This is a genomic window from Nonomuraea sp. C10 (genome assembly GCF_008017515.1).
In the GTDB taxonomy this organism is placed as follows: Bacteria; Actinomycetota; Actinomycetes; order Streptosporangiales; family Streptosporangiaceae; genus Nonomuraea; species Nonomuraea ferruginea.
This window is the reverse complement of the sequence record NZ_VPFF01000003.1, coordinates 1751260-1861512: the sequence shown is the minus strand read 5'-3', so window position 1 is coordinate 1861512 and position 110253 is coordinate 1751260. Positions and strand designations below refer to the sequence as shown.

Here is a 110253-nt window from a genome sequence, read left to right as displayed (position 1 = left end):
TGCGCACTCCGCGATCAGCGCGTGCCAGGCTGCCGGCACGCCCGTGCTCGTGGGCGGCGCCGCCTTCGGCCCCGACGGCCGTTACGCCCGCCTGCTAGGAGCCGACGCCTGGACGCCCGACGCCCGTGCCGCCGCTGACCTGCTCGACGCCGGGCCGCTGCCCCGGAGGCACGCGCCCGGCCTGAGCGCCGAGCGGCGACCGCATCTCGCCTCCCATGAGTACGCCCTGTTCACCGACCGCAAGCCAGACCTGGTCAGAGGCGCCCTGGAAGAGCTGAGCCGGCGCGTTCCCGAGACCGGGCCCCGGCCTGCGGAGCCGCCCGTCCTCACCGCGGAGGACGTGGCGTTCACCGTCGATTTCCTGGGCACCGCCGTGTACGTGAACGATCCCGAGCTGTTCGTCTCCTACACGAGGTGGCTGGCATGGACGCTCACTCAGCGCGACGCGCCGCCGCGCGCACTGACCGCCGTACTTGACGCCCTGGGCGCCCGCCTCACGGGCCTCCCGCACGCCCTCGACACTCTGGCACGGGGCCGTGAGGCGACGGCGGGCTCTCAGCAGGCGGGCGAGTCTCCAGAAGGTGAAATCCCTCCTCGTGAAAATGGACAGAGGTAGTGAACAGGTACTGAGGGTGGGGGAGACATGGCGCAGGTCGGCTGCTGTACTTCCCGGCTGTACCGTGCGCATTTCCTTGGGTGGCCCGAAGCACACCCAGCCAGCGGAAAGTTGCCAAGATCCTTTGTACGTACAGTGATGGGCCGCGGCCTACGGTCGCCCTCGATGACATCTGGCTGCGTACCCCAGAAACGCCAGAAAGGCCGCGAAGCCATCGCAAACGGCAAAACTTCACCCTGCTTCATGACGACTCAGAGTGGGCTCACCGGAGCTGGGGCAGCATCTGTGAGCGGTTTCGACAAGCCGCTCACCGGCGCCACTTCAACGTCCCGGAGGATCCCGATGAAGATGCCTGTAGTGAACGAATGCGAAGTGGATGCGTGCGCCTACAACACCGACCGCAGATGTCATGCACTGGCCATCACCGTAGGTGATATCCGCCATGCCCATTGCGACACCTTCTTCCGCACTTCCGCCAAGGGCGGCGATCCCACCACCGTGGGCCACGTCGGCGCGTGCAAGATGTCCGACTGCCGGCACAACGTCCAGTTCGAGTGCCAGGCTCCCAACATCACGGTCGGCTATGTGGAGAACACCGCGGACTGTCTCACCTATTCGCCCGCCTGAGGCCCACTCGAGCTCGGCACGGTAGCGGGTCATCGACTCGACTGCCACCCTCTTCGTCCTCAAGGTCATGGGAGGGTTGCACTCCCCACCGAAGGCAGACTGTCAAGCGGCCATCGTCAGCGTGGGGGTTCCCGGCCCGTCAAGCTCGTCCAGCGCCACTCGTCGCCCAGAGATGGCCAGGAGGAGCGAACGCGCGGTTCCGCTCACTTCCAGGCCGTTTCCGATCGACAGGTCGGCGTCCGTCGCCGTAAGCCGGACACGCGCCATCAGTTCCTTGGCCCCACCGAAAGCCGCTGGCGTACGAGCCTGATAGCGCAGCGATCTGACCACAGCCGCCTGCGGGTAGACGCGGGTGAGCCCCAAGGGCCGAGGGATCTGCGGCAACAGGCCGCTCACGACGGCATCCGGCTGCATGACCCCTGAAACGCAGAAGAGGCCCCGTAGGGCCTCTGACCTGCTGCTACTGCTGGTGGCAAGGTGCAAGGGTCGAAGTTCCAGGCTGCGTTAGGCCTCTGACCTCCGCGTACAGCTCTCGCTTGCCTCCACCGGGGAAGGCCATCCCGCGTATATCTCACGAGGCCAGGCACGATTGAGAACCCAGCAGATGACTGATTAGTACCTATGCCCGATTAGTAACACCTGCCAAGATTTGTTGGAGCGGATCGATCAGGCGGTAGCGGTGGAGGCGCGGGCATGAACTGGGCAGAACCGTACGGACCCGTGATTGAAACTCGCGTGCGCCTACTGACCTGGAACGTGTGGGGCGAGCACGGCCCCTACGCCGAGCGCGCCGAGCGCATCGAAAAGGTGATAGGTGAACTGGCGCCCGATGTAGTGACTCTGCAGGAGCCGACCGGGCATACGTTCCGCTACAAGCACACCGCAGTGGCCTCAGAGAAATCCTCATGCGCGTTACTGTCACGCTGGCCGATCGCGCGAAGTGAGGAGCGGCACCTGCCGGGCGGTGCACTGCCGGGCCACGCGTTGTTCTGTGAGCTGGCGGGACCACGGGGCCCGCTACAGATATTCAGCGTGATGATCGGCGCGTATCGGCTGGATGAGTCGGAAGCTCGCCAAATGCAGGTGCGGGCATTAACCGCTTTCGTGGGCGAGGTGGCCTCGCGGCGACGTCCAACAGTTGTCTGCGGGGATTTCAACGCGTCGCCCGACAGTGACGAGATCAGAATGCTGACCGGACGTAGCGCACCAGGGACGCCCGGCGTGGTCTTCTACGACGCTTGGGAGATCGCTGGCGACGGCGGTCCTGGGTACACATGGAGCAACGCCAACCCATGGGCACGTCCTGGACTTTATCCCGATCGCCGCTTTGACTACGTCCTGAGCGCCTGGCCGCGTGCAGGAGGGGCGGGGCATCCGGTGCGCTGCGAGGTGGTGGGCGCTGGCCCCCAAACCGCCTCTGACCACTACGCCGTACTGGCCGAGCTGCGGTATTGATGCAGTTCAGGCAGTAGCAGCGATCGGCCCCACCGCCCCGGTGTGGCCGATCGCCCCCAAGCATGTACGGCGTCCAGCCATGCAGCGGCGATCGTGGGCCTGCATCTGTGCGGCGACGCGGTAATCCCCGACCGATGCGTTCGGTTGGTGCGGCGGGGCCGACGTGCAGTGCCCGGCCCGGTGTCCGCCGCCGTCCGGGACCGGCCCCCAGGCCGTACGCCCGGACGGCGGGCGGGCCGAGGGCCGGGGGGTACGGCGGCACGCCGCGTCGGCGCTTGATCCCTACAAGAACGATTCGGCAGTGTGAGCGGCATGGCCGAGTTCGTTGAAGTCCATGTGACCGCGCCGGATCGTGATGTGGCTGAGCGGATCGCCTCGGCGGTGGTGACTCAGCGCCTAGCAGCCGCAGCGCAGCTCGTCGCCCCGATCACGTCCGTCTACTGGTGGCGTGGGCAGATCAACCGGGCTGATGAGTGGTTGTTGTTCATGAAGACTACGACGGAGCGGTTCGACGAGTTGGCCGCTGCGATCAAGGATCTGCACCCTTACGAGGTGCCGCAGATCTTCGCCGTTCCACTGGTGGCCGGTACGACTGACTATCTGCAGTGGATCAGGCGAGAGACGTCACCAGTGCCCGGCGCGTAGCGATCAGGTTACCGAGGAGTTCGCGGGCGGCGGGGTCCTGCTGGCTGGCGAGTGTCTTCTCTACGGTGCTGAGGTGTTGCAGACCCCAGGTCGACTCCGTGCACTGGGCTGAGGCCAGGGCGCGGCGGGCGTAGGTGACGCCGTCCTCGACTTCGTGAAGGCATACGTCGAAGCGCGCTGGCCGCACGCGGCTGCCAAGAGCCGTGACAGCATGTCCGACGCCCTGGCGACGGCTCTCCCGGCGTTGACGACGGAGAAAGCGGGGCGGCCAGATTCTGTCCTCCGTACGGCCCTGCGCCAGTACGTCGTCCTACCCGAGGACAAGCAGCGCGGGCCTCGACCTGGGGAAACGCCCCTACATCCATCCCGCGTATCTCCCGTGACCACCGACAAACGGCCGCTCAGGGCTGCATGACCCCTGAAACGCAGAAGAGGCCCCGTAGGGCCTCTGACCTGCTGTTACTGCTGGTGGCAGGTGCAAGGTTCGAACTTGCGTAGGCTGAGCCGACGGTTTTACAGACCGCTCCCTTTGGCCACTCGGGCAACCTGCCGTGTCTTCCGCTCTCGCGGCGACAGAGAAAAGGATAGCGGACTTCCGCAGTGCACGTGACACCAGTTTGTCCCCGTCCCGAATCACTCCGACCCCCTCGTTCCCGCGGGCACCCCACCGAGGTCAGCCCCAGGACACGGAGCTTTTCCACAGGGCCGGAGGCGGACCCTGCACCGGGCGGAGATGCTGGCTAGGCTCGTGGGCTGGATGCGTTCGGAGTCGGACGCTCACCGGTGCTGACGCAGCTGAGAGGAAGTGTGCTTTGGCCGATTCATCGTTCGACATCGTGAGCAAGATCGACCGGCAGGAGGTCGACAACGCGCTCAACCAGACCGTGAAGGAGATCGGGCACCGCTTCGACTTCAAGGGTACGGGGGCGAGCATCAGCTGGTCCGGTCAGGAGCATATCGAGATCAAGGCCAACAGCGAGGAGCGGGCGAGCGCCGCGCTCGACGTGTTCAAGGAGAAGGTGATCAAGCGCGGCCTCTCTCTGAAGATCCTCGACGCGGGCGAGCCCAAGCTGTCGGGCAAGGAATACAAGATGCTGGTCGCGCTCAAGGAGGGCATCGACCAGGAAAACGCGAAGAAGATCTCGAAGATGATCCGCGACGAGGGCCCCAAGGGCGTCAAGGCGCAGATCCAGGGCGAGGAGCTGCGGGTCAGCTCGAAGAAGAAGGACGACCTGCAGGAGATCATCGCCCTGCTCAAGGGCAAGGATCTCGACATCGCCCTTCAGTTCACGAACTACCGGTAGCGGAGCGGGGCGCGAGGCCGTGCGCGGTCGTCGCGCTCCCGCCGGCACCGTAGGCGGTCGGGAGCGCTTTCCCCCACCCGGCCGAACACGCTGGTCAGGAGGGTGCCGTGGCCTGTTCCAGCACCTCCAGCACCGTGGCCGTCAGCAGCGTGACCTTGTACCCGTTCGAGGCCGTCGGCGCGCACCGGGAAGCGGCCCGCCCGGCCGCCACCTCCATGGGCTCCCCCGCGGCGAGAGCCTGTTCCACCTCCGGCAGCCGCAGCGGGACGCGGGCGACGCCTCCGACGCTCACGGCCGCCGCGCCGTCCGGCGTCACCCGCGCCACGGCCTCCACCAGCGGCCACTCGGCCTCAGACCGGCTGGTGGCGCGGTGGTACGCGGCCCGTTCGCCGGCCACGGGCGGCGGCAGGTGGACCGCCAGGAGGATCTCCCCGGGGTCGAGCAGATGGTCACGGGTCGGGTCGGATCCGTACAGCGAGCCGACCGGGAAGGGGCTCCTCCCGTGCGCCTCCACCTCGGCGGCGTAGACCAGCAGCGCCATCGCGAGAGACGACGGGTGCGGGGCGACGCACGGGCTGGTGTCGATCACCGCGGAGTAGAGGCCGAGGCCGTCGCGGGCGGGGCAGGAGTCGCCGCCGTTCTGGTGGCAGGAGAAGGCGGGGTTGCGGAAGTACGAGCAGCGGTTGCGCTGGAGCAGGTTGCCGCCGATGGTGGCCACGGCGCGGATCTGGGGTGTGGCCAGTGCTCCCGCGGTGAGGGTCAGGGCGGGGTAGGCGGCGCGGAGCCGTTCGTCGCGGGCGATCTCGGCGATCGTGGTCAGCGCGCCGATGTGGGCGGAGCCGTCCGGCTGCCAGGTCACGCCCGACGGCCCCGGCAGGTCCCGCAGGTCCACGTACGGTCCGGTGCCCGGCAGGCTCATCAGGTCGGTGCCGCCCGCGCGGAGCCGGCCGTGCGGCGGGTTCTCAAAGATGGTCACGCTCTGATCCCTTCGAGGAGCCGGTCGGGGCGGATGGGCAGGTCGTGGGGGCGCCAGCCGGTAGCGTTGTGCACGGCGTTGGCGACGGAGGCGGCCACGCCGATCGTGGAGACCTCGCCCAGGCCGACGCCGCGGCCGTTGACGTGGTCCCAGCCGTCCTGGTGGAAGTGGATGGTCATCTCCGGGGTGTCGCCGATGCCGGGGATGCGGTAGTCCTCCAGGTTCGCGGTGAGGACGGTTCCGGTGGTGGGATCGACGTGGCGTTCCTCGTACAGGGCGTAGCCGATGCCCTGGATGATGCCGCCCTCGCACTGGTTGCGGGCCGGTCTGTCGGCGTAGATGTGGCCGGTCGCGATGCCGCCCCAGACGCGCAGCGGCCTGACCGTGCCCATGCGGGTGTCGACCTCCACTTCGGTGACGTGGACGGCGCCGCTGAATCCGCGGCCGAGCGCCATGCCCTGAACCGCGAACGGGGTCACGTAGCCGCCCCGGTCGCGTCGCCGCTTGCCGACCACCTTGGTGCCCGGAGTCATGCCCTGGGCCCGCAGGCGGCGGGCCGCGTCGCGTGCGGCGGGGGCCACCGACGTGGTGGTGCGGCTGCCCAGGGACGCCGGTCCCGGCACGGTGCCGGATCTGCCGATCTCGACGCGGATCCGGTCGGCGGGCAGGCCGAGCTCCTCGCGCAGGATGCCGGCGATGACGCTGCGGATGCCGGTCCCGATGTCCTGCGTGGCGGTGCGGGCCACCACCACGTCGTCCTCGACCTCCAGCTCGACCTCGGTGCCGGGGCTGACCGCGTAGAACCAGTTGGCGGCGGCCACGCCGACGCCGCGGCGGTGGCGGCCCGTCTGCGATCCGGTGCGCGGCCTGTCACGCCAGAGGGGCAGCTCCGCCGCCCGTTCGTAGAGCGCGCGGCGCTTCGGGTTGCCGTCCCAGCGGCGGCGCAGCGCGATCGGGTCCTCCTCCAGGCGGTGGGCCATCTCGTCGACGGCCTGCTCCAGGGCCCACAGCAGGGGCGGGGCGCCGGGGCCGCGGAACGGCGTGCCGGGCGGCTCGTTCGTGACGACGTCGAAGTCGCGCAGCCGCCGGGGCGCGGTGCCGTACACGAGGCGGGCGTGCAGGGCGACGGCGGATCCGACGGACACGCCGCCGCGGCCGTGCACGTCCACGGCGAGGGCCGACAGATCGCCCTTCTCGTCGGCGAGCAGGGCGATCCCGGCCCGGGTGCCCGGCCGGTTGCCGGCGTCGGTGAGCTCCTCGGCGCGGCTGAGCACGACGCGTACGGGGGCCCGGCAGGCGCGGGCGAGCTCGACCGCGGCGACCGTCTCCACGGTGATCCCCGCCTTGGCCCCGAAGCCGCCACCGACGTGCTCGGCGACGACGTGGACCCGGTTCGCGTCCAGCTTCCATCGCTTGGCCGCCCGCTCGGCGGCCATGGCCACCGTCTGGGTGGACAGGTGCAGGTGGAGGTCTCCCCGCTCGTCCCATCGGGCCACGCACGCGTGCGGCTCCAGCGGCGTGTGGACCTGCACGGCGGTGGTGTACGTCCCGGTTACCAGGAGCGGGTCGGCGCGCCGGCGGGCGGCCTCGATCCGTTTCACCGCGGTGCCGCCGCGCCGGCTCGCCCCGGTGAACGGGCCGTGCACGTTGCCGTTCCAGCCGCCGGGCAGCGTGAGCCCTTCCCCGGAGGACGGGGCCTTCTTCCTGGTCCGCTCGTCGTAGACCGGCGGGGCGCCGGGCGTGTCGTCGAGCGCGGCGGGGAGCGGCTCGTAGCCGATCCTGGCGGCCTCCGCGACGGCCAGCGCCTCGCGGCGCGTGGGCGCGGCGACGGCGGCGATCGGCTGGCCGGCGTAGCGGACGATGCGGTCGGGCGGCAGCAGGTCGACCGTGGTCCCGTCCACGTCGACCGAGGTGACCAGCGCGTGCGCCCGGGTCGAACGGATGATCACGCCTTCCCACTGGCCGTCGTGCCGGATGTCGGTGGTGTAGCGGGCGCGGCCGGTGACCTTCTCGACGGCCTCGACCCGGGCGGGCGTCGTGGTGCCGGCGTCGTGCTCGCCCCGGCACGCGGCCTCGATCGCGGCGTAGATCCCCGCGTACGCTCCGCAGCGGCACAGATGACCGGCCATGGCGGCGGCGATCCGCTCGCGCGGCGGCGCGACGTCACCGTGCTCTTCGCGCCAGGCGTCGACGAAGGCGGCGGCCTCCACCACGAAGCCGGGCGTGCAGTAGCCGCACTGCAGCCCGTCATGGGCCATGAACGCCCGCTGCACGGGATGGTCGAGCCCTTCGGCCGTGACGACGGCCCGTCCCTCCACCGCGGTGGCCGGGAGCAGGCAGCTCACCTGCGGGGCTCCGTCCACCTTGATCGTGCACGCTCCGCAGACTCCGGTACGGCAGACCGCTTTGGCCCCGGTGAGGCCCAGGCCGTCGCGTAGGACGTCGACGACCACGTCGTCCGGGCCGGCGTCCGCCTCGGTGGGCACGCCGTTTATGGTGATTTTCATGTCACTCCTGCTGACGCCGTCAACATCGGATGTTGACAGTGTCAGCTACCATCGCTGACGTTGTCAACATGGGAGGTCGTGAGAGGGTGGACGCATGGTGGACGACACCAGGAAGCGGCTGATCGAGAGCGCGCTGAGCCTGCTGCGCGAGGAGGGCCTCGACGCCGTGACGTTGCGTGCGGTCGGCGAGCTGGCCGGTCTGTCGCGGATGGCCCCCTACCGGCACTTCACCGACAAGACCGCCCTGCTGGCGGCCCTCGCCGCCCGGGTCATCACCGACCTCAGCACTCACGTCGCCGCCGCCGTCCTGCGCCACGCCGGCCGTCAGGAGCGGCTCCGGGCCTTCTACGGCAGCTACGTCGAGTACGCCGTGGCGCATCGCGAGGAATACCGGCTCGTCTTCGCCTCGGCGTTCTCCGCCGGCGACCATCCGGAGATGGAGAAGGCGCTCGACGAGGTGATGACCGCGCTCAGCCTCGACATCACCGACCACGGGCCGGTCAACAAGGCCACGATGATGGCCCTGATGTCCACCGCCCACGGCCTCGCCGAGTTGGCGACGGCGGGCCACTTCGCGCACAAGGCGATCCGCCTGCAGGACATCATCGACGTCATCATCAAGGGCGTCGGCCGGGCCGGTGAAGACGCGGCGGGTCAGCCGGGGGCGACCAGGCGGTAGCCGACTCCCCTGACGGTCTGGATCAGGGTGTCGTCGGTGTCGCCGAGACGGGCGCGCAGGCGCTTGACGTGCACCGCGATCGTGTTGGTGGCGATGTTGTCCCCCGAGGCGTGCCAGACGTGCCGCATGATCTGCTCGCGGGTGACGGTCCTGTCGAGGTTGCGCATCAGGTAGTGGAGCAGCTCGAACTCGCGCAGCGGCAGGTGGACGACCCGGCCGGCGACCTTCACCTGGTAGGCGTCGGCGTCGAGCTCCACGTCGCCCACGGCGATGAGCCGGCCGGCCTCCCCCGCCGCCGTCGCCTGGATCAGGGGCAGCAGCTCGTGCAGCCGGTACGGCATGGCCACGCACGCGGTCGCCCCCGCCGTGAGCGCCTGCACGGCCAGCTCCGCGTGCCCCTCCCCGATGCCGAGGAGCACCGGCATCGGATGGCTGATGCGGATGGCCCTGACGAAGTCCACGGCGCTGATGAGCGGCAGCGACGCGCTCACCAGCACCACATCCGGGCGCAGCGCTCCCGTCTGGATGAGCGCCTGGGCGCCGTCGGCCACGCCCGTGACCTCCACGCCCTCGCGGGCCAGGGCCGCCGCGAGCACCTCGACCCCGGCCGAGTCAGGGTCGGCCACCAGCAGCAGCGGCACCGAAGGCGCCCCCGCCCGCGCGCCCCCGCCGAGCGTCGCCTGCGGCTGGATCACCCGGGTCCTCCTCTGAGTCGGGTCACCCGAAGCGACCGGTGATGTAATCCTCGGTGCGCTTGTCGGTCGGGTTCGTGAAGATGCGGCTGGTCTCGTCGAACTCCACCAGGCGGCCGTGCCGCTCGCCCTTGTCGTCCACCTCCGCGGTGAAGAACGCGGTGCGGTGGGAGACGCGGGCGGCCTGTTGCATGTTGTGCGTGACGATGACGATCGTGTAGTCGCGCGCCAGCTCCTGCATCAGGTCTTCGATCTTGGTGGTGGCGATCGGGTCGAGCGCGGAGCAGGGCTCGTCCATGAGGATCACCTCGGGCTTGACCGCGATCGCCCGCGCGATGCACAGCCGCTGCTGCTGGCCGCCGGAGAGGGACAGCGCGTTCTGCTTCAGCTTGTCCTTGACCTCGTCCCACAGGGCCGCCCGGGTGAGCGCCTCCTCGACGAGGTCGTCCATCTTGCCCTTCAGGCCGTTGACGCGGGGGCCGTAGGCGATGTTGTCGTAGATGGACTTGGGGAACGGGTTCGGCTTCTGGAACACCATGCCGATGCGCCGCCGGACCTCGATCGGGTCGACGTGGTCGCCGTAGAGGTCCTCGTCGTGGTAGAGGATCTTGCCTTCGGCGCGGGCGCCGGGGATGAGGTCGTTCATCCGGTTGAAGCAGCGCAGCACGGTGCTCTTGCCGCAGCCGGACGGGCCGATCATGGCAGTGATCTCACGATTGCCGATGATCATGTCGACGCCGCGGACGGCCTCGTACTCGCCGTAGAAAACACTTAGACCCGACACGGTGAAGACCGGGTCGAGGGATTCGATGGTACGGGGGGCGCCGGGGGCGTTGACCGCGATGTTCTTCATGGTTGTCGTCTCTGTCTCGCTCATGTTTCTTCCCTCACCAGCGCTTCTGGTAGCGGTTACGAAGCCAGATGGCGGCGGAGTTCATCAGCAGCAGGATCGCGAGGAGGATCACGATCGCCGCGGCGGCCAGGTAGTGGAACCCTTCGCGCGACTGGGAGATCCAGTTGAAGATCTGGATCGGCAGGACCGTGTAGCTGGCGAAGACGCCGTCCGGGTTGAAGCGGATGAAGGACACCGCGCCCAGCATCAGCAGCGGGGCCGCCTCGCCGATCGCCCGGGAGAGCGCCAGGATGGAGCCGGTGGCGATGCCGGGGATCGCCGCGGGCAGCACCTGGCGGGAGATCGTCTGCCACTGCGTCGCGCCCAGGGCGAGCGAGCCTTCACGGATGGACGGCGGGACCGCGCGGATCGCCTCGCGCGAGGCGATGATCACGACGGGGAGCACCAGCAGGCCCAGCGTGATCGACGCGGTGATGACGCTGAATCCCAGGGCCAGGGCGCGGGCGATGATGCCGAGCCCCAGGATGCCGTAGACGATCGACGGCACCGAGGCGAGGTTCTGGATGTTCAGCTCGATGACCCGGTTCCACCAGCGGGACTTGTCCGCGTACTCCTCCAGGTAGATCGCGGCCGCGATGCCCGTGGGAATGGTGAAGAGCGCGGTCAGCGAGATCACCCAGAGCGTGCCGGTGATGGCGGACTGCGCGCCGGCGATCTCGGGGTCGCGGATCGACGGCATGTTCTCCCACAGCCGGGAGTCGAGCCTCGGCCAGCCTTCGACGAGCACGTAGGTGAGCAGCGCGGCCAGGAAGATGAACGCGATCGCCAGGCTGGAGATCAGGGCGATCCTGAACAGGTGCTCCCGGACCGGCTGCCCCTTGCCCGCCAGCTGCACGGCCGAGCGCGGGGTGGAGAGGACGGCCATTATTCGTACACCTCACGGAACTTGCGCACCAGGCGGGCGCTGACGAGGTTCATCAGGAACGTCATCACGAACAGCAGCGAGCCCACCGCGAAGATCGTGTTGTAGTCGACGGTGCCGACCGGCACGTCACCCGATCCCGCCTGGGCGATGAACGCGGCCATGGTCTGCATCGCCTTGCCGATGTCGAGGGTGAAGTTCGGCTGACCGCCACCCGCCATGTAGACGATCATCGTTTCGCCGGCGCCCCGCGAGATCGCGAGGATGACGGCCGCCACGATGCCGGAGAAGGCCGCGGGCAGCACCACCCGGAGCGAGGTGACCATCTTGGAGGCGCCGAGCGCGTACGAGCCCTCGCGCAGCCCGGCCGGGACGGCGGCCATCGCGTCCTCGGAGAGCGAGGCGACGATCGGGATGATCATGAACCCGACCACGAGCCCCGCGCTCAGCGCGTTGAAGATCTCGATCTCGAACGGCAGGATGCCCCGCAGCAGCGGGGTGATGAAGCTCAGCGCGAAGAACCCGAAGACCACGGTCGGGATGCCGGCCAGCACCTCGAGCGCGGGCTTGCAGAACTTCCTGACGCGCGGCCTGGCGTACTCGGACAGGTAGATGGCGGCGGCCAGCCCCAGCGGCACGGCCACCACCACCGCGATCCCCGTCGTGATGAGCGTCGCGCTCACCAGGGGCAGCACGCCGTAGGTCGGAGGCTCGAACAGCGGCCCCCAGTTGGTGGAGGTGAAGAACTCCAGCGCGCTGACTTCGGTGAAGAACCGGAGAGTCGGCTCCAGCAGCGACACCACGATGCCGATCGTGGTCGCGATGGACACGAGGGCGGCCAGCATGAGGACCGCCTTGATGAGCGCCTCGCCGTAACGCGGGCGCGACCGCGCCAGGGACGAGGGTGCCCCTGACGCGGTCGCTGAGTGTCGCGCGGCCATCTAGCCCTGCTTCAGAGTGTCGAGGTCACTCTTGAGCTTGGCCTCCTGCTCGGAGTTGAGCGGGATGTACTTGGCGTCCGTCGCGATCTTGGCGATGTTGGCGACGTAGAAGTCGAGGAAGGCCGCGACCTCGGGGCGCTTGGCGGACTCGACCGACGGGTAGAGGAACAGCGGCCGCGCCAGCGGGGTGTAGGTGCCGTTCTGGGCGTTCTCGGAGCTCGGCGCGACGCAGCCGTCGCCGGAGTCGATCTCGACGGCCTTCAGCTTGTCGGCGTTCTCCTCGAAGTAGGTGAAGCCGAAGTAGCCCAGCCCGCCCTTGGTGCCGGTGACGCCCTGGACGATGATGTTGTCGTCCTCGCTGGGGCTGTAGTCCTTGCGGCTGGCGCCTTCCTCACCGTTGATCTCGTCGGTGAAGTAGTCGAAGGTGCCGGAGTCGGTGCCCGGGCCGAACAGCTTCAGCGGCTCGTCGGGGAACTTGGCGTCGACCTGCTTCCAGCTGGTGATCTTGCCCTCGGCGCCCGGCTCCCACATCTTCTTGAGCTGGTCGGTGGTGAGGCAGCTCGCCCAGGTGTTCTCCTTGTTCACCACGACGGTGAGGGCGTCGGTGGCGACCGTGAGCTCCGCGTACTTGACGCCCTTGGCGTCGCAGGCGGCCTTCTCCTCGTCCTTGATCGGGCGGGAGCCGTTGGAGATGTCGGTCTCGCCGTTGCAGAACTTCTCGAAGCCGCCGCCCGTGCCGGAGGTGCCGACGGTCACGTTGATCTTGGGCTGCTCCTCGGCGAAGAACTCGGCCGCCGCGCTGGTCAGCGGCGCCACCGTGCTGGAGCCGTCCGCCTTGACCTGGCCGGACAGTTCGCCGCCCGCTGCCTGGCTGGCGTTCGCGCTCGCGGTTCCTTCACCGGCGGGCGGAGTGGTGTTGGTGCCGCCACATGCGGCGGAAAGGGCCACGACGATGGCGGCCGTCGCCGCCGCGCTGAGGCGGCGCTGTCCACTGGTCACGGTGTGCGTCCTTCTCCGTATGAGATCCGTAGTCGATGCACTTCGATAGAACCGGTCCAAAGTGAACAGACGGAGAACAGGCCATGACCACAACCGGAAAGCGTGTATCGAAGCGCGTGAACCCTTGGCCAGAGATACACGCTCACCTGGGCGTCATCCCGGGTTCATTGCCCCTTCATGGCCCTGACCCGGCGTAAGCTTCATAGACGTGACGATGATCCCCCTGCGCCGTTACACCGCGCGCGCCCTGCCGATCGACGATCTGGGCCGCGTCCTGCTGCTCAACGGGTTCGACCCGGTCCGCCCCGACCAGCCGTTCTGGTTCACGATCGGCGGCGCGGTGGAGGGCGAGGAGAGCCTGCGGGAGGCCGCCGCGCGGGAGCTGTTCGAGGAGGTCGGCATCCGGGCGCCGGCCGACGCGTTCACCGGGCCCTACGGCACCGGCACCATCGAGTTCTCCTGGGCCCATTACGCGATCGTCCAGGACCAGACGTTCTTCGCCGTGCGCGTCGGGCGGGCGGCGGTGTCGTTCGAGCACATGGAGCAGATCGAGAAGGACACCACGATCGGCCACCGCTGGTGGGGCGTCGAGGAGCTGGAGACGACCGACGAGGTGATCTTCCCGGCGGACATGGCGGCGATCCTGCGCGCGATCACGTCGGGCGCAGCACCCGCGTAGCGCCCGCGATCAGCGCCGTCGCCAGGATCCACCCCGCCACGACCAGCCCGTACGCGAGAGCCTGCGTCCAGCCGGCCGGGTCGAACATGTCCCGCTGCCCGAACGCCGACCACGGCAGCAGCAGGTCGAAGGTGTAGGCGAACGGGTCGAAGCCGGGGGCCTCGTCCGGCTTGACGGCCCGCGGCGGGTTCATCCCGAACACGACCGTGCCGATCACCAGCAGGATCCCGAACCACACCGCCGCCAGCCAGGGGCGGTAACCGTAGCCGACGGTGAAGTCGAGCAGCCGCCCCCACAGCCGGCCGCCCAGCCCTTCCGTGCGCCGCCGGTTGCGCAGCTTGGCGAGCTGGGCGCGGCGGGCCAGCGCCTCGTTGCCGTCACGGCGGTACCACGCCACGAGCTGTTCGTACGGTTGCGGCCGGAATCCTTCCGGGTCGCGGCTCACCCAGTCGATCCGCCGGGCGACGCCGCTGCCGCGCAGCCGCTCGTACGTCAGGCCGTTCAGGCGCAGCCTCTCCGGCCAGGTGTCGGGCGAGTCCTGCAGCGTCCCGACGGTCGAGTGGGCCAGCGTCACCACGCCGTCGATCGGCTCGTCCGGTTTGAGGTAGAACTCGCGGACCTCCATGTGGCTCGCGTGCAGCGCGTACGGGGTGTCGGGGCTGCGGATGACGCCCCTGATCGCGAGCAGGCCGTTCACCCGTGACCCGCGCAGCCGCACGCAGCCCAGCGACAGGAAGTCGCCGGTGCACCGGAGCGCTTCCTCGACGACCATGCCGTCGGCGTCGAGCGCGAGCCTGCCCGGGTTGCGGAGCTTCGCCCCCGTCAGGGAGAGCCCGCCGTTCAGCCGGGCGCCGGCCAGCCGCGTCATGCCGGTGATGTCGGCGTTGCCGAGGTAGGCGACCGAGTCGACGATCATGGCGGTGCCCTGCAGCGCCGGCTCGGTCTCGTGAGGGTGCTCCACCTTGGTGCCGGCGAGCCACAGGCCGGTCGCGAACTGGGCGCGCATCACCTGCACCGGCCCGGTGACGTGCGAGCCCGACAGGCTCAGGTGCCCCTCGACCCGCATGCCGACGCCGCCGAACGACGGCAGCCGGCAGTCGGTCAGCCGTACGGTGCGCGTCCGGCAGTCGGTGAGCCTGACCGGCCCTTCCAGGTGGCAGCCGCTGAGCACCAGCTCGTGCTCGACCGTGCCGCCGAAGATCTGCAGGGCGCCGGTGATCCTGGCGCCGCTGACGCGCACCGCAGGGACCGCGCCGGCGCCCGCCTCACGGGCGCCGAGCAGCAGCTTCGCGATCACTTCCGCCCGGACGGTGCGCTCGGGCCCCCACGTGTCGCCGTCCTTGGGCGCGTTCACCCCCGCGGTACGGGTCGCGCCCGGCTTGACGTCGGCGAACTCCACCATCTCCCCGGTCGGGAAGGCGTTCCACACTCTTCGCTCGGCCTTGGTCAAGCGTAAAGATCGCGCCATGCCGTCGATTCTCGCCCTTCCGTGTCCGGTCAGCGCCGGTAGCCGGCCATCCGCTCCAGCCTGGCCACGCGCTCGGAGGTGGGCGGGTGCGTGGAGAACAGGCGGCCCAGACCGGCGCCGCTGAACGGGTTGGCGATCATCATGTGGGAGGCGGAGGTGAGGCGGCTGTTCTCCGGCAGCGGCAGCCGCCGCGCGCCCATCTCGATCTTGCGCAGGGCCGAGGCGAGCGCCAGCGGATCACCGGTCAGCATGGCCCCGGACTCGTCCGCCTGGTATTCGCGGGTACGGGAGATCGCCATCTGGATCATCCCGGCGGCGACCGGGCCGAGCAGCATCATGAGCAGCGCCCCCAGGAAGCCGGGGCCCTCGTCGTCGTCGGATCCACCGAAGAACACCGCCACGTAACTGATCCAGGTGATCATCGTGGCGAGCGCCCCGGCCACCGAGGAGACGAGGATGTCGCGGTTGTACACGTGGGACAGCTCGTGCCCGATGACGCCGCGCAGCTCGCGCTCGTTCAGGAGCTGGGTCAGCCCGTACGTGACGCACACCGCGGCCTGGCGAGGGCTGCGACCCGTGGCGAACGCGTTCGGCTGCACCGTCGGCGAGATGTAGAGGCGAGGCATCGGCTGGCGGGCCTCGGTGGAGAGCTCGCGCACGATCCGGAAGAGCGTGGGCTGCTCGACCTCGCTGACCGGCCGCGCGCGCATCGCCGACAGCGCGATGCGATCGGAGAAGAAGTAGGCGAAGCCGTTCGTCGCGAGAGCGAGCAGGAACGCGATCTGCAGACCGGTGCCGCCACCCAACCACCAGCCCAAGGCGATGATCGACGCGGACAGGCCCCCGAGCAGGAGCGCGGTGCGCAGACCGTTGTGGTGCAAGGTTCCCCCCTTCGTGGTCCGGGTGCAACCAGTACAACGACGATCCCCTGCCCCAACGTTCCCCGCAGTGCACAAGCCTGGGCGTAGAGCGACGATTCGTACGGACTACTCCGACAGAAGGGTCAGATCGAGCACGAGCTGGGGCGCCACCGAGAACAGCACCGCCGCCGCCACCGCGAGACCCGTCGCCGCCCACACCGCCGGGAACACCCGGCGCGCGGCGGGCGCCGGGCCCGGCTCGGGGGCGAACAGCCGGGCCGCCCAGACGACGTAGTAGTAGAGCCCGATCACCGTGTTGACCGCCATGACCACGGCCAGCCAGGCGGCCCCGCCGTGGACGATCTCCCGGAACACCACCACCTTGGCGAACAGCCCCGCCAGCCCCGGCGGCAGCCCGGCCAGGCAGATCAGGCAGAACGCCAGCGCCAGCCCCGCCGCCGGCCGGCGGAACACCAGGCCCCGGTAGTCGGCCAGCTCGTTGCGGGCGGCGGTCCGCGAGACGAGCATGACCACCGCGAACGCGCCCAGGTTCATCGCCGCGTAGATGACCAGGTAGGCCACGGACGCCCCGACCGCGCTCGCCCCCCAGCTCCGGGCCCCGGAACCCTGGAACGCCACGGCCAGCGGCGCCAGGATGTAGCCCGACTGCGCCACCGACGACCAGGCCAGCAGCCGTACGGCGGAGCGCTGCCGCATCGCCAGCAGGTTGCCCGCCGTCATGGTGAGCGCCGCGACGATGGCGACGACCGGGGTCCAGGTGGCCGCCTGCCCGGGCATGGCGAGGACCAGGACGAGGATGAGCCCGGCGAACCCGGCCGCCTTGGAGATCACCGAGAGCAGCGCCGCCACCGGGATGGGCGCGCCCTGGTAGACGTCGGCGGCCCAGGCGTGGAACGGCACTGCCGCGATCTTGAAGGCGAAGCCCGCCACGACGAGCACGATCCCGACCGTCACCACCCCCGGCAGCCCGTGCTCCGCCGCCACGAGCGACGCCGAGCCCTCCGGCCAGCCGGGAGCCGGGGCCGTGCCGCTGAGCACCTCAGCCAGCCGGGACAGGAACACCGTGCCGCCGACCCCGTACAGCAGGGACACCCCGAACAGCATCACGGCTGTCGAGACCACCGACACGACGAAGAGCTTGACCGCGGCCTCGGAGGCGCAGCCGTCGTACCGCTTCAGCGCGGTCAGCGCGAAGACGGGGAGCGACACCAGCTCCAGCGCCACCACCAGCATGATCAGGTCGCGGGCGGCGGGCAGCGTCACCGCGCCGACCAGCGTGCAGAGCAGCAGGAAGTACCACTCCCCGACCGGGATGCCGCCGCCGGCCAGCTCGGTCATCGACATCAGCACGATCACCACGGCCGCCACCAGGACGAGCCCGGCGATCACCAGCGTGAACCGGTCCACGACGAACGAGCAGAGCCCCGGGTCGCCGTCACTGAGCCGCTCGGGCACGCAGAACGTCGGCATGGTCCGGCCCGTGAACGCCTGCGCCGCCACGAAGCCCAGCGCCACCATGACGCCGCCGAGCGTGACGGCCCCGAGCCCGGCCGTGACCCTCGGCCCGGCGGGAAGGAAGGCGTCGAGCAGCAGCACCAGCCCGGCGACCAGCGCCAGGGTCAGCGGCGCGGCAATCGCGAAGTAGTCGATCTGCTGGATCATGGCAGGGCTCCCAGCAGGATCTGCACGGCCGGTGTGGTGAGGGAGAGCAGCAGGCCAGGCCAGAGCCCGAACAGCAGGATGAGCCCGATCAACGGCACCCAGGCGACGAGCTCGTGCCGCCGGATGTCGGCCATCCCCGGGGGTCCCGCGGCGGCGGGCAACGCATGAACCGGCCGCTCGTCCGGCGCTTCCGGAAGCGGATGCACCAGCCGCTCGTCCCGCGCTTCCGGAAGCGGCACGCCGACCGGCACCGCCCCGCCGGCGGCCTCGGGGGCGCCGTGGGTGACGCGGGAGAGCATCACCAGGAAGTACGCCGCCGTCAGCACGGCGCCCAGGCCGCCGATGACCATGAAGATGAGGAACAGCCCGCGGGGCAGCGACTCGGCCGGTTGGAAGGCGCCGAACAGCGCCAGCATCTCCCCCCAGAACCCGGCCAGCCCCGGCAGCCCCAGCGACGCGATGGCGGCGAACGTGAGGACGGCGCCCAGACGCGGCAGCGTGGCCAGCATGCCGCCGCCCAGCGAGGGGATGTCGGCCGTGTGGTAGCGGTCCTTGATCGCCCCGGCCAGGAAGAACAGCAGGCCGGTGATCAGACCGTGGGCGATGTTCGCGAACAGGGCGCCGTTGATGCCCGTGGGCGTGAGGGTGGCGAAGCCCAGCAGCACGAAACCCATGTGACCCACCGACGAGTAGGCGATCATCCGCTTCAGGTCGCGCTGCGCCAGGCAGGCCAGGGCGCCGTAGACGATGCCGACCACGGCGAGCGCCCCCAGCCACGGCGCGACGGCCGCCGCACCCTCGGGCAGGACCGGGATAGCGATCCTGGCGAAGCCGTAGGTGCCCATCTTCAGCAGCACCCCGGCCAGCAGGACGGACCCGACCGTGGGCGCCTCGGTGTGGGCGTCGGGCAGCCAGGTGTGCAGCGGCCACATCGGCGTCTTGACCGCGAGTCCGAGCCCCACCGCCACGAACGCCACCACCTGCACCGCCCTGCTCATGCCCGCCCCGTGGCCCTGGGCCAGGGCGACGATGTCGAGCGTGCCCGCCTGCGCCCAGATGAGCAGCAGGCCGAGAAGCATCACGACGGACCCGAGCAGCGTGTAGAGGATGAACTTGATCGCCGCCGCCCTGCGCCTCTCGCCGCCCCAGATGGCGATCAGGAAGTACATCGGCACGAGCACGATCTCGAAGAACACGAAGAACAGCAGCAGGTCGAGGGCGAGGAACGTACCGATCATGCCGACTTCGAGCACCAGCAGCGTGAACACCAGCGCCCTCGGCCGCGCACCGCCCGCCCTGGGACGCAGGAGCTGGCCCGGCCCAGCTCCGTCGCCCCAGCCGAGGTAGGCGAAACAGAGAAACGTCAGCAGGGCCGTCAGCGCGACCAACGGCAGCGAGATGCCGTCCACGCCGAGCTGGAAGCGGAGGTCGAGCCCGGGAATCCACGCCGCGTCCACGGTGAACTGCGGCCGCGCCGCCTGCCCGTAGTCGAACGTGGCGACCATCACCACGGCCAGGCCCAGCGTCACACCGGACACCGCCATGCCGTACACGCGCAGCACCGGACGCAACGCATCGGCCGCGACCAGAAGCAGCAGCGCCCCCAGCAGCGGCACCGCGACCATCCCGACGGAAAGCCAGCCGCTCATGCGAACACCACCGCCCTCACCACGCCAAGCGGCCAGCCGCTCATGCCAACACCACCGCCCCCACCGCGATCAGGAGGACCCCCGCCAGCAGGCCGCTCAGGTAGAGCTGGACGTTGCCGTTCTGGGCTAGTCGCAGCAGGCCGGAGAGCCCGCGCGCGGCACGGCCCGAGCCGCGCACCGCCCCGTCGACCACCACGTCGTCGGTCCGCAGAACCCCTCTGGCCAGGGCCAGCACCGGTCTGACCACGACCGCCGAGTAGAGGCCGTCGACGTAGAACGCCCGCTCACATGGCACCCGCAGCACCCCCAGCAGCCGGGCAGGGTCGGCCAGCGGATCGGCGCGCCAGGCGACGTACACCACGCCCGCGCCGAGCAGCGCGAGGGCCACGCTGACGACCGCGACCGGCAGGTCGAGATGCGGCTCGGCGGCGAACCCGAGCAGCAGGGCCGGGACCGCGAGGAGCGCGACCGGCACCAGCATGGTGCGGGGGCCCTCGCGGGTGTCGATGACGTGCGCGGTGCCGGGCTCGGGCTCCGGCAGCGCGACCGTCCGCGGCGGGCCGAAGAACGTGCGCAGCCAGGCTCTGGTGGCGTACGCGCCGGTGACCGCGACGGTCGCGAGCGCGCACCCGTACAGAAGGAGGGCGGCGGCGTCCGTGAGACCGCCAGCCAGCGCGCCCTCCATGGCCACGAGCAGCGCGTCCTTGCTGAAGAAGCCGCTGGACGGAGGCAGGCCCATGAGGGCGGCGAAGCCCACCGTGGTCGCGGCGAACGTGACGGGCAGGTCGCGCCGGAGCCCGCCCATCTGGCTCATCAGGTTGGCGCCGACGTGGTGGATCACCAGGCCGGCGCAGAGGAACAGCAGCGCCTTGAACGCGCCGTGCGTGACCAGATGGAAGATCGCGGCAGTATCGGACCCCGCGGCGAGGCCGCCCGCCATGTAGGCGAGCTGGCTGACCGTCGAGTACGCCAGGACACGTTTGAGATCGTCCTGGGCGAGCGCGGCCAGAGCGGCCCCGAGCATGCCGAGCGCGGCCATGACCGCGAGCACGTCCATCGTGGGCGCCGCGGCGGTGAAGGCGGGGAACAGCCGGGCGACGATGAAGATGCCGGCGGCGACCATGGTCGCGGCGTGGATCAGCGCGCTGATCGGCGTCGGGCCTGCCATCGCGTCGGGCAGCCAGGTGTGCAGCGGCACCTGCGCGCTCTTGCCCGCGACCCCGGCGAGCAGCAGCAGCGTGGCGGCCACCAGCGTGCCCGAGGACATCTGGGGCACGGCGGCGAGCACGTCGGCGATGCGGAAGCTGCCCGCGCCGATGCCCAGCACGAAGATGCCGAACAGGAAGCCGACGTCGCCCAGCCGGGTCACCAGGAACGCCTTGATGGCGGCGCGGGAGTTGCCCAGGTCTTCCCACCAGTGGCCGATGAGCAGGTAGGAGCAGAGGCCCATGATCTCCCAGCCCACGTAGAGGACCAGGAGGTCGCCCGCGTACACCACGAGCAGCATGGCCGCGGTGAACAGGCTGACGAAGGCGCTGTAGGACGGGTAGCGGGGGTCGTCTCTGAGGTATCCGATCGAGTAGACCTGGACGGCCAGCGCCACGAGCGTGACCAGCACGCCGAGCAGTGCGGACAGGTCGTCGGCCTGCAGGGTGAGCGAGATCGGGACGCTGCCGGTCACGATGGCGCCGTAGGTGGCGCCCACCGGCGCCGGCCGCGGCCCGCCCTCCAGGAACGCGAACCCCTGACCCCAGGCCAGCCAGACGGCGAGCACGGCGGCGCCGGCTGTCGGGATCACCGCGATCCAGGCGGCCCTGGTGTTCGCGCCCTCCGCACGTCCACGCCGGGAGAGCAACAGACCCGCGGCGGCGGCCGCGAACGGCAGGAGCACGGTCAGCAGCGGAAAGTTCGTCACGACCCGCCCCCTCGCCTGACATGTCGCCCATCCTCAGCGGACGGCCCCTGTGAGGTGGACGAGGCGTCCTCATCGGACTGCCCTTCCGGGGTGGACGAGTCGTCCTCAGCGGGCTGCCCCTCGCCTCGGCCCACGGGCGTGCTCGCGTGGGGGGCGCTGCTGGTGCCGGCACTCCGTGATGGGCTTCGGAGCGGCGCGACGCCGGCGAGGGCGGGCACGGCGTCGGCGGGTATGTGGGCGTGCGGGTCGGTGTTTCTCTCGTCTTCGGGTGCGTCGGCGGGCTCGGCCAGGTCGCGGAGGTGGTCGATGTCGACCGTCTTGCGGTTGCGGAACAGGGCCAGGACGATCGCCAGGCCGACCCCCACCTCGGCGGCGGCGATGACGATGACGAACAGGGTCAGGACTTGGCCGCTGTGGAGCCTGTCCCCCAGCCACACGTCGAACGCGACGAGGTTGAGGTTGACGGCGTTGAGCATCAGCTCGACCGACATCAGCACGAGGATCGTGTTGCGCCGGGCGAGCACGCCGTAGACGCCGATGGAGAACAGGAGCGCGGCGACAACCGCCGGGTAGACGATGTGCACTAATGACCCCCGGTCTGATCGGGCGGTGAACCGCCGGACGTCCCCGTACGGGATGGATCGTCCACAGGGTCGGCGGGCGGGGGCACGCCAGATGCGTCGGCAGGGTCGGACGCGCCGCCGCGGATGTCGGTACGGGACAGGACGATCGCGCCGATCAGAGCGGCGAGCAGCAGCACGGACAGGGCCTCGAACGGGAGCACCCACGTGCTGAAGATGCTGCCTCCCAGCTCGCTGGCGGCGCCCGCGCCGGGGGTCAACGGCGCGTAGGCGGTGCGGAAGCCGTCGATCACCACCGTCACCAGGACACCTGCCGTCGCCAACGCCACTACGGTCGCTGCAACCCGGTTGCCGCTGTCGAGATCGGTGGAGCGGCCGACCGGGGCCCGGGTCAGCATGATGCCGAACAGCAGCAGCACGATCACGGCGCCCACGTAGATGAGCACCTGCACCCACGCCACGAACTCGGCGGTGAGCACCAGGTAACAGCCCGCCAGCGCGCCGAACGCGACCACCAGCCACAGGGCCGCGTGGACGAGTTGTTTCGTCGTGACGACGAGCAGCGCCGAACCTACCGCCACTGCCCCCAGCAGCAAGAAGACGATCTCTTGTCCGGTGGGTGACAGATAGGAGGGCACCGCCTCGGTCACTATTCCTCCTCGCGCTCCTTGGGCTCTTCCGGGCCGAGCCGACCGGGCGGGCGGATGGAACGAGGATCGGCCATCCTCCGCCTTCGCGGTCTCGCGCCTGAAGTTTGCTCCCCCGAGCCAGACTCCGGCTGCGATCGCGCCGAGCCTGTGGACAACTCCTCCCCCGACTCCCCGCCTGTGGACAGCTCCGATCCAGACGTCCCCTCTGTGGACGACGCCTGGTCAGGCTCTCCGGCTGTGGACGACGTCTGGTCGGACTCTCCGGCTGTGGATGGCGTCGGGCCTCCACCCGCCGACGGTGTCTCGGTGGGCGCACCGGATGTGGCGGAAGGCCTGTTGCCATGGTCCGTCGTGGAAGTCGCCGGAGGCGCGGAACCTGCGCCGGGCGAGGCGTCCGCGCCTTCGGTCTGCGTCGGGCCTTCTGTTCGCGGCGCGCCTTCCGCGCTGCGCCCCTCTCCGTGGGGCCCTTCCGCGCGGGACCCTTCCGCGTGAGGCCTTTCCGTGGGCGGTGCTTCCGACGCCGGAAGGGCTTCCGTCGGTGTCGTGCGGGCCTCCGGCTTGCGCGGGGTTTCCGCCGGACCCGTGGACGTACCCGGACCTGTGGACGTACGAGAAGGGCGGGAGGGCGCGGCCGGTTCGGCACCTCGGGCGCGGGCGGGGCGGCGGGGCGCGGCCGAGAGCTCCTTGGGCAGGTCGGCGCCGGAGTCGTGGGGCGGTGGCGGCGGGACCGTGGGAACCCAGGTGGCCAGCTTGTCCTTCTCATGGAGAAGGTTGCGGATGTCGCCCTCGGCGTACTCGAACTCCGGCGACCAGAACAGCGCGTCGAACGGGCACACCTCGATGCAGATGCCGCAGTACATGCACAGGGCGAAGTCGATCGCGAACCGGTCGAGCACGTTTCGCTGGCGGGGCCGGCCGCCTTCAGGCGCGGGGATGGTCTCCTTGTGCGAGTCGATGTAGATGCACCAGTCGGGGCACTCCCGGGCACACAGCATGCACGAGGTGCAGTTCTCCTCGACCAGGGCGATGACGCCGCGACTGCGGGGCGGCAGATCGGGTTTCACCTCTGGATACTGCTGGGTCACGGATCTGCGCAGCATGCGGCGGAGGGTGATGGTCAACCCTCTCGCCAGCCCTACGCCTGGTATCCGTGCCATGGCTCAACATCATGACGCACTTGGCCTCGCGCGTGAATGCGCCAGCCTGTTGTCCCCAGGTTTTCCACAGCTATCCACAGCCCCAGGGGAAGTTATCCACAAGTAAGCCTACCGTCCGATATGTGTAGGAACACAGATGTAGTCTCTCGCCATGTCGTTGCACCATCCGAGCCGCCCGAGCGGCGGGGCCTGGGCGGCCGCGGTCGTCTGGGCGGCCCTCCCGCTGTTCTCGTGCGGCTTGGCGACGCCGTTCACGATCGGGTTCGCGGCCTTCTGGCTGAGGAGCGTCGGACAGCTCGTCGCCGCCGGCCTCTACACCGTCAACGTGGGCGTCTTCATCATCGCGATCACGATGTACGACCAGGTCGACGACATTCCCGAGCCGATGAGCACGATCGTCTCCCTCATGTTCGTCGCGGGCTGGATCGGCAGCGTGATCCACTCGGGCATCCTGGTGCCCGCCATGGCCAGGGCACGTTCCGGCCGCCCCGCGATGGCCGGGGCGCCTTCCGGCCCGCCTGGCACCTACCCTCCGCCCAACGTCCACCAGCGCACCACCACGCCCACGGCCCACCGACGCCCGGGCGAGCCCGACTGGATCGGTCACTACCGGGTGCTGCAGCCGCTCGGGCGCGGCGGGCAGGGCGCGGTCTACCTGGCGATGGCGCCCAACGGCGTGCGGGTCGCGGTCAAGGTGCTGCACGATCTGGTCGACGAGACGGCGCGGGCCAGGTTCGCCAGGGAGGTCGACGCGGCCCGGCGCGTGGCGACCTTCTCCACCGCGCGGGTGCTCGACGTGAGCATCACCGGCCAGTCCGCCTACATCGTCAGCGAGTACGTGGAAGGCCCGTCCCTTGAGCAGCTCGTGCGCCGTCACGGGCCGCGTGACGAAGACGGCCTCACCCGCCTGGCGTTGTCCACATCGGGGGCGCTGGCCGCCATCCACAAGGCGGGGGTCGTCCACCGCGACTTCAAGCCGAGCAACGTGCTGATCGGCCACGACGGGCCCCGGGTGATCGACTTCGGCATCGCGCGGGCGCTCGACCAGGTGACGGTGACCTCGGGCAAGATGGTCGGCACCCCCGCCTACATGTCGCCGGAGCAGTTATCCGGCACTCCGGTGGGCCCGCCGTCCGACGTGTTCAGCTGGGCGGTGACGATGATGTTCGCGGCCACCGGACGCCCCGCGTTCGGGGAGGACACCGTGCCCGCGATCTTCAATCGCGTGCTCACGTTCCACCCCGACCTGTCACCGCTGCCGCAGTCGCTGCGCGGCGTCGTCGGCGTCTGCCTCGCCAAACGCCCGGAAGACCGCCCGTCGGCGTCGGACGTGATGCTGGCCATCGTCCACTGACCAGCGCGCACGCGCCGGAGCCCGGGTCACGTATCGGTGTCTCGGCAGGCGTCGGCGATGGCGCCGGGGTCCCAGTAGAACGGGCGGCACTCGACCATGCGTCCGTTCTTGACGGTGATCAGTTGCATGATCGAGGTGTCGACTTCCCGGCCGGTGGCACGGGCGCGAAAGCGCACCCGGTTACGCACGACCAGAGTGTTCTTGTCGCCCCAATGCTCCTGCTCCAAGAACTCCATCGATTCCCAGACCTCGCTGAAGCGGGCGAGAAACCGTTCCATGCCGTCGTGGCCGCGCCACGTTCCGGTGCCGGTGAAGGGCAGCCCGGGCGCTTGGTGCAAGACCACCTCTGGATCCAGGAGGGCGGCGACATCCTCGTAGCTCGCTTGACCGAATCCACCTGCGGCCACGTACGCGGCCTCGGCCGCATAGAACCTTTCCATCACCGTCCAGGCGTCGACCGGCGACCGCTCTTCCGCGCTCGATCCGCCGGCCCGATCCGTTGCCAAGTCCGCTGTGCTCATGGCGCCAGCATCACCGGCTGAGGCAGGTGTCCGCTGGCGGTCATCAGACTTCCAAACAACCGGCGCGGTGCGGGTGGAGGAGGTCAGGCGGTGAAAGGGGACACCAGGTCGCGGATGGCGGCGTCGAGGCGGCGGGCCGCGGCCGGGTCGGTGGTGAGGGTGGTGGGCTTGCCTCGGACGTACGCCGAGAGCGGGGCAGCCGGGGGGTTGTCGATGAGCGCTGTCATCGGGCGGATGGCCTTCGACACCGGCTGGGCGAACAGGGCGGCAGCGACCCTGACGAGGCCGCGTACCGGCTGGCGGAAGGGTTCGAAGAGGCCGGTCGCGACGAAGAGCGGGTTGTAGAGCACGTACCGGACGGGGTCGGCGGCGTAGGCGATGGCGAGCAGTTCGGCCGCGCGGGCGCCCTGCATCGTGGCCTTGAACGGGCGGTAGCCGCGTTCGAGTTGCAGGTCGTCCCAGTGGATCCGGCCGGCTTTGACGCCGCCGACGCCGCACAGGTCGAGGATCATCGGAGCGGGCGCGTTCTCCAGGGCGGGGCGCAGGGCGCGGGACATCAGCCAGCGGTTGACCACGTACAGGGCGAAGGTGCGTTCGAAGCCCTCGTCGGTCTCGGTCCTGGACGGGTGATAGCGGAAGGCCGCCAGCACCAACGCGTCGATCGCCGGGTGCGTGGAGCGGAGGTGGGCGGTCAGCTCGTTCGTCTGCTTGACGGAGCTGAGGTCGGCTTGGACGAAGCGCGCTTCCGGGGCTTCCCGGCGGAGGCGGTCGCCGCCTGACGGGCTGCTGCTGATGGCGATGACCTGGTCACCACGCTCACTGTGGTGGCGGGCCAGGGCGAGGCCGATGCCGTTCGTGCCGCCGGTGATGACGAGGGTTCGGGCCATAAGTTGAGGACCTCCTCAAGTTGAGAGTGCCCTCAAGATAGCTAGGGTGGGTGGTATGCGCAAGGACGCCCTGCACAACCGCGAACGCCTGCTGGAGGCGGCCCGGCAGCTTTTCGCCGACCGGGGGCTTGAGGTGCCGCTGGAGGAGATCGCCCGACGGGCGGAGGTCAGCATCGGGACGCTCTACAACCGCTTCCCCAGCCGGGATGACCTGGTGGAGGCGGTGTTCGCGGACCGGGTGGCGGCGGTGCGCGAGCTGGCGGAGCGGTCGCTGGCGGCGGACGACGCGTGGGAGGGGTTCGTCGCCTTCTTGACCGGGGTGTGCGAGTTGCAGTCGGTGGACCTCGGCTACAACGATCTCGCCGTGCGGAGCGTGGGGGCGGACACCCGCGAGGGGGACGCGTTGATGCGGCGGATCGTGGCGCGGGCCCAGGAGGCCAGGATGTTGCGGCCGGATGTGACGCTGGAGGACATGGCGTTCGTGATCTGGGGGGTGGCGGGCACGGTACGGGCGACCTTCCGGACCGCGCCCGGGGCGTGGCGCCGGCACCTGGCCCTGACCCTCGACGGCCTGCGCGCGGGCGCGGCCCATCCCCTGCCCGTCCCGCCGATGACCACGGCCCAGACCGAGAAGGCACTGGGCGGCTGCGATCAGGGCGCCTCGGCTCAAGGAACTCGGGGGCGCCAACGCGGTGGTTAGGGCGAGCGGCCTGGTGGTCAGGGCTGGTACGTGTACGGGGTCGTGGTGGTGAGGGGGTGGAAGCCGAGGCGTTCGAGGATCGGGCGGCTGTCGGCTGAGGCGTCCACCTGGAGGTAGCGGTAGCCGCGGGTGGCGGCGATGCGGGCGCGGGAGGCGACCAGGGCCCGGTAGAGGCCGCGGCCGCGCCAGCCGGGGACGGTGCCGCCGCTCCACAGGCCGGCGAACCCCGTACCGGGATAAAGCTCCATACGGGCGGCGCTGACCGGTTCGTCCCCGGCCATGACCACGAACGCCACCAAGGTGTCCGCGGCGAGCTGGGCCCGCAGCGCGGCGGCGAGGTCGGAAGAGGTGCCGAACGCCTGGTCGTGCACCGACATCATGAGGTCCACGTCGGCATCCGTGGCGACCGGACGAAGGCTGACACCGTCGGGAAGCGCGACCTCCGTGTCCAGGTCGGAGATCTCGGCGACCATCAGGGTCTCCTCCTCGCCGGGGACGAACCCGGCTTTCAGGAGACGGAACGGCAGGTCCGAGGGCCGGTCGTAGGCATAGAGCTTCCACTCGAACCCGCGCCCCAGCGAGGTGAAGGACGGGACCTGGGCGGCGATCTCGGCGTCGGCCGTGGCGTCGTCGAGGTCCGACCAGATGACGCAGTCCCAGCCGTCGCCGAGGTAGCGGATCACCCGGCCCACGTGTTCGACACGGTCGCCGGGGGTGAGGGGCCGGGCATCGCGCCTCAACCCGCGGTCGAACGCGGCCAGCGCCTCGTCACGGTTCATGCCGCCAGCTCAGCACCACGGCAGGGGAAGGCGCAACGAGGTTTCCGCGGGCCGCCGCGCCATCCGCGATGGAGCGCGACGCGTCCCGGCCGCCAGAGAGCACGGTCGTAGAAGCCGTAACCGCACATCCCGCCAAGGCAGGGGACATGGTCACGAGAGCCGTAACCGCACATCCCATGGTCACGGGGAGCCGTGGCTGGACGTCCTGACCAGGTCGATGTACTCCTCGCGGCTGAGCCGGAGCACCGACAGGTCCAGGTCGTTGCTGGCGGCGAGGCGGCGCAGGTCCTCGGGGGACCAGGGGCCGGGGATGTGGTGCAGGGGGCGACCGGCGTGGTTCAGGATGAACAGGCCGGACCGGTCCTCGTACTGGTAGGCGAGCAGGCCGGCCGCCCGCCCGGGCGCTCTGCCGATCTCCAGCGGGGCGAGCTCCTCCCCGATGTTGTGGATCACCAGCTCCTTCGAGGCCCCGATCACCAGGTTGGGGCCGTCCAGCGGGCCGGCGCGCATGCCCTTGCTCGCTTCGTACCGGCGCCAGCGGGCCTTGATCGGGCGTAACACCAGCAGCAGCGGGCTGAACGCGACCACCAGCCACTTCACCTCGACCAGGTCGATGAGCACCCGGCCGACCACCGACAGCCCGCGCCAGGCCGCCCAGGCGCCGACCGAGACCAAATACACCATCACCGCCAGCCCCACCGCCCCGGCCGCGTAGATCAGCGGCAGCCGCCACCGCGACGGCTTCGGCGGGGGCACGCCGAGAACCCGCCGCCACCCGGGGGCGCGGCCGGACAGCCGGGCGCGTACCCGCTTCGAGGACTCGAACCGGCAGCCGTCGACCGGCACGCCGGCCTCGGCGGCGAAGCCGGTCACCTGTTCCTCGGGCCAGAAGCCGGGCAGGTCCAGCAGGACCAGGCCGTCGCGGTCGAGCGCGGCCAGGCCGGTCACCCGTGGCCCGTCAACCCCGGCCTGCCGCCGGTCGTAGTGGTAGCGGTAGAGCATGGCGGGTCGCACCCGTACGGAATCGTCGCAGGCGGTGGCCACCAGCATCGGGCCGTCCCACGTCAGGACCGTTTCCGGGACCGGGCCGCCGCCGACAGCCGGGCCGGTCGGAGTCAAGCGGTACGTCATCGAACCCCCTCGAAAAGGGCCCCGTACGGTCAGACGAACGGAGGGCACCGGGAGTTTCAGATCAGAACTTGGACGACCCCGGTGATGGCGAGCTGGAGGAGCGCCAGCGGCACCAGGACGGCCCAGGCGAGCTTCTGCAACTGGTCCTCACGGAAGCGCGGGAAGGTCACGCGCAGCCAGATGACGACGAAGGCCAGCGCGAACACCTTGACCAGGGTCCACAGCCAGCCGGGCAGCAGCGGCCCCTGCCAGCCGCCGAGGAAGAGCACGCTGGTCAGGAGCGACAGGACGACGATGCCGGCGTACTCCGACAGCATGAACAGGGCGAAACGCATGCCGGTGTATTCAGTCATCGGGCCCATGATGATCTCGGACTCGGCGATCGGCATGTCGAACGGCGGCCGGCGCAGCTCGGCCAGCCCGGCGACGAAGAACACCACGCCGCCGATCGCCTGCCACGGCAGCCACCACCACTGCCACGCCTCGACGATGCCGGGCAGCGACAGCGTGCCCGCCGCCATCGCGACGGAGGAGGCGGCCAGCACCAGCGGCAGCTCGTACGCGACGAGCTGGGCGGCCGCCCGCATGCCGCCGAGCATCGAGTACTTGTTGGCCGACGCCCAGCCGGCCATGATCGCGCCGAGCACGCCGACGCCCATGACCGCGAGCACGAAGAACAGCCCTAAGTCGAGGTCGACGCCGACGAACCCGTCGTCGAGGGGGATGGCGATCAGCACCACCAGGTAGGGCACCAGCGCCACGCCGGGGGCGATCATGAAGACGCGCCGGTCGGCGGCGGCCGGGATCACGTCCTCCTTCTGCATGAACTTGACGCCGTCGGCGATGAGCTGCGCCCACCCGTGGAAGCCGCCGGCGTACATGGGCCCGAGGCGGGACTGCATGTGAGCCATGACCTTGTGCTCGGTCTGCCCGACGACCAGCGGCAGGGCGAGGAAGACGACCAGGATCACGGCGAAGTGCAGCACCACGTCAAGCATCGGGTGACCCCCAGTCGGCCGGCACGCCCGGCGGCAGCGTCTTGCGGCGGCTCGGCGCGCCGTGGCCGGACTCGCCGGGCTCCTTGGCCCCCGGCCACTGCTTGGCGACGCGGGCGGCCAGGATGAAGTCCTTGCGCAGCGGGTGGCCCTCGAACCCGTCGGGCAGCAGCAGCGGCACCAGGTTCGGGTGGCCTTCGAAGATCACGCCGAACATCTCGTACGTCTCGCGCTCGTGCCAGTCGGCGCCCCGGTAGACGCCGACGGCGCTGGGCAGGCGCGGGTCGTCGCGCGGCACGGCGGTGCGCAGCAGCAGGCGCTCGCGGGTGTCGGGGTTGTAGACGTGCGCGACCACCTGGAACGCGTCCGGTGGCTCGTCCACGCCGGTCAGCCAGTCGAAGAAGGCGTAACCCAGCCCGTCGCGGACGTGGGTGAGCAGCTCGATCCAGTCGCCGGGGGCGACGTCGACGACGGTGTCGCCGAAGGAGTCGGTGACCTCGGCGCGGCCGTCGAGCGGCCCGGCGGCGAAGCCGGTCACGACTCCTCCCCTTGCGAACGCGACCAGAGGTAGCGGTCGCCGAGCTTCTCTCCGGCGATCTTCTCCTGCAGCTTCGTGATGCCGTAGAGCAGCGCCTCGGGGCGGGGCGGGCAGCCGGGCACGTAGACGTCGACGGGCACGATCTGGTCGACGCCGTTGGTGACGCAGTAGGAGTCCCAGTAGGGGCCGCCGGTGTTGGAGCAGGCGCCGAACGAGATGACGTACTTCGGGTCGGGCATCTGCTCGTAGAGGCGCTTCACGGCCGGGGCCATCTTGTCGGTGACCGTACCGGAGACGATCATCAGGTCGGCCTGGCGCGGCCCGTTGGCGAACGGTATGACGCCGAACCTGATGAAGTCGTGGCGGCTCATCGAGGTGGCGATGAACTCGATCGCGCAGCAGGCGAGCCCGAAGTTGAACACCCACAGGGAGTAGCGGCGGCCCCAGTTGAGCACGAACCGCATGGGCTTGGGCGCGAGCCGCGAGACCGGCCCCACCGTGGGCATCGGGAGATCCGTCGCTGCCATACAGCCATTGTTGCGCGGATCAGAGGCGAGAGCTACGTCCAGGTCAGGACGCGTTTGCGCCAGGCGTACAGGATGCCGAGGGCGATGACGCCGAGGAAGACGAACATCTCGACCAGTGTCGTGACGCCGTAGCCGGGCGCGTCGAAGACGGTGGCCCACGGGAAGAGGAAGACGGCGTCCACGGCGAACACCACGTAGAGGTAGGTGAAGACGTAGTAGCGGACCTGCGACTGGGCCCAGCCTTCGCCCACCGGGTCGACGCCGCACTCGTAGCTGGTCAGCTTGTCGGGCGTGGGCCGGGTCGGGCGGAGCAGCCGGTTGATCATCAGCGCTCCGGCCACGATGGCGACGCCGATCGCGAGCAGGACCGCGACCAGCGCGTAGGACCCGTAGTAGCCGTCCATGAACGCGATGGTAACCCAGTCAAAGCTAACGCCCCATACCCCCAAATATGAGCAAATAACTAGATCTGCCTCATATGCTCAGATTTATGGCTAAATCTCGATCTTTGGGAGGAATCGTCCTGCTGGCCCTGGTCGCCTCCGGGTGCGGGCTGGCCTCGGCCACTCCGCAGCAGCAGGACACCCGGGTCCCCGCCGACCCCACCAGGATCGAGTTCGTCGACCCCGCCGCCGTGGCCGGGCTCGCGCCCCGCACGGTGAGCGGGGACGACCCCGTCACCAGGCGCGTGCGCATCAGCTACCCCGAGCTGGACGACGCCGCCCCGCTCAACGAGAAGCTGCGGGCGGACGCGCGGCGGCGGCTGCGCGAGTTCCGCGAGACCGCCCGCGGCGTGTCCCGCCCCGAGCTGAACGTCGACTGGCAGCTCGCCGCCGCCGGCGACGCGATCGGGGTGCGGCTGCGGGCCGGCCGCTCCCACGGCACCGGCTGGGACCACGCCACCACGACGTTCTGGTACGACACGAACACCCGCCGGGCCATGGACTCCACCGGCCTGCTGAACGGGAGCCCCGCGCTGCACGAGGTGGCCCAGCTGGTCAAGGCCGGACTCGGCGACCGCGGGCCGGAGGTGGACCACGGCCAGGTGACACCCAGCCGCGACCGGTTCGACTCGATGGCCTTCAACGCCGAAGGCGACCTGGTGGTGGAGTTCGACGACTGCGAGCTCGGCCCGTGCTCGCTCGGCAGGCTGGCCGTGGCCGTCCCCGCCGACCAGGCGTGGCCGCTGCTCTCGGACACCGGACGGCGCGCCCAGCGGGCCGCCCGCCTGGCCGGACAGCAGGTGGCCGAACCACCGGCGGCGGCGCCCTCCCCCGCGCCCGCCGCCGCCAGCAACCGGGCCGGCACCGTCGACTGCACGGAGGCCAAGTGCATCGCCCTCACCTTCGAGGACGGCCCGGGGCCCGAGACCGGCAGGCTGCTCGACACGCTGCGGGAGGCCGGCGCCCGCGCCACGTTCTTCGCCGTGGGCAGCAACGCGGCCCGCGAACCCGGGCTGCTGCGCCGGATGAGCGCCGAGGGCCACCTCGTCGGGAACCACTCGTACGCGCACCGCGACCTGGCCCGGCTGCCCTCCAGCAAGATCGCCGACTCGCTGGCCCGCACCGAGGACGTGGTGACCGCGACGATCGGGCGGCGGCCGACGCTGGTGCGGGCCCCGTACGGATCGGTCAGCACCGAGCTGCGCAACGTCGCCCGCGAGCAGGGGCTGACGCTGGTGGGCGCCGACCTCGAAACCTTCGACTGGCGCGACCGGGACTCCGCCGAGATCGCCGACCGGGTGGTGGAGCGGGCGCACCGGGGCGCGATCGTGCGCCTGCACGACACCCGCGACACGACCGTCACCGCGATTCCGGACATCCTTGAACGGCTCGCCGGAAAGGGATACACCTTCGTCACCGTTCCAGAGTTGTACGGGACGGCGGGGATGCAGGCTGGGCAGCTCTACGAGTCAGGGATCTCACCCGTGCGCAAGCAGCCCCTGACTTAGGTCATGCGACAGGGGGACGTATAGTTGGCGCTCGTGACCCGAACTGTCCTCTTCGCGCGCCTGCATGTAGACCTCTGCAGGCTTGCAGCGGGGCTGTGTCGCCCTTCTGCCGCCGCATCCTGAATTTCACTGCGTTTACCCGCTTTGGGCGGTGTGCAAACGCGCGACCTCCCGAGGATCTAGCATGGAAAAAGAGAACGCGCCAGAAGCGATGCGCTCAGGCGCGTCGAGGAGGACTGAGCTGTGACCAAGCAGGTTCAGCAACTCGATCGGGTGATCATCCGGTTCGCCGGTGACTCCGGTGACGGCATGCAACTCACCGGTGACCGGTTCACCGCGGGCACCGCCGAGTTCGGCAACGACCTGTCCACGCTGCCCAACTTCCCCGCCGAGATCCGCGCCCCGGCCGGCACCCTGCCCGGCGTGTCCAGCTTCCAGCTGCACTTCGCCGACCACGACATCCTCACCCCCGGCGACGCCCCCAACGTCCTGGTCGCGATGAACCCCGCCGCGCTCAAAGCCAACCTGGCCGACCTGCCCCGCGGCGCCGACATCATCGCCAACACCGACGAGTTCACCAAACGCAACCTGGCCAAGGTCGGCTACCCGGCCAGCCCGCTGGAGGACGGGTCGCTGGCCGAGTGGCGGGTGCACTCCGTGCCTTTGACGTCGTTGACGGTCAAGGCGCTGGAAGACTTCGACATCAGCAAGAAGGACGCCGAACGCGCCAAGAACATGTTCGCGCTCGGCCTGCTGTCCTGGCTCTACCACCGCCCGACCGAGCAGACCATCAGCTTCCTGGAGACCAAGTTCGCGCGGAAGCCGGAGATCGCCAAGGCCAACATCGCCGCCTTCCAGGCCGGCTGGAACTTCGGCGAGACCACCGAGTCGTTCTCGGTCTCGTATGAGGTGAAGCCGGCCCGGCTGGCGCCGGGCGTGTACCGCAACATCTCCGGCAACCAAGCTTTGGCCTACGGCCTGATCGCCGCCGCCGTCCAAGCCCGGCTGCCGCTGTTCCTCGGCTCCTACCCGATCACTCCGGCCTCGGACATCCTGCACGAGTTGTCGAAGCACAAGCAGTTCGGCATCCGCACCTTCCAGGCCGAGGACGAGATCGCCGGTGTCGGTGCGGCGCTCGGGGCCGCGTTCGGCGGCGCGCTCGGCGTGACCACCACCAGCGGCCCCGGCGTGGCGCTCAAGGCCGAGACGGTCGGGCTGGCGGTCACCACGGAGTTGCCGTTGATCGTGGTGGATGTGCAGCGGGCGGGTCCGTCGACGGGGATGCCGACCAAGACCGAGCAGACCGACCTGCTGATGGCGTTGTTCGGCCGCAACGGCGAGTCGCCGGTGCCGGTCATCGCGCCGATGTCGCCTTCGGATTGTTTCGACGCGGCAGTGGAAGCCGCCCGCATCGCGGTGGCCTACCGGACGCCGGTGATGTTGCTGTCGGATGGGTATCTGGCCAACGGTTCGGAGCCGTGGCGGCTGCCGGAAGTCTCCGCGCTGCCGGACATCAGCGTGCCGTTCACCACCGAGCCGAACGGCCAGGACGGCGCGTTCCTGCCGTTCCAGCGGGACCCGGAGACTCTGGCGCGGCCGTGGGCGATCCCGGGCACGCCGGGGTTGGAGCACCGTATCGGTGGTATCGAGAAGGCGGATGGCACCGGGAACATCTCCTACGATCCGGACAATCATGACCGGATGGTGCGGTTGCGTGCGGCCAAGGTGGCCGGTATCGACGTGCCGGACGTGACCGTGGACGACCCGGGTGGGGACGCGCGGGTGCTGGTGCTCGGGTGGGGTTCCACCTACGGGGCGATCGCCGCTGGGGTGCGGCGGGTGCGGGCGGCGGGCGGGAAGGTGGCCCAGGCGCATCTGCGGCATCTGAACCCGCTGCCGGCCAACATCGGCGAGGTCCTGGCGCGCTATGACAAGGTGTTGCTGCCGGAGATCAACCTGGGTCAGCTGGCGTTGCTGCTGCGGGCCCGGTTCCTGGTCGACGTCATCAGCTACAACCGGGTGCGCGGGCTTCCGTTCAAGGCCGAGGAACTGGCCGCAGTGATCCAGGACGTGATCGACAGTGACTGAACTGATCAACGGTAGGGGCCTGTCGCTGGTGCCCAAGACCGACACCAAGCAGACCCTGAAGGACTTCAAGTCCGACCAGGAAGTGCGCTGGTGCCCCGGCTGCGGCGACTACGCCATCCTGGCCGCCGTCCAGAGCTTCCTGCCCGAACTCGGACTCAAGCGCGAGAACATCGTGTTCGTCTCCGGGATCGGCTGCTCCTCCAGGTTCCCGTACTACCTCAACACCTACGGCGTGCACTCCATCCACGGCCGCGCGCCCGCGATCGCCACCGGGCTGGCGGCCTCGCGGCCGGATCTGAGCGTGTGGGTGATCACCGGTGACGGGGACGCCCTGTCGATCGGCGGCAACCACCTGATCCACGCGCTGCGCCGCAACGTCAACCTCAACATCCTGCTGTTCAACAACCGGATCTACGGGCTGACCAAGGGCCAGTACTCGCCCACCTCCGAGGTCGGCAAGGTCACCAAGTCCACCCCGATGGGATCACTGGACAAGCCGTTCAACCCGATCTCGCTGGCCCTCGGCGCCGAGGCGTCGTTCGTGGCGCGCACGCTGGATTCGGACCGCAAGCACCTGCAGAGCGTGCTGCGGGAGGCGACCGCGCACCGGGGCGCGTCCCTGGTGGAGATCTACCAGAACTGCAACATCTTCAACGACAACGCGTTCGAGCCGTTGAAGGACCCTGAGCTGCGTGACGACATCACGTTGAAGCTGGAGCACGGCCGGCCGATCGCCTCGGCCTCCAAGGCGGTCATCCGGGGTGCGAACGGAAGCCTGGAGGTCGTCCCCCGCGACAGCGTGGAGGAGGACCGGGTCCTGGTGCACGACGCGCACAGCCCCGACCCGTCGGTGGCGTTCGCGCTGTCCCGGCTGGACGAGCCCGCGTTCGACCACGTCCCGATCGGGATCTTCCGCAGCGTGGACCGCCCGGCCTACGACACGCTGATGACCAGCCAGCTGGAAGAGGCCGTGGCGCAGAAGGGCCAGGGTGATCTGGCCGATCTGCTGATGGGCGGCGACACCTGGCGCATCGGCTGACCATGCCGTTCCTGAGGCGCCGCCGGATCCCGGCGGCGCCTCAGATGCGTGAGAGCACCCGGTCGCTGACGAAGCAGAGCATGCCGAACTCCCTGGCCCGGCGGCAGGCGAAGTCGGTCAGCTCGTCGCTGTCGGCGTAGTCCAGCGCGTACAGGTCGAGCCCGAGGCCGAGCAGGCGTTCGGCGACGGTGGCGTGCGCCTCCAGCACGTCGTCAGGCCAGGGCGCGTAGCTTTCGGTGTCCACCCAGCGGGCCGAGAAGGACTCGAAGAGCACGCCGTCCACCAGGTCGGCCAGCTCGGGCAGCAGCCCGAACCCCCGGTTGGCCAGCAGGTAGCCGGGCCTGGCCTCCTCTTGGACGGCGGCGATCAGCAGCAGCAGGTGGGGCAGGTCGTCCGGGTAGTTGTGCTCGATGTTGAGCGTGTCCAGGAACAGCCCGTGGAAGCCCTTGTCCATGGCCTGGACCGCCTGGTCGACCACGTGCGCCACCCAGCGCGGGTCGCCCACGTGCACGAACGCGCCGCCCCAGTCGGGGTTGCGCTCCTCCCGGTGCCACGGCGCGGACGGCCCGACGTCCTCGGTCAGCGACAGGTAGCCGAGCGTCCGCACGCCGCGCTCGCGCAGCAGGTCCAGCTCGGTCCGCGAGTAGAAGTCGGCCTGCAGGACGACCATGTCGAAGCCGGAGAGCCGGTCCACCTCCCCCGCCCCGTAGTAGAACGCGATCGGCCTGGTCATGTCGTCCACGACTCCCGGTACCAGGCGTACGTCCTGCGCACGCCTTCCTCCAGCCGGACGCGCGGCTCGTACCCGGTGAGCCGGCGCAGCAGCGTGAGGTCGGGGCAGCGGCGCGCGACCGATCCCGCCGGGGCGGGCAGCTCGCGGACGGCGGGGCTGATCCCGGCGATCCGCAGCACGAGCTTGGCCAGGTCGCCGATGTTGGTCTCCTCCGTGTCGTCGCCGATGTGCACGATCCGTCCGGCCGCCTCGGGGGTGTCCATGAGCGTGATCACGGCGTCGGTGGCGTCGTCGACGTGGCAGAAGGCCCGGCTCTGGTCCGCGCCGTAGAGGTCGAACGGGTCCTCGCCCCGCATGGCGCGCAGCGACAGCTCGGGGATGACGTGGTCGGCGCCCATCCGCGGGCCGTAGACGTTGTGGAAGCGGCCGACGACGGCGGCGAACCCCCTGGCCCGGGCGGTGTGCAGGACCGCCGCCTCGCCCAGCATCTTGGAGATGGCGTAGGTGTGGCGCGGCGAGCCGACGTCCTCGATCATCAGCGGCACGCTCTCCGGCGTGGGCACGGGCACCACGCCGGCGCTGACGCCGCCCGCGTACGCCTCGCTGGTGGAGGCGAAGAACAGCCGCGTGCCGGGGGCGATCCAGTCGAGCAGGTGCATCAGGGCCAGCGTGTTGACCCTGATCACCCGGGCCGGATCGGACTCGACGTTCCGCACGCCGACCACGGCGGCGAGCATGTAGACGTGGTCCCAGCGATGCTCCAGGGCCGCGTACGAGGCCGGATCCGTTAGGTCGGCCGACCTGATCTCGACCTGGCCGGCGAGCCGGGTCAGCGTGGGGTCGCGGCGGCCGCGGGAGAAGTCGTCGACCACGGTGACCTCGTGCCCGGCTTCGAGCAGCCGCGCGGCCAGGTGGAGGCCGATGAACCCGGCGCCGCCGAGCAGCAGGGCCCTCATGACACGCGCCCCTTCGTGCGGTAGCCGATGCCGGCGTAGCGGACGCCGCGCGCCGTGACGGCGGCCTCGTCGAGGATGCGCCACGAGTCGAACAGCACCCGCACGCCCGACCCGGCCAGCTTGTCGTCGACCTCGATCTCCCGGTAGTCCGGATGGTCGTTGATCACGATCACGGCGTCGGCGTCGGCGAACGCCTTGTCCAGGCTGACCGGCTCGCCGCCGTAGCGGCGGATGACCTCGTCGGCGACCAGCGGGTCGTGACCCCGTACGGTCAGCCCGGCGGCGGTGAAGACGGGCATCATGTCCGCGATCGGGGTGCCGCGCATGTCGTCGGTGGCGGGCCAGCCCTTGTACGCCCAGCCGAGCACGGACAGCCGGACCCCCTCGGTGCGGCCGAACTCCTCGCGGACCAGGCCGACGACCCGCTCGGCGACGTGCCCGGGCAGGCTCTCGTTGAGCGCCCGCGCCCGGCTCACCAGGTACGGTCTGCGCGACATGCTCGCGAGCATCAGGTACGGGTCCTTCGTCAGGCAGCCGCCGCCCACGTAGCCGGGCTTGGCCAGGTCAGGCCGGGGATAGTCGAGGTTGGTGGCCCTGATGACCTCCAGCGGGTCCAGCCCGTGCTGCTCGGCGATGAGGGCCAGCTCGTTGCCGAAGGCGTAGATGACGTCGGTGTGGCAGTTGTTCGACAGCTTGACCATCTCGGCGGTCTCCAGGCTGGAGACGGGGACGATCTGGTCGGCCAGCCCGGCGAACAGCTCGACGCCGGCGCGCAGGCTCTCCTCGTCCAGGCCGCCGATCACCTGGGGCAGCTCGACCAGCTCGCGCAGCGCCTGGCCCTGGATGGTGCGCTCGGGCGCCATGACGAGCCGGGGGCGGGCCCAGCGGGCGGCCAGGGCGGGCAGCACGACGTCGCGGCTGGTGCCGATCGGGACGGTGCTGCGGACCACGACCAGCGTGTCCGGGTCGCACCGGCGGGCGACCTCCTCGGCGGCGGCGGCCAGGTTCTCCAGCCGTGGGGTGCCCGTGGGGAAGTCCACCGGCGTGGACACGGACAGGATGACCGCGTCGAGCGGCTCTGCCGGCAGGTGGTCGCCGACGAAGATGCGCTCGCCGAGGAGCTCGGCGAAGGTCTCCGCCACCCCTGGCTCGTAGACGTGGACGCGGCCGCTGGACAGCGCCTCGACCACGGGGGCGCTGGTGTCGACCCCGACCACGGTGTAGCCGTTGCGTGCCATGGCCGCGGTCAGCGTCAGACCCACGTAGCCCATGCCTACCACGCCGACTGTCTTCGGCATCGGACGCTCCTTTCCTCTCACTTGGATGCACAAGGCGGGCTGACGCGGTCGAGGTCGACCACGGTGACGTTTCCCGCGATTGCGTGCCTGCGGTAATGGGCGCAGGCGGCCTCGACGTTCGCCGGGTCCACGGCGTAGTCGGTGGCGAGCACGGCCTTGCCCAGGGCTTTCAGCGCGAGGGTGTCGGCCAGGTTCTGGTCGCACCACTCCTCGCGGCAGGGGTCGTCGGTGGCGCGGAAGAACAGCTCCTCCATGCCGATGCCGTCGATCGCGTCCGCGTACCCGGGGAAGTGCCGCAGCTCCGGGGAGTTCTGCGGGACGATCGCGAATCCGGGGCGGCGTTCCTTGGCGTGGCGGCTGATGCGGATGACCAGGTCGGCCATCTTCCGGCCCAGGGTGGCGCGGGTCTCGCCGGGCACCCTCGCCAGGTCGATCTCCTCGTACGCGAGCGGGGTGTCGAGGTAGACGCCGTCGAAGCCGGTCTCCAGCGCCCGGTCGAGCCGGGGGCGGACGACCTGCTCCCACCAGCGCTCCTCCCAGTAGCGGGCGAAGTGCTCGTCCGGCCAGTCGGGCCAGGTGTGCAGGAGCAGGTCCTGGTCGACCTCGGCGAAGTCCGTCCTGAACTCCTCGATGGAGCCGATCTCGAAGTACGCCAGCACCAGCTTCCCGGTGGCGCGTACGCGGGCGATCTCGTCGCGGGTGAAGTACCCCGCGACGGTGCCGTCACGGGACAGATCGACGACGGCGAGCCGCTGCGGCGCCCGCGCGACCCCGTCCAGCCGCCCTTTCGGATACCCCTGCAACACATACGTGAACGACGCCACATCCCCCAACTCCGGCGCCCCCCGGCCTTCAGCGGGCGCGGGCGCAGCCCGGACACATCCCCCCAGCACCACCAACGCCGCCCCGACCACCAACACCGGCGCCACCGACACACGCGGCCGCGCAGGACGGCCCGGCGCGCGCCCCCGGACCTCAGGACCCGGCCGCGGGAACCCACCCGACGCGAGAGATCGCGGAGATCGCAGAAGCGAACGCGCGATCCCCTTCGACCTGCGTCCCCACACCACACCCGCCGACGGGCGCGGTCGTGTGGAACCGCCTGGCTCGCGTTCCCCCTTCGCCCTTACCGGCAGGCTCGGGCGGGAGGAAGCCGGTGTGAGGCTTGGGGCGCTCATAGCATGGCCTTGATCGAGTCGGGCAGGGGGAACTCGGGTTGCCAGCCGAGGACGTTCCCGATGCGGGTGAGGTCGGCGCGGCTCCAGGTGACGGTGGCCGAGCGGCCGGCGGGGGGTGCGCTCTCGCGGATCTCGCCGGTGAAGCCCGCCTCGCCCGCGAGCAGGGCGATCGCCTCGCGGACGGAGACGGCCCGGCCGCCGCCCACGTTGAAGACCCGTTCGGGCAGGTCGGGCGCGAAGGCGGCGCTCACGACGGCGCGGCCCACGTCGCGCACGTCCACGAAGTCGCGGTACGCGCCGAGCGGGCCCAGGTCGAGGTCGCGCACCCCGCTCGCGAGGAGATCGCGGGCCCGGCCGAGCACGCTCTCGCCGGTGAGGCCCGGCCCGACCGGGTTGAAGATCCGCAGCGACGCCCCGTCGACCCGGCCGTCGGCGGCGGCCTGCTCGACCAGCTGGGTCCCGGCCAGGTGGCTGATGCCGTAGCCGCTGACCGGCCGGGCCGGGTCCTGCTCGTGGACCGCGTGGCCGGGCGGAGTCGGCCCGTACTCGGCGGCCGAGCCCAGGCGGACGAACCGGGCGCCGGGCGCGACCTGGGCCATCGCCTCGATGATGACGGCGGTGGCCAGCGCGTTGCCCCGCATCAGCTCGTCGTACCCGCCGGACATCCGCCCGGCGCAGTTGAGCACGACGGACGGGCGGACGGCGCGCAGCAGGCCGGCCACGTCGGCGGGCCGGGCGGCGAGCAGGTCCAGGTCCGCCCGGCCGGGGCAGTGCAGGCCGGACACCCGGCCGTCCCGCGTCAGCAGGTCCCTGACCTGCCGCCCCAGGAAGCCGGACGCGCCGAAGAGCAGGACGTCCGTCATCGCACCGGATCCCTGGACGGCAGCAGCTGCGGCCTGATCTCGTCGAAGCGCGCGTTGGCCTCGTCGTAGTCGTCGGGCCGCCCGATGTCGAGCCAGTAGCCGTCGAACTCGTAGATGCCCGGCGGCCTGTTCCGCGCGAGCAGGTCGAGGACGAGGTCGTCGAAGCCGAACGGCATCCCCTCGGGGTAGTGGGCGATGGTGTCCCTGGACAGCGCGTACACGCCCATGCTGACCAGGTAGCTGAGCAGCGGCTTCTCGCGGAAGCCGACGATCCGGCCGCCGCTGGCCTCCAGCACGCCGAAGTCGATCTTGACGACGCGCGGCGAGGTGGCCACGGTCAGCGGCGCCGCGGAGGCGACGTGCCGGGCCAGCAGGTCGGCGTAGTTCAGGGTGGTGAGCACGTCGCCGTTCATCACCAGGAAGTGCTCCGGCAGCCGGTCCCTGATCGGGAACAGCGGCCCGATCGTCGACAGCGGAGCCAGCTCCTCGGTGAAGTCGACCGACAGCCCCCAGCGCGAGCCGTCGCCGACGAACGCGCGGATGAGCGGGCTGAGGTGGCCGACCGCCAGCGTGGCGTGCGTGAACCCCTGATGGGTGAGCTGCTGGAGGATGATGTCGAGGATCGCGTACTCCTCACCGATCGGCACCAGCGGCTTGGGCAGGGCGGAGGTGTACGGGCGCAGGCGGACCCCCTTGCCGCCCGCGAGTATGACGACGTGCATGCTGGTTCCCTCCTGTGGATCAGCGGTACCGCTGCACGTCCCGCAGGCTCACGGCCATCGGGACGAGCAGGATGAGGAAGAAGACGAGGCCGGCGACGAGGAAGAGCAGCACGTCGGCCAGGACCGGCGGCGCTCCGGACAGCAACGGGCGCGCCCCCGGATGGACGGCCAGGGCGAGCGCCTGCGCCGCGCACAGGTGCCTGACCTTGCCCTGGTTGGCCAGCAGGAAGGCCACGAAGTAGGCGGTCCCGACGACCACGTGCGCGGCCGCCATGACCACGCTCGCGTCCGACAGCCGGCCGGTCGCGTGCAGGAACGCCAGCGGCAGCGCCGACAGCACGGACAGCGTGACCAGGCAGGCGAGCACGCCCTTGGCGAGCAGCCACCGGCCGTGCGAGGTGAACTCGGCCGGGTAGCTCACCCGCCGGATCGCCGCCCTGGCGTCGTCGTCGAAGACGTGCGCCCGGTACTCCAGCACGCCCATGCCGAGCACCAGCCCGGCCCCGGCGATGGCGATGTCGCTCCTGTCGAGCACGTACCTGGCCTCGGCCTGGAGCAGGAAGAGCGCGGTGAGCAGGCTGTAGAGGAAGGCGGGCGGCAGACCGCGCAGGTTGGCGCGCAGCAGCGTGCGCAGCGGCGGCTCGGCGGCGGGCTGTTCCCCCTTGTCCGGGGTGGCGAGGGTGAGCAGCATCGCGGCGCCGACGACGGCGGCGACGCAGATCACGCCGAGGCAGACGGTCAGCAGGCCGACGAAGCGGTCGGCGACGCCGATGTAGCCGATCCCGGCCAGCACGGCGGGCATCATCATCGCGGCGAGCCAGGCCTCGCGCCGGTAGAAGAGCAGGATCCCGGACGAGATCTGGAACGCGATCTGCGTGACGCAGAGGGCGACGAGCGCCACGGGCGCGCCCATGCCCAGGGCGAGCCCGGTGGCCGTCAGCGCCGCGCAGCCCACGCCGATCACCAGCCCGGTGCGGAGCACGCGCCCGGCCGAGCGCGGGCAGCCGCGTCCCATGAGGGTGTAGGCGATCTGGGCGGCGGAGCTGCCGAGCACCCAGCCGATCCCGGTGGTGAACACCAGCCCCGGCATCAGCCACTGGGTCCCGACCAGGCCGGAGGCGGCGGGCAGCAGCGCCGCGGGCAGCCCGTACAGCAGGCCGTGCAGGATCTGCGCGGTCGGCCTGGCCCGGCGCAGCGGCGCGTCGGGCACCGGCGGCACGGCCTTGGCCGCCACCCGCGAGAACGCGGTCTCGGCCAGCGAGAACACGTCGGTGTGCCCGTACCGCTCGCGGGCGATCTTGTCGTTGAGGCCCTCGCTCTCCAGGATGGCAGCCACCTGGAGGGGTTCCACGGCGCGGGCCAGGCTCGCGTCCATGGGCTCGATGAGGGCGTCGATCGGGTGTGCCTGTCCGTCGTCCCTGGTCGCCGTCACGGCCACAGCTCCGTGTAGACGGCGCGGTAGTCGTCCAGCGACTGCCGGAGCGTGAAACGTTCCAGGACGCGGCCGCGGGCGATCGCGCCGAGGCGGCGGCGCAGCGGGGCGTCCTGGAGCAGCCGCACGGCGGCGTCGGCGGCGGCCACGTGGTCGCGCGGCGGCACGATCAGCCCGGCGTCGGCGACCGCCTCCGCGACGCCGCCGACGTTCGTGCACACCACGGTCCTGCCGCAGGCCATGGCCTCCACGACGGTGTAGGGGAAGCCCTCGGAGATGCTGGTCAGCGCGACGACGCTGCCCGCGTGGTAGGCGTCGACCGGGGTGGACACCCGGCCCTCGAACACCGCCGCCCCCTCCAGGTCCAGCTCGTCGATGAGCTCCAGGCAGCTCTGGTGGTAGCTCTCGTTGCCCGCGGGCACGCCGCCGAAGATGCGCAGCTTCGCCTTCGGGATCTTGTCGTGCACGATCGCGAACGCCCTGATCAGCGTGTGCAGGTCCTTCAGCGGGTCCACCCGGCCCATGAAGACCAGCGTCGGCTCGTCGGGCTCGGTCTCGGCGAGCGGGAAGTCGTCCGGGTCGACGCCGTTGTACATGACCCGGATCCGGTCAGGGTCGGCGCCGTTGTGGAGCTGCCAGCGCCGGTTGTACGAGGAGTGCGGCGCGATCCGGTCGGCCGCCACGTAGGCGGCGCCGGCCAGCCTGCGGAAGAAGCTCAGCAGCAGCACCCTGACCGCGTGCGAGACGGGCTCGTGCACGTACTGCAGGTAGCGTTCACGCAGGTAGACGCCGTGTTCCGAGAGGACGACCGGGGTGCTGTGCTGCCACTTGGCGGTCATCGCGACGAGCATGCTGAGACCGTTCATGGCCACGTGGGTCAGGTCGGTGCGCAGCGGCGGCTCGGCCAGCGGGCGCAGCATGTGGCCCATCAGGTCGGCGGCCACGATCGCGTCGGCCAGGTTGATGCCGTCGGTCCTGTTCCAGTACCACGCGTCCATGAGCTGGCTGAGCGAGTCGTTGGCGACGAGCGCGCCGACCAGGTCACCGCCGTCGTGCGCGTACCGGTAGAGCGACTCCAGCACGGACAGGAACTCCGCGCTGCCCGCGCCCATGACGGCGGGGGTGAGCACGATCTGCAGGAAACGCTCGTACGCCTCGGCGAACTCCCGCCCGGGCGGGCGGCCGGACCGCCGGTGGCCGCCCTTCCACAGCGGGAGGTTGATCACCTGCTCCAGGTTGGGCGGGAGATCCCACACCGGCCGCTCGGCGCCGTCCACGGTCATCGTGACGACGTCCCACCGGTAGTCCGGCATGCCCTTGATGAGCTGGTCCATCCACACGCTGACGCCGCCCATCGCGAACGGGTACGTGCCCTCGGACACGAGCGTCACTTTCACGGGCGCACGCTCGCGTTGACGGTGAGCGGGACGCCCGCGGCCAGGTCGAGGTGGGCGATCTTGTCGGTGCCGTACGTGGCCGCGCCGGCCGCGGCGGCGTTGGTGGCGAACACCTCGGCGTCGGCCGAGGCGGTGAACGTGATCGTCCCGGCTGTCCTGTCGTACACGGCGCGCACGTCCGCCAGGTCGTCGAAGTGGACGGTCCGGTCCTCGACGTAGCCGGCCAGCCCGCCCCAGTCGGGCGTGAGCAGCGGGACGCCGTAGTAGCCCTCGTACTTGGCCATCACGGCGTTCAGCCAGTCGAAGACGAGGTTCTTGTTGCCGCCGTAGTTCCGCAGGTTGCCCTGGTGGAACGTGTGCGTGTACACCGATCCCGACATGACGTGCTGCATGGCCACGTTGCTCTCGTGGTCGAGGACCTGGCTGTAGGTCTGGTCGACGGGCCAGTACGGGAACCTGCCGTTCGGCCCGTAGTAGGAGTTGTAGAACAGCGTCTGCTCGGCCGGCGTGGTCGTGTGGTACGCGATGTTCGTCGGCCAGTCAGGCACCACCATGACCGACGGCTTCAGCGGGTGGCGGATGCCGCAGTTGAAGCACGCGGGCCGGTGGCTGGCGAACGACATGTTGCCGTGGAGATACTTCACGCCCAGGTCGGCCGCGGCCTGCAGCAGGTCGGCGTTGGACGCGGCCAGGCCGTGGTCGGTCGGGGGGTCGATGTCGTTGTCCGGGTCCGGGTGGTAGACGCCCAGGCCCGAGTACTCGCCGGTCTTGAGCACGGTCGGGTCGACGGTGAAGCCGAGCGCGGAGCCGATGGTGAGGTTGTCCTCGATCTCGGCATAGCTGGTCGCGTAGTCGGCGTCGTTCATCTTCGGGTGGCTGAACGTGTGGTTGATCCAGGTGAACGACGACGCGCGGCAGCGCGAGTACGCGGTCAGCCCGTCGGTGAGCAGCGGGGGCAGCAGGCACAGGGTGGGCACGTTCAGGCCGGCTCCGTCGCCGTTGTAGGCGATGTTGAGCTTGAAGCCGCCGGCCAGCGGGTGCGCGGTGCGGAAGGAGTTCTGCTGCTGGTACGTGCTGACGGCGTCGCTCCTGCTCATCCGGAAGCCGGGATCGGAGTCGACGGTGCCGTTGGCGAGCAGGTGGTCGGTGTAGCTGAACCAGTCGTCCACGTCGGCGTTCAGGTAGTGCCGCTGCTCGCCCAGGTACAGCCCTCTGGTCGCCCACCGGAACAGCCCGAAGGTGAGCAGGTCGGCCTGCGGCAGGTACTGGTTGGAGGTGAAGGTCAGCGCGGCCCGCTCGCGGCCGTCGGTCGAGGTGCTGCGCACGCCCAGCACGTCGGTTCCGCTGGTGATGAGCGGGTCGGCGGCGCAGCCGGCGGCGATCGTGCCGCGGTAGAGGTACGACAGCGAGATCGGCACGTTCACGCCGCCGCGCAGGTAGTCGAACACGCCCGCGCCGGCCGGGGTCAGCGCGGTGCTGATCGGCGTGTCGCCGACGCCGCCCTCGCTGCCGGCCCGCAGGCAGTAATCCTCAGGCCAGGTCCCGTACGCGGTGTAGAGCGACACCTGGCGGACGCCGTAGTCGCGCTCGTACGCCCATAGAGCGTTCCATTCGCCGGCGTCGAGACCGCTGAGATAGGAGCCGCCGTCCTCGTAGAGCAGGCTGTTGCTGGTGAGCAGGATCGCGTTGTAGCGGCCGGTGCCGTCGGCGGCGATCAGGTCGGCGAGCGGCTCGGTCCTGCTGTGGAGGACGTCGTAGGCGGCGCCCACCCGGTCCAGGGTGGCCTTCCAGGTGTCCTCGCCCCAGTCGTCGCCGTCCACGGCGATGACGAGGGCGCGCAGCTCGACCTTGTCGGTGGCCGCGGCGGCGAGGGCCTCGGCCGTGGTGGCGGCGCGGGCGGACCGATCGAGCTTCACTTTGCCCTGCTTTTTCGGCAAAGGGTCCGGTATTTCCACTTTGGGACGTTCCACTTCGCCGCGCAGCGGGGCGTGGCTGTGGGACCGGTCTTTGGGCGCGGATTCGGCCGGCTCTGAATGGGCTACGAATAGCCCCGAAACGAGCGTGACTACGCCGGCCAGCGCGAGCATTCTGCTGGAACGTACCAGATTTTTGTTCTTGGACAGCCGAAAAGAACCCACTCGTATCACCCGTCTAAGCCCTGGCCCCCGATAAGCCGTAGAAATGCCGAGCAATCCGTCGTCGGCAAGCCCCGAGTGTGCGGACGGCGGGTTTCACTCGGGTTTCAAGGAGGTTTCCCGCAAAACAGGCAAGGTGACGGCAAGTGTTGGCTCTATAACTGAGGGATCGGGAACGGCACGGGAAGGGGAGCCCATGCAGTTCGGAATTCTGGGTGCGCTGGAGGTGGTCTCGCAAGGCCAGCGCTTACCCGTGCGCTCCGCCAAGCAGCGCACCCTCCTGGCCCTGCTGCTCTGCCATCGGGGCCGGGTGGTGCGCAGCGACGCGCTGATCGACGCGCTCTGGGGCGGGGAGGCCGCGGACGCCGGGCATCGGCGGCTGCGGCTGCAGCTCTTCCGGCTCAGGCGGACTCTCGGGCCGGAGGCGGAGATCGTCCACGACTCGGCCGGTTACCTGCTGCGGGTGCCACCGGGCGCGGTGGACGCGTGGCGCTTCGAGGAGCTGGTCAAGGAGGGGCGGCAGGCGTTCAAGAGCGGTGACGTGGGCAAGGGCGGCGAGCTGCTGCGGGCGGCGCTGGGGCTGTGGCGCGGGCAGGCGCTGTCGGGGCTGGACGACCTGCCGCTCCTGCACGCCCAGGCCACCCGGCTGGAGGAGGAGCGGCTGGCCGCGCTCGCCGACCGGGTGGACGCCGACCTGCGGCTGCACCGGCACGCCGACCTCGTCGGGGAGCTCACCGGGCTGGTCCGTGAACATCCGCTGCGGGAACGGTTCCGCGGTCAGTTGATGCTCGCCCTGTACCGGGCTGGGCGGCAGGCGGAGGCGCTGGAGGTCTACCGCGACGGGTGGCACATCCTCACCAACGACCTCGGCCTGGAACCGTCGCCCGAACTGCGCCGGCTGGAGGCGGCGATCCTCACCAGCGACGCCTCCCTCACCCTCACCCGCGCCGACCACCACCACCGTCCCACCCGCCGCCCCACCTCAGGCTGCCCCCACTGCGCCCGCCGCCCCCGCTGACCCACCACAAGGGGGAAACCCCCGGTACGGCGCTTCCCCCACAGCCACCTCCTCTGGATCCGGCACGGTACGACGCTTCCACCACAGCCGCCTCCTCCGGATCCAGCGAGGCGTGACGTGAGCGGGATACCGGTGCAACGCCCCACAACCGCCCCCGCTCGCGCTCCCCTCGCCGAGCGTGGGCTTCCACCGAACCCCTCAGTCGCTCACACCGCAACAGTGACCCCCACCGGAGCGGTCCAGGGGGATCTGGCGCGAGCCCTCCACAACCGCCTCCGGCGGAGCGGTGAGGCGAGGTGGGGCGGGGCGGGAAATGGGTGCCATCCGGCGCGAACTCCCCCACGGTCACCCGCCAGGGCGGTGCGGTGGAGCGTGGGTGAGATCGCGTGGGCTTCACCACAACCGCCTCCGCTGGAGCGGTGGGAGGCGGGAGGTGCGCGGGGTCCAAGGCGGGCCCTCAACCACCTCCAACGGAACGGCGTGGGGGAGATTTCGCGCGAGCTCCCCACGGACGCCTCAGCCGGAGTAGCGGGGCGAGGAGTCCGGCGCGAGCCGCCGCCACCACCTCCACCGGAGCAGCGGGGTGGGATGGAAATGGGCGCTATCCGGCGTGAACTCCCGCACGGCGAGCCGCTGGTGAGGTGCGGTGGGGCCTTGGTGCAATCTGGCGCGAGCCCCGCAACCGCCTTCACCGGAGCGGCGGGGCGTGCGCGGGATCCGGCGCGAGCCGCCGCAACCGCATCCGCCGGGGTGGTGGGGGATCTGGTGTGGGGGGTGGGTCTCGGGTGAGGATGCCGGGGTGAAGGTGTGGTGGGGGGTTGGCGCGGTGGGGGTTGTCGCGCTGGTGGTGATCGTCGTGGTGCTGGCGGGTGGGCAGGGGCGGGAGAAGCCGCTGGAGGGGGCGGGGGTGAGCGACGGAGCGGTGGTGACGGAGGGGGAGACCGGGGCTGGGCGATGGGTGCCGGATGGGTTTCCGGATGCGGGTAGTACGGGGGTGCCGGTGGGGACGGAGCTTGTGGTGGTGGCTGGGGATCGGACGTTCGCCGTGGACGGTGAGGTGGTGGAGGGCAGGGAGTTCCGTGGGTTCGTGACGGTGACCGGGCGGGGTGTCACGTTCAGGAAGTGCCGGTTTCTCGGGGGGAAGGCCGACAGGGTGCGGCCGCTGCTCGACACCGAGCATGCTCGGGACACGGTGATCGAGGACTCGGAGTTCCGGCCGGCTCACCCGTCTCCGTCGGTCGACGGCATCTGGGCCGCGCACACCAGCATCCTCAGGTCGGAGTTCACCGGCACCGTGGACGGGATCAAGGCGCACACGGGCACCCTCGTCCGCGACTCCTACATCCACGACCTGAGCTGGTTCCCCGAGGACCCAGACCAGGGCGGCGGCCCGACCCACAACGACGGCGTCCAGGCGTTCGCCGACCAGACCGGCGTCACGCTGGAGCACAACACGATCGACCTGTCCACCACCCGCGACCCCAACGCCGCCGTCCAGTCCTCGGCCGACGACCTGCGCGTGGAGGACAACTACCTGGACGGCGGCGCGTGCGTGGTGAACATCGACCACACGCCGCTCGGCCGCCCGCTGCGCGGTCAGCACGTCACCGGCAACCGGTTCGGCCGGGCGTCCGCGTACGACTGCCCGATCCTGCTCAGCACCGCGTCGGAGCTGGCGGACGGCGGCGGCAACGTGTGGCACGACACCGGCGGGCCGATCCCCGAACCCGAACGGCACGACTAGGAGGCGCACATGTGGGAAGGCACGCCGGCGCTGGTCACGGGCGCGACGGGGTTCATCGGCGCGCACCTGGTCAGGCGGCTGGCGGAGCTGGGGGCGCGGGTGCACGCGGTCAGCCGCCGCCCGCCGGACGTCTCCGGGCACGGCGAGCGCTGGCACGCCGCCGACCTGGGCGACCCGGCCGCCACCGCGAAGCTGGTCGCGGAGACCGCCCCCGAGGTGGTCTTCCACCTGGCCAGCGAGGTGACCGGGGTGCGGGAGCCGGGCGTCGTGGCGCCCACGCTCGCGGCCAACCTCACCGCCGCGGTCAACCTGCTCACCGCCGTCACCGGCTCCCCCGTACGCAGCGTGGTGCTCGCCGGGTCGGTGGAGGAGCCGCGCGACGGCCTCGCGCCCGGCTCACCGTACGCCGCCGCCAAGGCGGCGGCCACCGGTTACGCCCGCATGTTCCACGCGCTCTGGCAGGTGCCGGTGTCGGTGCTGCGGGTGGCGATGGTGTACGGGCCGGGCCAGCGGGAGACGTCCAGGCTGATCCCGTACGCGACGCTGGAGCTGCTGCGCGGCCGCGACCCGGAGCTGACCTCGGGCACCAGGATGGTGACCTGGGTGTACGTGGAGGACGTGGTGGACGCGTTCGTGCTGGCCGGGGCGGGCGGGGCGGCCGGCGAGGTGCTCGACGTCGGCACGGCCGAGCCGGTCTCCATCCGCGACACCGTGGAGCTGCTCGCCCGGGTGGTGGGCGGCGCGGCGCGGCCCCGGTTCGGCGCGGTCGCGGCCCGGCCGCTGGACCGGACGCAGCGCTCCGACCCGGGCCCGGCGGAGCGGGTGCTGGGCTGGCGACCGGCCACGGAGCTGGAGGAAGGACTGCGCCGTACCGTCGCTTGGTACGCAGAAAGTCTGTAACGCCGCATCTCGGACGCCGATATCCCTCCTGGCGACTACTGACGCAGGGGGCGGGATGCGTGCGGTGACCAACCTGACCGTGCACGGCATCGGCCGCACCACCCGCGAGCTGGACCCGGGCGAGGGAGACACCTGGGTGAGCGTGGCCCAGTTCGAGCAGGTGGTGGACGCCGTGGCGGGCCGGCCCGACGTGCGGCTCACGTTCGACGACGGGAACCTGTCCGACGTGGAGATCGCGTTGCCCAGGCTGGTCGAGCGGGGGTTGAAGGCCGAGTTCTTCGTGCTGGCCGGGCTGCTCGGCGAGCCGGGCCGGCTGGACTCCGACGGGGTGCGCGAGCTGCTCGGCGCGGGCATGCGCATCGGCTCGCACGGCTGGGCGCACCGCGACTGGCGCACCCTGGGCACGCGGGAGGCGGCCGAGGAGCTGTCGGCCGCGCACCACCTGCTCGGGCAGCTCGTCGGCGAGCCGGTGTCGCGGGTGGCGATCCCGTTCGGCTCCTACGACCGGCTGGTGCTGAACCGGCTCAGGCGCATGGGCGTGACCCGCGCGTACACCAGTGACGGCGGACGCGCCCGGCCGGGCTCCTGGCTGCAGCCGCGCACCAGCCTCCGCCACGACCTGGACCGCGGCTGGATCGCGCGGGTGCTGGGCGGCCCGTCGCTCCCCCGACGGGCGGCCAAGCTCGCCACGCGGCTCTACAAGCGGATGCGCTGATGGGCCGGGTCGCCGTGGTGATCGTCACCTACAACAGCGCCGGCGTGCTCGGCGGCTGCCTGGACTCGCTCGCCGCCGGGGCCGAGGGCGTGGAGCTCGTGGACGTGGTGGTGGCCGACAACGCCTCGAAGGACGGCTCCGTCGCGGTCGCCGAGCGGGCCGGGCCGCCGGTCAGGGTGGTGCAGACCGGCAGGAACGCGGGCTACGCGGCGGCGGTCAACGCCGGGATCGCGGCGCTCGACCTGGACGCGGTCGACGGCGTGTACGTGCTCAACCCCGACTGCCGGCTGCGGCCCGGGGCCGTCGCGCCGCTGCTGGCGTGCCTGCGCGAGCCGGGCCGGGGCATCGCGGTGCCGTACATGGTCAACCCGGACGGCTCGCTCCAGCCGTCGCTGCGCAGGCGGCCGACCGTGGGGCGGGCGCTGGTGGAGGCGGTGATCGGCGGCAGCCTGGCGGGCCGCGTCGGGCGGCTGGGCGAGCTGGTGACGGACCCGCGCGACTACGCGCGGCCGGGGGCGTACGCCTGGGCGACGGGGGCGGCCATGCTGATCTCGCCTCGGGTGATCCGCGAGGCGGGGCCCTGGGACGAGTCGTTCCTGCTCTACAGCGAGGAGACGGACTTCTGCCTGCGCGCCGCCGACCTGGGCTGGACCACCTGGTACGAGCCCGCGTCGGTCATCGAGCACATCGGCGGCGACTCGGGGATCGACCCCACGCTGGCCGCCCTGCTGGTGGTCAACAAGGTGCGCCTGTACCGGCGGCGGCACGGGCCGCTGGCCGGGCTGGCCTACTACCTGGCGGTGCTGGGCGGCGAGTCCGTGCGCGCGCTCGCGGGCCGGCGCACCTCGCGCGCCTCCGTCGCGGCCCTGGTGCGGCCGTCGCGCCGGATGACGGCGCTGCCGCAATGAGCCGCGCTCCGGCCATGCGGACCGTGCCGTTCGACGGGCTCTCCGCCGCCGAGCTCGACGCCTGGCACGCGCTGCGGGCCGCCAACCCCGCGCTGGACAGCCCGTACTTCCATCCCGGCTTCGCCGCCGCCGTGCACGCGAGCGGGCGGCCCGTGCACGTGGCCGTGAGCACGGGCGACGGCGGGATCGACGCGCTGGTGCCGCACCACCGCGACGGGCGGGTGCTGCGGCCGGCCGGCTGGCCGGGCGCGGACTTCCAGGGGCCGGTGCTCGCCGCCGGGACGCCGTTCCGGCCGCTCGGGCTGCTCTCCAGGGGGACCGCCGCATACGTGTTCGACCACCTGGTGGAGGCGGCGCCCGGGTTCGGGCCGTGGGTGCTGGGGCGCAGGCCGTCGCCGTACCTGGACGTCACCGGCGGGCTGCCCGGCTACCTGGGGCGGGCCTCGCGCAGCGGCAGGGACAACATGAACCAGGCGCGTCGCCGGGCCGCGAAGGCCGAGCGCGAGCACGGCACCGTGAAGTTCGAGGCCGACTCGCGGGACCGGGACGCGCTCGCGCTGGTGATCGCGCTCAAGCGGGCGCAGTACGCGGCCACCGGCGCGGCCGACTACTTCGCCGAGCCGGACCGGGTGCGGCTGCTGGAGAGCCTGCTGGGCGCCCGCGACGGGTCGTTCGGCGGGGTGCTGTCGACGCTGCACGCCGGGCCCCGGCTGGTGGCCGCGCACTTCGGGCTGCGCGCGGGCGGGGTGCTGCACTGGTGGTTCCCGGTGTACGACCCGGAGTTCGCCCGGCTGTCACCCGGCTGGATGCTGCTGCGCGAGCTGGTCGCCGCCGCGCCCACGCTCGGTGTGGACCGGATCGACCTCGGCCGGGGTGAGGACGAGTACAAGCGCCGGGCCAAGACCGGCGAGACCTGGGTGTGCCAGGGGTTGGTGACGCGGAATCCGGCGCGGCGGGCCGCGGCGGTGGCGATGACCCGGGCACGGGCGATGGTGAGATCTGTCCGAACTCGGACACATCCGTAACGTTCCAACGGACATCCCCGACATATCCGGTGGAGGCGGGGAAGATCGCGAACGTCCTCTGCACGGTCCAGCACGCTCTTCAAGCGGGGGAAGCCATGCGGATCAGCGTCTTCGGGCTCGGCTACGTGGGGTGCGTGTCGGCGGCGTGCCTGGCCTCGATGGGCCACGAGGTCGTGGGCGTGGACGTCAACCCCGCCAAGATCGAGCTGGTCAACGGCGGCCGGGCGCCGATCGTCGAGGAACGCATCGGCGAGCTGGTCGAGCGGGCGGTGCGGGAGGGCAGGCTGCGCGCCACCTCGGACGCCGCCGCGGCGGTCGGGTCCAGCGACCTCTCCCTCGTCTGCGTCGGCACCCCGTCCGCGCCGAACGGCAGCCTGTCGACCACCTACCTGGAGCGGGTCGCCGAGCAGATCGGCCGGGCGCTGCGACCCGGGCACGTCGTGGTCTTCCGCAGCACCATGCTGCCGGGCACCTGCGCCGAGCTGCTGATCCCGATCCTGGAGCTGTCCTCCGGGCTGCGGGCGGGCGCGGACTTCGGGGTGGCGGTCAACCCGGAGTTCCTGCGCGAGGGGACGAGCGTGCGCGACTTCTTCGCGCCGCCGAAGACGGTGATCGGGGAGTCGGATCCGGCCAGCGGGGACGTGGTGGCCGGGCTGTACCAGGGGCTGCCGGGCGAGGTGTTCAGGGTGCCGATCCCGGTGGCCGAGATGACGAAATATGCGGACAACGCCTTCCATGCTGTCAAGATCGGTTTCGCCAACGAGCTGGGCGCGGTCTGCCAGGCACTCGGCGTGGACTCGTACCAGGTCATGGACGTGTTCCTGGCCGACAGGAAGCTCAACATCAGCCCGGCCTACCTGCGGCCCGGGTTCGCGTTCGGCGGCTCCTGCCTGCCCAAGGACCTGCGCGGCCTGGTGTACGCGGCGCGCAAGGCGGACGTGTCGGTGCCGCTGCTGTCGCACGTGCTGCCCGCCAACGAGGCGCACCTGCGGCGGGCCTTCGACCTGGTCACCGCGCCGGGGCTGCGCAAGGTCGGGCTGTTCGGGCTGTCGTTCAAGCCGGGCACCGACGACCTGCGCGAGAGCCCGCTGGTGGAGCTGGCCGAACGACTCCTCGGCAAGGGCTACGACCTGCGCATCTATGACGCCAACGTGTCGATGTCGCGGCTGATGGGGGCCAACCGCGAGTACATCGCCGAGCGGCTGCCGCACCTGGGCGACCTGCTCGCCGACTCGGTGGCCGAGGTGCTGGACCACGCGGAGGTGTGCGTGATCGGCAGCACGGATCCGGCCGTGCTGGACGGGCTGGACGGCTTCCGCGGCAAGGTGATCGACCTCGTGCGCGTGCCCGGAGCCGCGACACACCGGGACAGAAGGGATTACGTGGGCATTGGCTGGTAGAGCGCTCATCCTCGTCGAGAACCTCTCCGTCCCGCTCGACCGCCGCGTCTGGCAGGAGAGCGTCGCGTTACGCGAGGCGGGCTGGGAGGTGCACGTCATCTGCCCGATGGGCGCCAAGCAGGACCGCGAGGCCGAGGCGGTGATCGACGGCGTGCGCATCCACCGCTACCCGCTCCGCGCCGCCACCGGCGGACCCGTCGGCTACCTGCGCGAGTACGGGTCGGCGCTGTGGCACACCTTCCGCATCGCCCGCCGGCTCGGGCGCTTCGACGTGGTGCACGGGTGCAACCCGCCCGACCTGTTCTTCCTGGTGGCGCTGGCCATGCGAGGCAAGGGCACCCGGTTCGTGTTCGACCAGCACGACCTGGTGCCCGAGCTGTACCTGTCGCGCTTCGGCCGGGGGCGCGACCTGCTGTACCGGGCCGTGTGCCTGCTGGAGCGGCGCACGTACCGGGCCGCGCACGTGGTGATCGCCACCAACGAGAGCTACCGGCAGGTGGCGCTGTCGCGCGGCGGCAAGCTGCCCGGCGAGGTGTTCGTGGTGCGCAGCGCGCCCGTCGTGGAGCGGTTCCACCAGGTGCCCGCCGAGCCCGGGCTGCGCCGCGGCAAGCCGTACCTGCTGTGCTACCTCGGCGTGATGGGGCCGCAGGACGGGGTCGACTACGCGCTGCGCAGCCTGGCGCGGCTCCGCGACGAGCACGGGCGGACCGACTGGCACGCGGTGTTCGTCGGCGGCGGCGACACCTTCGACGCGATGGTGGCGCTCTCCCGCGAGCTGGGGCTGGGCGAGGCCGTCGAGTTCACCGGGCGGATCCCGGACTCGGACCTGATGCGTTATCTGTCGACGGCCGACGTCTGCCTGTCGCCGGACCCGTTGAATCCGCTCAACGACGTCTCCACCATGAACAAGGTCATGGAGTACATGGCGATGGCCCGGCCGATCGTCTCCTTCGAGCTGCGGGAGGCGCGGGTGTCGGCGGGCGAGGCGGCCCTGTACGCGCCGGCCAACGACGAGTCGGAGTTCGCCAAGCTCATCGCGCGGCTGCTGGACGACCCTTCCGAACGACGCCGCATGGGCGAGATCGGCAGGGAGCGCGTGACGGGGCCGCTGTCGTGGACCCACTCCAAGAAGGCCCTCCTCGCGGCCTACGAAGCCGCCACGGACCCCCGGTGACCCCTGCCGTGCTACGCGGGTTGCCCGCTTCGGGTGCCGGTGTCCGTACCCCAGGTCGTCTTCCCGCCTCTCAGGAGGGTGAGGGCGCGGTCGGCGGCGAGGACCGCCAGGTAGCAGGCGGCGTCGAGGGCGCTCACCTCGCGGGCGGCGAGGAGGTCGCGCAGGGCTCCGGCGCGCAGCGAGCGGGCCTGCAGGCCGAGGCGGGCGAGCTGCCGGTTGCCCTGCCTGACCCGCACCCGGCGGGCCAGGTGGGCGCGGACCGTGCGGGCGGGCCGGACGACCGACCTGGCCTCGGTCACCACCACGCGCTCGTCGCCGGTGAAGGAGCCGTCCACGTAGCCGTCGTCGGAGATCACGTCGGGCAGCGGGAACACCCGCCGGTGTCCCTCCTCGGTCAGCACGTAGACCCCCACCCCGGCCAGCGCCCGGGACGGCGCGATCAGCCGGTCGTGCACCCGGTGCACCCGCCGGACGACCCGCCCCGTCCCCGCCAGGTCCCACTCGGGCACCGGCGCGCAGGCCAGCACCCCCGGCCTGGACGCCGCCCCGGCCAGCGCGCGCACCGACTTCGCGTCCAGCCGCACGTCCGCGTCCAGGTAGACGCGCGGGAAGGCGCGGCAGGCGTCGTCACCCAGGCGCAGCGCCTCCACCTTGCCCGGTCGCGAGGTCTCCAGCACCCGCACGCCCGGCCGGGCGGCGGCCCGCGCGGTGCCGTCCGTGCAGGCGTTGGCCACCACGATCACGTCGAACTCGCCGGGCCCGGTCCCCGCCAGCAACGTGTCCAGGTTCGCCGCGATCACGCCCGCCTCGTCGTGGGCCGGGATCACCACGCTGACCGTCGGCTTCATCACACCGCCTTTCGGAAGGAGACAGCTTGAGAGTGGAATCGGGCGAGATCGACGGGGTTCTGCTGTTCAGGCCGGTGCCGCACCGGGACCGGCGCGGCCTGTTCACCCGGACGTTCGACGCCGCCGTGGCCGCCGAGGCGGGGCTGAAGCCGGAGACGTTCATCCAGGACAGCCAGTCGAGGTCGGTCCGCGGCACCGTCAGAGGGCTGCACGGGCGCGGTGGGCAGGGTGAGGCCAAGCTGGTGCGCTGCGCCCGGGGCGCGATCCACGACGTGCTGGTGGACGCCCGGCCCGGCTCGCCGACCTTCGGCAGGCGGATGGCGGTGCGGCTGGACGACGAGGACTTCACCGTCCTGTACGTGCCGCCCGGGCTGCTGCACGGCTTCCAGGCGCTGACGGAGCCCGCCGACACCTGCTACCGCATCGACCGCGAGCACGACCCCGCGGAGGATCTCGCGGTCCGGTACGACGATCCGGATCTCAAGATAGCGTGGCCCCTGCCGGTGACCGAAGTGAGCGACCGCGACCTGCGCGCGGGCTCCTGGGCCGACCTGTCGCGCCGGCTCGGCGGCTGAGAGGTGATGCCCGTGAGCGCCCACCCCACCACACCGGTTCCGGGCTGTGCGGCCGTCGTGGTCATCTCGATGGTGGTGCTGCTGGCGGCATGTCAGGCGGAGCCGCGGCCCACGGTCGCGCCGCCGGCGCCCAGTCCGTCGGCGTCGATCGTCAGGCCCGACGGCAGTTCCTGCCCCGACCATCCCACGCCGGCCTGTACGGGCGCGCCGAAGGGTGTCCGGCTGACCGAGGTCCCGCTCAACACCGAGGACGTCGCGTACAAGGTCCAGACACCGGGGGCCGTGCTCGACGGCGTGCACATCCGCGGCCCCCTGCTCGTCCACGCGGACGACGTCACCATCAAGAACAGCGTCATCGACGGGCACGTCACCAACGCCGACGGCGACCGTTCGTTCCGGTTCACGATCACGGACACCACCGTCGGCACCACGAGGACCTGCGGCCCGCTGCCCGCGATCGGCCACGACAAGTACACCGCCACCCGCGTGCTCGTCCAGGGCCACAGCGACGGCTTCCGCGTCTCCGGTGACGCCGTGGACATCCGCGACTCGTACGTGAAACTCTGCTCGAACCCCGGCGACCACTCCGACGGCATCCAGGCCTACAACGGCGGCAAGGGCCTGACCTTCCACCACAACACCGTCGACCAGCGCGAGGCCGAGCACATCACCGCGCCGATCTTCCTGGTGGACGAGAAGTCCGAGGACGTCGTGGTCACCGGCAACCTGGTGATGGGCGGCACGTTCAGCATCCAGGTGCGCAACGCGCGCGGCAAGCAGGTGGTGCGCGGCAACAAGCTCGTCGACAAGTCGTGGGTGTACGGCCCGGTCGACTCCGAGTGCGGCCGTGCCGACTGGGCCGGGAACGAACTGGTGACCATCGACGCGAACTATCGGGTCACCTCGATCGTCGGCCCGCTGGCCTGCGAGGGCGCGAGCTGATCGGCGCGTACCGCGCGCAGCAGCGCGCCCGCCGCGCCGACCAGGAGGAACGAGATCCCCGTCACGGTGTGGAACGACAGCAGGTCGAACGTGAACGACCCGGCCAGCGGCACCACCAGGCAGGCGGCCACGGTGAGCCCGAGGTCGCGGGTGACAGCGTCGGCGCTGAGGAAACGCGACCGCAGCGCCGCGTAGCACGCGACGAGGAACAGCCCGGCGAACGCCGCCGTGCCGATCAGCCCGGTCTCCACCATGGACAGGATGTACTGGTTGTCGAAGATCTGGTGCTTGGGCGCATACCAGGTGCCGAGCCCGCGGCCGAGCCAGAAGTGGCGGCTGATCTGCTGCGCGGCGACCGCGTAGTCGTGGGTGCGGTACTGGATGCTCTCGTCGTTGCCGAGGTCGGTGAACAGGCCGACGAACGTGCCCAGCAGCCCCGGCACGGCTATGCGGACCGCCACCAGGAACCCGGCCGCCGCCACCAGCGCCTGGAGCCGCCGCCTGACCGGCCAGCCCGCGAACAGCACCACGCCCACCACGGCCAGGCTGAGCATCGCCGAGCGGGACACCGAGAACATCAGCCCGCACCCGATCAGCAGCGCGCACACCCACCAGCGCAGCGCCGGCTCCCGGAGCGCCCGCGCCCGCACGCCGTAGTGCACGGCCAGCGGCAGCAGCATCGCGCAGGTGACGCCGAACTCGATCGGATGCCCGGTGGTGGCGGCCACCCGCCGCAGGTCGGCCCGCTCCAGCACGAACGCGTCGCCCTCGGTCGTGTAGCGCAGGATCGGCAGCTCCATGAACCGGGTCAGGTCGACCGAGAACAGGAACTGGAGCGCGCCGATCACCGCGATCACCGCGCCGGCCACGACGAGCGTCTTCAGCACGAAGTCCAGCCGCCGCAGCCCGCGCACCCCGTCACAGACGGTCAGCGCCAGCCCGACGATCGCCACCACGAGCACGAACGAGTGGTCGGCCAGGTTGAGCTCGTCCGACTCCATCGGGCCGGCCGTGGCGAAGCCGTACGTGGCGAGCATGGCGGTGAAGTAGGCGAACAGCGCGGTACGTACCGGATTACGCCCCTTGGCCGCCCCGAGCGCGAGCGTGAGCTGCGCGCACAGCCACAGCAGCGCGGCCACCAGGCTGACCACGTTCGCGGGCGTGAGCGACAACGGCAGGTACTTCAGCACCAGCCGCGCGGGCACCACCAGCAGCACGAAGGCGAACACCGCCGCCACCGTCGCCCCATCCGCGCGCCCGTCGCGGTCGGGCGGTCCGAGGGCGGGGTCGGCCGTCCTGTCCCGCGTTTCCGTCACGGTCCTGCCTTCTCGGCGCCGACCAGTTCCCTCTCCTCGGGCTGGGGGCCGGGACGGCGGCGGCGGAGCGGGGCCGCCAGGCTCTCCGCCGCGAAGGCCGCCGTCAGGGCGGCGATCACGCCGAGACCGAGGGCCGCCGCCGCCGAGCGGAGCTTCCTGCCCTGCTGGGGCGCGGGCGTGGTCGGCGGCACCGCCTCGCTGATCGTGATGTACGTCTCCGGCGGCGCGTGCACCTGCCGCTGCCGCACGTCGAGCTCCTGCCTGACCCGCTCGATCACCTGCCGGACGATGGCCGCGGACGCCTCCGGCGTGCGACTCTCCCCCTCGACGAACACCAGCGGCCCGGTCGCCAGCGACTCCAGGTTGTTGGTGCCGTTGGTGACCGCGTACTCGGTGTCGCCCTCGGCCGTGCCCATGTCGGCCACCATGTCCGGCGTGCTCATCACGCTGATCAGCATCGAGGCGGCCACGTCCAGCCCGTGGTCGAAGTTGAGCAGCGGGTTGACCTCGGGCACGGGCTGGTCGGGGTCGGGTGGCAGGATCCCGCCGGTGGTCGGCGCGGTCAGCACGAGCACGGCGGTGGTGGTGTAGGTGACCGGGATCGTGGTGTAGGCATAGAAGGCGCCGCCGAGGGCCAGCAGAAAAGCCGGCAGGGCCACGTACCAGCGTCTGATCAGGACGAGGATGGTCCCCCAGAAGTCCACACGCCCTCCCTCCCCCTGAGATGTCGGACGTACGGGGGTGGAGCGTTACAGGAACCGTTCCTTGAACCACAGCCGCAGTTGTTGCCACTCATCCTGGTTCATCAGCCGGCGCGGTGCCGTTTCTCACTCCACCGGTGCCTGCCCACTCCCGCCAGCGAGCGGCGAGATGAACGCGGCTGGCGCAGCCGGTCCCGTCCAGTACCCGGGTGAGATGCTTTTTGACGGTATCGACTCCGACGAACAGCCGGTCGGCGATCTGCCGGTTGGTCAGGCCCTGAGCGGCGAGCCGGGCCACCTCCCACTCCCGGCGCGTCAAGTGCCAGTCGGTGCGGAAGGCCGTCCGCTCGCGGTGACGTCTCAACTGCTCGACGGCCAGCGGGGCGAGATGGCGCCGCAGCGCCCGCAGCACCGCCAGGTCTCGAGCGGACACGTGCGGGCTGTCGCGCACCGCCATGCCGACGTAGAGCACCCCCGCCGGTCCGCCGTCGATCACGGCGCCGACCTTGCCGGTGATTCCGTACGGCCGCAAGAACCGCTCGGCGTACTCGTGATCCGGAGCCACCTCGTTCAAAGTGACCACCCCGGCGGCCATCAGCAGCCGGTGAGCCCGCTCTGTGCGGAACGGGTCAGCGTCTGCCCAGCGGGCGGCGTAGTCGTCAAGAAAACGTCGAGAGTAACCGCCCTGAACACCGCAGCCGCCTTCCACGGCCTCCCGCAGGGTGCCCCCGTGCAGGACCGCGATCCCGGCATAACCGAACCAACTCTGCAGGGCCCGCGCCAGGCGTTCCTGGAACACCCGCAGATCCGTCGCCCGGTCGACCGCCTCCACCACGCCGACCAGCCGCCGATAGTCGGCGACCGCCATCGGTTCCCCGACCGGCAATGAGCGGGGTATGGGATGCGGTTTGTCGAGCGCGTCTGCCACGAGTCGATTTTCCACCTTTGGGCCATATCGGCGGTAGCGGGGTGAGGCCATCGTCATCACTGTGCCTCGGGCAACCGGCCGGAGGCGCCGAGAAAGGATCACAGTGAGCACAGCTCAGAACCCTCGCCGATGGTTGATCACCGGCGCCAACAGCGGCCTGGGAGCCGCCTTGACCCGGGCCGCGCTCGCGGCCGGCGACGTGGTGGTCGCCGCGGTCCGCCGCCCTCAGGCCATGGCCGAGGTAGCAGCCGAGCACCCGGGCCGGGTGACGGTCGCCGAACTGGACGTGCGCGACGCCGCCGCCTGCGGACGCGCGGTCGAGGCCGCCGGCCGTATCGATGTGCTCGTCAACAACGCCGGCTACGGAATTGTGGGCGCGATCGAAGAGACCACTGAGGAGGAGCTCCGCGACGCGTTCGAGGTGATGTTCCACGCCCCACTGCGACTGACCCGATTGGCACTGCGTCAGATGCGCGAGCGGGGCAGCGGGGCGATCATCCAGGTCAGCAGCATGGGTGGGCTGCTGTCCTTCGCCGGTGTCGGCGCCTACTGCGCGGCGAAGGGGGCGTTGGAACAGGCCAGCGAAGCGCTCGCAGCTGAGGTCCGGCCATTCGGGATCAACGTCATCATCGTCGAACCGGGAGCCTTCCGAACCGGGTTCGCCGGTCCGGCGCTTCACCTGAGCGAGTTGATCCCCGGGTACGAGGACACGGTCGGATTGACGCGGTCCTCGTTGACGACTTCTCACGGGAACCAGCCCGGCGATCCGGATAAGGCCGCCCGCGCCGTCCTGACCGTGCTCGACCTGCCGAAGCCTCCGCTGCGGCTGGCGCTGGGCGACGACGCGATCTCCGCCATCCAGGCGAAGCTCACCGCGGTGGCCATGGATCTGGATGCCACCGCCCACCTCGGCCACGCCACCGCTTTGGCATGACGAACAGGACACAGCGAAACGTGGGTGCGCTTCGACGTCACAGCGGAAAGCAGATGATCGCCGACCACCTGATCCGCTCGACGAACACCGGCGGCCCGGTCGCCGGCGACTCCAGGTCGTTGGTGCCGTTGGTGACCTTGTACGCGGTGTCGCCTTCGGCCGTGCCCATGGGCTGACCTGTCGACGCGACTCTCGTGCCTCTGCGGTGTGTCAAGTCAGGCCCAAGGACGATCAGGAGGGACGGCAGATATCGTTCCCGCCGTCATATGCCGCCTGCCGGTTGGGCGCTTGGTCGATGGTGTAACAAGCGCCTGACTACCGGAAACGGTGAGGCGCTTGCGAATGCGATATGAAAACGACCCATATCCCTCAAAGGGGATGACAGAAGTCTCGCTGTCCGAGGGCAGTCAGGCTATGCGTCGAACTCGCCGAGCTTGACACCGCTGAGGAAGGCTCGCCACTCACCCGGGGTGAAGACGAGCGCGGGGCCGTTCGGGTTCTTGCTGTCACGCACGGCGATGATTCCGGGGATATTGCTGGCGATCTCGATGCAGTTTCCGCCGTTGTCGCCGCTGTGGGAACTCTTCCTCCATGCCGCCCGCTGGAGGTCCGCATGGATCAGGTCTTGAGCTTCCATTGGTCTCGGGCTTCCTCGATCATCTCTAGAGACTGTCCGGGACGGTAAGCCTCTGCTCGTAGTTTGTCATATCTATCCCAGATCAGCGCAACGAAGTCGTGTTCAGCTGATACCTCGCCTCTACCTGCGGAGTCCACCGATACAGCCGTGGGGCTGTCCAGTAGCTCAGCGATGATGAAGCTGGACAGCAGGCCGGTAGTACACGGAGTGTCGAAGGGGACGACTTGTACCGTGATGTAGGGGCGGTCGGCAACGGCAAGGAGATGCTCCAGTTGCGCGGTCATGACGAGCGGACCCCCGACAGGGCGACGAAGCACCGACTCATCAATGAGGACCCACAGTGTGGGCGGTGCTTCGGTGTCGAGGATGAGCTGGCGGTGCATGCGAGCGCTGACGCCATCCTCAACGCTTCGGTCTGAGATCCCCGCGAGACCGCCCCGAAAGACTGCCCTGGCGTAGTCCTCGGACTGGAGCAGGCCAGGGATCAGGAGGGGATCCCAGCTTCTGAGAACACGGGCCGAGGGCTCGATCTCGTCCGTCCATCGGAGGTACCAGCCTGGCCCGGACGGAGATGTGATGCTGCGGCACAGGCGGGCGAAGCGGTCGCCTGTGCCGAACACCTGGTCACAGCCCGCGGCGAAATCCGGTTTCGGCTTGCGATCCCCTTTTTCGATATGCGCGACGAGGGATGACGAGCAGTCCAAGCGCTTGCCAAGAGTCGACTGCGTCAGTTCGTGCTCCCTACGTGTGCGGGCTAGCTCTCTGCCGAAGCGCTGAACTGGTGTTAGACGCGGATCAAGGTCGTTGCCCATGACCATCCCCTCACCCGTATCCCCGGCATCTTGACGGGTGCTGACAGATGTTGACGACGAGCCCCATTTGAAGGAGGTTTTTGGGACTCGATTGTGCACCGATTTCTTCTACAAGATGAGTCTTCACCTGGGCAGACTGAAAGTCAAAGGTTTCCGCCCGATCTCTGACCATGACAGGAAATGGACAACCGCAACGCTGCAGACGGAAATTTGGTGACATACCTAGAGCGGGAGCAAATCGACATTTCTAGAAAAGGGATAAAAATGTACGGAAAAGCTTCCTTGTTCGGCGAGATCGTGCCGGGAGTCGCGCAATCGGCGAAGGCCGCTGTGGCGGAGCGTTCCGGCTCTGTCGGGCGGAGCATGGTCTGGCGGCTTCGGGATGACGCCCGTGCGGTCGGTGATGCCCGTGACCTGGTCCGGCGCGCGCTCCTGCTGGTCGGTCTGGGGCGGGATCTGGTTGACGACGCCGTGCTGATGGTCAGCGAGCTGGTCACGAACGCGGTTCTGTACGGTGACGCGCCGTACGAGCTGGTGGTACGGGTCGATCCGGCCGAAGTGGTGTGCATGGTGGTCGATGCCGGAGCCGTTCGCCCGGTGCGCCGGGGTACGGATGCTCAAGCCGAGCACTGGCGGGGCCTGCTGATCGTGGCGGAGCTGTCGGCCGGGCTGTACGGCTGCGTTCCGCAGGGGTTCGCCACGTGCCCTGGGCTGGCGGGCAAGGCGACCTGGTTCGCGCTGCCCCGTACGGCAGGCCGACGATGAGCCGGGCACCGGACCCGTTGGAGGAGTATCACGGCCTTCACGTGGCTCCTCCCCAGGAAGGTCATGAACGGATCGCCTGGGCGAGCCCCGCTGCCCGGTGTGTCCGGTTCCGGGTTCGGCGGCACACGTGCAGTGGTTGCGCACCCTGTTACGAGGTCTGCGTCGCGGGCGGGCTCTCGTTCGTCCGGAGATCCGCCGATGGCGTGGTCCATGAGACGGTGTGGACGTTGACGGCGGAGACGGAACGGATCTGGGGCGCCCTACTCAGGGGCGAGGCCCGTTGAACGGCAAAGGCCCATCGGCGCGAGCAAGGCTCGGTCACCGGTTACGCTGAAGGTGCAACACAGGCGTCGCAGCAGAGGGAGTCGAGCGACGGTGAGCGTGGACCTCGAACACGAGCCCCTTCATGACCTCGCCCGCCGGGTCATCCGGTTGGCCGAGGAAACCCAGCACGCTGCTCAAGTGCTCGAACGCCGTCTGGATGCGCTGGAACGCCGCTCCGAAGCCGCCGGCAGAGCCGAACGTATCCTGAGCATTGCCGCTGACATGCGAACCCGCCTCGGTCGTGACCGACTGTCCGTTGAAGATCTGTACGATCCGGACACTGGCCTTCCCGCATGATCATCGATTCCAGCGCCATCATTGCCGTCATCAACGGTGAGCCAGAGGCCACCCAATTCGCCCACGCCATCGCCGCAGCCGTGTGTCGCATCTCGGCTGTCAACTACGTCGAAGCGGCCATCGTGGCGGACAACCGCGGTGAGGCCATGCGCAACGCCTTCGACACACTCGTCGACGAGATGAGTCTCATCATCGAGCCCGTAACACCCAATCAGGCCAGGATTGCGCGCCGGGCGTACCAGATCTATGGCAAGGGCAACAACTCCAAGGCCAAGCTCAACATGGGCGACTGTTTCGCCTACGCTCTCGCCAAAGACCTCGACCAGCCCCTGCTGTTCAAAGGCGAGGATTTCCCGCACACCGACATCACCCCCGCACATCCCTGACGGTCAACCAATCCTCTTGCTCACGGGTGACCACGGGGGCACTGCTCGAAAGCCGCTGGCGGATCCTCAAGCACATCACCACTGCTCTCGATTTATTCACGTAGTAAATGTTGACAAGTTGGGTTATCGGAACGAATTTAGCGCTCGTCAAGCAGCCTGAGAAACAGTTCTCTCGTCAATCACTTCGGGCTCGAAGTCCGACCGCGAGAGGACTCGACATGACCAACCAGAGCCCCGGCACAAGCTCCTATCCGGAGCCGCCGTACCCACAGCCCTGGATGCAGGCCAACGCACCGATCTATCCGCCACAGCCGACACGTCGCGGCCGCCGGTGGCTCACCTACAGCCTGACCGCGTTCGTTTCTCTGCTCCTCGGGATCGTCATCGGCTCGAGCGACGAGGCGGGGACCAGCGCCGCTGGGCCACGTCCCACCGTCACGGTGACCGAGATAGCGGACACCGCGCCCGCGGACGTCGAACCGGGCCAGACGGCGGAGACCGGCCCCCTGTCCACCGCCCCCGGTGACGGCCAGTACCTCGTCGGTGAGGACATCAAGCCCGGCACGTACAAGACCTCGGGCACCGACAGCTTCACCTGCTACTGGGCGCGTTTGAAGGACGCCTCAGGGGAGTTCGGCGCCATCATCGCCAACGGCAACGTCAGCGGCCAGACGAGGGTGACCCTCAAGAAGGGTGAGTACTTCGAGACCAAGGGCTGCCAGGACTGGAAGCGGGTGGGCTGACGTGCTGTCCATGACTCCCGCGTACCTCGTCGTGCTGGCGCTCGTGCTGACGCTGGTCAGCGCCACGATCGCGTACTTGATCGCCCGCAGCCGCGCCACCGCCGACCGCACCGCTCTGAAGATCGCCGAGGAACGGCGGAATCAGGCCAGCGAGCGTGCGGATGCCCTGCTCGCGGAGCGGGACATGGCGCGGCGGCAGCTCGCCGAGCTGGGGCAGGCCCACACCGCCGCGCTGACCGAGCGCCGTGGGTTGGACGAACAGCTCGGCAGGCTCTCCGCCGAGCTGGACGCGGTTCGGAACGGCTTTCAGAGGAGGGAAGCCGATGCCCGGCGCCTGCAGCTGATGCTCGAGGCGGAACAGGGCGAGAAAGCGGAGACCGGACGCCGGCTTCGCGAGGCCGAGGTCTCGATCGCGGCCTCGGCGGGCAGGGAGACGGAACTGCGCACGGAGATCCAAGCCCTCAGGGCGCAGATCAACGAGCTGACCATGCAGAAGCAGGCTCTGCTGGAGCAGGCGGCGTCGGTGCATGCCGTCCGCCAGGAGCTCGACCAGACGCGCGCGGACAACAACCAGCTCCTGGAGAAGACCCTGCGCGCGACGGCGGCCGACATGCTGAAGAAGTCCCAGGACGAGTTGGTGACCAGGGCCGAAGCCACCTTGGGCGCGGTCAGCAAGCCGGTCCGCGAGCAGTTGACGGAGATGGACCGGCAGCTCAAGGAGTTCACCAACACTCGCGTCGCGGCCGAGGCCGCGCTCAACCAGCAGCTGAACACCCTGACGGAGGAGGGGCACCGCACCCGGAAAGAGACGCGTGCCCTGGTCGAGGCGCTCAAGAAGCCGCAAGTGCGCGGGCAGTGGGGCGAGATGCACCTCAAAAGGGCCGTGGAGCTGGCGGGGCTCGTCGAACACTGTGACTTCGACACCCAGGTGCACTTCGCCGGTGACGAGAGCGCGGTCCGACCCGACCTGGTGGTCCGCCTGGCCGGCCGCAAGCACGTCGTCGTGGACGCCAAGGTCCCGATGGCCGCGTTCATGGCCGCGGTCGAGGCCGTCGAGGACGCCGAGGTGGACAAGCACTGGGCTGACCACGCCCGTCATCTGCGCAAGCATGTGGACGCCCTCGGCGGCAAGGAGTACTTCCGGCAGGTCGCCGCTTCGCCGGAGTTCGTCGTGCTGTTCGTGCCCAGTGACGCCTTTCTTCAGCCGGCCTTGGAGAAGGACCCGTCCCTCCAGGAGTACGCGATCTCCAAGAACGTGCTGATCGCGACGCCGACCTCCCTGATCGGTCTGCTCCGGACCGTCGCGTTCGCGTGGACCCAAGCCGCGCTGCAGGACAACCTGAAGCAGGTGTACGAGCTCGGCCGGGAACTGTACGACCGGCTGTCGGTCATGGGCGGGCACCTGAACGCCCTGGGCAAGTCCCTCGACCGGTCGGTCAAGTCCTACAACGACACCATCGGCTCGATGGAGGGACGGGTCATGATCACGGCACGCAAGTTCCGAACGCTCAAGGTCGTCGAGAGTGACCTGGTCGAACTCAAGGGCGCCGAGCAGGCCACGCGGCCGCTCGGGACTCCGGAACTGGTGGCGTCGGCCAACGCCGAATCGGCGGTCCGAGCGCTCCCGCCGACACCGGGTCCAGAAGACGCCGTCGCCGGTTGACACCGCGCAGCGCGAGCCGGGGTGGAGCGTTGCAGAAACCCCTGTAACACCCCACAAACCCCCGCGATATGGATAAGAGGGGCGTTTCACGGGGGACTGGAGAGGTCTTCATGAGCGATTTGGCCGTCGTCACGCCCACCTACCGGCCCGACGCCGACCTCTTCGCCCACCTGCACCGCTCGGTCCTGGAGCACACCCCCGGCGGCACCGTCCACCACGTGGTCGTGCCCGCCTCGGACCGCGCCCTGTTCGCCGGGTATGCGGGGCCGCGCTGCCGGGTGTGGACGTACCCGGAGATCCTCCCCCGCCGCATCACCCACCTGCCCGGCACCGCGCTCTGGATCGACCCGGCGCGGCCGTGGCCGCCGCTGCGCGGCTGGGTCGTCCAGCAGGCGGCGAAGATCGCCGTGACGGCCCGGCTGGACGCGCGGGTGGTGCTGGTCGCCGACTCCGACGTGGTCCTGGTCCGCGACGCCGGGCCCGAGCACTTCGTCCGCGACGGCCAGACCGTCCTGTACCGGGCCGACGGCGCCGTGCACGACGGCATGCCCGAGCACGTCACCTGGCACCGCGCCGCCCGTGACCTGCTCGGCCTGCCCGGCACCGCCACCCCGCCGCTGCCCGACTACGTCAGCTCGCTGGCCTGCTGGGACCCGGCCGTGGTGCGCGCCATGATCGCGCGGATCGAGGAGGCCACCGGCCGCGACTGGCTGGTCGCCTTCACGGCCCACCTGCGGGTGTCGGAGTTCATCGTGTACGGGGTCTTCGTCGACGAGGTGCTGAAGACGTCGCCGCCCGGCGACACCGCGATGTGCCACAGCCGGTGGGACCGCACCCCGCTCGACCACGCCGGCGCCGTGGCCTTCGCCGAACGGCTGGGACCCCGGGCGATCGGCATGATGATCTCCGCCAAGTCGCGGACCCCCGTGGCGGCGCGTCTGGCCGCCATCCAGCGCTGCGCCCAGGTCACCGGACTCGATGGGAGCCCCCCTTGAGCAAGCTGGCGGTCATCACGCCGTCCTACGCCCAAGACGCCGAACTGTTCGCCCTCCTGCACCGGTCGGTGCTGGAGCACACCTCCGAGGACACCATCCACCACGTGTTCGTGCCGCCCGGCGACAAGGAGCTGTTCGCCCCGTACCAGGGGCCGCGCTGCCACGTGTGGGTCCGCTCCGAACTGCTGCCCCGCCGCTACCTGCGGATGCCCGGCACGGACGTGTACGTCAACTCCCGCCGCCCGTGGCCGCCTTTGCGCGGCTGGGTGATGCAGCAGACCGTCAAGATCGCCGCCGCCGGGCTGATCGACGCCGACGCCATGCTCATCGTCGACTCCGACGCCGTGCTGGTACGGCCGACCGACGCGACGTCGTTCACCCGGGACGGCCGGCTGTGCCTGTACCGCCTCGAAGAAGGCGTCACCGCCTCGATGGAGCGGCACGTGCTCTGGCACCACGTCGCGCGCGAGCTGCTGGGGCTGCCGCCACCGCCGCCGCCCCCGCTGCCCGACTACGTGACCGCGCTGACGTTCTGGGACCCGCACATCGTGCGCGCCATGCAGCGGCGCATCACCGAGGTGACGGGACGGGACTGGCTGGACGCCTTCAACTCCCGGCTGCACATCTCCGAGTTCATCCTGTACGGGGTCTTCGTGGACGAGGTGCTGAAGGCGGCGCCGCCGGTGAACACCTCGATCTGCCATCTGAGCTACAACCACGAGCCGTGGGACGAGGCGACGGCGCTGGCCTTCGCCGACCGGCTGGGGGCCGACGCGGTGGGGATGATGATCTCGGCCAAGTCGAACACGCCCATGGAGTCCAGGCTGGCGGCGATCCGGCGGTGCGCTCAGGTGGTGGAGTCGGGCTGACCCTCGCGGGTCACCACCTCGATCGGCCCGGTGTCCCCGCCGACGACCCGGAACTGCTGGGTGTCGCCGACGTCCTCGGCCTCGCCGGAAGCCTCGGCCTTGCCGGAAGCTTTGGCCGGGAGGGGGTCGCCTCCCAAGCTCAGCTCCTCCACCGTAAGGGGGAAGGCCGGGAGCGTGGTCCGTTCAAGGGGCGTTCCGTTGCGGCGCGGTTCGGTCCCCGCCCCGATTCCGTCGCCGGCGGAGTGACCGCTTCCGGTGGCCGCGGAGCCCTTTGGAGAGGCGACACCTACCGCCGCGAGCGCGCCCGTGGCGCCCTCAGGAGAGGCGACGCCCCTCTCGGGGGCCTGCAGGCGGAGGCGGGAGGGGACGCCGAGCCGGGTGATCGCGAAGGCCAGGGCCAGGCCGAGCGTGACGCCGGCGAAGGCGCCGCCGGCGGCGGCCATCAGGCGGCCCTGGACGATGGGCTTGGGCACGGAGGCGGGCATGACGTCGAGGATGCCGATGTGCGTGCTGATCGGCGCGTCCAGGGCCACCTGCCGCTCGGCCAGCTCCAGCTTGACCCGCTGCTGCGCCTTGGCCATGACCTCCCTGACCACCCGCGGCGAGGTGCTCTCCACCTCGACGTACACGAACGGCCCGTTGGTGCTGATGCCCAGCAGGTCGGGGTTGGTGCGCCCGTCGTTGATCGTGAGGGAGGTCGGCCCGTCCTCGGCGACCCCGAGTGAGGCCGCGACCTCGGGCGTGTTCGTGGCCAGGATGAGGATGCCGGCGGTGGTCCGGAGCGCGTCGTTGAACTGCAGGAGCGGGTTGGTCAGCCCCGGCTTGGACTCGGGCAGGGTCTCCAGCGTGCCGCCGCTGGCGGGCACGGTGAGCACCATGGACGCGGTCGACACGTACCGGTCCGGGACCAGGAGCCAGCCGGCCAGGGCCAGCAGGACGGCCGCCACCACGACCGGGGGCCCGACGGACTTCCTCAGGGCCAGGCCGACAACGGTCTTCCAAAAGCCCACTACATCCGCCCCCGTCGCATATAACGGTACAAAGAGGAAATCGCACGGTTCATTCGGCGTGTTACACCAGGCGGGCGAGGGAAAGCAGCTTGCGGCCAACTCGTCGACCACGGTGCGTCACCGTCCGCCGCTGCCGTCGCGCGTACATCCTGAGCACCTCCACGCGCGCCCGCCGCCGCTGGTCCTCGGTCAGGCCCGCCCGGCCCAGCCAGGACAGCAGTTCCCGGCACTGCAGCGTGTTGGCCAGGTGCGACTGCCAGGCGGGCACGCCGAGCCGCCTGGCCACGCCCGAGATGCGCTCCACCCGCCAGTTGCGGTGCGCCAGCACCTCGGGCACGTGCGCCCACGGCCCGGCCAGCGCCAGTTTGGCGGCGAACACCTCGTCCTCGCGCAGCATGTTGCGGCGCGGGATGCCGGTGGCCACCGAGCGGCGCAGCATCCCGTACAGCGGGTCGATCAGCAGGTGGCTCTCGTTCAGCAGCCTGAGCAGCTCGGCGAAGCGGGTCACCGGGTCGCCGGAGGACAGCGCGGTGCCGTCGTAGGCGGCGGTGCGCGGCGCGCCGTCGGGGCCGGTGTAGGCGACCTGGGTGGTGACCAGCACGACCCGCTCGTCCGCGGCGAACGCGGCCAGCCCCCGGGAGACGCAGGGCGGGTCGAGCCGGTCGTCGTCGCCGATCCAGCGCACGTACGCGCCGCGCGAGACGCGGGCGGCGTGCACGAAGTTGTTGAGCAGGCCGACGTTCTCCGGATGCCGGTGGTAGACGATCCGGGGGTCGGAGGCGGCCAGGTCGCGGCAGAGCTCCTCCGTGCCGTCGGTGGAGGCGTTGTCGGAGATGACCAGCTCCAGGTTCTGGTGGTCCTGGGCGAGCACCGACCCGATCACCCCTTCCAGCCGGTCGGCGCCGTTGCGCACCGGCAGCGCGATCGAGACCAGATCAGCGGCCGACATGGGCCCTCCCTCCGTGTACAAGATGGCGTACGAGATGCAGGAGCGCGGCGCGCGGCACCGCGACGAGCACGAACAGCAGCAGCCCGGCCCCGCCGGCGACGCACAGCTCCAGGAACGCCCCGTCGACCACGGTGGCGAGCCCGGCCATGGCCACCCCGGCGAGGACGGCGGCGAGCAGCGGCCTGGCCAGCCCGGCGGCGAACAGCCCGACGGGCACCCCGGCCCGGCGCAGCGCGAGCGCCAGCAGCGGCAGCGCCAGCACCACCGCGACCACCGCGTGCGCCGTCGCGGCCCCCTGGATGCCGCCCGTACGAGCGCCGACGAGCAGGGCGGGCACCAGCGCGAGCGCCCAGCACACGTTCACCCAGAGGGTCGCCCTGGTGATGCCCAGCCCGGCCAGGATGTCGGTGATCAGCAGGCTGAGCATCCGCACGGCCATCACGATCGCCAGGAACCGCAGCACCTGGGCCGAGGGCAGCCAGCGCGGCTCGTACAGGAACTCCACCAGCGCGGGTGCGAGCACGCACATGACCGCCGCGATCGGCAGCACGAGGCAGCCCAGCAGCGGGACCGCCCGCCGCACCCCCTCCTGGATCGCGGCCGGCCCTTCCTCGGCCAGCCGCGAGAAGCTGGGCAGCGCCACGTACCGCAGGGCGGTGCCGATGATGCCCGGCACCCAGGCCGCGATGTTGTAGGCGAGCAGGTAGAAGCCGAGCTGGGCGGTGCCGAGGGTGTCCCCGACGATCACCACGTCGACGTTGAGCAGCAGCCCCTCGATGCCGAGCCCGACGCAGAGCGGCAGCCCGAAGCGGAGCAGCCGGGCGGCCAGCACCCGGTCGAAGCCGAACGCGATCCGCACCCGGGCGAGCACCAGCACCAGCACGCCGGTGAGCGCGGCCCCGCTGAGCTGCCCCCAGGCGAAGCTGTAGGCCCCGGCGCCGTCCGCGGCCAGGGTGATGGAGACGGCCGCGTTGGCGCCGAACCCGGCCAGGTTGGCCCAGGCCAGCTTGTCCTGCTCGAAGCGGCGCATCAGGGCGGCGCTGCGCACCGCCGTCAGCCCGTAGACGACGTTGGTGGCCATGAGGATGCGGATCACCCAGGTGGCGTCCTCGTTGCCGGCGAAGCTCGCGTAGAAGGGCGCGATCACCCAGAACAGCCCGTACAGGGTGAGGCTGGAGGCGATGGCGACGACGGTCGCGGTCGGCGCGATCTCCTCCAGCCTGCCGCGCCACTGCACGGTGGCGGCGATGACCCCGGCGTCGTTGACGTGGATGACGAACTGGCTGGCCGCCAGCGCGATGGCGAACACGCCGAAGTCGTCGTTCGTCAGCAGCCGGGCCAGGACCAGGCTCATCGCGAACGAGCCGGCCTTCATGACCACGTTGCCGAGCAGGCTCCAGCGCAGGCCGCGGCCCGCTTTGCGGCCGACCTCGCCGACGTCGCTCACGTACCGTCCTCGACCCTCTCCAGCCAGATCTCCCGCCAGAACGGGACGAACTCGCGCGGGCAGTTCGCGTTGTAGACCCCTTCGCAGACGAGGTCGTCGAGGATGATGCAGGGGTTCTTCATGTGCAGCATCCGCCCGGTCTTCTCGTCCAGGCAGCGCTCCACCCTGGCGCGCACCCGGGCGGTGCGGCCGCAGTGGCGGGCCATCTCCTCCTCGAAGCCGAGCCCGCGGTTGAGCAGGTCGTCGTCGAGCGTGGCGAGGATGTCGTCCTTCGGCTTGATCCTGACCAGCTCGCCCGGCTGGAGGTCGAGCTTGCCGGTGGGCGTGGTCCGGCCGGCCCGCCCCTCGACGAACCCCCAGCGCAGCCCGCGCCTGATCCACAGCCGGCGCGGCAGGATCTTCTTGCTCGCCTCCTGGAACCGGTTGAACAGCCCGACCAGGAACGCCCGCGCCACCGCGGGCGCCCCGGCGTTCCCGCTGCGCACGTCGGTGACGTACTGGCCGAGGTCGCGGAACGGCAGGCAGGTGGGTGCGGCCCTGAGCAGCTCGGTGGCCTGGCAGGAGTACGCGTCCGCGCCCTTGCGGGTGTTGACCTGGAGCAGCGGCAGCAGCCTCGGCGACGACGCGGCGGGCCGCGGCGGATCGCCCGGCTCGACCTTCCTGAGCCAGGCCTCCTTCCAGTAGAGGGAGCAGGCGGTCTGGCAGCCGCCGTGCGCGGCCCCGTCGCAGCGGGCGCCGGTGAGGTGGACGGCGCGCTCCATCTTGCGCATGCCGCTGCGGCTGATCGTGTCGCAGAGCTTGTGCGCCACCTTGTGCACGGTCAGCCGCCGCCCGCAGTAGCGCAGCATCTCCGGCATGAACGGCAGGTTCTCCAGCTCGCCCCGCTCGTCCAGCGTGGCCAGGATCTCCTCCCGGCCGCGGACCTCGACGAGGTCGCCCACACGCAGCTCCATCAGTCCTCCCGTTTGAGCAGCCCGGCGCCTTCGAGCGCGGCGGCGGCGTCGGCGACCATGTCGAAGGGCAGGCCCGACCGGTCCGCGACGTCCAGCAGGCTGTGGCCGCCGTCGGACTGGTTCAGCACCCATAACATCGCCAGCTGCGCCTCTCGCGTGTCACTGCGCCCGCCGATCGACCCGTACAGGCCGCGTCTGCCGAGCTGCGGCTCGCCGTACGGGCTGAGGTTCCGGTAGCGGCCGTCGCGTTCGAGCACGCGCACCGCCTCCCAGAGCGTCTCCAGCGTGTCGGCCATGGCTTCGGCGGTGACGAAGCCCGGGTGGTCGCCGGAGGTGTGGTACTCGGGGTAGCCCGCGTACGGGGTCCTGGTGAGGCTGCCGACCGGCAGGTCGAAGCCGGGCGAGCAGTACTGACGCTCGTCGTACCCGTACGGGGAGAAGTCGAGGATCGTGTGCGGCCGGCCGGCGAGCACGTGCGCCAGCGCGCGGTCCACGCCCGCGTCGCCGCGCCTGCTGCGCTTGTAGGTGAGCGGGCCGGGGTCGCCGGCGCAGGCGAGCGTCAGCCCGGCCCCGATCCGGCCGAGCCGGTCGCGGTTGCGCGCCAGCCAGGTGATCGCGCCGATCGTGCCGGGCGCGAACACGAACCGGTACGTCAGCCGCAGTGACGGCCGCTGCGCCTCCAGCCGGGCGGCGAGCGCGACGGCGACGGCGATCCCGGCCAGGTTGTCGTTGGCCAGCGACGGGTGGCACACGTGGCAGGAGATCAGCACCTCCTCGTCGCTGGTGCCGCGCACGACGTGCTCGCCGTAGGTGAGGTGCCCGTCGGCCAGCGTGGCGTCGACCATCACCTCGTACGGCCCCTCACCGAGCCCGTCGAGCGTCCGCTGACTGAGGCAGAACCCCCACGTCTCGCTGTAGTAGCTGGTCCGGTACGGCACCAGGTCCGGCTGGTCGGGCAGCGTGTGCAGCCGCGGCCGCAGCTCCTCCAGCGTGTACGTGCCGCGCACCGGCACGCTGTAGCCCACCACGTGCAGGTTGAGCCGCCGGAAGTCGATCACCCTGGCCCCGGAGGGATCCTTGACGTACGCGTCGCGGATGTTCCACTCCTTGGGCACCGTCCAGTCGAGCACCTGCGTCCCGGTGGGCACCTCGTGCACGTCGAGCGGCAGGTGCTCGCCGACGATCTTCAGCGTGCGGCGCACGCCGTCGCCGGTGATGGAGCGGCAGACCGGGTAGAGCCGCTCGACCAGGGCGTGCATCTCCTCACCGGTCACGCGCGCAGCTCCGGGGTGACGGTGCCGTCGGCGCGGCGGTCGGCGAGCCTGGCCAGCCGGGTGAAGCGCCGTTCGAAGCCGTGCGCGGTCAGCCCGTGCTCGCGGTAGGTGTCGGCCAGCTCGACCGCCCCCGCCTTGACCGTCCACCGGGCGTGGAAGCCGGGCAGCGCGGCCCTGATGCGGGAGAAGTCCACCCGGTACGAGCGCGGGTCGGCCCCGCTCTCACCGGTGATGAGCAGTTCGGCGCCGGGCACCGCCTCCACCACGTGCTCGGCGATCTCGGCGACGGTCAGGTTGTTCTGCTCCCAGCCGACGTTGAACGCCCGGTCGTGCACCGCCTCGCGCGGCGCGGCCAGCGCGGCGGCGAACGCCTCGGCGATGTCGGCCGCGTGCACCAGCGGCCGCCACGGCGTGCCGTCCGACAGGACCCGCACGGTGCCGGTCAGGTGGGCGTGCGCGACCAGGTTGTTCAGCACGATGTCGGCCCGCAGCCGGGGCGAGAACCCGAACGCGGTGGCGTTGCGCAGGTAGACCGGCGAGAAGTCGTCGTCGGCCAGCGCCGCCAGGTCGTCCTCCACCCGCACCTTCGACTCCGCGTACGGGGTGACCGGCCGCAGCGGCGCGTCCTCGCCCAGCAGCTCGTCCCCGCCCGAGGCCCCGTACACCGAGCAGGTGGAGGCGTACAGGAAGCGGCGCACGCCCGCGTCCCGCGCCAGCCTGGCCAGCCGGACGGAGGCCGTGTGGTTGATGGCGTAGGTCAGCTCGGGGGCCAGCGCGCCCAGCGGGTCGTTCGACAGCGCCGCCAGGTGGACCACCGCGTCGAAGCCGTCGAGCAGCCCGGCGGGCACGTCGCGCAGGTCCGTCCGGTGGCCCGGCGGATCCGCGGGATCCGGGCCCAGCACGCAGTCGGCGAACAGCCCGGAGTCGAGCCCGGTCACCTCGTGGCCGGCGGCGGCGAGCACCGGCGCCATCACGGTGCCCAGGTATCCCAGGTGCCCGGTGAGCAGAACGCGCATGCGGATCAGCCTCCAGCGAGGTCGAGAGTGAGTTTGCGCAGGTAGAAGGCCTCGGCGTAGCGCGTCTGGCATTCGATCCCGCGGATCCTGGCCAGCCCGGTGAACGCCTCCCTGTCGAACCAGGAGCGGCGGCGCTGCGACGGGTAGTGCTCCCACAGCAGGGCGACCTTGGCCTCGGCGACCGCCGGCATGAGCGGCTGGTAGGCGTTCGGGCGGCCGAGGTCGCCGTCCCACTTGACGATCTCGTACCCGAGCACCAGGTGGTCGCGGAACGCGGTGGTCACCAGCTCCGCCAGCCCCCGGTGGTCCTGGTGGGCGTCGCCGGGGTGCGGCGCGAGTATCAGGTCGGGCGAGATCCTGACGCGCAGGTCCTCCACCGCCCGCTTGGCCTCGTCCCAGTGCGCGGGCAGCCGCCCGTCGGGCATCTTGCCGACCGTCACGCGCAGGTCGGCGCCCGGGCAGAAGGCCGCGAGCGCGTCGCGTTCCTCGCTCTCGCGCCGGGTGCCGCCGCCCGACAGCACCAGCGCCTCCACCCGGATCCCCGGACGGGCGGCGCAGAGGGTCAGCAGCGTGCCGCCGGCGCCGATGGCGACGTCGTCGCAGTGCGCGCCGAGTACGGCGATCCGGCGCAGCTCGCCGGGCACCAGGTCGATCATGCGGCGGGCTCCCAGACGGCCCACGGCCGGTCGCCGCGGGCGTAGGCGCGGTCCAGCTCGACGCGCTGGTTGACGGTGTCGGTGGGCCGCCAGTAGCCGCGGTACGGGTACGCGAGCAGCCGGCCGCGCTTGGCCAGCTCCCGGCAGCCGTCGACGAGCAGGTCACCGCCCTCCGGGATGTGGTCGAAGATCTCCTGGCGCAGGACGAAGTAGCCGCCGTTCACCCATAACGGCATCTCGGTGACGGCGGTGATCTGCCCGACCAGGCCGCCCTCCTCGACCTCCACGCAGTGGAAGGTGCCGGGCGGCGGCACCACCATCAGCGAGGCGCCAGCGTCCGACCGGGCGAACCGGTCGATCATGTCGGGCAGCGGCGCGTCGCTCAGCACGTCGGCGTAGTTGGCCAGGAACATCTCGTCCCCGCCGAGATGCTCGCGGACCCGGCGCAGCCGCTCGCCGATGGACGACTCGACGCCGGTGTGCACGAACGAGATCGTCCAGTCGGAGATGTCGTTGGCCAGCAGCTCGACCCGGCCCTGCCGGAGCACGAAGTCGTTGGACGCGGTCTCCTCGTAATGGAGGAAGAAGTCCTTGATCTGGTGGGCCCCGTAGCCGAGGCAGAGCACGAACTCCTTGTGCCCCCAGTGCGCGTAGTAGCGCATCACGTGCCAGATCAGCGGTCTCGGGCCGACGAGCTGCATGGGCTTGGGCGCGTCCCCGGGTGCGCCGGTGCGCATCCGCGTGCCGTACCCGCCGCAGAAGAGGACGACCTTCACACGACCTCCAACTCGGGGATGGGGAAGACCAGCCGGCCTCCCCAGTCGTGGACATAGGAGAGCTGCCCGACCAGCTCGTCCCGCAGGTTCCAGGGCAGGACGAGCACGTAGTCGGGCCGGTCGGCGGCGATCCTGCCGGGCTCGAAGACCGGGATGCGCGCGCCGGGGGTGAACTTGCCGTGCTTGTACGGGTTGCGATCCACCGTGTAGGCGAGCAGGTCGGGCCGGACGCCGCAGTGGTTGAGCAGCGTGTTGCCCTTGCCTGGAGCCCCGTAGCCGACCACGGTCTTGCCGGCCTCGGCCGCGCCGACGAGGAAGCCGAGCAGGTCGCGCCGGACCTTGGCGACCCGGGCCGCGAAGCCCAGGTAGCCGGACAGGTCGTGCAGCCCGGCGGCCTTCTCCAGGGCCAGCGCGTCGCGCACCCGCTGCCCCGGCGTGCCTTCCGGCCGCGCCCAGAGCCGGATCGAGCCGCCGTGGGTGGGCAGCAGCTCGACGTCCACCAGCGTCAGCCCGCCGCTCGCCAATGCCCGCTGGGCCGAGGCGACCGTGTAGTACTGGAAGTGCTCGTGGTAGATCGTGTCGTACTGGTTGCGCTCGATCAGCGTCAGCAGGTGCTGCACCTCGATCGACACCCATCCGTCGTCGACGACGAGCGTGCGCAGCCCTTCGGTGAAGCCGACCACGTCGGGGATGTGCGCGTACACGTTGTTCGCCACCACGTGGTCGGCCCTGCCGTGCTCCCGCACGACCGCCCTGGCCGTCTCGGGGGTGAGGAACGCGGTCACCGTCGGCACGCCGGCCCGGCGGGCGGCCTCGCCCACGTTCACCGACGGCTCGATGCCCAGGCAGCGCACGCCCCGCTCGACCACGTGCCGCAGCAGGTAGCCGTCGTTGCTGGCCACCTCCACCACGAACGCGCCCGGCCGCAGCGGCAGCCCGGCCACGAACGCGCGCGCGTGCTCCACCCACGACGTCGAGTAGGAGGAGAAGTAGGCGTAGTCGGTGAACGTCTCCTCCGGCGTGATCAGCGGCGGCAGCTGCGCCAGCCAGCACGCGGTGCACACCCGCAGGTGCAGCGGGTAGGTGACCTCGGGCTCGTCGAGCTGCGCGGCGGTGAGTATCCGCTCGCACGGCGGGGTGGCCCCCAGGTCCACCACCGAGGCCAGGTCGCCGGCCCCGCAGAGGCGGCAGGTCGTCATGCCATCGCTCCCTTGTAGAACTCCCGGCACCGCTCGTACGAGGGCAGCAGCCCGGCGTCGAGCGCCTCCTTCAGCGAGGGCGCGGCCGCGTCCTTCTCCGACAGCACCGGCTCCAGCTCGGCGGGCCAGGCGATGCCGAGGTCCGGGTCGAGCGGGTGCACGCCGTGCTCCCTGGCCGGGGTGTACGGTGCCGTGCACAGGTAGACGACGGTCGCCCGGTCGCTCAGCGTGATGAACCCGTGGCCGAGCCCCTCCGCGATCAGCGTCGCGGTGCGCTCCTCGTCGTCCAGCACGACCGTCTCCCACCGGCCGAACGTGGGCGAGCCCGCGCGCAGGTCCACCACCACGTCCAGGATCGCCCCGGACACGCACATCACGTACTTCGCCTGCCCCGGCGGCACGTCCGCGAAGTGCAACCCCCGCAGCACCCCGCGCCGCGAGACGGAACAGTTGACCTGGGCGAGCTCGAACGCCCGGGGCAGCAGATCCGCGCGTAGGGCCTCCGCGAACGCGCCCCGGGTGTCGTGATGCACGACCGGAGTGTGCAGCCAGGCGCCGTCGATGCCGAGAGGCTTCACCAGCCCACCTTCCCGACCGCCTGCCCGGCGTGCGGCACCCTCCCGGTCAGCACCGGCCAGGCGGCGTGCAGGGCGTCGCGCCAGTGCCGGATCGGCTCGCCTCTCGTGACGGCGAGCAGGCTGGTGGCGGGGCGCCGGGCCGGGCGGGGGAAGGCCGTCGAAGGCACCGGCCGGACCCGGTCCGGGTCCTCGCCCAGCAGCGCGAACACCTCCCTGGCCAGCCCGTACCAGGTGGTCTCGCCTGCGCTGACCGCGTGGTAGACCCCCGGCGGCAGGTCAGACTGGGCCAGCCGGACCAGGTGGTCGGCCAGGTCGGCGGACCACGTGGGCTGGCCGCGCTGGTCGTCCACGACGTCCACGACGGGGCGGGTGGCCGCCAGCCGCGTCATCGTGCGGACGAAGTTCGGCCCGCCCGCGCCGTAGAGCCAGGCCGTGCGGACCACGTACTGCCCGTGCTCCAGCGCCGCCCGCTCACCCGCCAGCTTCGTCCGGCCGTAGGCGTTGACCGGCGAGGGCTCCGCGTCCTCCGGGTAGGGCCCGGCGGCCGTGCCGTCGAAGACGTAGTCCGTCGACAGGTGCACCAGCCGCGCCCCGGCCCGCTCGCAGACCCGGGCCAACGTGCCCACCGCCGTGCCGTTGACCTCCATGGCCTCGGTCTCGCGCGTCTCGGCCAGGTCGACCGCCGTCCAACCGGCGCAGTTGACCACCACTCTCGGCCGGTAGGCGCCGACGAAGTCGCGCACCGCGCGGGCGTCGCACAGGTCCAGCTCGTCGCGGCCGAGCGCGAGCACCGGCTCCCCCGTCACGGCGATCCGGTGCAGCACGTCGGCGGCCAGCATGCCCCGGCCGCCGGTGACCAGCCATCTCATAAGCCGGCCCACCAGTCGCGGTTGGCCGCGTACCAGCGGACGGTCTCCTTCAGCCCCTGCTCGAACGGGATCCGCGGCCGGTAGCCGAGCCCGCGCAGCTTCCCGTCGTCCAGCGAGTACCGCCGGTCGTGCCCCTTGCGGTCCTCGACGTGTTCCACCATGTCCCACCCCTTGCCGCACGCCTCCAGAAGGCGGCCGGTCAGCTCCCTGTTCGTCAGCTCGGCGGTGCCCGCGATGTGGTAGACCTCGCCCGGTTCGCCCACCTCGGCCACCAGGCGGATGCCCGCGCAGTGGTCCTCGACGTGGATCCAGTCGCGCACGTTCCCGCCGTCGCCGTAGAGCGGCACCTTCCGGCCGCGCATCAGGTTCGTCACGAAGAGCGGGATGACCTTCTCCGGGTACTGGCGCGGCCCGTAGTTGTTGCCGCACCGGGTGATCGACACGTTCAGCCCGTACGTGATCGCGTACGACCGGGCGATGAGGTCGCCGCCCGCCTTCGACGCGGCGTAGGGCGAACGCGGTCGCAGCGGCGCGTCCTCCGTCCACGACCCCTCGTCGATCGTCCCGTACACCTCGTCGGTGGAGACCTGCACCACCCGCGGCACCCCCGCGTCCAGGCACGCCTGCAGCAGCGTCTGCGTGCCGAGCACGTTCGTGCGGACGAACTCGGCCGCGCCGTCGATCGACCGGTCGACGTGCGACTCGGCCGCGAAGTTGACCACCAGGTCGTGGCCCGGCACCACCTCGGCCAGCAGGCCCGCGTCGCAGACGTCGCCGTGCACGAACGTGTGCGGGGCACCGTCCAGGTTGGCGCGGTTGCCCGCGTAGGTGAGCTTGTCCAGCACCGTCACGTCGGCGCCGGCGAGCCCGTGGACGAAGTGCGAGCCGATGAACCCCGCACCGCCGGTCACCAGGATCCTCTTCATGAACTGATCTGTACCTTGCTGTGATCGCCCAGCACGAGCCGGTGGGCCCTCGGCGTGTCGGGCGCCCGGGTGACCTCGACGTCGTGCCCGATGAGCGACTGCTCGATCCGGCCCACCCCGTCGATCGACGCCCTCGGCATCAGGATCGAGTACTCGACCTCGCTCCGCGTCACCGCGCAGCCCGCCCCGATCGAGGTGTACGGGCCCACGTACGAGTCGCGGACGACCGCGCCCGCCCCGACGATCGCCGGGCCGACCAGCCGTGACCGCTCCACGACGGCGCCCGCCTCGACCCGCACCCGGCCGATCAGCTCGCTGGCGGCGTCGACCCGGCCGTACGTCCCCGCGTCGAGCCACTCCAGCACGAGCCGGTTGACCTCCAGCATGTCGGCGACGTTGCCGGTGTCCTTCCAGTAGCCGGTGATCACGGACGACTCCACCCGCAGCCCGGTCTCCAGGAGCCACTGGATCGCGTCGGTGATCTCCAGCTCGCCCCGCCACGACGGCTTCAGCTCGGCCACCGCCGCGTGCACGGCCGGGCTGAACAGGTAGACGCCGACCAGCGCGAGGTCGCTTTTCGGGGACGCCGGTTTCTCCTCCAGGCGGACGACCCGGCCGGCCGCGTCCAGCTCGGCCACCCCGAACTGTCTCGGGTCGCCGACCCGGGTCAGCATGATCTGCGCCGCCGGCCGCTCACTGGCGAAGCGCTCCACCAGGCCGGTGATGCCGCCCACGACGAAGTTGTCGCCCAGGTACATGACGAAGTCGTCGTCGCCCAGGTAGTCGCGGGCGATCAGCACGCCGTGCGCCAGCCCGAGCGGCGCCTCCTGGCGCAGGTAGGTGACCTCCAGCCCGAAGGCGGAGCCGTCGCCGACGGCCGCCTCGATCTCCGCCCAGGTGTCGCCCACCACGAGCCCCGCCTCGCGGATCCCGGCGGCGGCGATCGCCTCCAGCCCGTAGAACAGCACCGGTTTGTTCGCGACCGGCACGAGCTGCTTGGCCGAGGTGTGCGTGATCGGCCTCAGCCGTGTGCCCGACCCCCCGGCGAGCACGAGTGCTTTCACCGTCAGTACGCCCCTTCTCCACGCGCCACCACGGACCAGGTCTTCCACAGGATCTGCAGGTCGAGGACGAGCGACCAGTTCTCCACGTACCGCAGATCGAGCCGGACCGACTCCTCCCAGGTCAGGTCGGAGCGGCCGCTGACCTGCCAGAGTCCGGTCAGGCCCGGCTTGACGACGAGGCGGCGGCGCACGTCGGCGCCGTACTGGGCGACCTCCTCGCGCAGCGGCGGCCGCGGGCCCACCAGCGACATCTCGCCGCGCACCACGTTGAGCAGCTGCGGCAGCTCGTCCAGTGAGTAGCGGCGCAGGAAAGCGCCGATCCCGGTGATCCTTGGATCGTTCCGCATCTTGAACAGCACGCTGTCGAACTCGTTCGCGCCGGCCAGCCCGTCCTTGAGCCGCTCCGCGTCCGTGACCATGGTCCGGAACTTGACCAGCCGGAACTCCTTGCCGCGCCGGCCCACCCTGGTCTGGTGGAACAGCGCCGGTCCGGCGCTCGTGACCCGGATCAGCACCGCGATGGCGAGCAGCGGCAGGGCCAGCACGAGCAGCGCCGCCGCCGCGACCAGCCGGTCGAACACGCTCTTGACGAACTGTCTCGCCCCGTCGAACTCGGGGTGCTCCACGTGCAGCAGCGGCATCCCGGCGACCGGGCGGATGCTGATCCGCGGCCCGGCCACGTCCAGCAGCGCCGGGGCGACGAACAGGTCGGTGCGTGAGGTCTCCAGGCTCCACGCCAGCCGGCGCAGCGCCGCCCCGTCCAGTTCGGGGCAGGCGAGCACGGCGACCGCGTCCGCCCCGGTGCGCGTCACCACGCCGGCGACGTCCGCGAACGTGCCCAGGATCGGGATCCCGTCCAGGTCGTCGTCCTGCCGCTCGGCCGGCAGGCAGGCGCCCACGACCCGCATCCCGTGGTACGGCTGCCGGCGGAACTGCATCACCAGGTCGAGGATCGACTCCCGGTGGCCGACCGCGATGACCTCGCGCATGTACTCGCCCACCGCTCTCCTGCGGTGCAGGCGTTTACGCATCCGGTAGCGGAAGCAGAGCGTGGCGATCAGCGCCAGCGGCAGCATCGCCAGCACGAAGCTGCGCGCGATCACCGTCTGCGTGGCGTAGGCGCCGATGGCCACGGCCGCCATCAGCCCGACGCCGCCGTTGAGCACCGCCTTGAACTCGTCCGTGCCTTCCCCGTTGGCCCGCTGCCGGTAGGCGCCGCCGAGCGCGAGCGCGACCGGCCAGGCGGCGACCAGCCCGACGCCGAGGAGGAACTCCTCCGCCGGGATGTAGACGCCGTTGAGCAACCGGATGCCGAGCACCACCGCACAGGCCAGCAGCACGCAGGCGGTGTCCCCGGATAACAGGAGCCGCAGGTAAGCGCGCGTCCAGATGCTCGACGCATGGCGTGGTACGGCTTCGAGGAGCACGACAGCGGACTCCCCAGTCCCCACCCTCATAGCACCACCCAGAATCTTCGTACACCGCGTAACACCAGATGTTCCTTGACTGTTTTCACGGGTCCGGGAAGTCCCATGATTATCAAGGGCGGCGGCCCCCACTAAAGAGTAAAGATCAACCCAGTGATGGGGAATATCGCGATATGTCCACAATCGGACGAAGGTCAGCGGCCGTCAGGGCTTGACGGAACGATCCACAAGTGATCTCTTGAGGGTGGTAAATCATGGCATTACGGCCATATTCCTGCGGAATTACGGCGCGGCAAAACCGCTAGTCGTATTCCAGATCCGGCAATGCGGACGGCGGATCGGGGCTCCGCCACACGACCACAACCCCGTCGTGCTGCGCGTCGCTCGCCATCGTCAACCGGTCGAGGTCGAAATCGGGCAGGTAACGTAACCGGGCGAGAAATGTCGCGTCCGTCGCCGAACGCGGCACCACGCATCCCTCGCCGTCACGGTCGAGGAGAACGTAAAGGACGTCGGAGTCCGTCGCGGTGACCACACGGACCTCCACCACGTCCTCCCACGCGAGGGCCTCGACGCTCCCGTCGGCGTAGTGACGGGTGACGCCCTCTTCCGTGACGTACACGTAGGAGTCCGGCATCGGATTGCCGTGCATGGCCGCGATTCTTGCGAGTTCGGGGGCTGTCCCGCAAGGGTTCGCGCGTACCGGGCCGCCTGCTCAGGCACCCCAGGTATGGGAGAGGTGCGCCGCCACGGCCGCGCGGGCGGCGTCGGCCGGGCCGGTCGCGATGGCGTCGAGCAGCTCGCGGTGCTCGCGCACCAGCACGTCCCTGTCTTCGTAGACCCGGCGCAGCCGCACCAGCCCGAGCCGGGTCTCGGCCGCCAGCGCGCCGTAGAGCCGCACCAGCCGGGGGCTGCCCACCGCCTCGATCAGCGCCTCGTGCAGCGCCATGTGCTCCGCCACCGACTCCGACCACGGCGCCCCGGGGTCGAGCGCGGCCATCCTGTCGAGCGCCGCGTCGGCCTCGGGCACCCGCCGCCCGGCCAGCGCGTCCGCCATCAGGCCCTCCAGCGGCCGTCGCACGAACATCAGGTCGTCCAGATCGGCCGGCGTCACCTCGGGGACGTAGGCGCTGCGGTTGCGCTCCCGCCGGAGCAGCCCTTCGTGGACCAGCCGGGCCAGCGCCTCGCGCACCGTCGGCCGCGCCACCCCGTAGGCGGCGGCGATCTCCTGCTCGGGCAGCGGCGTGCCGGGCTCGATCTCGCCGGACAGCACACGGCCGCGCAGCGCGTCGACGAGCGCGCCGACGGCGGAGACGGGTCTGATCGGGGTCCGCACGGGTGCGACTCTAACGCCCCGCCGGGGCCTCCGACCCCTCTCGTACGATCACCCGCCGCCTCTCCGGCAGGGCCACCGCCAGCAGGCTCACCGCCAGCAGGGCCAGCCCCGCCACCGAGACCGGGGCCAGCCGCTCGCCCAGCACCACCAGGCCGAGCAGCGCCGCCACCGCAGGCTCGGCCAGCGCCAGCGTGGCGGCCGTGGCCACCGGCGTGGTCCGCAGCCCTCTCCCGTACAGGAAGTAGGACAGCGCGGTCGTCCCCACCCCCAGGTAGAGGGCGGCGAGCAGGCCGCGGGGCTCACCGAGCCAGCCCACGCCCTGCCAGAGCAGGACCGGCAGCATGATCACCGCAGCCCCGCCGAACAGCACTCCCATGACCGCGTTCGACTCCGCGCCCGCGCCGATCGCACCGGCCGCGCTGACCGCGTAGAACGCGTAGAGCAGCCCGCCGAGCAGCGCCAGCAGCACCCCGGACACGACCTGCCCGCCCGCCTCGGCCCCGCCGCCGACGATCAGCGCGACGCATCCGGCCACGGCCGCGGCGGTGGCCGCAGCCCAGCGCGGGCTGGGCCGCTGCCGGTGCAGCGCCCAGGAGAGCAGCCCGGTGAAGACGGGCCCGCTGCCGATCGCCACCACCGTGCCGATCGCCACGCCGGTGCGCGCCACGGCGGCGAAGAAGCAGAGCTGGTAGGCGGCCACGGCCACGGCGGCCAGCAGCAGCCCCGGGCGGAGCGCCGTCCTGAGCCCGGACCGGGCGAGCAGCGCCAGCGCGGCCCCGCCGATGACCAGCCGGGCGGCGGCCAGGGCGACGGAGTCGGCCGAGACGAGCAGGCCCGCGGTGCCGGCGGTCCCCCAGAGCACGGCGGCCGCGACGACGGAGAGCGGGCCATTCTTCATGCCAGACATTGTCTGACAACTATACAATTTCGTCCAACAGGTTATCGAGGAGCGCCCCGGCCCGCTCCCCCACCTCGGCCGCGTACTCGTCCAGCAGCGCCAGCGCCCCGCGCACCTCGGGGACATGTCTGGCGGGCAGCTCGACCAGCGCCTCGTCCTCCACGGTCACGCCGCCCTCGACGCGGAACCCGTTCCCCGACGCCGCGACGAGCACGGCGAACGTCACCTCGCGCCCGTCGGGCAGCATGAAGGTGGCGCCGGTGCGCACGCCGGCGGGCGGCACCACATAGGAGAAGGGACGGCCGCGCACGAACGGATGCCGTAACTCGGACAGGATCCCCGCCGCCCGGCCCAGGGCCGCCAGCAGGGCGGCCGCGGCCAGGCTCTCGCCGTCCACCCGCCCAGCGTAGATCACCCGCCATCCCCATGACCACCCAGGCCCCCACGGGACCGACCGGATCGGGGTGGACAAACCCAAACCCTCACGGGCCGACACGGATCAGGGGGACGCACCCAGCCCTACGGGGCCGACCTGAATCGGGGTGGACGAAGGCGCGGGGCGGCCATGCCGACCCCACTGGGTCGGTGGGTGTGGTGGGGCGGGGGTCAGGCGGGTGGGTCGGTGGCGAGGCGGGTGTGGCGTTCGATGTCGTGGCGGGCCCCGTCGTGGTGGAGCCTGCCGCGTTCGACGCCCTGCGGGAGGAAGCCCGCCTTGATCGCGACCCGGCACGAGGCGGGGTTGTCGAGGCGGTGGCTCAGCTCCAGCCGGTGCAGGCCGCGCTCGCCGAACGCCCAGCGCGCCAGTTCGTCGGTGGCCGAAGCCGCGATCCCGCGCCCGCGCGCCTCGGGGACCGTCCAGTAGGACACCCAGCCGGTGTCGTGGTCGTCGATCCGGGTCACCGCGACGTTGCCGACGACCCGCCCGTCGAGGGTGACGGCGAAGGCGTGGCCGGCGCCCTCCCAGGAGGCGATCCATCCCACCGCGTCCTGCGGCGTGACGACGGGCCACGAGCTCTGCCGCCTCAGGTCGGGCGCCCGGAAGGCACGCAGCACGACCGGGGCGTCATCCTCCCGCCACTTCCGTAGTCTGATCTGTGCCATTAACCGCCTATTTTATGGGCGGCCTCGAACGCGGTGACGAGCTGCTTCGGCGCGGTCAGGCACCACGCCTCGGCGGTCAGCTCGAACAGCTCGTCGTAGTCGATCTTGTCGAGGTGGACCACGACCCACCCGAACCGCCCCGCGGTGAACTGCACCTCGAACACCTCGGGCCGCTCGGCCACCAGCGCCAGCTGCTCCTCGATCGTCGACTTGAGCCCGACGGTCTCGGTGTCCTCCCACAGGTAACCGAAGCCCTTGCCCCGCACCTTGATCGCGACCCAGCCGGGCCCGTCGCTCGTGCGCACTTCGGGCAGGCTCTTCAGCAGTTCGAGAAACTCGTCGACGCTCACACCCATGGGTCCCTGTGTACCAAACGCCCCCGACATTTCCTGCCGGTCCGGCCGCCGCCGTGGTCAAGGGGTGGTCGCCGAGGCGGCGAGGCCCGCGCGTGCCATGCCGCGTACCACCACGTAGTGGACGGGCCGGATCACCGTGAGGTAGATCCGGCCCGTCCACCCGTGGCAGCGCGCCACGGTGATCATGCGGAACCTGGTCCGTCCGCCGCCCGCGTCGTCGGCGACGATCGCCAGGAAGGCCGCGAGGTGCGAGTCGCTCGCCTCCAGCACCAGCTCGCGGCCTTCCTCGCCGCCGATCACGGTGAAGAACCCGATCCTGCGCCCCGGCGTGAACGGGATCTCCTCGGGTCGCATCCCGCCCGATCCGGGCCGCACGTCGGGGTGTGCCGTGCGGAGCAGTCGCGCGAACACCGACCGCGCCCTGAAGAGCCCGCGCACCCACCACGGCTCCCAGCCCAGCGCCCCGGCGGCGAACGCGCGCAACCCGCCCCCTCCTTCGACGGCGACCTCGTCCACGAAGTCGGCCCGTTCCATGAGCGTCGACAGCATGCGCCCTCCTTTTTAGAGACTTCTCTCTACAATAACGCGCGGCTACGCTCGACGCCATGGGACGACCGCCTCGCCATGACGTGGACCGGCTACTGGACGCCGCAGCCGAGCTGGTGACGACCGGCGGCCCCGGCGCCGTCACCATGACCGCAGTGGCCCGCGCCGCCGGCGCCCCGAGCGGCTCGGTCTACCACCGATTCCCCGGCCGCCCCGCCCTCCTGGCGGCGCTCTGGCTGCGCACGGTCGGCCGCTTCCAGCGGGGATTCCTCGCCGCGCTCGACACCGACCCGCCCGCGCAGGCCGCCCCCGCCGCGGCACGCCACGTGATCGCCTGGTCCCGCGCCCACCCGCACGAGGCCCGCGTCCTGCTCTACGGACCGGCCGACTTCGACCACCCGCACTGGCCCGGGGAGGCCCGCGCCCAGCTCGCCGCCGCGAACGGCCGGGTCACCGCCGCCCTGCACGCCCTGGCCGCCCGCCTGGGCAGGAGCTCCCCGTACGACCTCGAACGCCTGACGCTGGCGGCCGTCGACATCCCCTACGCCACCGTCCGCCGCCACCAGTCCGCCGGCACCCCGCTCCCCGCCTACGCCGAGGACCTGGTGACCAGTTGCGCCATCGCGGTGGCGGGCTAGAGAAGCCTCTCTATTTCGATCGGCGGCCCCTGCCCGTTCAGGGTGATCGACATGACCGACGCCAAGTTGGCCCGCTGGCCATTTCCGCAGAAGGGACCCCGCCTGTCTAGAGTGATCAGCATGACCGACGCCAAGTCCACGGGCTGGCCGTTCACCGTGCAGGCCGCGTATGTCGGGTTGACGCTCCAGATGGCGTTCGGGTTGATCGGGCTGGCCGTGGGCTTCGGCGGGGCGCTGGCCATGATGCTCCCTCAGTTCTGGGGCCTCGTCGCCGTGGCGGCGGTGATCCTGGGGCTGACCGGGTGGGTGATGGCGCGGTTCCCCAGGCGGGAGCGGCGGGTGCGATGGGGCGCGGCGGCGCTCCAGGCGGTCCTGATCGCGGGCTGGCTGGTGGTGGAGTGGGCCGATGCCAAGCTCGGCACCCGGTCGTTCCTGTCGTTGAACGTGCTCATCCCCACGTTCGTCGTCGCCATGCTGTTCACGCCCGCCGCCGCGCGCTGGTTCGACCGCTGACCGCTACCCGCCGGCCCGCAGGACGACGTGCGGGATCACCGGCGGCAGCCCCGCCTCGGTCGGCGAGATGCGGGAGCCGGGGAGGACTCGCCGGGCGGAGGGAAGTCATTGGCCCGATATCTCAACTTTTGAGTTGACTCCTGGTGGGTTGAAGTGAAGCGGGCGTTTTGCCTGTTGTCTCTGATACTCCTGGTGCTACGGTAAGCGCCTGTTCCCGTTCGCACTCTGTTACGGAGCGGTAACAGTAAGCCTCTGCTGCACGGGGAGCAGCAGTACCGACCCCCCGAGGACCGCGGATGCCAGCAGACGTACCTCTTCGAACGCGACGCGATCTTGCCCCGCGAGAGCTCATGGTGGTCACCGCCCTGGGCACCATGGTCGTGGTGGCTTGCCTGTGGCTGTGGGCCGTGTTCGCCACGCCGGCCGACGCCCGCGGGGTGATGGCGATCACGGGCGGGCTCTGCGCGGTGCTGCTGACCGCCGCCGCCGCGGTGATCGCCCACCATGTGGCCACCGGCCGCCGGCTGCGCGAGCAGGCCAGGGCCGCCGCCGCCCGGGTCGCCCGGCTGGAGCGCGAGATCGCCCGGGTGGCCGAGGACACGCTGCCGGCGCTCGGCCGCCAGATGCGCGGCGGCGGGTCCGTCCCCGACGCGCTCGCCCGTCTGCCGCAGCCTCCCGATGGACCGTTGCAACAACTGCTGAAGGCCACCGCGAACGAGCTCGACGGGCTCGAACGCGAGCGGGCCATCGCGCACGCGTCCCGCTCGGCCACCGAGTCGGAGATCGTCACCCTCACCCGCGACACGCTGCCCGAGCTGGTCAGGCAGATCCAGGTGGAGCGCAAGCCGGTCACCTCCGCGCTCGCCGAGGTGCGCCAGCCCGTGCACGCCCCGCTGCGCGACCTGCTCGCCGAGACGGCCCAGCAGCTCTCCGAGGGCGACCGCAGGGGCGCCGCCGTGATGGCCGCCTGCGCCGGGGCCGCGGCCCGGGTGCAGGCCCAGGCCACCAGCCTGCTGGCGCAGCTGCGCGACCTGGAGGAGCAGTACGGCGACCAGGAGGAGGTCTTCGCCGACCTGCTCGACCTGGACCACCGCGTCTCCCAGCTCGGCCGGCTGGCCGACAACATCGCCCTGCTCAGCGGCGGCCGCTCCGGCCGCAGGTGGACCCGGCCGATCGTGATGGAGAGCGTCCTGCGCGGCGCGATGGGCCGCATCAGCGCCTACCAGCGCGTCCGCGTCCACTCCACCAGCACGGCCGCCGTGGTCGGGTACGCCGCCGAAGGCGTGATGCACGCGCTGGCCGAGCTCATGGACAACGCCGCCACCTTCTCCGCGCACGGCACCGAGGTGCACGTGTACGTGGACGAGGAGGACGCCGGCATGGTGGTCACGATCGAGGACAGCGGCCTCGGCATGCGCCCCCGCGAGCGCCAGCACGCCGCCAAGCTCGTCTCCGAGCCGCTCGACCTGCGCACGCTGTCCGGCACCCGGCTGGGCCTGGCCGTGGTGGGCCGGCTGGTCGACAAGTACGGCCTCACGGTCAGCTTCCGTCCGTCGGCCAGAGGCGGCACCGGTGTCGTGATGCTGATCCCCCGCGTGCTCATCACCCAGCCCAGGACCGCCCCCGAGCCGCCGGCCGCGATCGAGCGGCAGGCCCGCCCCGCCCTGGTGGCCGCGGCCGTGCCCGCCCAGGCCGCGCCCGCCGAGGAGGCCGAGGAGTCGCTGCCGCGGCGGCGGCGCGGCCAGACGCTCGCCGAGGCCACCGGGTCGCGACCGGCGACGGCGGTCAAGCCGCAGCGCGACGGGCGTGAGGCGGCGGCCAGGTTCGCCGCGTTCCGCCAGGCGGGCGGTCGCGGGCGTCCCGCCGATCCGGCCTCCGGCGACTCCTAGACCCCCGGGCGCAGCGAGCACCGGACCACTTGGATCTCAGATAGGAGGCAGGGGCCGCCCCCGGGCGGACGCCCCGCGTTTCGATGAGCACTATCGACGCATCGCGTACCACGGATCGCACCATTGACGGGCTGCTGGAGAGCCTCAAGGACCGGACCCCCGGCATCAGGTACGTCCTGGTCCTGACCAGGGACGGGCTCAAGATGAGCTACAGCAGCGGCCTCACCAGGGACAGGGCCGACCAGCTCTCGGCGCTGTCCGCCGGGATCCAGAGCCTGTCGCTGAGCGCCTCGGCCGAGTTCGGCGACGCGATCGGCGCCGGGCAGGCGATGGTGGAGTTCGCCGGTGGGCTGCTGCTCATCGTGCCCGCCGGAGAGGGCGCCCACCTGGCGGTGGTCGCCGAGGAGGACGGCGAGGTCGGACTGATCGCACACAACATGAACGAGCTGGTCGAGCAGATCGGGGTGTACCTCACCGCGGCGCCCAGACCGGCCGAGGGCGACGCCTCGTGAACCGGCGCCCGATCGACCGGGAGAGCCCGGACCGCCTCTACACGGTCACCGGGGGCCGCACCCGCGCCGACGAGACCGCGTTCGACTCGGTCTCGCTCATCGTCAGCGAGTGCGAGCCGGTCCCGGGCATGCAGTCGGAGCATGTCAAGATCCTCCAGCTGGCCCGCCGCCCGACGGCCGTGGTGGAGATCTCCGCGGAGCTGCGGCTGCCGGTCAGCGTGGTGAAGATCCTGCTGCGCGACCTGCTCGACACGGGCCGCATCACCGTACGCCACCCCTCCGCCGGCGCCACGGCGGGCAAGCCGGATCCGGACATCCTGAGGCAGGTGCTCGTTGCGCTCAACAACCTCTGACGAGACCCCCGTGCGGACGCCGCTGCGCGACTCCGCCGCGGACGCGATGAAGATCGTGGTCGTGGGCGGGTTCGGCGTGGGCAAGACCACCATGGTGGGCTCCGTGAGCGAGATCCGCCCGCTGAGCACCGAAGAGGTGATGACCGAGGCGAGCGTGGGCATCGACGACGCGAGCCGGGTCCGCACCAAGACCACCACCACCGTGGCCTTCGACTTCGGGCGCATCACGGTCAGCGACAGCACCGTGCTCTACCTGTTCGGGGCGCCCGGCCAGGAGCGGTTCTGGTTCGTCTGGGACCAGCTGTTCGCCGGGAGCCTGGGGGCGGTCGTGCTGGTCGACACCCGCCGCCTGGAGGACTCGTTCTACTCGATCGACCGGCTGGAACACCACGACATGCCGTTCGTGGTCGCGGTCAACCGCTTCGCGGGCGGCCCGTCGCTGGACGCCGTGCGCGAGGCGCTGGACCTGTCGCCCGGCATCCCGCTGGTCGACTGCGACGCCCGGGAGCGGCAGTCGTGCAAGCACGTGCTGATCACGCTCGTCGAGCATCTCACCCGCCTGTACGACCGGACCCCGGCCTGAGAGGGCAGCCGTGACGAACCCTGGACATCCCGAGCACGCCGGCGCCGTCCGGCTGTACGAGCCGGAGGTCCTCGACGACCCGGCCGCGTTCCTGGAGGAGCTGCGCCGCAAGCACGGCCCGGTCGTGCCGGTGCTGCTCGACGCCGACCTGCCCGCCTGGCTCGTCCTCGGGTACCGCGAGCTGCACCACGTGACGAGCCAGCCGCAGCTGTTCGCCCGTGACCCGCGCCGCTGGAACCAGCACGACCTGGTGCCGCCGGACTGGCCGGCCCGCCCGCACGTCACGTACCAGCCGTCGGTGGTGTTCACCGAGGGCGAGGAGCGGCGGCGGCGCGGCGGCGCCATCGGCGACGCGCTGGACGAGATCGACCGCATCGAGCTGACCCAGCTCTGCGAGAAGGTCGCCGACGCCGCCATCGACCTGTTCTCCGGCGACGGCCAGGCCGACCTGGTCCCCCAGTACGCCCACCGGATGCCGGCCCAGGTCATCGCCCGGCTGTTCGGGCTGCCGGAGCCGGACGTCGGCACCCTGCTGCGCGCCATCTTCCAGGCCATGAACGACCCGGCGAGCCGCGACGAGGCGGAGATGCAGGTCGGCGAGCTCATGGGCCGCCTGGTCGCCGGCAAGCGCGCCCGGCCGGGCCACGACCTCGCCTCCCGGCTGGTGACGCACGACGCCGGGCTCACCGACCCCGAGGTCGTCTACGACATGCTGTCGCTGCTGATCGCCTCGCAGGACAACTGCGCCGGCTGGATCGGCAACACGCTGCGCCTGATGCTCGTGGACGACCACTTCCAGATGGACCTGCAGGGCGGCAGGAGCAGCGTGGCCGAGGCGCTCAACCAGGTGCTGTGGAAGGACCCGCCGGCCCAGAACCTGCCGTCACGCTACGCCGCGCAGGACTGCGAGCTGGCCGGCCACCGCATCCGGCGCGGCGACATGATCGTGATCAGCCTGGTCGGCGCGAACGCCGACCCGCAGGTGCAGCAGGGTCACACCGCGGCCAACCGGGCGCACATGGCGTTCGGCCACGGCGAGTACGGCTGCCCCTTCCCCGCCCCCGAACTCGCGGAGATCATCTCCAAGACGGCCATCGAGGTCCTCCTGGACCGCCTGCCGGACGTGCACCTGGCGGTCGCGCCTGAGGAGCTGCGCTGGCGCCGCAACATCTGGAACCGCATGCTGTCGGCCCTCCCGGTCGCCTTCACCCCCACCATGGGCAGGTGAGCAGGCGCCGCGAGCACGGCCCGGTCGTGCCGGTGCTGCTCGACGCCGATCTGGCCGCCTGGCTCGTCCTCGGCTACCGGGAGCTGCACCACGTCACCGGCCAGAGCGGGCTGTTCGGCCGCGACCCCAGGCGCTGGAACCTGCGCGAACACGTCCCGCCGGACTGGCCGTCGCTGCCGTACGTGCTCTACCAGCCGTCGCTGGTGTGCAGCGAGGGCGAGGAGCGGCGGCGGCGCGGCGGCGCCGTCGGCGACGCGCTGGACGAGATCGACCGCATCGAGCTGACCCTGCTCTGCGAGAAGGTCGCCGACGCGTTCGCGGGCGACGGCCGGGCCGACCTGATCACCCAGTACGCCCGGCGAACTGCGGTGGCGCCGCACCCTGTGGATCCGCGCCCTGGAGTCGCTGCCGTCGCCTTCACCCCGGTGGCGCGTCGCCGATGAAGTCCTGAAACAACTTGCAGCTCTCGACCCGTACCGAAAAGATTCCGTCATGATCCGGGTCGAGGGGTTAACCAAGGTCTTCCGCCGCCCGCGTACCTTCTCCGGGCCCTTCGGGGCGCTGCGCACTCTCGTGACCCGCCAGTACGAGGAGAAGACAGCCGTCGACGATGTCAGCTTCGACATCGACGAGGGCGAGGTCATCGGCTATCTCGGGCCCAACGGCGCCGGCAAGTCGACCACCATCAAGATCCTCACCGGCATCCTCACCCCCACCGCCGGCACCGTGCGGGTCAACGGGCTGGTGCCGTGGCGCGACCGGTCGGCCAACGCCCGCCGGGTCGGCGTCGTCTTCGGCCAGCGCAGCCAATTATGGTGGGACCTCCCCCTGATCGAGTCCCTGCGCCTGGTGGGCTCGCTCTACGACATGCCCGCCGCGCGCTTCGAGACCTCGCTGAAGAAGCTGCGTGACCTGCTCGGGCTGGACGAGTTCCTCGACACCCCGGTCCGCCAGCTCAGCCTGGGCCAGCGGATGCGCGGCGACCTGGCCGCGGCCGTGCTGTACGAGCCGCCACTGCTCTACCTGGACGAGCCGACCGTCGGGCTCGACGTGCTGGCCAAGGAGGCGGTGCGCGAGTTCATCGTGGAGACCAACCGGACCGGGCGCACCACCGTCATCCTGACCACGCACGACCTGGCCGACGTCGAGGCGCTGTGCAAGCGGATCATCCTCATCGACCACGGCAAGGTGCTCTTCGACGGCCCGATCGACGCGCTGGTCGACCAGCCCAGGCGGCTGGTGGTGCTGCTGGAGTCCGCGCCCGAGGAGGTGCGCGGGGTGTCGCGCGACGACCAGGGCCGCCATGTCTTCGACATCCACGGCGACCTGCCCGCCATGATCGCCTCGATCTCCGCCGAGCACACGATCCGCGACCTGTCGATCGAGGAACCGGACCTGGAGAGTGTGATCAAAGGGATCTACGCCCGATGACCCGCGTCGGCTTCCTCTTCGCCCTGGCCTACCGCAGCTCCATCGTCATGACCTGCGTGACGCTGGTCGCCCAGGTGTTCCTGCTGCGCATGATCTGGACCGCGGTCTACGGGTCGCGGGCCGAGGCCGCGGGGCTCACCCTCGAAGCCCTGCTCGCCTACCTCACCCTGGCCAACCTGCAGTCCTTCGCCACCCAGACCCTCGTCTCCCGCGTCATCCACCACCGCATCCGCAGCGGGACGGTCTTCTTCGACCTGGCCCGGCCGATCGGTTACCTGCGGCAGATGGCCGCCTTCCAGGCCGGCAACACCGCGGGCAGCCTGCTGCTGCTAGCCCCGGTCGTCCCGGTGGTGCTGCTGGTCGGGTCGATCACGGCGCCGGTCAACGGGCTCGGCTACGTGGTCACGCTGGTGCTCGGGTACGTGATCGCCGTGCAGCTGGCGCTGCTGATCAGCCTTCTGGGCTTCTGGATGCTGGAGATCGGCGCGGTCTCGCTGCTCTACCAGCTGGTCAGCCAGTTCTTCGCGGGGACGATGGTGCCGCTCGCCTTCTTCCCCGGCTTCCTGGGCACGCTGGCCGAGGTGCTGCCGTTCAAGTACATGGGGTACGTTCCCGCGGCGATCTACGTCGGCCACATCTCCGACATCTCCGGACCTCTGCTGGTCGAGCTCGCCTGGGTCGCAGGGCTGTGGGCCCTGCTCGCGCTCGCCTGGTCACGCACGCATCGGAGGGTGGTGATCCAGGGTGGCTGAGGTCGTCCGCGCCCTGCGCCTGTACGTCCTGCTCCAGCGCGCCTCCGCCCGCGGCGCCATGCAGTACCGCCTCAACACCGCGATCGGCGTCCTCAGCGGCGCGATCTGGCAGGGCACCGGGTTCGCCTTCATCTGGGTGGTGATGCACACCTTTCCCTCGCTCGCGGGCTGGGGCCTGGCGGAGATCGCCTTCTTGTACGGCATGCGCCTGACGGCCCACGCCCTGGCGATGATCCCCATGATGAGCGTGCACGACATCCACTGGGTGGTGCGCAACGGGGAGTTCGACCGCTTCCTGCTGCGCCCGCTGAACCCGCTCGTCCAGCTCATGGGCAACCGGATGGGCCTGGCCCAGTTCGGCGACCTGCTGGTGGGCGTGGCGCTGCTCGCCGTCGCCTCCCAGAACGCCCAGGTCGACTGGAGCCTCAGCCTGGTCGCCTTCTGCGCCCTGGCGATCGTCGGCGGCGCGCTCATCGAGGCCGCCTTCTTCCTGGCGCTCTGCTCGCTGTCGCTGCGCATGATCGACACCTTCGCCCTGCGGGTCTTCCTGGACGACGTCTTCAGCAAGTTCGGCTCGTACCCGATGAAGATCTTCGGCGGCGTGACCGAGTGGCTGCTCACCTACGTGCTGCCGGTCGCCTTCGTGGCCTACATCCCGTCGAGCGTCGTGCTGGGCAAGCTCGACACCCCCTGGGCCCTGGCCGCCCCGCTGCTGGGCGTGCTCCTGGTCTGGCCGGCCTACCTCATCTGGCGCCGCCAGCTCACCCACTACCAGAGCGTCGGCCACTGAGCGGTTCGGGATGGTCGCGCCCGGCGGGTGTGCTCAAGACGGCGCGCAGGGGGCGCATGCCCTCCTCGACGTAGTCGGCGATGGGGCGGTCGCCGCCGTCGAGGTACCACTGCTCCAGTGCGGCGAAGTAGCCGAAGGCGAGGGCGTTCGCGATCACGCGGGCCTGCGTTTCGCTGACCTCTCCGGTGGCCGCGATCAGCGGTGAGATCCGCCGGCCTGCGCGGTCGAGCGTGGCGCAGACGGCCATGCGCACCGACGGCTCGGCGAAGAAGTAGCGGACCCTGCGCCACGGGCCTCTCCCGGTCTGCGGGCCTTCGCCCGGACCGGGGCTGGATTCGTAGGCGCGGACGGCGCGGACCAGGCTGCCGACGGGGTCGGCGGGGTCGAGGAGGCTTTCGAGCGTCTCCGGGCTCATGTGGTCGAACTCGTCGGCGACCACGATGCCTTCCTTGGTGCCGAAGATGCGGTAGACCGACGACGGCGAGACCTCCGCCGCCGCCGCGATCTCCTCGATGGTGACCGCGCCGAACCCTCGCTCGTCGAACAGGTCGAGGGCGTGGTCCTGGATGGCGCGCATGGCCTTGAGCCGCCAGCGCTCACGAAGTCCGCTCATGCCTCACCGTATCAGAAAGTCACTTTCTCAAGCATGCGGCTGTCGTTGGGACATTGACTGTCTGAAAGCGGATGTCTAGAGTCACTCGCTGGAGACAGTCACTTTCTCAACGGATCGGAAGGCCATGAAACGGAGATCGCTGATGTACGCGGGGGCAGGGCTCACCGTGGTCGCCGCCCTGTTCCCGTTCGTCGACCGGACCGTCCTGGCGGATCACATCAGGGCGGGCTACCCGGCCTACGCGCCCGGGGCGATCGACGCCGCCGTCACCGCCTACCTGGTGATCCTGGCCGCGGTCGGGGCGCTGGGACTCCTCGGCTGGGCCGGCACGATCTGGGCGGCCCGCGCCGGCAAGCGCTGGACCTTCTCGGCGGCGGTCGGGCTGCTCGTGTCCGGGCTCTGCGTCGCGGTCGCCGCGCTGACCGTCCGGGACACCTCGGGCGACGTCGGCCTGGCGCCGCTGCTGGGCTGGCTGCTGGTCCTTCCGTGCGTTCCCGGTCTGGCCGCGGTCGCGTTGTGGAGGAGGACTGAGTGATCGTACGCGGGCTCGCGGCCCTGAAACGCGCGATGTACCGCGGAGGGCGGCCGAACGCGCTCATGCGGCTCATGAACCGGCTCGACGTCCTGGTTTACGGGGCTCGGCGGCTGTCACCGCGCCGGACCGCCGTGCTGAAGGTGGAAGGGCGCCGCAGCGGGAAGGTCACGTCGGTTCCCGTCGCGGTCGCCCGCCACCGCGACGCCGAGTTCCTCGTCTCGATGCTCGGGCCGGACGCGAACTGGGTGCGCAACGTCCGGGCCGCGGGTGGCAGGGCCACGCTCCGCCGCCGGGGGCGTGACACCCCGATCCTGCTGGAGGAGATCCCGTCCGAGCATCGGGCCGAGATCCTCCGCCGCTACCTCGCCATCGCACCCGGTGCACGGCCGCACGTGGGGCTGAGGCCGACGGCGCCGCTGCCGGAGTTCCACCGGATCGCGCCCCGGCACCCCGTGTTCCGCATCCACCCGCGAGAGGACTAGACGGAACGGCCCGATCAGCGCGGGGCCAGTCGGATACGCTCTTGCCCCCATTCCGCGTTGATCCACACGAAAGTTCCCATGACCGTCACAGAGGTCGACCGGCGCTCCGACACGCAGGAGAGCGCCGAACCCGACAAGAACGAAGAACCCACCCCCGGCGTCGTCGGCATGCTCGAACGGACCGGCTCCGTCGCGGTGCCGATCGCCATCGGGCTGTACGCGCTGCTCTACCTGGGCATCCAGGAGGTCTACGGCGTCTTCAACGTCAGCCCTGAACAGGTGGGCATCGACCAGGCGACGATCTTCGCCCGCCTGGTGGGCACCCTGGTCCTGCTCATCCTCCTCGGCGCGATCCTGCTCGGACCGGTCATCGCGCTCGGGTGGCTGCTGGACAAGGTCACCTTCGGCCACGCCGCCCGTCTCGTCCGCGCCATCCGCGCCCGGCCCTGGGTGGCCGCGCTGCTCGGCGCCCTCTGGTGCGGCGCGACCTACTGGGGCTTCCTCGGCTACCTGGACCTGGACGAGGGCGCTACCCTGGCCACCGTCGTGATCGTCGCCGCGGTCATCGGCGTGCTGGCCTTCCTCGTCCCGTTCAGGCTGCTCCGCTCCCGCAAGGTCGGCAGGGCGGGCATGAAGATCGTGGTGGGCGCCTTCACCGGCATCGGCCTCGGCTTCGCCCTGATGGGCCAGATGGAGAGCGACGCCCACCGGCTCGCCACCACCGGCCAGCCGAGCCTCTGGCTGGCCGGCGTCGGGGTCCAGGACCAGTGGGTGGTGGCCGCCGACCGCGCGAGCGGCAAGCAACTGCGCGGCGGCGCCAAGCTGATGCTGCTGGGCAAGAGCAACGGCGTCTACACCTTCTACGACTGCCGGAACCAGGAGACGTTCCGCATCTCGATGGAGGCCACCATGATCCGGCAGATCGCCCTCGACCCGGACCGCCCGGAGACCTTCGACTGCCGGAAGCAGAACCTGGGCTGACGGCGCTCACGAACTCCGCAGGAACCGCCGGCCCAGAATGCCGTACCAGACCATGATCGGCAGATGGAGCGCGTACCCGAGCTGTTCCATCGCCGCCGTCGGCCCGTCCGTCCCGGTCGTCCACGGGAGCGCCACCGCGACCAGCCCGGACAGCGCCGCGACCAGGCCGGCGGTACGGAGACGACCGGGGACGCCGGCAGCGGCCGCGACGGTGGCGGCCACCCACAGCAGCCCGGCCAGGTTGACCATCCACTTGGCGGTGAGCAGGACCGCCGAGGCCACCGTCACGGCGGCGGGGTCGGCGGCCAGCTGCGTCACCGCCAGGTTGCCGGCATCGTGCAGAAGCCCCGCCAGCCCGGCGGCGGCGAGCAGACCACCGGCCATGACCGCCCGGCGGACGGCCATGGCCAGCCCGGCGGCGGTCAGGCCCAGCCAGCCCAGCACGTCCAGGGCGAGCTCGGTCAGATGCAGGCCGGTCCGCTCGCGCACCGCGGCGAGCGCGGCGGCGGGATCAGCGGGATTCAGGGTCAACCCCGATGGCACCACGATGGCCGCGGCGGCGACCATGGCTACCAGCGAGGCGAGCAGGAGCACGCCGGTGAGCGACCGGCTCTTCTGATCAGTCATGGCGGGAAGGTAGAACCCTGCCGCGGCGGCAAGGTCAACACGTCCACACAGAGGGGGCGGCATGTGGCGGATCGGGCAACTGGCACGCATGACCGGCGTGTCCGAACGCACGCTGCGCCACTACGACGACATCGGCCTGCTCGCCCCCGCCGCGGTCGACGGCGTCACCGGCTACCGCTGGTACGGCGTCACCGAGTTGTCCCGGCTCGAACGCATCCGCGGCCTGCAGCGCCTCGGCCTGCCGCTGCGCCTGATCGCCGACCTGCTGGACGCGCCCGAGGCCCAGCTCCGCCAGGCGCTGGCCGAGACCATGACGGGCATCCGGCGCGAGATCGCCACGCTGGCCGCGACCGCGGCACGCGCCCAGGACCACCTCGACGCCCCGATGTCGATCCTGCCCCAGCAGGCCGCCGTGGGCCCGCGCCGCCTGCGCGTCCGCCGCACGCGGGTGCGCCACCCGTCGGAGCTGGCCGCCCTCTGCCCGGCGGCACCGGCCGCCCTGCTGACCTGGCTGGACGGGCCACCGGCTGACGGCTTCACCTGCGCCGTGACCACCGGCCGTGCCGGCGAGCAGCTCACCCTGCCCGCCCGCACCGTCGTGCGCGCCGTCGTACCGCCCTCGGCGGGGGTCGTCCCGGCCGGTCACGAACTGTTCGGCTGGCTGCGCCGCCACCATCTGGCCGTCGACGGCCCCACCCTGGAAGAACACCTCGTGGACGCCGACGGCCGGCGCGCCACGGTTCTCGAGGTGCCCGTACATCCGGAGAATCGTCCTGACCGATCGGCGGGGCGCTCTCGTACGATGAGCACGTGATCGGTCTCATCCGCTCCATGTGGAATGAGCCGCGGCCCCCCGGCCCGCCCGCGCGGGTGTGGCGCGACTGGGTGCTCGTGGCGGTGCTCGTGCCGGTCGCGGTGCTCGAAGGGGCCCTGCGGACGGACCTCCCGTGGCGGACCGTCGCGGTGCTCATCACCCTCGGGCTGATCCCCACGCTGCTGTGGCGCCGCACCCGTCCGCTGCTCATGCTCGTGATCGCCTTCGGCGTCACGAACCTGGCCACGCTGGTCACGTCCGGCGAGTCCGCGGAGACGAACACGCTGGCCTACCTGCTGATCCTGGTCTACTCGCTGACCCGGTGGGGGTCCGGGCGCGAGATCGTGATCGGGCTGCCGATCATGCTCGGCTCGCTCTTCCACTCGATGGCCGCCGGCCGCCTCGCGTCCGCCGACGCGGTCGGCGGGCTCGCCGTCATGTTCGCGGCCCTCGCGCTGGGCGCGGCGTTCCGGTTCCGGGCGGGGGCGCGGGCGCGCGAGCTCGACCAGGTCAAGCTGCTCGAACGCGAACGGCTCGCGCGCGACCTGCACGACACCGTCGCCCATCACATCTCGGCCATGGCGATCCGGGCGCAGGCGGGCCTCGCCACCGCGGCGTCACGACCGGAGGCCGCGACCGACGCGCTGCGGGTGATCGAGGCCGAGGCGGCGCGGGCCCTGGACGAGATGCGGGCCATGGTCCACGTCCTGCGCCATGACGGGCAGCCCGGCCGGGGCATCGCCGACCTCCAGCAACTGGCGGCCGGGAGCCCGTCCGGCCCGGCCGTGGACGTGGAGGTCTCCGGCGATCTCGACGGGCTCTCCCCCTCGGTCGGCGCCGCCGTCTACCGGCTCGCCCAGGAGTCGGTCACCAACGCCCGGCGGCACGCCCGCCACGCCACCCGCATCGAGGTCCGCGTCGACGCCGACGACAAGTCGGTGCACCTGCGGGTGAGCGACGACGGGCTCGCGCGGCTGAACGCGTCGCCCGGCTACGGGCTCGTCGGCATGATCGAACGCGCCGGCCTGCTGGGCGGCACGTGCGTGGCCGGTCCCAACCCCGGCAGGGGCTGGACCGTGACGGCCGTGCTGCCCCGGACGGGGGCGGCGACGTGAGCGTCAGGGTGCTGGTCGCCGACGACCAGGAGATCGTGCGTACCGGTCTGGTGATGATCCTCGACGCCCAGCCCGGCATCGAGGTCGTCGGCGAGGCCGCCGACGGGCGGCGGGCCGTCGAGCTGGCCCGGCGGCTGCGCCCCGACGTGTGCCTGTTCGACATCCGCATGCCCGGCCTCGACGGGATCGCCGCCACTCGCGCCCTCGCCGGGCCGGACGTCGCCGACCCCCTCGCGGTCGTCGTCATCACCACGTTCGACCTCGACGAGTACGTCTACGCCGCGCTGCGGGCCGGCGCCCGGGGCTTCCTGCTGAAGAACGCCGGTGCCCAGCTGCTCTCCCAGGCGGTGCACGCCGCGGCGGGCGGCGACGCGCTGATCGCGCCGAGCATCACCGCTCGGCTGCTCGACACCTTCGCCCGCACCGGCCCCGCCGAGCCGCCGGCCCGGCCCGTGGAGGCGCTCACCGGCCGGGAGGAGGAGATCCTGCTGACAGTGGCGCGCGGGCGCACCAACGGGGAGATCGCCGACGAGTTCCACATCTCGCTCAGCACCGTCAAGTCCCACATCGCGAGCCTGATGGCCAAGCTCGGCGCGCGGAACCGCGTGGAGATCGCGATGTGGGCGTACGAGACGAACCGGGTCAGGAGCTGAACCTGACCGGCCACCTCTGGATGATCACCTCGGCCACGATCAGGTTGATCAGCCAACCGGCGCCCAGGAGCAGCGCCCTGGCGAGCTGGTCGGGCGGGCCGGCGATCCCGTAGTAGGGCGCCAGCACGAACGCCTGCGTGCCCGCGCCCAGGCCGATCGCGTAACCGCGGATCATCCAGGCGCGGTGCGCGGTGAAGTCGCGCCGACGGATCGCGGCCAGGCCGAGCACGATCGAGGCGGCCATGGCCGTGCCGAACACCAGCCGGAAGACGGCCAGGAGCGGCCCGTCATGCTCGGGCAGGGCGTAGAACACGGCCATCCACATCCCGCTGACCGCCGCGACGAGCCCGCACGGGGCCAGCAGCCGCCCGGCTCTGCGATGCCAGCCGACCTTCCTGCGACGTAACCGGGGGACGAACTGGAACGCCCCGAGCACGGTGTAGACAGTCACCCCGACGATGTGCAGCACGATCGGGACGGGCGAGGCCAGGAACCGCGCGTTGTCCGGCGTGACCGCCGCGCCGCCGGTCAGCTCGGCCATGCGGATGCCGCCGGCGATCACCGGGATGAGGCCGAGCCCGATCAGCGCGGCCACGGTCCACCCTGCCCGGCCCCGCCGCGTCGCAATCTTGTCTGTCATGCCCCGATCGTGACGGTGGAGCGGGTGGTGGCTCATCAGCAGAAGGGCCGGTGTTGAGCTGGCCGATCGTCCGTCAATCAGGCGTACTTTCGGCTGATGACCCCCTTGAGCAGGATTTTTACGCTGATTGCACGATTCCGGATCTCCCGAGGAGAAAACGATGAAGGCGTTCGTCCTGCGCTCGTACGGCTCACCCGACGCGCTCGAACTCACCACCCTCGACCGGCCCGTGCCGGGCCGCGGCGACGTGCTCGTCCGGGTGCGCGCCACCTCCGTCCAGCCGTACGACTGGCACCTCATGAGAGGCGAGCCCCGCGTCTCACGCCTGATGGGCGGCCCCCTGGGGGTTCGCCGGCCGAAGATCTCCATCCTCGGCGCCGACGTGGCAGGCCAGGTGGAAGCGGTCGGCGAGGGCGTGACCGAGTTCCGCCCGGGGGACGAGGTGTACGCGATGTCCAAGCAGGGCGGCTTCGGCCAGTACGCCCTCGTACGGGCGGACGAGCTGGCCCCCAAGCCGGAGAACCTGACGTTCGAGCAGGCCGCGGCGGTGCCCCTGGCGGCCAACACCGCCCTGATCGCCCTGCGCGACCGGGCCCCGGTCCAGCCGGGCCAGAGCGTGCTCGTGATCGGCGCCTCAGGAGGCGTGGGCACGTTCGGCGTACAGATCGCCAAGGCGTTCGGCGCGCAGGTCACCGGCGTCTGCGGCCCGCGCAACGTCGACCTGGTCCGCTCGATCGGCGCGGACGACGTGGTCAACTACGCCAAGGAGGACTTCACCCGGCGGGGCCGGCGCTACGACGTCGTCCTGGACTGCGCCGGCAGTCACTCGGCCCTGGCCTGCAGGCGCGTGATGACCCGCAAGGGCACCTACGTGGTCGTCGGCGGCAAGGGCGGCAGGTGGCTGCGTCCCATGCCCCACGTGGTCGCGGCGCCCCTGTTGTCGCTGTTCGTGTCGCAGACGATGACCACGGCCGACGTGGTGGGCTGCACCGAGAACAAGCGGAACCTGCTGGCGCTGACCGAGCTCATCGAGGCCGGCAAGGTCACCCCGGTGATCGACCGTACCTACCCCTTCGAGGAGATCCCGGCAGCCGTCCGCTATCAGGAGATGGGACACGCGTCCGGAAAAGTGGTCGTCAAGATCTGATCACTCGGCTTGGATGGGTCCATGGAACGCCGGCTCATCAGCCATCTCGCCCACCGCGACCACCCCATCGCCGCTCCGGTCTCCGGCGCGCACGTGACCCGCCTGCTGCGCCGGGCCCGGCTGCCCGAGGGGGCGAGGATCCTCGATCTCGGCTGTGGCGAGGCCGCGTGGACGCTCCGCGCGCTGGCGCTGTACGAGGACGCGACCGCCGACGGCGTCGACGTCTCCGCCGAGGCGCTCAAGGCGGCCGAGGCGCACGCCGAGGTCCAGGGCGTCTGGGAGCGCATCCGGCTGCACGAGAAGCCGGCCGCCGACTTCCCGGTCGCCGAGAAGTACGACCTGGTGCTCTGTGTCGGGGCGACCCACGCGTTCGGCGGCCTCGGCCCCACCGCCGGACACGTGCGCCGCTACCTCAAGCCGAACGGGCTGGCGCTCATCGGCGAGGGCTTCTGGGAGCGCGAACCGACGCCGGAAGCGCTCGCCGGCCTCGGCGCCGGCCCGTCGGACCTCCTCGACCTGCCCGGAACCGTCGCCGCGGCCGAGTCCGCCGGATTCGACACCGTCTACGCGTACACCAGCGACCTGTCCGAATGGGACGACTACGAGTGGTCCTGGACGGGCACGCTGCTGCGCTGGGCCAACGAGCACCCCGGCCCGGACGCCGACGCCGCCCGCGCGGCCGCCCTCGAACACCGCGACACGTGGCTGCACGGCTACCGGAAGGTCCTGGGCTTCGTCACCCTGCTGCTCCAGCGTCAGGGCTCCTCCCAGTAGACCCCGGGGTGCCGCCCGCGACGTCGAAGCGCCTATCCACGCAGCTCGAACTTCAGGTGCGCGGACAGCGCGCGGAGGAAGTCCGGTGCGTCGAAGATCGCCCCGGCGGAGGCGACACCGGTGGTCGCGGCCCGCCCGGTCAGGACGCGCCGCACCGCCTCCACCGCGAGCGGCGCGCTGATGGCGTAGATGTCCTGCCCGCTCGCCACCGCCCGCCGCTCCTCGCCGCCGGACCGTACGACGACGTCGACGAGGAACGTCTGCCCGGACCGTCCGCGCTCGTCGGCAGCGACCGGCGCCGGCGTGTCCGGCGCCGCCAGGTCCCTCGCCGCCTCGACCGCCATGTACGAGCGCACCTCCGGGATGGACAGGTGGCTGGGGATCGTGACGACGTCGGCCATCGCGAACTCCCCGATGACCTCCCGGGAGCCCATCGGCTCGGGGAAGGACCACCGCAGCGTCGGCAGCTCGTCGTCGTGGTAGGCCAGCTCACCCTTGGTGAAGCGGACACGCCGGCCGTCCCGCCGCTGCCCGGAGACCCGGCCCGCGACGCGCGTCCCGGCCGTGGGGTGCCAGCTGCTCAGCCCGTAGGCGACGTGCGCCTCGTCGGCCGCCGTCCAGTCACCCATCGCCGCAGTCGCCAGCAGATCGGCCAGACCGCCGAAGAACGCCATCGCCGGGACGACCGCGACTCCGGCCTCGCGGGCCCGGTCAGCGAACCGCGCGAACGTGTCGGCGTTCGCCTCGATCTCGGCCGCCACGTCCACATAGGGGATCCCGGCCCGCAACGCCGCCTCGATCACCGGGGCGGCGGTCGTGGCGAACGGCCCGGCACAGTTGACCACCGCCGCCGCCCCGGCCAGCGCCCGGTCGAGCGCCGCCGCATCGTCGACCGACGCCGGCCTGACGTCGTCCCCCGGCTCAGCCACCGCCCGCAGCTTGCCTTCGTCGCGCCCGGACAGCACCAGGACGAACCCCCGCTCCCTCAGCTCCGCCACCACGAACCGCCCCGTGTGCCCGTACGCACCGTAGACCACCACAGCCGTGCCCATCAGCTCTCCTACCGTCCTCAGATGTCCGCTGGGGATCATCCTGGCGGCGGCCGCCGACCGGCACGAGCGTCTGAAACGCCACGATGCGCACAGTTTCGGACACGAGCCGGCCACGTGGGAGACAGGAAGGCTCGCCGATACCTTCCAGGAATGACGTGTTCCCTTTTCCTGAACCGGCTGTAGCGTCGAACTCGTCGAAAAGTCCTGCCGCCTGGGCCTTTCACAATGAGCCGCCTTCGCATAACCAGTCGAATGCGCAGGGGAAAAATGATCATCTCGGTCAAGACGGTAACGGCGGCAGTCATCCTCGCGTCGCCCCTCTTCGTCACGCAGAGCGACCCGGAACCTGTCGTCTTCATGGCCACCTCCGGTTCGCACCGATTCACGTCGCCCGAGCAATCGCGGGACGTCTGGCAGGCGTGCGGCGCCAAGGCCCCGAACGGCAAGCTGGTCCGTACGTTCACACGCAAGGAGTTCCGGCCGGCGCCCAGAGGCACCAGGTCCAAGCTGCTGTGCGGGTCGGCCAAATGGGGCTACCGGCACATCAAGGACAGGCACCGGGACGACTGGCAGGCCGTCGCGAACTACCTCGGCCAGGACTGGCGCAGCTTCGCGGACTGGGCCATCGAACAGACGCTGAAAGCACCCGACTCCGCACCGGCGTACCGTCAGAACAACGACACCTATGCCTACCGTACGCCTATACAAATCCGGGACGAGAAAAACAAGGTCAGGGCCCGCTACAGGCCGGTCGTCGTCATCGCCGCGAAAACGAAGAACATCATCACGGCCTATCCCGTCGCCCAGCGTTGAAAGGGCGTCTGAATCATCGGCACCCGCTACCATGGCGCCCATGGACCGGAGCGAATTGTTCGACGAGTTCGTCCGACGACTCAACGGATTCGACTCCCGCGCGGCCGCTGATCCCGGTGGGGAGTTCATCGAGATCACCCGTTGGGAGGGAGCGCCCCTCGTCCCGCCCGTGCGCCTGGCCATCGACGCGTCAAGCCTCGAACGCCACCTCCACGCCCTGGAAGGCGACGGCGCCGAGGTCTTCCCCGACGCCCCGCCACCCATCGGCGCCCTGCAACTGTTCCTCGTGCACGTCGGAGAGGAGATCGAGACGCGCGGCCCCGACGACGAACTACTCACGCTCCACGGCGACGACCTGAGCTTCCTCGGGAATGCGCCATAACGGTCTCCGGCCTCCCGATGTTCCGAGATGGAACCTTCTCGGCGTAATACGGCCGCAGTACCGTCCGGTCGCCGGCGTCGCGCTCGACTCTTGGCGGATGAGCCCGTCCGCGCCTTCATCGGTCGCGTCCTCGGAGCGGTGTAAAAGCTCGACGAGGTAGGTGCCGTGAGTGGATCTTAGGCGGCCTCGGTCACGGATGCCAAAGCCGGGTCGTCGGTCGGGTGGAGCTGGGTGGGCGGGTGGAGCAGGGCCCGGCGGAGGTCTTGCAGGATGCGCAGGCCTTTGCTGGTCATGGTGAAGCCGCGCCAGCCGCGGGAGGCGCGGTCGAGCACGGCCCACACGAGTGAGACACAGCTGGTCTCGCCGGGGAAGCGGCCGATGACCTTGACGCGGCGGCGGGTCTCACCGAAGGTGCGCTCGATGAAGTTGGAGTGCCGCACCCGCTTGTGGTGCTCGAGCGGGAAGCGCAGGTAGGTGGTCAGGCTCTGCCGGTCGGACAGCAGGCACTTGACCGCCGCTGGGTAGCGGCCGCCCCAGGTTTCGGCGAAGGCGTCGATACGCCGCTGCACCGAGTCCACGAGTTGCTGACCGGGGGTGGCGTCGTCGCCCAGTTCGGTGAGGTCGAAGATGTTCCAGTAGGCGGCTTTGACCGCGGCCTGGTCGCCGGCGCTGACCTTCGCCAGCACGTTGCGGGCGCGATGAAGCCGTAAAGGATCAACTTGTCGGCGTGTCGCGGTCGTCTGGCGCTGCGGCAAGCAGATCTGCCGCCGTGCGATATCGCACTGGCGCAGCAGTGGGAACGTGACCAACCTGTTGGAGCAGAGGGCGAGTTTCGCGGATGACATTGCCGACGGAGGATCTGCAGACATCGCCCAGAGCATCCGTCAGGACCTCCATGGTGCAGAGTTTCCGCTGGTAGAGGATCGTCAGCAAGACCCGTTCGCTATTGCTGATCTTCTGAGGGAAGACGCCGGATCGAGTTCCCGGCTGGCGAGGCCCGCCCCGCCGCTGGTAGCCAAGGCGCTCGCCCTGAGCAACTTGCGATACGGCGAGGCGTTGGATGAGGGAGTGGAGTTCGTCGCGGGTCATCCCGGTCAGAGCCGGGTGGGACAACCGGTCGATGATCGCGGCCCGTGCGGGACGCTGATCGGTGGTCAAGAAGTCGAGGAGAGCGGCTGCTTTGGCGAAGCGGACCTGGGCGGTTCCGGCGTGGTGGCTCTGGTCTTCCAACACTCTGCGGGTCTCCTTCACCAGATCGGCGATGCAGACATCGGTCACTTCCAGCAGGTCGGCCAGAACTTTCATAGAGCAGACCTGCCGCTGGTAGAGCAGGGTGAGCAGCAGACGGGCGGAGTCGTTGAACAGGGGCTTGGCGCGGAGGTTGCCGGTGGCTCGCCGAGCCCGGCCACCGCGTTGCTGGCTGTGGCGTTCCTGGGCGCGGGCGGCTTGGGCCGGAGCGAGTGCGGCGGCCAACTGTTCCATCTGAGCCGGGCTCATGCCGGTCAGCCGCGGATCGGCGAGCCGGGCCAGCATGGCTTGACGCCGTTGTGCGGGTCCGTTGGCCTCGCCGACAGGAGGGACGGGGCTGGATGCGTCGGCGGGAGCGGGGTGCAGCGTGTAGTTCCAGCTGCCGTGGGTGGCGTGCCGTTCCAGCGGCAGGGCGGCGAAGCGGTCTTTGCTGATTGCGACGCCGGTGGGGTACTCGCCTGTGTCGAGGGTGGCCTCCACTCGGAGCCCGCCGCTGGTGCGGGTGGCCGCGATGGTGTTGACCACCACCTCGTGACTGGTCAACGGCCTGCCTCGCCAGTTGAGGGTGATGTGGGAGAACAGCCGGTGCTCGATCTTGTTCCACTTCGAGGTGCCGGGAGGGAAATGGCAGACCGTGATGGCCAGGCCGGTCTCGGCGGCCAGTGCGGCCAGTTCGCTCTTCCAGACGCGATAGCGGTAGCTGTTGGAGCCGCCCGCGTCCGCGGTGATGAGCAGGCGGCCGGCGTGCGGGTAGTCGTGTCTGCCGCGTGCTTTCCACCAGCGGCGGATGGACTCCACAGCGAACACGGAGGTGTCGTGGTCGACGCCGACGTTCACCCAGCCGGTGTTACGGGTGATGTCGTAGATCCCGTACGGGATGGCCTGCTCGACCTGCGGCCCAGTGAAGAAGCTGTGGTCGACGACTTGGACCGGGTCGCTCTTCGGCCGCCACTCACGGCCGGCGTTGGGCAGCAGACCGAGCTGTTCCCGTTTCTTGGTATCGACGCTGATGACCGGCTCTGCAGTCGCCTGATGGTCTTTGACCTGCTCATTGATGTAGTGGAACTGGGCGTCTCGATCCGGATGCTGCGTACCCTCCAAGGTCTTACGCGTGCCTTGCAGGCTGAAACCGTTGCGGCGCAGCAGCGCGCCGACCGTCGGCGCCGAGACCGTGTGGCCCTGTCGGGTGAGCTCGTCGGCCAGATGCCGTAGCGACTTGGTCGTCCACCTCAGCGGCGACTCCGGATCACCCCGCTCATCCGGCTCCACCAGGGCTAACAGGGCAGACATCAGCTTCGGATCGTGCGCGGTCACGCGCTTGCGCCCACCTCCGGATCGTCGCACGCGACCATCCGGCAAAGGACTCAATCCCCGTTCGAGCTCGAAGACGCCTCTGCGCACGGTGGTCTCGCTGACTCTGGCCGCCCGAGCGACAGCTCGCACTCCGCCGTGCCCTAGCAGTCGCGCCTCGGACGCGAGCATCAGGCGCTGCTGACGTTCGTTCAGATGCGGGAGCAACGCCTCGAACTTCCGCGTGAGCTGGTCGCGGACTTCGGTGGAGATCGCCATACCACCTCAACGATCTCAAGATCAGAAAGCAACGCCT

General features: G+C 70.8%; 117 protein-coding genes, 1 tRNA gene and 1 pseudogene (1 of these 119 only partly in view). 51 read left to right on the top strand and 68 right to left on the bottom strand.

All coding sequences use genetic code 11. The annotated features are described in order from the left end of the window. On the top strand, positions 1-616 hold the 3' portion of the coding sequence (locus FR742_RS40595; RefSeq protein WP_148036501.1) for a B12-binding domain-containing protein. Its footprint begins 488 nt before the window's first position; the window shows 616 of its 1104 coding nt (coding positions 489-1104); its start codon lies beyond the left edge, outside the window; the stop codon is at positions 614-616. A gap of 285 nt (positions 617-901) precedes the next feature. Next, positions 902-1243, top strand: coding sequence for a DUF1540 domain-containing protein (locus FR742_RS40590; RefSeq protein WP_261809047.1), 342 nt, complete (start codon positions 902-904; stop codon positions 1241-1243). Positions 1244-1345: 102 nt separating this feature from the next. On the opposite strand, the gene FR742_RS40585 is transcribed toward FR742_RS40590, so the two are convergent. Beyond that, positions 1346-1639, bottom strand: a complete 294-nt coding sequence (locus FR742_RS40585) for a hypothetical protein (RefSeq protein ID WP_222709276.1) — start codon at positions 1637-1639, stop codon at positions 1346-1348. A gap of 297 nt (positions 1640-1936) precedes the next feature. Here FR742_RS40585 and FR742_RS40580 point away from each other — a divergent pair, with 297 nt between their 5' ends. Then, entirely contained in the window at positions 1937-2698 is a 762-nt protein-coding gene (locus tag FR742_RS40580; RefSeq protein ID WP_148036500.1) for an endonuclease/exonuclease/phosphatase family protein, read from the top strand. Between the two features lie 312 nt (positions 2699-3010). Beyond that, positions 3011-3343, top strand: a complete 333-nt coding sequence (gene cutA, locus FR742_RS40575; protein WP_148036499.1) for a divalent-cation tolerance protein CutA — start codon at positions 3011-3013, stop codon at positions 3341-3343. A 466-nt stretch (positions 3344-3809) separates the two neighbouring features. On the opposite strand, the gene FR742_RS40565 is transcribed toward cutA, so the two are convergent. Further along, positions 3810-3894 (bottom strand) — tRNA-Tyr (locus tag FR742_RS40565). Between the two features lie 261 nt (positions 3895-4155). Here FR742_RS40565 and FR742_RS40560 point away from each other — a divergent pair. After that, positions 4156-4647 (top strand): YajQ family cyclic di-GMP-binding protein, encoded by a 492-nt coding sequence (locus tag FR742_RS40560; protein WP_148036498.1) that lies wholly within the window; start codon positions 4156-4158, stop codon positions 4645-4647. A gap of 94 nt (positions 4648-4741) precedes the next feature. Here FR742_RS40560 and FR742_RS40555 read toward each other — a convergent pair whose 3' ends face one another. Then, positions 4742-5623 carry a xanthine dehydrogenase family protein subunit M gene (locus FR742_RS40555; RefSeq protein WP_148036497.1) on the bottom strand — a complete coding sequence of 294 codons (882 nt, stop codon included), beginning with the start codon at positions 5621-5623 and terminating at the stop codon, positions 4742-4744. Then, a complete protein-coding gene (locus FR742_RS40550) occupies positions 5620-8130 on the bottom strand; it encodes a molybdopterin-dependent oxidoreductase (protein ID WP_148036496.1) in 2511 nt (836 codons plus the stop codon). Before FR742_RS40550 ends, FR742_RS40555 begins: the two co-directional genes overlap by 4 nt. 94 nt (positions 8131-8224) lie before the next feature. On the opposite strand from FR742_RS40550, the gene FR742_RS40545 reads away from it, so the two are divergent. Beyond that, positions 8225-8809, top strand: a complete 585-nt coding sequence (locus tag FR742_RS40545; protein ID WP_148036495.1) for a TetR/AcrR family transcriptional regulator — start codon at positions 8225-8227, stop codon at positions 8807-8809. On the opposite strand, the gene FR742_RS40540 is transcribed toward FR742_RS40545, so the two are convergent. From FR742_RS40540 to FR742_RS40520, 5 genes are read right to left on the bottom strand one after another with little or no spacing between them, the layout of a single operon-like run. Next, positions 8785-9504: a response regulator transcription factor gene (locus tag FR742_RS40540; protein ID WP_261809046.1), complete on the bottom strand. Its 720-nt coding sequence runs from the start codon at positions 9502-9504 to the stop codon at positions 8785-8787. The genes FR742_RS40545 and FR742_RS40540 overlap by 25 nt on opposite strands. A gap of 22 nt (positions 9505-9526) precedes the next feature. Beyond that, complete coding sequence (gene pstB / locus FR742_RS40535; RefSeq protein WP_222709350.1) at positions 9527-10354, bottom strand: phosphate ABC transporter ATP-binding protein PstB; 828 nt, start codon at positions 10352-10354, stop codon at positions 9527-9529. Between the two features lie 34 nt (positions 10355-10388). Then, on the bottom strand, positions 10389-11279 hold the full coding sequence (pstA, locus tag FR742_RS40530; RefSeq protein WP_148036493.1) for a phosphate ABC transporter permease PstA: 891 nt from the start codon (positions 11277-11279) through the stop codon (positions 10389-10391). Further along, the gene (gene pstC, locus FR742_RS40525; RefSeq protein ID WP_148036492.1) at positions 11279-12217 is read right to left on the bottom strand and encodes a phosphate ABC transporter permease subunit PstC; all 939 of its coding nucleotides are present in this window, start codon (positions 12215-12217) and stop codon (positions 11279-11281) included. The genes pstA and pstC overlap by 1 nt, the downstream gene beginning before the upstream one ends. Next, the gene (locus tag FR742_RS40520; protein WP_148036491.1) at positions 12218-13216 is read right to left on the bottom strand and encodes a PstS family phosphate ABC transporter substrate-binding protein; all 999 of its coding nucleotides are present in this window, start codon (positions 13214-13216) and stop codon (positions 12218-12220) included. A 214-nt stretch (positions 13217-13430) separates the two neighbouring features. Here FR742_RS40520 and FR742_RS40515 point away from each other — a divergent pair, with 214 nt between their 5' ends. After that, positions 13431-13895, top strand: a complete 465-nt coding sequence (locus FR742_RS40515) for an NUDIX hydrolase (protein ID WP_261809119.1) — start codon at positions 13431-13433, stop codon at positions 13893-13895. On the opposite strand, the gene FR742_RS40510 is transcribed toward FR742_RS40515, so the two are convergent. The 8 genes and pseudogenes from FR742_RS40510 to FR742_RS46265 form a co-directional block, all read right to left on the bottom strand. After that, complete coding sequence (locus FR742_RS40510) at positions 13870-15363, bottom strand: hypothetical protein (RefSeq protein WP_148036489.1); 1494 nt, start codon at positions 15361-15363, stop codon at positions 13870-13872. The two genes, FR742_RS40515 and FR742_RS40510, sit on opposite strands and share 26 nt — an antisense overlap. A gap of 29 nt (positions 15364-15392) precedes the next feature. Continuing rightward, a complete protein-coding gene (gene htpX / locus FR742_RS40505) occupies positions 15393-16244 on the bottom strand; it encodes a zinc metalloprotease HtpX (protein ID WP_148036488.1) in 852 nt (283 codons plus the stop codon). A gap of 105 nt (positions 16245-16349) precedes the next feature. After that, positions 16350-17906: an NADH-quinone oxidoreductase subunit N gene (locus FR742_RS40500; protein WP_148036487.1), complete on the bottom strand. Its 1557-nt coding sequence runs from the start codon at positions 17904-17906 to the stop codon at positions 16350-16352. After that, positions 17903-19555, bottom strand: a complete 1653-nt coding sequence (locus tag FR742_RS40495; protein WP_261809045.1) for a NuoM family protein — start codon at positions 19553-19555, stop codon at positions 17903-17905. The genes FR742_RS40500 and FR742_RS40495 overlap by 4 nt, the downstream gene beginning before the upstream one ends. A gap of 40 nt (positions 19556-19595) precedes the next feature. After that, entirely contained in the window at positions 19596-21470 is a 1875-nt protein-coding gene (locus FR742_RS40490; RefSeq protein ID WP_148036486.1) for an NADH-quinone oxidoreductase subunit L, read from the bottom strand. A 302-nt stretch (positions 21471-21772) separates the two neighbouring features. Continuing rightward, positions 21773-22054 (bottom strand): annotated as a pseudogene (nuoK, locus tag FR742_RS40485) (NADH-quinone oxidoreductase subunit NuoK); the annotation flags it as partial. Next, positions 22054-22701 carry an NADH-quinone oxidoreductase subunit J gene (locus FR742_RS40480; protein ID WP_148036485.1) on the bottom strand — a complete coding sequence of 216 codons (648 nt, stop codon included), beginning with the start codon at positions 22699-22701 and terminating at the stop codon, positions 22054-22056. The pseudogene nuoK and the gene FR742_RS40480, both read right to left, overlap by 1 nt. Beyond that, complete coding sequence (locus FR742_RS46265) at positions 22701-23801, bottom strand: 4Fe-4S binding protein (RefSeq protein ID WP_396990782.1); 1101 nt, start codon at positions 23799-23801, stop codon at positions 22701-22703. The genes FR742_RS40480 and FR742_RS46265 overlap by 1 nt, the downstream gene beginning before the upstream one ends. Before the next feature lie 208 nt (positions 23802-24009). Here FR742_RS46265 and FR742_RS40470 point away from each other — a divergent pair, with 208 nt between their 5' ends. After that, on the top strand, positions 24010-25212 hold the full coding sequence (locus tag FR742_RS40470; protein WP_148036484.1) for a serine/threonine-protein kinase: 1203 nt from the start codon (positions 24010-24012) through the stop codon (positions 25210-25212). 26 nt (positions 25213-25238) lie between these two features. On the opposite strand, the gene FR742_RS40465 is transcribed toward FR742_RS40470, so the two are convergent. Both FR742_RS40465 and FR742_RS40460 read right to left on the bottom strand, forming a co-directional pair. Further along, positions 25239-25733, bottom strand: coding sequence for a nuclear transport factor 2 family protein (locus FR742_RS40465; protein ID WP_148036483.1), 495 nt, complete (start codon positions 25731-25733; stop codon positions 25239-25241). Positions 25734-25816: 83 nt separating this feature from the next. Further along, positions 25817-26620, bottom strand: a complete 804-nt coding sequence (locus tag FR742_RS40460; protein WP_148036482.1) for an SDR family NAD(P)-dependent oxidoreductase — start codon at positions 26618-26620, stop codon at positions 25817-25819. Between the two features lie 55 nt (positions 26621-26675). On the opposite strand from FR742_RS40460, the gene FR742_RS40455 reads away from it, so the two are divergent. Next, positions 26676-27320: a TetR/AcrR family transcriptional regulator gene (locus FR742_RS40455; protein WP_148036481.1), complete on the top strand. Its 645-nt coding sequence runs from the start codon at positions 26676-26678 to the stop codon at positions 27318-27320. A gap of 17 nt (positions 27321-27337) precedes the next feature. Here FR742_RS40455 and FR742_RS40450 read toward each other — a convergent pair whose 3' ends face one another. The 6 genes from FR742_RS40450 to FR742_RS40425 all read right to left on the bottom strand — a co-directional run bounded on the left by FR742_RS40450 (position 27338) and on the right by FR742_RS40425 (position 31694). Further along, a complete protein-coding gene (locus FR742_RS40450; protein WP_148036480.1) occupies positions 27338-28099 on the bottom strand; it encodes a GNAT family N-acetyltransferase in 762 nt (253 codons plus the stop codon). A 180-nt stretch (positions 28100-28279) separates the two neighbouring features. Continuing rightward, entirely contained in the window at positions 28280-29230 is a 951-nt protein-coding gene (locus tag FR742_RS40445) for a hypothetical protein (RefSeq protein WP_148036479.1), read from the bottom strand. Between the two features lie 56 nt (positions 29231-29286). Next, entirely contained in the window at positions 29287-30228 is a 942-nt protein-coding gene (nuoH, locus tag FR742_RS40440) for an NADH-quinone oxidoreductase subunit NuoH (protein WP_148036478.1), read from the bottom strand. Next, a complete protein-coding gene (locus FR742_RS40435) occupies positions 30221-30763 on the bottom strand; it encodes an NADH-quinone oxidoreductase subunit C (protein WP_148036477.1) in 543 nt (180 codons plus the stop codon). The genes nuoH and FR742_RS40435 overlap by 8 nt, the downstream gene beginning before the upstream one ends. Beyond that, positions 30760-31269, bottom strand: coding sequence for an NADH-quinone oxidoreductase subunit B (locus tag FR742_RS40430; RefSeq protein WP_219546954.1), 510 nt, complete (start codon positions 31267-31269; stop codon positions 30760-30762). The genes FR742_RS40435 and FR742_RS40430 overlap by 4 nt, the downstream gene beginning before the upstream one ends. Before the next feature lie 53 nt (positions 31270-31322). Further along, complete coding sequence (locus FR742_RS40425; RefSeq protein ID WP_148036475.1) at positions 31323-31694, bottom strand: NADH-quinone oxidoreductase subunit A; 372 nt, start codon at positions 31692-31694, stop codon at positions 31323-31325. 86 nt (positions 31695-31780) lie between these two features. Here FR742_RS40425 and FR742_RS40420 point away from each other — a divergent pair, with 86 nt between their 5' ends. The 3 genes from FR742_RS40420 to FR742_RS40410 all read left to right on the top strand — a co-directional run bounded on the left by FR742_RS40420 (position 31781) and on the right by FR742_RS40410 (position 36368). Next, positions 31781-33241 carry a polysaccharide deacetylase family protein gene (locus FR742_RS40420; RefSeq protein ID WP_222709275.1) on the top strand — a complete coding sequence of 487 codons (1461 nt, stop codon included), beginning with the start codon at positions 31781-31783 and terminating at the stop codon, positions 33239-33241. Positions 33242-33484: 243 nt separating this feature from the next. Further along, complete coding sequence (locus FR742_RS40415) at positions 33485-35329, top strand: 2-oxoacid:acceptor oxidoreductase subunit alpha (RefSeq protein ID WP_148036473.1); 1845 nt, start codon at positions 33485-33487, stop codon at positions 35327-35329. Then, positions 35322-36368 (top strand): 2-oxoacid:ferredoxin oxidoreductase subunit beta, encoded by a 1047-nt coding sequence (locus FR742_RS40410; RefSeq protein WP_148036472.1) that lies wholly within the window; start codon positions 35322-35324, stop codon positions 36366-36368. Before FR742_RS40415 ends, FR742_RS40410 begins: the two co-directional genes overlap by 8 nt. A gap of 40 nt (positions 36369-36408) precedes the next feature. On the opposite strand, the gene FR742_RS40405 is transcribed toward FR742_RS40410, so the two are convergent. From FR742_RS40405 to FR742_RS40365, 9 genes are all read right to left on the bottom strand, one after another. Continuing rightward, positions 36409-37101 (bottom strand): endo alpha-1,4 polygalactosaminidase, encoded by a 693-nt coding sequence (locus FR742_RS40405; RefSeq protein ID WP_148036471.1) that lies wholly within the window; start codon positions 37099-37101, stop codon positions 36409-36411. Continuing rightward, positions 37098-38057 carry an NAD(P)-dependent oxidoreductase gene (locus tag FR742_RS40400; RefSeq protein WP_148036470.1) on the bottom strand — a complete coding sequence of 320 codons (960 nt, stop codon included), beginning with the start codon at positions 38055-38057 and terminating at the stop codon, positions 37098-37100. The genes FR742_RS40405 and FR742_RS40400 overlap by 4 nt, the downstream gene beginning before the upstream one ends. After that, on the bottom strand, positions 38054-39355 hold the full coding sequence (locus tag FR742_RS40395) for a nucleotide sugar dehydrogenase (RefSeq protein WP_148036469.1): 1302 nt from the start codon (positions 39353-39355) through the stop codon (positions 38054-38056). The genes FR742_RS40400 and FR742_RS40395 overlap by 4 nt, the downstream gene beginning before the upstream one ends. 17 nt (positions 39356-39372) lie before the next feature. Further along, a complete protein-coding gene (locus FR742_RS40390; RefSeq protein ID WP_222709274.1) occupies positions 39373-40179 on the bottom strand; it encodes an endo alpha-1,4 polygalactosaminidase in 807 nt (268 codons plus the stop codon). 350 nt (positions 40180-40529) lie between these two features. Next, entirely contained in the window at positions 40530-41396 is an 867-nt protein-coding gene (locus FR742_RS40385) for an NAD(P)-dependent oxidoreductase (protein WP_222709273.1), read from the bottom strand. Further along, a complete protein-coding gene (locus FR742_RS40380; protein ID WP_148036466.1) occupies positions 41393-42118 on the bottom strand; it encodes a sugar phosphate nucleotidyltransferase in 726 nt (241 codons plus the stop codon). Before FR742_RS40380 ends, FR742_RS40385 begins: the two co-directional genes overlap by 4 nt. A 19-nt stretch (positions 42119-42137) precedes the next feature. Then, positions 42138-43550 carry a hypothetical protein gene (locus tag FR742_RS40375; protein ID WP_148036465.1) on the bottom strand — a complete coding sequence of 471 codons (1413 nt, stop codon included), beginning with the start codon at positions 43548-43550 and terminating at the stop codon, positions 42138-42140. Continuing rightward, positions 43547-44947 carry a GT4 family glycosyltransferase PelF gene (gene pelF / locus FR742_RS40370; protein WP_148036464.1) on the bottom strand — a complete coding sequence of 467 codons (1401 nt, stop codon included), beginning with the start codon at positions 44945-44947 and terminating at the stop codon, positions 43547-43549. Before pelF ends, FR742_RS40375 begins: the two co-directional genes overlap by 4 nt. Next, positions 44944-46863: a hypothetical protein gene (locus FR742_RS40365; protein ID WP_222709272.1), complete on the bottom strand. Its 1920-nt coding sequence runs from the start codon at positions 46861-46863 to the stop codon at positions 44944-44946. Before FR742_RS40365 ends, pelF begins: the two co-directional genes overlap by 4 nt. Before the next feature lie 415 nt (positions 46864-47278). Between FR742_RS40365 and FR742_RS40360 the strand changes: the two genes are divergently transcribed. The 8 genes from FR742_RS40360 to FR742_RS40325 all read left to right on the top strand — a co-directional run bounded on the left by FR742_RS40360 (position 47279) and on the right by FR742_RS40325 (position 55966). Next, positions 47279-48100 carry an AfsR/SARP family transcriptional regulator gene (locus tag FR742_RS40360; protein ID WP_187281598.1) on the top strand — a complete coding sequence of 274 codons (822 nt, stop codon included), beginning with the start codon at positions 47279-47281 and terminating at the stop codon, positions 48098-48100. A gap of 826 nt (positions 48101-48926) precedes the next feature. Then, complete coding sequence (locus tag FR742_RS40355) at positions 48927-49844, top strand: hypothetical protein (RefSeq protein ID WP_148036461.1); 918 nt, start codon at positions 48927-48929, stop codon at positions 49842-49844. Positions 49845-49853: 9 nt separating this feature from the next. Continuing rightward, complete coding sequence (locus FR742_RS40350; protein WP_148036460.1) at positions 49854-50744, top strand: NAD(P)-dependent oxidoreductase; 891 nt, start codon at positions 49854-49856, stop codon at positions 50742-50744. Positions 50745-50799: 55 nt separating this feature from the next. After that, positions 50800-51459, top strand: coding sequence for a polysaccharide deacetylase family protein (locus FR742_RS40345; protein WP_148036459.1), 660 nt, complete (start codon positions 50800-50802; stop codon positions 51457-51459). Beyond that, on the top strand, positions 51459-52367 hold the full coding sequence (locus FR742_RS40340) for a glycosyltransferase family 2 protein (RefSeq protein WP_148036458.1): 909 nt from the start codon (positions 51459-51461) through the stop codon (positions 52365-52367). Before FR742_RS40345 ends, FR742_RS40340 begins: the two co-directional genes overlap by 1 nt. Beyond that, positions 52364-53392, top strand: a complete 1029-nt coding sequence (locus FR742_RS40335; protein ID WP_261809044.1) for a GNAT family N-acetyltransferase — start codon at positions 52364-52366, stop codon at positions 53390-53392. Before FR742_RS40340 ends, FR742_RS40335 begins: the two co-directional genes overlap by 4 nt. Before the next feature lie 95 nt (positions 53393-53487). Beyond that, positions 53488-54792, top strand: a complete 1305-nt coding sequence (locus tag FR742_RS40330; protein ID WP_148036457.1) for a nucleotide sugar dehydrogenase — start codon at positions 53488-53490, stop codon at positions 54790-54792. Next, the gene (locus tag FR742_RS40325) at positions 54782-55966 is read left to right on the top strand and encodes a glycosyltransferase family 4 protein (protein WP_148036456.1); all 1185 of its coding nucleotides are present in this window, start codon (positions 54782-54784) and stop codon (positions 55964-55966) included. The genes FR742_RS40330 and FR742_RS40325 overlap by 11 nt, the downstream gene beginning before the upstream one ends. 11 nt (positions 55967-55977) lie before the next feature. On the opposite strand, the gene FR742_RS40320 is transcribed toward FR742_RS40325, so the two are convergent. Next, on the bottom strand, positions 55978-56814 hold the full coding sequence (locus tag FR742_RS40320; RefSeq protein WP_148036455.1) for a glycosyltransferase family 2 protein: 837 nt from the start codon (positions 56812-56814) through the stop codon (positions 55978-55980). 32 nt (positions 56815-56846) lie between these two features. Here FR742_RS40320 and FR742_RS40315 point away from each other — a divergent pair, with 32 nt between their 5' ends. After that, complete coding sequence (locus FR742_RS40315) at positions 56847-57389, top strand: dTDP-4-dehydrorhamnose 3,5-epimerase family protein (RefSeq protein WP_261809117.1); 543 nt, start codon at positions 56847-56849, stop codon at positions 57387-57389. 12 nt (positions 57390-57401) lie between these two features. Beyond that, positions 57402-58331, top strand: a complete 930-nt coding sequence (locus tag FR742_RS40310; protein ID WP_148036453.1) for a hypothetical protein — start codon at positions 57402-57404, stop codon at positions 58329-58331. Here FR742_RS40310 and FR742_RS40305 read toward each other — a convergent pair. From FR742_RS40305 to FR742_RS46260, 3 genes are all read right to left on the bottom strand, one after another. Beyond that, positions 58280-59647: an O-antigen ligase gene (locus FR742_RS40305; protein WP_148036452.1), complete on the bottom strand. Its 1368-nt coding sequence runs from the start codon at positions 59645-59647 to the stop codon at positions 58280-58282. The two genes, FR742_RS40310 and FR742_RS40305, sit on opposite strands and share 52 nt — an antisense overlap. Further along, entirely contained in the window at positions 59644-60351 is a 708-nt protein-coding gene (locus FR742_RS40300; RefSeq protein WP_148036451.1) for a hypothetical protein, read from the bottom strand. The genes FR742_RS40305 and FR742_RS40300 overlap by 4 nt, the downstream gene beginning before the upstream one ends. Positions 60352-60439: 88 nt before the next feature. Continuing rightward, the gene (locus FR742_RS46260; RefSeq protein ID WP_261809043.1) at positions 60440-61276 is read right to left on the bottom strand and encodes a LuxR C-terminal-related transcriptional regulator; all 837 of its coding nucleotides are present in this window, start codon (positions 61274-61276) and stop codon (positions 60440-60442) included. Positions 61277-61409: 133 nt separating this feature from the next. On the opposite strand from FR742_RS46260, the gene FR742_RS40290 reads away from it, so the two are divergent. Continuing rightward, the gene (locus FR742_RS40290) at positions 61410-62210 is read left to right on the top strand and encodes an SDR family NAD(P)-dependent oxidoreductase (protein WP_222709271.1); all 801 of its coding nucleotides are present in this window, start codon (positions 61410-61412) and stop codon (positions 62208-62210) included. Positions 62211-62247: 37 nt separating this feature from the next. Here the strand turns inward: FR742_RS40290 and FR742_RS46255 are convergent, their stop codons facing one another. The 3 genes from FR742_RS46255 to FR742_RS40280 form a co-directional block, all read right to left on the bottom strand. Beyond that, positions 62248-62379: a hypothetical protein gene (locus FR742_RS46255; protein WP_261809042.1), complete on the bottom strand. Its 132-nt coding sequence runs from the start codon at positions 62377-62379 to the stop codon at positions 62248-62250. 243 nt (positions 62380-62622) lie between these two features. Further along, positions 62623-62847 carry a DUF397 domain-containing protein gene (locus tag FR742_RS40285; RefSeq protein ID WP_148036450.1) on the bottom strand — a complete coding sequence of 75 codons (225 nt, stop codon included), beginning with the start codon at positions 62845-62847 and terminating at the stop codon, positions 62623-62625. Next, positions 62829-63659, bottom strand: a complete 831-nt coding sequence (locus FR742_RS40280) for a helix-turn-helix transcriptional regulator (protein ID WP_187281597.1) — start codon at positions 63657-63659, stop codon at positions 62829-62831. Before FR742_RS40280 ends, FR742_RS40285 begins: the two co-directional genes overlap by 19 nt. 180 nt (positions 63660-63839) lie before the next feature. Here FR742_RS40280 and FR742_RS40275 point away from each other — a divergent pair, with 180 nt between their 5' ends. The 7 genes from FR742_RS40275 to FR742_RS40240 all read left to right on the top strand — a co-directional run bounded on the left by FR742_RS40275 (position 63840) and on the right by FR742_RS40240 (position 69701). Then, the gene (locus FR742_RS40275) at positions 63840-64424 is read left to right on the top strand and encodes an anti-sigma regulatory factor (protein WP_148036448.1); all 585 of its coding nucleotides are present in this window, start codon (positions 63840-63842) and stop codon (positions 64422-64424) included. A gap of 375 nt (positions 64425-64799) precedes the next feature. Beyond that, positions 64800-65045 carry a hypothetical protein gene (locus FR742_RS40265; RefSeq protein WP_148036446.1) on the top strand — a complete coding sequence of 82 codons (246 nt, stop codon included), beginning with the start codon at positions 64800-64802 and terminating at the stop codon, positions 65043-65045. Further along, entirely contained in the window at positions 65042-65431 is a 390-nt protein-coding gene (locus tag FR742_RS40260; protein ID WP_148036445.1) for a type II toxin-antitoxin system VapC family toxin, read from the top strand. The genes FR742_RS40265 and FR742_RS40260 overlap by 4 nt, the downstream gene beginning before the upstream one ends. A 218-nt stretch (positions 65432-65649) precedes the next feature. Then, entirely contained in the window at positions 65650-66174 is a 525-nt protein-coding gene (locus tag FR742_RS40255) for a hypothetical protein (RefSeq protein WP_222709270.1), read from the top strand. A 10-nt stretch (positions 66175-66184) separates the two neighbouring features. Further along, positions 66185-67837, top strand: coding sequence for a DNA recombination protein RmuC (rmuC, locus tag FR742_RS40250; protein ID WP_148036444.1), 1653 nt, complete (start codon positions 66185-66187; stop codon positions 67835-67837). A gap of 110 nt (positions 67838-67947) precedes the next feature. After that, positions 67948-68832, top strand: coding sequence for a DUF6492 family protein (locus FR742_RS40245; RefSeq protein WP_148036443.1), 885 nt, complete (start codon positions 67948-67950; stop codon positions 68830-68832). Continuing rightward, entirely contained in the window at positions 68829-69701 is an 873-nt protein-coding gene (locus tag FR742_RS40240; protein ID WP_148036442.1) for a DUF6492 family protein, read from the top strand. The genes FR742_RS40245 and FR742_RS40240 overlap by 4 nt, the downstream gene beginning before the upstream one ends. Here the strand turns inward: FR742_RS40240 and FR742_RS40235 are convergent. From FR742_RS40235 to FR742_RS40135, 21 genes are all read right to left on the bottom strand, one after another. After that, the gene (locus FR742_RS40235; RefSeq protein WP_148036441.1) at positions 69680-70711 is read right to left on the bottom strand and encodes a hypothetical protein; all 1032 of its coding nucleotides are present in this window, start codon (positions 70709-70711) and stop codon (positions 69680-69682) included. The two genes, FR742_RS40240 and FR742_RS40235, sit on opposite strands and share 22 nt — an antisense overlap. A gap of 61 nt (positions 70712-70772) precedes the next feature. Then, positions 70773-71660 (bottom strand): glycosyltransferase family 2 protein, encoded by an 888-nt coding sequence (locus tag FR742_RS40230; RefSeq protein ID WP_148036440.1) that lies wholly within the window; start codon positions 71658-71660, stop codon positions 70773-70775. Continuing rightward, a complete protein-coding gene (locus tag FR742_RS40225; RefSeq protein WP_261809041.1) occupies positions 71647-73107 on the bottom strand; it encodes an oligosaccharide flippase family protein in 1461 nt (486 codons plus the stop codon). Before FR742_RS40225 ends, FR742_RS40230 begins: the two co-directional genes overlap by 14 nt. Next, on the bottom strand, positions 73104-74060 hold the full coding sequence (locus tag FR742_RS40220; RefSeq protein WP_148036439.1) for a hypothetical protein: 957 nt from the start codon (positions 74058-74060) through the stop codon (positions 73104-73106). Before FR742_RS40220 ends, FR742_RS40225 begins: the two co-directional genes overlap by 4 nt. Beyond that, positions 74060-75334 (bottom strand): DUF4910 domain-containing protein, encoded by a 1275-nt coding sequence (locus tag FR742_RS40215; RefSeq protein ID WP_222709269.1) that lies wholly within the window; start codon positions 75332-75334, stop codon positions 74060-74062. Before FR742_RS40215 ends, FR742_RS40220 begins: the two co-directional genes overlap by 1 nt. Next, positions 75331-76350: an NAD(P)-dependent oxidoreductase gene (locus tag FR742_RS40210; protein ID WP_148036438.1), complete on the bottom strand. Its 1020-nt coding sequence runs from the start codon at positions 76348-76350 to the stop codon at positions 75331-75333. Before FR742_RS40210 ends, FR742_RS40215 begins: the two co-directional genes overlap by 4 nt. 5 nt (positions 76351-76355) lie before the next feature. Continuing rightward, positions 76356-77006 carry a PIG-L deacetylase family protein gene (locus tag FR742_RS40205; protein WP_148036437.1) on the bottom strand — a complete coding sequence of 217 codons (651 nt, stop codon included), beginning with the start codon at positions 77004-77006 and terminating at the stop codon, positions 76356-76358. After that, complete coding sequence (locus tag FR742_RS40200; protein ID WP_148036436.1) at positions 77003-77782, bottom strand: glucose-1-phosphate cytidylyltransferase; 780 nt, start codon at positions 77780-77782, stop codon at positions 77003-77005. Before FR742_RS40200 ends, FR742_RS40205 begins: the two co-directional genes overlap by 4 nt. Then, the gene (locus FR742_RS40195) at positions 77779-78981 is read right to left on the bottom strand and encodes a class I SAM-dependent methyltransferase (RefSeq protein ID WP_148036435.1); all 1203 of its coding nucleotides are present in this window, start codon (positions 78979-78981) and stop codon (positions 77779-77781) included. The genes FR742_RS40200 and FR742_RS40195 overlap by 4 nt, the downstream gene beginning before the upstream one ends. After that, positions 78978-79559: a dTDP-4-dehydrorhamnose 3,5-epimerase family protein gene (locus tag FR742_RS40190; RefSeq protein ID WP_148036434.1), complete on the bottom strand. Its 582-nt coding sequence runs from the start codon at positions 79557-79559 to the stop codon at positions 78978-78980. Before FR742_RS40190 ends, FR742_RS40195 begins: the two co-directional genes overlap by 4 nt. Next, entirely contained in the window at positions 79556-80428 is an 873-nt protein-coding gene (gene rfbD, locus FR742_RS40185) for a dTDP-4-dehydrorhamnose reductase (protein ID WP_148036433.1), read from the bottom strand. The genes FR742_RS40190 and rfbD overlap by 4 nt, the downstream gene beginning before the upstream one ends. Next, complete coding sequence (gene rfbB / locus FR742_RS40180) at positions 80425-81354, bottom strand: dTDP-glucose 4,6-dehydratase (RefSeq protein WP_148036432.1); 930 nt, start codon at positions 81352-81354, stop codon at positions 80425-80427. Before rfbB ends, rfbD begins: the two co-directional genes overlap by 4 nt. Next, on the bottom strand, positions 81351-82418 hold the full coding sequence (locus tag FR742_RS40175) for a glucose-1-phosphate thymidylyltransferase (protein WP_148036431.1): 1068 nt from the start codon (positions 82416-82418) through the stop codon (positions 81351-81353). Before FR742_RS40175 ends, rfbB begins: the two co-directional genes overlap by 4 nt. Positions 82419-82420: 2 nt before the next feature. After that, positions 82421-83875, bottom strand: a complete 1455-nt coding sequence (locus FR742_RS40170) for a sugar transferase (protein WP_148036430.1) — start codon at positions 83873-83875, stop codon at positions 82421-82423. A gap of 271 nt (positions 83876-84146) precedes the next feature. After that, positions 84147-84497 (bottom strand): hypothetical protein, encoded by a 351-nt coding sequence (locus tag FR742_RS40165; protein WP_148036429.1) that lies wholly within the window; start codon positions 84495-84497, stop codon positions 84147-84149. A gap of 63 nt (positions 84498-84560) precedes the next feature. Further along, positions 84561-85181 (bottom strand): GntR family transcriptional regulator, encoded by a 621-nt coding sequence (locus tag FR742_RS40160; RefSeq protein WP_148036428.1) that lies wholly within the window; start codon positions 85179-85181, stop codon positions 84561-84563. Positions 85182-85191: 10 nt separating this feature from the next. Then, positions 85192-86079 (bottom strand): DMT family transporter, encoded by an 888-nt coding sequence (locus FR742_RS40155; RefSeq protein ID WP_148036427.1) that lies wholly within the window; start codon positions 86077-86079, stop codon positions 85192-85194. A gap of 19 nt (positions 86080-86098) precedes the next feature. Next, positions 86099-86494 (bottom strand): hypothetical protein, encoded by a 396-nt coding sequence (locus FR742_RS40150; protein WP_148036426.1) that lies wholly within the window; start codon positions 86492-86494, stop codon positions 86099-86101. A gap of 191 nt (positions 86495-86685) precedes the next feature. Then, positions 86686-87180 carry a GNAT family N-acetyltransferase gene (locus FR742_RS40145; RefSeq protein WP_148036425.1) on the bottom strand — a complete coding sequence of 165 codons (495 nt, stop codon included), beginning with the start codon at positions 87178-87180 and terminating at the stop codon, positions 86686-86688. Further along, positions 87180-87536: an MmcQ/YjbR family DNA-binding protein gene (locus tag FR742_RS40140; protein ID WP_148036424.1), complete on the bottom strand. Its 357-nt coding sequence runs from the start codon at positions 87534-87536 to the stop codon at positions 87180-87182. Before FR742_RS40140 ends, FR742_RS40145 begins: the two co-directional genes overlap by 1 nt. Positions 87537-87593: 57 nt before the next feature. Further along, entirely contained in the window at positions 87594-88085 is a 492-nt protein-coding gene (locus tag FR742_RS40135) for a DUF2867 domain-containing protein (protein ID WP_148036423.1), read from the bottom strand. A 56-nt stretch (positions 88086-88141) separates the two neighbouring features. Between FR742_RS40135 and FR742_RS40130 the strand changes: the two genes are divergently transcribed. The 11 genes from FR742_RS40130 to FR742_RS40080 all read left to right on the top strand — a co-directional run bounded on the left by FR742_RS40130 (position 88142) and on the right by FR742_RS40080 (position 96771). Next, positions 88142-88720, top strand: coding sequence for a TetR/AcrR family transcriptional regulator (locus FR742_RS40130; RefSeq protein WP_148036422.1), 579 nt, complete (start codon positions 88142-88144; stop codon positions 88718-88720). Positions 88721-88840: 120 nt separating this feature from the next. Further along, positions 88841-89233, top strand: a complete 393-nt coding sequence (locus tag FR742_RS40125; protein WP_148036421.1) for a hypothetical protein — start codon at positions 88841-88843, stop codon at positions 89231-89233. Positions 89234-89583: 350 nt separating this feature from the next. Beyond that, the gene (locus FR742_RS40120; protein ID WP_148036420.1) at positions 89584-91122 is read left to right on the top strand and encodes a sensor histidine kinase KdpD; all 1539 of its coding nucleotides are present in this window, start codon (positions 89584-89586) and stop codon (positions 91120-91122) included. Between the two features lie 83 nt (positions 91123-91205). Continuing rightward, entirely contained in the window at positions 91206-91634 is a 429-nt protein-coding gene (locus tag FR742_RS40115) for a roadblock/LC7 domain-containing protein (protein ID WP_148036419.1), read from the top strand. Continuing rightward, a complete protein-coding gene (locus FR742_RS40110; protein WP_148036418.1) occupies positions 91631-91987 on the top strand; it encodes a DUF742 domain-containing protein in 357 nt (118 codons plus the stop codon). The genes FR742_RS40115 and FR742_RS40110 overlap by 4 nt, the downstream gene beginning before the upstream one ends. Positions 91988-92033: 46 nt before the next feature. Continuing rightward, on the top strand, positions 92034-92570 hold the full coding sequence (locus tag FR742_RS40105) for an ATP/GTP-binding protein (protein WP_148037249.1): 537 nt from the start codon (positions 92034-92036) through the stop codon (positions 92568-92570). A gap of 10 nt (positions 92571-92580) precedes the next feature. Further along, a complete protein-coding gene (locus FR742_RS40100; RefSeq protein ID WP_148036417.1) occupies positions 92581-93798 on the top strand; it encodes a cytochrome P450 in 1218 nt (405 codons plus the stop codon). Further along, the gene (locus tag FR742_RS40095; RefSeq protein ID WP_148036416.1) at positions 93795-94241 is read left to right on the top strand and encodes a hypothetical protein; all 447 of its coding nucleotides are present in this window, start codon (positions 93795-93797) and stop codon (positions 94239-94241) included. Before FR742_RS40100 ends, FR742_RS40095 begins: the two co-directional genes overlap by 4 nt. A gap of 49 nt (positions 94242-94290) precedes the next feature. Further along, positions 94291-95229, top strand: coding sequence for an ATP-binding cassette domain-containing protein (locus FR742_RS40090; RefSeq protein WP_148036415.1), 939 nt, complete (start codon positions 94291-94293; stop codon positions 95227-95229). Next, positions 95226-95981 carry an ABC-2 family transporter protein gene (locus tag FR742_RS40085; RefSeq protein WP_148036414.1) on the top strand — a complete coding sequence of 252 codons (756 nt, stop codon included), beginning with the start codon at positions 95226-95228 and terminating at the stop codon, positions 95979-95981. The genes FR742_RS40090 and FR742_RS40085 overlap by 4 nt, the downstream gene beginning before the upstream one ends. Next, positions 95974-96771 carry an ABC transporter permease gene (locus tag FR742_RS40080; protein ID WP_222709268.1) on the top strand — a complete coding sequence of 266 codons (798 nt, stop codon included), beginning with the start codon at positions 95974-95976 and terminating at the stop codon, positions 96769-96771. Before FR742_RS40085 ends, FR742_RS40080 begins: the two co-directional genes overlap by 8 nt. Here FR742_RS40080 and FR742_RS40075 read toward each other — a convergent pair. Beyond that, a complete protein-coding gene (locus FR742_RS40075) occupies positions 96743-97384 on the bottom strand; it encodes a TetR/AcrR family transcriptional regulator (RefSeq protein WP_148036413.1) in 642 nt (213 codons plus the stop codon). The genes FR742_RS40080 and FR742_RS40075 overlap by 29 nt on opposite strands. Before the next feature lie 124 nt (positions 97385-97508). On the opposite strand from FR742_RS40075, the gene FR742_RS44930 reads away from it, so the two are divergent. The 3 genes from FR742_RS44930 (at position 97509) to FR742_RS40060 (ending at position 99382) form a co-directional block, all read left to right on the top strand. Then, positions 97509-97919: a hypothetical protein gene (locus FR742_RS44930; RefSeq protein WP_187281596.1), complete on the top strand. Its 411-nt coding sequence runs from the start codon at positions 97509-97511 to the stop codon at positions 97917-97919. After that, positions 97916-98401: a nitroreductase/quinone reductase family protein gene (locus tag FR742_RS40065; protein WP_261809040.1), complete on the top strand. Its 486-nt coding sequence runs from the start codon at positions 97916-97918 to the stop codon at positions 98399-98401. The genes FR742_RS44930 and FR742_RS40065 overlap by 4 nt, the downstream gene beginning before the upstream one ends. 78 nt (positions 98402-98479) lie before the next feature. Further along, complete coding sequence (locus FR742_RS40060; RefSeq protein WP_148036412.1) at positions 98480-99382, top strand: hypothetical protein; 903 nt, start codon at positions 98480-98482, stop codon at positions 99380-99382. Positions 99383-99388: 6 nt separating this feature from the next. Here the strand turns inward: FR742_RS40060 and FR742_RS40055 are convergent, their stop codons facing one another. Then, positions 99389-100009 (bottom strand): hypothetical protein, encoded by a 621-nt coding sequence (locus tag FR742_RS40055; protein WP_148036411.1) that lies wholly within the window; start codon positions 100007-100009, stop codon positions 99389-99391. Between the two features lie 61 nt (positions 100010-100070). On the opposite strand from FR742_RS40055, the gene FR742_RS40050 reads away from it, so the two are divergent. Genes FR742_RS40050 through FR742_RS40040 form a run of 3 tightly spaced genes read left to right on the top strand, consistent with a single transcriptional unit; the run spans position 100071 to position 102591 of the window. Then, a complete protein-coding gene (locus tag FR742_RS40050; RefSeq protein WP_148036410.1) occupies positions 100071-100823 on the top strand; it encodes a MerR family transcriptional regulator in 753 nt (250 codons plus the stop codon). Beyond that, positions 100820-101938, top strand: coding sequence for a sensor histidine kinase (locus FR742_RS40045; RefSeq protein WP_148036409.1), 1119 nt, complete (start codon positions 100820-100822; stop codon positions 101936-101938). Before FR742_RS40050 ends, FR742_RS40045 begins: the two co-directional genes overlap by 4 nt. Then, the gene (locus FR742_RS40040) at positions 101935-102591 is read left to right on the top strand and encodes a response regulator transcription factor (RefSeq protein ID WP_148036408.1); all 657 of its coding nucleotides are present in this window, start codon (positions 101935-101937) and stop codon (positions 102589-102591) included. Before FR742_RS40045 ends, FR742_RS40040 begins: the two co-directional genes overlap by 4 nt. On the opposite strand, the gene FR742_RS40035 is transcribed toward FR742_RS40040, so the two are convergent. Further along, on the bottom strand, positions 102581-103231 hold the full coding sequence (locus FR742_RS40035) for a DUF2306 domain-containing protein (RefSeq protein WP_261809039.1): 651 nt from the start codon (positions 103229-103231) through the stop codon (positions 102581-102583). The genes FR742_RS40040 and FR742_RS40035 overlap by 11 nt on opposite strands. A 160-nt stretch (positions 103232-103391) precedes the next feature. Between FR742_RS40035 and FR742_RS40030 the strand changes: the two genes are divergently transcribed. Together FR742_RS40030 and FR742_RS40025 are read left to right on the top strand one after the other, a co-directional pair. Beyond that, a complete protein-coding gene (locus tag FR742_RS40030; protein ID WP_148036406.1) occupies positions 103392-104378 on the top strand; it encodes an NAD(P)-dependent alcohol dehydrogenase in 987 nt (328 codons plus the stop codon). A gap of 21 nt (positions 104379-104399) precedes the next feature. Beyond that, complete coding sequence (locus FR742_RS40025) at positions 104400-105152, top strand: cyclopropane-fatty-acyl-phospholipid synthase family protein (protein ID WP_148036405.1); 753 nt, start codon at positions 104400-104402, stop codon at positions 105150-105152. Positions 105153-105184: 32 nt separating this feature from the next. Here FR742_RS40025 and FR742_RS40020 read toward each other — a convergent pair whose 3' ends face one another. Then, the gene (locus FR742_RS40020; RefSeq protein WP_148036404.1) at positions 105185-106204 is read right to left on the bottom strand and encodes a saccharopine dehydrogenase NADP-binding domain-containing protein; all 1020 of its coding nucleotides are present in this window, start codon (positions 106202-106204) and stop codon (positions 105185-105187) included. A gap of 267 nt (positions 106205-106471) precedes the next feature. Between FR742_RS40020 and FR742_RS40015 the strand changes: the two genes are divergently transcribed. Continuing rightward, positions 106472-107017 (top strand): hypothetical protein, encoded by a 546-nt coding sequence (locus tag FR742_RS40015; protein WP_148036403.1) that lies wholly within the window; start codon positions 106472-106474, stop codon positions 107015-107017. Between the two features lie 40 nt (positions 107018-107057). Then, positions 107058-107399 (top strand): hypothetical protein, encoded by a 342-nt coding sequence (locus FR742_RS40010; protein WP_148036402.1) that lies wholly within the window; start codon positions 107058-107060, stop codon positions 107397-107399. A 176-nt stretch (positions 107400-107575) separates the two neighbouring features. On the opposite strand, the gene FR742_RS40005 is transcribed toward FR742_RS40010, so the two are convergent. Then, positions 107576-108154, bottom strand: coding sequence for a transposase (locus tag FR742_RS40005; protein WP_261809038.1), 579 nt, complete (start codon positions 108152-108154; stop codon positions 107576-107578). After that, positions 108114-110216, bottom strand: coding sequence for an ISAzo13 family transposase (locus tag FR742_RS40000; protein ID WP_148036400.1), 2103 nt, complete (start codon positions 110214-110216; stop codon positions 108114-108116). The genes FR742_RS40005 and FR742_RS40000 overlap by 41 nt, the downstream gene beginning before the upstream one ends. Positions 110217-110253: the final 37 nt, after the last annotated feature.

What these genes read in the sequence shown, in the direction of transcription:
- FR742_RS40350 (WP_148036460.1), top strand. Translation starts at nt 49,854, where the DNA reads ATGTGGGAAGGCACGCCGGCGCTGGTCACGGGCGCGACGGGGTTCATC.
- FR742_RS40395 (WP_148036469.1), bottom strand. Translation starts at nt 39,355, where the DNA reads ATGCCGAAGACAGTCGGCGTGGTAGGCATGGGCTACGTGGGTCTGACG.
- cutA (WP_148036499.1), top strand. Translation starts at nt 3,011, where the DNA reads ATGGCCGAGTTCGTTGAAGTCCATGTGACCGCGCCGGATCGTGATGTG.
- FR742_RS40275 (WP_148036448.1), top strand. Translation starts at nt 63,840, where the DNA reads ATGGACAACCGCAACGCTGCAGACGGAAATTTGGTGACATACCTAGAG.
- FR742_RS40465 (WP_148036483.1), bottom strand. Translation starts at nt 25,733, where the DNA reads ATGAGCACAGCGGACTTGGCAACGGATCGGGCCGGCGGATCGAGCGCG.
- FR742_RS40060 (WP_148036412.1), top strand. Translation starts at nt 98,480, where the DNA reads ATGACCGTCACAGAGGTCGACCGGCGCTCCGACACGCAGGAGAGCGCC.
- FR742_RS40385 (WP_222709273.1), bottom strand. Translation starts at nt 41,396, where the DNA reads ATGACGGACGTCCTGCTCTTCGGCGCGTCCGGCTTCCTGGGGCGGCAG.
- FR742_RS40245 (WP_148036443.1), top strand. Translation starts at nt 67,948, where the DNA reads ATGAGCGATTTGGCCGTCGTCACGCCCACCTACCGGCCCGACGCCGAC.
- FR742_RS40460 (WP_148036482.1), bottom strand. Translation starts at nt 26,620, where the DNA reads ATGGCCCGAACCCTCGTCATCACCGGCGGCACGAACGGCATCGGCCTC.
- FR742_RS40230 (WP_148036440.1), bottom strand. Translation starts at nt 71,660, where the DNA reads ATGTCGGCCGCTGATCTGGTCTCGATCGCGCTGCCGGTGCGCAACGGC.
- FR742_RS40470 (WP_148036484.1), top strand. Translation starts at nt 24,010, where the DNA reads ATGTCGTTGCACCATCCGAGCCGCCCGAGCGGCGGGGCCTGGGCGGCC.
- FR742_RS40515 (WP_261809119.1), top strand. Translation starts at nt 13,431, where the DNA reads ATGATCCCCCTGCGCCGTTACACCGCGCGCGCCCTGCCGATCGACGAT.
- FR742_RS40495 (WP_261809045.1), bottom strand. Translation starts at nt 19,555, where the DNA reads ATGAGCGGCTGGCTTTCCGTCGGGATGGTCGCGGTGCCGCTGCTGGGG.
- FR742_RS40280 (WP_187281597.1), bottom strand. Translation starts at nt 63,659, where the DNA reads ATGGGCAACGACCTTGATCCGCGTCTAACACCAGTTCAGCGCTTCGGC.
- FR742_RS40135 (WP_148036423.1), bottom strand. Translation starts at nt 88,085, where the DNA reads ATGCTGTCGACGCTCATGGAACGGGCCGACTTCGTGGACGAGGTCGCC.
- FR742_RS40400 (WP_148036470.1), bottom strand. Translation starts at nt 38,057, where the DNA reads ATGAGGGCCCTGCTGCTCGGCGGCGCCGGGTTCATCGGCCTCCACCTG.
- FR742_RS40010 (WP_148036402.1), top strand. Translation starts at nt 107,058, where the DNA reads ATGGACCGGAGCGAATTGTTCGACGAGTTCGTCCGACGACTCAACGGA.
- FR742_RS40220 (WP_148036439.1), bottom strand. Translation starts at nt 74,060, where the DNA reads ATGGAGCTGCGTGTGGGCGACCTCGTCGAGGTCCGCGGCCGGGAGGAG.
- FR742_RS40510 (WP_148036489.1), bottom strand. Translation starts at nt 15,363, where the DNA reads ATGGCGCGATCTTTACGCTTGACCAAGGCCGAGCGAAGAGTGTGGAAC.
- FR742_RS40255 (WP_222709270.1), top strand. Translation starts at nt 65,650, where the DNA reads ATGACCAACCAGAGCCCCGGCACAAGCTCCTATCCGGAGCCGCCGTAC.
- FR742_RS40145 (WP_148036425.1), bottom strand. Translation starts at nt 87,180, where the DNA reads ATGGCACAGATCAGACTACGGAAGTGGCGGGAGGATGACGCCCCGGTC.
- FR742_RS40210 (WP_148036438.1), bottom strand. Translation starts at nt 76,350, where the DNA reads ATGCGCGTTCTGCTCACCGGGCACCTGGGATACCTGGGCACCGTGATG.
- FR742_RS40020 (WP_148036404.1), bottom strand. Translation starts at nt 106,204, where the DNA reads ATGGGCACGGCTGTGGTGGTCTACGGTGCGTACGGGCACACGGGGCGG.
- FR742_RS40155 (WP_148036427.1), bottom strand. Translation starts at nt 86,079, where the DNA reads ATGAAGAATGGCCCGCTCTCCGTCGTCGCGGCCGCCGTGCTCTGGGGG.
- FR742_RS40025 (WP_148036405.1), top strand. Translation starts at nt 104,400, where the DNA reads ATGGAACGCCGGCTCATCAGCCATCTCGCCCACCGCGACCACCCCATC.
- FR742_RS40085 (WP_148036414.1), top strand. Translation starts at nt 95,226, where the DNA reads ATGACCCGCGTCGGCTTCCTCTTCGCCCTGGCCTACCGCAGCTCCATC.
- FR742_RS40425 (WP_148036475.1), bottom strand. Translation starts at nt 31,694, where the DNA reads ATGGACGGCTACTACGGGTCCTACGCGCTGGTCGCGGTCCTGCTCGCG.
- FR742_RS40105 (WP_148037249.1), top strand. Translation starts at nt 92,034, where the DNA reads ATGAAGATCGTGGTCGTGGGCGGGTTCGGCGTGGGCAAGACCACCATG.
- FR742_RS40405 (WP_148036471.1), bottom strand. Translation starts at nt 37,101, where the DNA reads ATGACCAGGCCGATCGCGTTCTACTACGGGGCGGGGGAGGTGGACCGG.
- pstB (WP_222709350.1), bottom strand. Translation starts at nt 10,354, where the DNA reads ATGAAGAACATCGCGGTCAACGCCCCCGGCGCCCCCCGTACCATCGAA.
- FR742_RS40360 (WP_187281598.1), top strand. Translation starts at nt 47,279, where the DNA reads ATGCAGTTCGGAATTCTGGGTGCGCTGGAGGTGGTCTCGCAAGGCCAG.
- FR742_RS40580 (WP_148036500.1), top strand. Translation starts at nt 1,937, where the DNA reads ATGAACTGGGCAGAACCGTACGGACCCGTGATTGAAACTCGCGTGCGC.
- pstA (WP_148036493.1), bottom strand. Translation starts at nt 11,279, where the DNA reads ATGGCCGTCCTCTCCACCCCGCGCTCGGCCGTGCAGCTGGCGGGCAAG.
- FR742_RS40335 (WP_261809044.1), top strand. Translation starts at nt 52,364, where the DNA reads ATGAGCCGCGCTCCGGCCATGCGGACCGTGCCGTTCGACGGGCTCTCC.
- FR742_RS40075 (WP_148036413.1), bottom strand. Translation starts at nt 97,384, where the DNA reads ATGAGCGGACTTCGTGAGCGCTGGCGGCTCAAGGCCATGCGCGCCATC.
- rfbB (WP_148036432.1), bottom strand. Translation starts at nt 81,354, where the DNA reads ATGAAGAGGATCCTGGTGACCGGCGGTGCGGGGTTCATCGGCTCGCAC.
- FR742_RS44930 (WP_187281596.1), top strand. Translation starts at nt 97,509, where the DNA reads ATGAAACGGAGATCGCTGATGTACGCGGGGGCAGGGCTCACCGTGGTC.
- FR742_RS40445 (WP_148036479.1), bottom strand. Translation starts at nt 29,230, where the DNA reads ATGACGTACCGCTTGACTCCGACCGGCCCGGCTGTCGGCGGCGGCCCG.
- FR742_RS40120 (WP_148036420.1), top strand. Translation starts at nt 89,584, where the DNA reads ATGGTGGTCACCGCCCTGGGCACCATGGTCGTGGTGGCTTGCCTGTGG.
- FR742_RS40320 (WP_148036455.1), bottom strand. Translation starts at nt 56,814, where the DNA reads ATGAAGCCGACGGTCAGCGTGGTGATCCCGGCCCACGACGAGGCGGGC.
- FR742_RS40285 (WP_148036450.1), bottom strand. Translation starts at nt 62,847, where the DNA reads ATGGAAGCTCAAGACCTGATCCATGCGGACCTCCAGCGGGCGGCATGG.
- FR742_RS40345 (WP_148036459.1), top strand. Translation starts at nt 50,800, where the DNA reads ATGCGTGCGGTGACCAACCTGACCGTGCACGGCATCGGCCGCACCACC.
- FR742_RS40420 (WP_222709275.1), top strand. Translation starts at nt 31,781, where the DNA reads ATGGCTAAATCTCGATCTTTGGGAGGAATCGTCCTGCTGGCCCTGGTC.
- rmuC (WP_148036444.1), top strand. Translation starts at nt 66,185, where the DNA reads ATGACTCCCGCGTACCTCGTCGTGCTGGCGCTCGTGCTGACGCTGGTC.
- FR742_RS40125 (WP_148036421.1), top strand. Translation starts at nt 88,841, where the DNA reads ATGACCGACGCCAAGTCCACGGGCTGGCCGTTCACCGTGCAGGCCGCG.
- FR742_RS40030 (WP_148036406.1), top strand. Translation starts at nt 103,392, where the DNA reads ATGAAGGCGTTCGTCCTGCGCTCGTACGGCTCACCCGACGCGCTCGAA.
- FR742_RS40550 (WP_148036496.1), bottom strand. Translation starts at nt 8,130, where the DNA reads ATGAAAATCACCATAAACGGCGTGCCCACCGAGGCGGACGCCGGCCCG.
- FR742_RS46255 (WP_261809042.1), bottom strand. Translation starts at nt 62,379, where the DNA reads ATGGGCACGGCCGAAGGCGACACCGCGTACAAGGTCACCAACGGCACC.
- FR742_RS40340 (WP_148036458.1), top strand. Translation starts at nt 51,459, where the DNA reads ATGGGCCGGGTCGCCGTGGTGATCGTCACCTACAACAGCGCCGGCGTG.
- FR742_RS40500 (WP_148036487.1), bottom strand. Translation starts at nt 17,906, where the DNA reads ATGATCCAGCAGATCGACTACTTCGCGATTGCCGCGCCGCTGACCCTG.
- FR742_RS40260 (WP_148036445.1), top strand. Translation starts at nt 65,042, where the DNA reads ATGATCATCGATTCCAGCGCCATCATTGCCGTCATCAACGGTGAGCCA.
- FR742_RS46265 (WP_396990782.1), bottom strand. Translation starts at nt 23,801, where the DNA reads ATGCTGCGCAGATCCGTGACCCAGCAGTATCCAGAGGTGAAACCCGAT.
- nuoH (WP_148036478.1), bottom strand. Translation starts at nt 30,228, where the DNA reads ATGCTTGACGTGGTGCTGCACTTCGCCGTGATCCTGGTCGTCTTCCTC.
- FR742_RS40035 (WP_261809039.1), bottom strand. Translation starts at nt 103,231, where the DNA reads ATGACAGACAAGATTGCGACGCGGCGGGGCCGGGCAGGGTGGACCGTG.
- FR742_RS40195 (WP_148036435.1), bottom strand. Translation starts at nt 78,981, where the DNA reads ATGACGACCTGCCGCCTCTGCGGGGCCGGCGACCTGGCCTCGGTGGTG.
- FR742_RS40015 (WP_148036403.1), top strand. Translation starts at nt 106,472, where the DNA reads ATGATCATCTCGGTCAAGACGGTAACGGCGGCAGTCATCCTCGCGTCG.
- FR742_RS40130 (WP_148036422.1), top strand. Translation starts at nt 88,142, where the DNA reads ATGGGACGACCGCCTCGCCATGACGTGGACCGGCTACTGGACGCCGCA.
- FR742_RS40055 (WP_148036411.1), bottom strand. Translation starts at nt 100,009, where the DNA reads ATGACTGATCAGAAGAGCCGGTCGCTCACCGGCGTGCTCCTGCTCGCC.
- FR742_RS40165 (WP_148036429.1), bottom strand. Translation starts at nt 84,497, where the DNA reads ATGCACGGCAATCCGATGCCGGACTCCTACGTGTACGTCACGGAAGAG.
- FR742_RS40330 (WP_148036457.1), top strand. Translation starts at nt 53,488, where the DNA reads ATGCGGATCAGCGTCTTCGGGCTCGGCTACGTGGGGTGCGTGTCGGCG.
- FR742_RS40380 (WP_148036466.1), bottom strand. Translation starts at nt 42,118, where the DNA reads ATGCACGTCGTCATACTCGCGGGCGGCAAGGGGGTCCGCCTGCGCCCG.
- FR742_RS40430 (WP_219546954.1), bottom strand. Translation starts at nt 31,269, where the DNA reads ATGCCCACGGTGGGGCCGGTCTCGCGGCTCGCGCCCAAGCCCATGCGG.
- FR742_RS40455 (WP_148036481.1), top strand. Translation starts at nt 26,676, where the DNA reads ATGCGCAAGGACGCCCTGCACAACCGCGAACGCCTGCTGGAGGCGGCC.
- FR742_RS40000 (WP_148036400.1), bottom strand. Translation starts at nt 110,216, where the DNA reads ATGGCGATCTCCACCGAAGTCCGCGACCAGCTCACGCGGAAGTTCGAG.
- FR742_RS40090 (WP_148036415.1), top strand. Translation starts at nt 94,291, where the DNA reads ATGATCCGGGTCGAGGGGTTAACCAAGGTCTTCCGCCGCCCGCGTACC.
- FR742_RS40545 (WP_148036495.1), top strand. Translation starts at nt 8,225, where the DNA reads ATGGTGGACGACACCAGGAAGCGGCTGATCGAGAGCGCGCTGAGCCTG.
- FR742_RS40170 (WP_148036430.1), bottom strand. Translation starts at nt 83,875, where the DNA reads ATGAGGGTGGGGACTGGGGAGTCCGCTGTCGTGCTCCTCGAAGCCGTA.
- rfbD (WP_148036433.1), bottom strand. Translation starts at nt 80,428, where the DNA reads ATGAGATGGCTGGTCACCGGCGGCCGGGGCATGCTGGCCGCCGACGTG.
- FR742_RS40115 (WP_148036419.1), top strand. Translation starts at nt 91,206, where the DNA reads ATGAGCACTATCGACGCATCGCGTACCACGGATCGCACCATTGACGGG.
- FR742_RS40205 (WP_148036437.1), bottom strand. Translation starts at nt 77,006, where the DNA reads ATGATCGACCTGGTGCCCGGCGAGCTGCGCCGGATCGCCGTACTCGGC.
- pstC (WP_148036492.1), bottom strand. Translation starts at nt 12,217, where the DNA reads ATGGCCGCGCGACACTCAGCGACCGCGTCAGGGGCACCCTCGTCCCTG.
- FR742_RS40450 (WP_148036480.1), bottom strand. Translation starts at nt 28,099, where the DNA reads ATGAACCGTGACGAGGCGCTGGCCGCGTTCGACCGCGGGTTGAGGCGC.
- FR742_RS40050 (WP_148036410.1), top strand. Translation starts at nt 100,071, where the DNA reads ATGTGGCGGATCGGGCAACTGGCACGCATGACCGGCGTGTCCGAACGC.
- FR742_RS40140 (WP_148036424.1), bottom strand. Translation starts at nt 87,536, where the DNA reads ATGGGTGTGAGCGTCGACGAGTTTCTCGAACTGCTGAAGAGCCTGCCC.